The organism is Arthrobacter sp. MYb213 (assembly GCF_002979915.1).
Classification (GTDB): Bacteria; Actinomycetota; Actinomycetes; order Actinomycetales; family Micrococcaceae; genus Glutamicibacter.
On sequence record NZ_PCQA01000006.1, the window covers coordinates 115,343 to 230,685 of the forward strand.

A 115,343-nucleotide genomic window follows, 5' to 3' on the forward strand; every position below is an offset into this window, starting at 1 on the left:
TGGTGCCAACGATACGGCGGTCAAGAATGAAGTCTTCGTCTACAAGATTGTCGAAGGACCCAGCCGAGGAAGCCATGAGCACCGCTTGGAGCGCCGAGAAGGTGTGGGCGGGTTTGGTCAGCATGCCCCCGGCGATAAATAGACCCACGTTATCGCAGGCAAGGTCATCGGTGCTGTGCTCGCGCAGGAAATGATGGAAGGAGATCATATCGAGTTCTTTAGCCTGTGGGTGGTCCCACGGCGTGTCCGGATTCATTTGTGCTGCGAGGTCATTCATTACCTGGACCAGCTTGTTCATCTCGGCCACGGTGCCAGGTGCAACTGGGAAGTCTTCACCTTCGTAGGCAATGGTTTCGCCCTCGGCAGTGCGGTACAGGCTTTTGCCTTCCTTGTAACGCTCGAAGGTTTCGATGCCTAGTTCGTTGATTAGCGAGTACAGGCCGGTTTGGTCCGGGCTAATCCACTGCCCGCCAATTTCAATGGTCGCCCCTTCCATTTCTTCGCTCCAGGTACGTCCGCCGACACGGTCGCGGGCTTCTAAGACTGCCACCGATTTCCCACACTTTTTCAGTTCATAGGCGGCAGTGAGACCCGATGGTCCGGCCCCGATAATGACGACGTCGCGTTCAATCTGTTTCACAATAATCCCCTTCAACACTAAATGAATTTGGTTCATTTACCTCTGCGTATAGCATAGGGTACGAAGATGCTCTTGTGAAGCATGCCACGTCAGGGGGAAATTGGAATGAGTACCGAGAGTCCTCGACGGGCCGGCAGGCCACGCACCGCCATACTCAATCGTGATCGCATTACCGAGCACGCGCTGAGCTTAGTCTCCCAAGATGGTTACGATGCACTGACCATGCAGCAACTCGCGCGATCTTTAGGGGTATCCCCTTCGGCGCTCTACAACCATGTCGATTCCAAACATGACCTACTGCAATGGATCCAGGAACTGGTCATGGCTCAGGTAGATACCTCTGCGTTTGGGAAACTCGAGATTCACGATGCGCTGATCCAATGGGCAACGAGCTACCGAAACGTTTTTGCGTTGCACATCCCGCTAATTCCGATCATCGCGGTGCTACCGGTGTCTAATTCCCCGCGCACCATTGCAATGTATGAGCATGTGGCCGAAACACTGAAAACCCATGGACTGGCCGAAGCCGAAGTGATTCCCACAATCGTGGCCCTAGAGTCCTTCATCTTTGGATCGTCAATGGACACCGGCGCACCGCACGACATCTTTGATACCAGTAATCACCGCGAGGCGACCCCGCACTTCACTCAGGCAGTGGCTGCGCAACGCGCCACTGGGGTCAACACCAGTGACGACTCTTTTGGACGCGGACTACGCGCCCTAGTGACCGGACTACTAGCATCGCGAGACCTTACATGAGCCAAGATTCTCGCCCTACAGGAAACCGCCGACTTTCTGCCAAACAATGGACTGCAATTGTTCTGGGAATTATCGCACTAATATTTATCTTGCAGAATCTAAATTATGTTCGAGTAGAACTACTGATATTTCATACCAGCGCCCCGCTCTGGGCAGTGCTCAGCATGACCTTATTCATTGGTTATTTGATTGGGCGTTTCTCTAAGAAACGGGATTAGTCCTCTACTAACGCCCACTCGCCAACTTCTTCGCCTTCGGCGTCGAGGATGTCTTCTTGGGCACCGGCTTCAAGTGGGTAAAGCGCAATATTTTTAGACCAATCCGAGAGAATTTTCTGCAGCTCTTCCAGCGGCTTGAGTTGCATACTCTCGGAGTCAAAATTTACTTCCATGACGAAACGCATGTTGGGCTCCAATCCCTAGGATTATCGCCATCCTATGCCCAGAAAACTTAAATTACGAGACTTGCCAGCCCGTCTTCAAAGTGCTCACCTACAAGGACTCTGGTTCTCCATAGACAACAAGGGCGAAACCAGATGGTTTCGCCCTTGTTGTCAGAAAATTTGAGAGCCTACAGTGCTGCACCCATGCTTGAAAGGGAGGCAATCGCTTCGTTGCCACCGACCTTGTATAGGGCTAGAAGCAGTCCGCCAAAGACAATCCCCATCACTGCACTGAAGCCGAGGGACACCTTGACCAGTGAGCGAACTTCCTGGCGACTAACGGAGTACTCGTTGTTCAGGTAGGTCATCGTTCCCTGACTGATTGCCTGGACCGGGGTGCGCACCGAGGTGCTGAGAACGCCCGCGGTGATCACGTTGGACGCCGAATCCATTTCGCCACCACGCAGGTAGGCTACCGTCGAACGGTTCTTGCGATCCTGGCGGAATTTGATAATACTCTCGCCATGGCGGGCCAAGAGTATGTCTTCGCCAAGAGGGATCGCACCCATTGTTTGCTCCTAAAGTTTCAATAACACTGTAATTCCAGTAAAGCCCATAAAGTTTTCTCTTTAATACAGAACCCCCTTATTCGTTCACAAGGTCACAGGAGGCTGTGATTGAATCGGCATGATTTCCAATAAAATTCGATAAGAATGGTGACCTGTGTCATTTTATGAAAACTATTATGAAATGTCATTCATTCGTTAGTTGCTGGCGGGATTTTGGCTAATTCCACGGCAAGTCACACCACACAACGTCCATTGCCTACGCGGCGCTACGAAACCAAATGCAAAATGAGGGCCGAAGGAACCTTGCGATTCCTTCGGCCCTCATCATGCTGCACTAGAGCTAAAGAGCTATGCGGCTTTCATCTGCCTTTGTTTACCTTCACGTTTAGCATCGTGAATTGCCACTGCCAAGTCATGGTTCGTCAGTTCATCCGGAGACGTAACTGCGTACTTTCTTGCCTGTCGCATTAGCGATTCGCGAATCTGCGACGCATGCGTCCGACGATACTTCGCAACCAGATAGATACTGGCACCTGCTAATACCGTAAGGGTGACCAGTGCGGTTAGTAGAGTAACTTCAATACCCATTGCCTTCTCATCCTCCTCATACCTCAACCGGAAAGGTGACCGTCATAGTTAACGTAGGACCCTAGCCATTCAGGGCCTCATCACATCTTGTCTCAGAAGAGAACATTGATCTTAGCATTTTTATTCGAATAGGTCAAATACTTTTAGTGAGAGAATACGAATTTGTAGGTAGTCAGCTGACATTCGACAACCGGCATGACGGGACGAGATACAAATAATTTGATCGATCCCGGGGACTAGTACTCGTCAGTTCCGTGGCTATGTTCGAAGACTAGGGATGTTTGAGTGGTCGCCACCGCAGGGTTGGCGGACAGGTTGTCCAACACAAATTGTCGGACGTCGGCTGAGTTACGGACGGCAATATGTAATACGAAGTCATCGGCTCCGCCCAGGAAGAATAACTGCTGCACCCCGGGCTTTGACCTCATTTCCGAGGCAAAGGTAGACATCAGATGCCTTGCACCTGGCCGGATTTTTACGAAGATCAATGCTTCGAGCTCACGGCCTAGGACCTGGGGGTTCACCTCAATGGTGAATCGTGAAATAACACCCGAATCGCGCAAACCGTTCAGTCGAGCCAGACATGTAGAAGCCGCAATACCCAGTTCCTCAGCCAACGAATTATTGGTTCGCCGCGAGTTCTCTGAAAGCAAGGACAACAGACGACGGTCTAACTCGTCGAGTTGCGCCGTGCGCTTTTCGCCGGAGGCAGGACTGTTCAGCATTAAGTGGCACCGGCTTTCACTGCTACATCTTTAGACTTTGAAAAACTCGTGAGATTCCCACGCGATAGAACTACAGCATAGTAAATTTATGACTCGCCTGACTTCGCCGCCGGCGACTTACTCTGCCGTAATCGAAAAACTAGAATAACAATGACGGCAATGAGCAGAACACCTCCCACAAGGTACGGCCACTCCAGTGAGAGCCAAGCATAAAATACCGCCATACCAATGGTCGTGTATATCAGTGCCCAAGCTAGCGCTCCCACAGTGACCGCGGGAAGGTACCGTCGCAACGGCATGCGGCTCACCCCGGCGGTCGCGTTCACGGCGGATTGAATACCGATAGTAAGAAAGCACAATGGGACAGCGAGCATTCCCCACCGAGCAATGAATCGTTGTGCACGCTGATACATAGCCCCGTGCAAGATCTTTTGATACCGGGTATTCTCAACTCCGCGCGCCACAGCCCGTCCCGCCCAGTAGGTCGCGTTGCCACGCAACATTGCTCCAATGAAGAAGAAAGTAAAGGTCACCATAAAAGGTGCTTCATTTACCAACCAATTTATTGTCATTACCGGCTACGGAACGCTTTTGATTTTCAAGACCAGCGCGGCACCAAGCAGGCTGATCACTGCTGAACACATGAATAACGTTGCATAACCGCCTAGCCACGTCACCGAAAGCCAAGCAATAAGTGGAGCAAACACTTGTGGCAGCGAGTTCGCAATATTAATCATGCCCAGGTCTTTACCGCGCGAATCCTCGAACGGCAGCACCTGTGTAAGCAAGGCAAAGTCGACGGCGAGGTAAGCGCCAAATCCAACCCCGAGAAAGACGGCAGCGAAGATCGCAGTGGTGAAGGTAGTCGCAAAGGCTAAGGTCAATGCAGCGCCAGCCACAATGACCGAGGAGATGATCACGTATTTCTTACGTTTTCCATCCCTGTCAGAGAGTCGTCCGGCAATCACCGAGGAGAAAATCACGCAAAAGGCGTAGGTCGCTGTCAGGACCAGCACGCCGGTGGCGGGTTCTGGGTGGTGCAACTTGTCCTGCAAGAAAAAGAGCAGGTAAACCAAACACAGCTGGCTTCCCAAGTAGAGCAGGAAACGAGAAAGCCAGGCCCACCCAAAATCTGTGTGCTGCATCGGGTTGATCCAGAAGCTCTTGACGAACTCCATAGGCTTTAACGGTTCTAGCGCGTCCTTTGGAAGCGGAACATCCTGTCGTAGTAAGACAAAGGGAATCGCACAAAGGGCTACGGCCGTTGCGACAATCGCATAGCCGAACACCAGATCTGAGGCCGCAAACATACCAATGACAGCACCAATAAGTGAGCCACAGGTTTGTCCCAACGCCACCATTCCGCCGACAAGGCCGCGTTGTTCCACCGGTACCTTGTCCGGGATGGCTGCAAAAATCGCGGCTAAGGCTGCATTGCCAGCTGCCTGCATCAGTGCCCAGCCCAGTACCAACATGCCTACCGTTTGGGCGGTTGACATGAGTAGCAGTGCTAACGCTCCGCACACCGTCCCGCACAATACCCACGGAATACGCCGGCCAAATTTCGAGGTACTCCGATCACTCAACGCCCCGAAAAGTGGATTTGCCACCAAAGAAACAGCCGCACCAACACCGGTGACGAGCGAAAGAATGGCTGCCTTCTGGCTGGCATCTAGCTGTTGAGCGTGTAGTCCAAGGAGGACCTGAATCGGTGCGAAGAAGCCAACATTAATCCCAATATGAACGGTGACAACAGCTGCAATCCAGCCGACCCCCACACGTTTGGTAGGGATCCGCAGAGCTTCGGGGATACCCGAATTACGTTCCGTAATCATGACTGTTCCTGCCGTCCAAGGTCACGCGGGCCAACACTGGAATCTTGCAGTTCTTCAATGCTCGGTGTGTAGCCACGTGCGATGAGCCGTTTGACGGCTTTAGACATCTGACCACCGTCAATCATCGATGCGGCTACCAATTTTCCTGCGTCGTTAAGACCGAAAAGTACCTGTAACTGCCCGCGACGGTTCAATCGCGACACATGCTGCGCAGCTTGGGAAAAATCCCCCACCGCTTCAATATGGCTGTCGTGCCTATCAGACCAGAACCATGGCACCGAATGTTTGCGAGCTTCGCCGCCCATGATGGTAGCCGCGGCAATCGCAGCGTCTTCCATGGCACCTTCCCAGTGCACTGCACGGGAGTGATCCTTGATTCTTGCCGCGTCCCCAATAGCCAAGACCTGGCTGTGCTCAGTGGTGCGTAACTGTTCATCAACGATAATTCCATCGTTGATTTCTAGCCCCAGTGCTTGTGCGAGGGTAGTTTCGGGTTCAACCCCAATGGCAGCGACAAGAATTGCTGCCTCGATACGTTCCCCATCGACCACTGCGTAGTCCGGGCCGAGCTGCGTAGGAGTTCCAGACAATACGGTAATCCCATGGCGGGAATGCTCCGCATGCAACGCGGTCGCCATTTCTGCACCCAACACTTTGGACAGCGGAGCGGACGAGTTTGAAACGAGTGTGACCTGAGCGCCGAGCATTTTGGCTGTGGAGGCGAATTCCGCTCCGACCAGCCCTGCTCCGATGATCACGGCTCGTTGTCCGAACATGCCGTCTTCCAAGGTGGCCGAAAGTGCAGAGGCATCCGCAGCAGTATGCAGGCTGCGGGCATGCTGTGCACCGGGTACTTGCAGTTTCTTGGGCGTGGTTCCGGTAGCTAGAACTACCCACTCATCCGGAGAACTGGGTATTTCTAGTTCGGTAACAATTTCTTCAATCAGCGAGACGCCGTGTTCTGCGAACCAAGTTGGTGGCACGAAGTACTCACGCTGCAAGGATTTGCTCAGCGGTGGCCGGTCATAGGGCAAGCCCTCGGGGTCACTGATTTTGATGTTCCCGGCATACCCTTTACTCACTAATTCGCGGGCAAGGGTAAACCCGGCAACACCGCCGCCGACAATGTGTACGGACGGCATTTAGATATCTAGCTCCAAATTTCCGTCTACTACGGCAACTTTGTAGGTACGTGCATCTACGGTGGCTGGCATGCATTGCACCTTTCCGGTACGCAGATCAAAGCTGGAGGAATGTATTGGACATTCAACTTCACAGCCTTCAATCCAGCCATCGGAAAGTGATGCAACCTCGTGGGTGCACTCATCCTGCAACGCATAGAAGTTGCCATCTTCGGCATGGAACACCGCAATGTCCTCGCTGGCACCACTTTCACTGGCGCGAACTAGTAAGGCTTCGCCTTCGGATAGCTCGTCTGCAGGGCCTACCTTGTAGCTCACGATGACTCCTTTGATGTTGTTAAACGTCTGGAACCATCTTGTCACTGTTGGTGCCCACTGTCCTATCTGAGAGGTCATGAGCCGAATCATCACCCCATTGTGTTAACCGTGCGCTTGCTTGGAACCGTCAGGAAAAACACTCAGGGGTTCCAAGCAAGCGCGTAGCACTCAGGGTTTGTTAGGTCCGGACCAAACCAGCTTCTGCCGGGTTACTCACCGGAAAATGGCATTCAGCCAGATGCTCCGCATTATCTAGTCCCACCCCTGGCATGCCCAAGACGATCTTGCCTGATTCATTTCTCGTCATCTTTTCAGGACGTTCGGCGCTACAAATCGGCTGGGCCTTCCAGCAACGTGTCCGGAAGCGGCATCCGGATGGCGGATCCAAGGGCGACGGAAGTTCACCTTGTAATACGATGCGCTGTACCGGACGTTGGGCCGGATCAAGCTTGGGAGACGCCGACATCAGCGAAGCAGTGTATGGGTGCAACGGGGAATCAAAGACTTGTTCGGTGGTACCAGTTTCAATAATGCGGCCAAGATACATCACGGCGACCCGGTCGGTAACGTGTCGGACTACCGACAGGTCGTGGGAGATGAAAATGTAGCTTACGCCCAGCTCCCGTTGTAGATCGTTGAGCAAATTCAGCACCTGGGCCTGTACCGAAAGGTCCAACGCTGAGACCGGCTCGTCAAGAATGATCAAATCCGGGTCCAACGCCAACGCGCGGGCGATACCAATACGCTGACGCTGTCCACCGGAGAATTCCTGCGGAGATTTCGAGGCATCGGTGGCACGCAGACCCACCAGGTCAAGAAGCTCGTTGAGCCGCTTCGTCTTCGCGGCGGTGCCCCGATGCATGTCTTTATGCGTGGCGAACGGTTCACTGATAATTTGTCCGGCGGTCATTCGAGCGTTGAGCGACGCGAACGGATCTTGAAACACCATCTGCACGCGGCGGCGCCATTTGAGTAGTTCCTTACCACGCAGGCCAAATGGATCTTGCCCTTCAAACCTCACGGTTCCGGAATCCGGTTGTTCGAGCATCATCAGCGTTCGAGCCAGAGTTGATTTGCCGCATCCCGACTCACCGACTAGACCAAGAGTTTCTCCCTTGCGCACCGTGAGATTGATTCCGTCCAGGGCACGAAGTTCCTTGGTGCCCGCTGCACCGGCAGAAACATGGAAGGTCTTACTCAGATCTTTGACTTCCAGCACGTTTTCGGCGTTACCGCCAGGTGTTGTATTCACCGGTTTTCCTCCTCAAATGAGTTTGCCAGTTCGGTGCTGACCTTTGCCGAAGATACCTTTTCCGAGAAATGGCAGGCAGCTCGCTGCGCCACGCCGGTCTCACGCAATACTGGCCGCTCCTCACGGCAAATGGCGCTGACTAGCGGGCACCTCTCTTGGTAGACACACCCCGAAGGTATCTTGTTCAATTCAGGTGGACTTCCTGGAATAGATGACAGCCCCTCACCACGCTGCGCATCGGAAGGTACCGAATCCAGTAGTCCCTTCGTGTAAGGGTGCGTAGGATTTGAAAATACCGTGTCCACCGGGCCCTGTTCCACCACGTTTCCGGCGTACATCACGCACACCTCATCTGCTTCTTCCGCCACGACGGCCAGGTCATGGGTGATTAGCACTACCGCCATATGGTCCTCGGTACGTAGCTTGTGCAATAGCGCCATGATTTGCGCTTGGACGGTGACATCCAAGGCAGTCGTTGGTTCGTCGGCGATCAGCAGCTGCGGGCTGAGCGCTACGGCCATGGCAATCAGAATTCTTTGCCTCATGCCGCCGGAGAACTGATGCGGGTAGGAATTCACTCTTGTTTCGGGCTCCGGGATACCGACCCTTCTCATCAAATCAATAGCTTCGGCTTTGGCTTGTTTCTTGTTTGCGCCGCGGTGGATACGGAACGATTCACCCAGCTGCGCACCGATGGTGTACACCGGGTTCAATGCTGTCAGCGCATCTTGGAAAACGATGCCCAGGCCGGGGCCGGCAACGGCGCGACGCTGTTTGGCCGTCATCTGGTTCAGGTCCACACCATTTAGTTCGGCGCGTCCTGCGGATACCGAGGCCACTGGGTCCAAGAGACCGGCGATGGCCTTCGCAGTCATGGATTTGCCGCAGCCGGATTCGCCGAGCAAGGCCAGCGTGCGACCCCGACGTGCGGTGAAGCTGACCTGGCTGACTACCCGCACGGTTCCGCGCGGGGTGCGGATATCTACATCGAGTCCAGTCACTTCAAGTACCGTATCGTTCGCGGTTGCCTTGTCTGCTGTGGGTTCACGCATCTCGGTCATCATTTGGTGTCCTTGATTACTGTGGTGAGGGATTTCTTGGTCTGCTTATCAAGAGTCAAACGCCAACGTTGTGCTGGATCGGTTGCGATGCGCATCCACGCGGCAAGCATATTTGCTGCGACGGCGGTGACCACGATGGCCAATCCCGGAAGAATCGATAACCACCAGGCGGTCTGCAAGTACTGGCGCCCCTGAGCAACCATCAGGCCCCAGGAGACATCCGGCGGCTGGATACCAATGCCAAGAAATGACAACGAAGATTCGGCGAGCATCACAAAACAGAACTCAAGTGTTGCCAGCGTCAAGAGAGTCGGGGTGACCACGGGGATTACGTGACGGGCAATGATGGCGTTTGGCTTGGTGCCGAATGTCCGCGCGGCATCAACGAAGGTTCGTGATTGCAGTTCGGCCGATTCGGCACGGGCTGTACGCATGTAAATAGGGATTCGGGTAATGGCCAAGATCAACACGATATTTGCAGCCGACGGGCTGAAGACGAAGAGCACGACTACCGCAAGCAACAGCGAAGGGAAGGACATGATGATATCGGCAATGCGCATTGAAATGCTCTCGCGCCGACCGCGGTGGTATCCAGCCCAGACTCCCCAGAGTGAGCCAATCAATAGTGCAATGAGCACCGCGGGAACTGCAACCAACAACGTGGTCTGCGTGGCGACGACCATGCGGGCGAGCATTGAACGTCCCAACGAATCGGATCCGAGAATATAGGCCCAACCGTTTGATAGGTCGAAGGGCTCCTTGTTCATGAACATCAGGTTCTGCTTGGTGGCCAGCTCCCCCATGAGGACCGGGCCAAAGACGGCCAGCAGGATCACGAAACTGAGGATGACAGCTGCCACGGTGGCGAACTTGTCACGCAGCAGCATGCTGAACATGCTCGGACGTCCCAGCCGTTGCGTCGCATTGGCCTTCACCGTTTTTTGCGTTGCAGGTTTTTCTTGAATTTGTGTCATGGCTTCGCCCTAAGCGTCAATCGCGGCGGTAGGAACCGGAGCGCTGGTAGTCGGGGTACCAGTGGTAGCTGGCGTGTTGTTTTGGCCGCGATGCTCGTTGCGCGCCTTGCGGCGACCACGGGCACCGGCACTTGGCCGGACCCGTGGGTCCAACAATGCGTAGCCAATATCTATGAGGATGTTGAGTACAAAGATCGCTATCGCGGTGAGCAGTACACAGGCTTGGAGCACGGCAAAGTCGCGTTGCAAGATTGAGTCGATCATGAGCTTTCCGATACCTGGCCAGCCAAAGATCGTTTCAACAACCACAGCTCCGTTGACCAGACCGACGGTCAGGTCTCCGGCCACGGTCAGTCCTGGCGCCGCTGCATTTCGCAATGCGTGCGCGCCGACCACACGATATTGGGTGGCTCCCTTGGAGCGGGCAAGTTTGATATAAGGCTCGGAAAGCGAAGAAACCATGGCTCCGCGCACCACTTGAACCAGTGTTCCAAAAGGTCTCATCACCAAGGTGGCAACCGGAAGCACCCAAGCCGCCGCGCCCAACACGCCGGAGGTTGGAACCCAACCGAGCGTAATGGCGAAGACCCAGATGCCCACAATAGCCAACCAGAAATCCGGAATGGAGGCAGCCGTCATGGAGACGAAACTTGAGAACCTGTCGAGGATTCCGTTGGGATTCAGTGCTGCGGCGGAACCGACAATAACTGCCAGCACGATGGCAATGAGCATCGTGGTGCCGGCAAGCTGCAATGTTGCAGGGAAGGCCCGCAACGCCATATCTGCTGCGCTTTCGCCGGTGCGCATTGAGGTACCAAAATCAAAGCGCAAGACCCCGCCGAAGTACTGGGCCATTTGCACCCAGATCGGCTGATCCAGCCCATTGCGAATTGCGAAGTCCTCACGCATGGCTTCGGTGGCGTTCAGCGGCAGGTACAACGCGGCTGGATTGCCCGTCATGCGAGCAAGTGCGAACACGCCCACGACGACCACCAGCAACGGCACGGCCGAAGAGATAATCCTTTTACGCAGATAGGTGAGCATTAAACTGTGTACTTTCGGTAAGTTTTGTCATTGTCGGTTCCGCTTGACGCCCAGTGAGCGCTCTGGCTATTTAGCCGCGGTGACCTCTGCCAAACGCAGCTCGTCACCCGAGGATGAGTTCGGCTCGTAGCTCACGGTACTGGCGATGCCAAGCATGCCGGTCTGGTGGGAAATGTGCGCGAACTGCACCACGTTGTCATTCTGATACTGGAAGACTTTTTCAAAAGCCGCCTGACGGTCTGCTTCAGAGGAGGCATCAGCTTCCTCGATCAGCTTGTCCAGTTCCGGGGTGCCGAAGGCGGACTGAGCGCCCTTAGTGGTCATGTACTGGTCCACGGTGAAGGCAGCGTCACCTGCCTGGTTGCCGTGCTGGATCATCAAGGAGATGGCACCCTCGTCATCGGTGGGGAACGGACGGACCTGGTAAGTCAGGTGCTGGCTGGTCTCTAGCATCTTCAGCTTGACGTTCAGTCCTGCCTGGGAGAGCTGTTCCTGGATGACCTGGCCAAGTTCTTCGATCTTCGGGAATTGCGCGGTGCGTACGATCAGGCTGATCGGGGCCGAGGTATCAACGCCAGCGGCCTTGGCCTCTTCAACGAGGGACTTGGCTTTTTCTGGGTCGTATGGCCAAGCTTCCAGCGAGTCGCTGTGCCCGACGACGCCCTCTGGTACTAGCTGGGAGGCGACCTTGTCGCGTCCGCCGTACAACGAAGCGACGATGGATTCCTTGTCGATGGCGTAGTTCACGGCCTGACGGATCTTAATGTCGGTGAAGGGGGCCTTGTCATTGTGCATGCGCAGGGCAACGGTCTCATTGTTCGGGTAGGCGACGCCCAAGTCCCCGATATTGTCTTCCGGGCTCAGACCCGTGGCGATATCTGCTTCGCCGGAGGTGATCATCGCGGCACGGACACTTCCTTCGGAACGCCACTGGTAGTTGGCTTTGGCGAATGCCGGGGCCTCGCCCCAGTAGTCCGCGAAGGCGGAGGTATTGATGCTCTGGCCCGCGTCCCACTTGTCGAGCTTGTAGGGACCTGTTCCGATCGGTTCGCGGACCTTTTCGGTGGCCGAGGTTTCGGCTGGGACCACTTCGAGGAAGGACAGACGCAGCGGAAGAATCGGATCGGCCTTAGCTGCGGTGACCTCTATGGTGGTGTCGTTTACCGCTTTGACTTTAAGGTCATCGTCGCCAAAGACGTAGCCCTCGACATTGCAGCCTAGATCTGAGTTGACCGCGCGTTCGATGGTGGCGGCGGCGTCTTCTGCGGTGAAGTCCGAGCCGTCATGGAATTTCACTCCCTCGCGCAGCTTCAGCGTCCAGGTGGTGTCATCATCGCTGGACCATTCGGTGGCAAGCTTGGGTTCCAGTTCACCGCTAGTGGGATTGCGTTCAATCAGTGGTTCGGTGATGGTCGAGCGAACTACTACGCCGGTGCTTGTCAGGTTTGATTCGCAGGCTTCGAGCGTTGGTGGTTCCTGCTGAAGTACTACGCGCAGGGTGTCGCTAACGGTTGCGCTCGGCGCCGCCGATCCCCCAGCTGCGTCCTCAGAGTTGGCGACCGAGCAACCTGCCAGTGCGGTGGTGCTCAGCAGTGCACCGGCGGCGACCGCCATGGAGATGCGCCGTGCGCGCTGCATGGGGGTATTCGAATTGAACATCATTGTTTCCTTCGGGATACGAGTGTGAGGTGGTCGTGGTGCTTTGTGACCTTGTCTGTATCCAAAGCTTTGACTGCCACCGTTGAGTGGTCAAGAGATGATGGTGTGCCAGAACGTAACTTAGGCCCCGTTGCCAGTTTCTACCCTCCAGTACGCGAATGTGACTAGCGCTACATTCCGGGACGGTTGCTCAATCAATGCCCCAAGGGCATTGATCTATCCAATCTGAGTGTTGGACTTGAATCGTTGATCATTCATACGATGCACATATGTCCACTGATATCAGCGCGTCCGCACGACGCAACAGCTCAGCAATCGCCGGGAACGCCATTGTGCGCGTGGGCCCGGTCAATCCAACCGTCGCCCAGGCACTGAGTGAAGAATTCGATTCACTGGTTCTGCCGGGCGCCGGCGATCAACGCGATACTTTTCTCAAGGAACATGGTCAGGACATTCGGATTGCCGTCTGTTCCGGCAAAGTTGGGGTCGATACCGAATTGATGAAAGCCCTGCCAAATTTGGAAGCCATCATCAACTTCGGAGTGGGATACGACGCTACCGACGTGGCCCAAGCCATCGAACGCGGCATTCCACTCAGCAATACCCCGGATGTATTAACCGACTGTGTGGCCGACACTGCGCTGGGACTTTATCTAATGACCCTCCGCTCTTTGAGCTCAGCCGAACGTTTTGTCCGCAGGGGCTCTTGGGCTAGTGGCGAGAATTTTCCGTTAGCGACGCGAGCCAGCTCAAAGCGTGTAGGAATTCTCGGTTTGGGCCGTATCGGCCAGGCCATCGCCAGCAGGCTTGAGAGTTTCGGCTGCGAAATTCACTATCACAACCGTACAGAGAAGACTGATACGGCTTATACTTACCACCGCTCAGCCAGCGAACTGGCTGAAGCCACGGATGTGCTGATCATCGCCGCGGCAGGCGGGCCGCAGTCCGCAAACCTCGTGGATGCAACCGTGCTCGCCAAGGTTGGCCCACAAGGCTTCGTAATCAATATTGCCCGCGGCACTGTCATCGATGAGCCCGCATTGGTCAACGCCCTTAAAAACAACCTGATCGCGGGTGCCGGACTTGATGTGTTTGCCCACGAGCCAGCGGTCCCGGAGGAATTACTGGAACTGGAAAACGTGGTGTTGTTGCCGCATCTGGGAAGCGGAACCCATGAGACCCGCGCAGATATGGCGGCAGTAACGCTAGAAAACCTTCGCTCGTACCTCACCGAGGGCACCTTGGTTACACCTATCTCCTAACGTCCCATACGTCTTTTAACTGGCCTGAACATTACTTGCGGTGGCGCAATATATTCCTTGATCTGTAATGAGCTGGAATATCGCGTCACCGTTTGGTGTTGTGCCAAAGACGACAACCGAGGAGAAAAGAGCAGCATATGTCCGAAGCAAATCGAGTAGTCATCATTGGTGGACACGGGAAGGTAGCACTTCTTGCGGCCCCAAAACTTGCAAGTCATGGACTGAGCGTAGAGTCGGTGATTCGCAACCCAGAACATAGCGAGGAAATCAGCGCGCTAGGAGCGACACCAGTAGTTCTGGACATCGAACAAGCAGATGTTGATTCCCTAGCCCAGCACTTTGCCGGTGCGAAGGCAGTGGTCTTTTCCGCCGGCGCCGGTGGCGGAAGCCCCGAGCGCACCCTCGCGGTAGATTACGAAGCCGCAGTGCGCACCATGAAGGCGGCAGAGCAGGCCGGTGTAAAGCGTTTTGTCATGGTCTCCTATGCGCGCGCATCTGTTGACATAAACAGCCTAGAGAAGGACAACTCCTTCTACACCTATGCCAAGGCCAAGCATGATGCTGATGCGTTCCTGCGCGCCACCGATCTGGACTTCACCATCCTCGGCCCAGGTCTATTGACCTTGGACCAATCAACTGCGCGCGTCACGCTGGCCGATGAAGTAGGCAACATTCATGGTCGTGCCCCAGAAAACGACGAGGGAAATACCGCCCGAGAGACCGTTGCCGACGTCGTCACCCATGTGGTGGCCAAAGACGCAGCCATCAAGCAAACAGTGAATTTCTATGATGGGAATACCCCGATCACCGAGGCCATCAGCTAACTCCATCCGCTTCATTTCAGAGGACCGCTCGGATTTTTCGAGCGGTCCTCTGAGCTTTAACCCGCCGGTATCGAAGCAACTCAGAAACTTCACCAAACCACTTGTGTGACAAGTTGGGAACTTATATTATAAGTACATACCAAGTCCCACCAGGGAACTTGACCGTCAGGAGCTTTCAAACCATGAATTACACGCCAGATGCCATCCGCCACGTCAAACTTTCGACTGCCCGCCTGCCTTTGGCTACTCCGATTTCTGATGCGAAAGTATTTACCGGTCGTCAGAAGCCAATGACCGAAGTCATTTTCCTCTTTGCTGAGATCAGCACGGAACAGGGTTTCGAAGGCATTGGTTTCTCCTACTCAAAACGCGCCGGTGGCCCCGCACAATACGCTCATGCCAAAGAAGTCGCGCAGACGATGATCGGCGAAGATCCTAACGACATCGCCAAGCTGTACACCAAGCTGCTTTGGGCTGGAGCCTCGGTCGGACGCTCGGGCGTAGCCACGCAGGCGCTGGCAGCGTTGGACATCGCCCTTTACGACCTGAAATCTAAGCGCGCAGGGCTTCCGCTGGCCAGGTTCCTCGGATCTCACCGCGATTCCGTTCGCACGTACAACACCTCTGGCGGCTTTTTGAATGCCAGCATCGAAGAGGTCAAGGAACGCGCAAGCCAATCCATTGAAGCAGGTATCGGCGGCATCAAGATCAAGGTCGGACTGCCCGACAGCGCGGAGGACTTGCGCCGCGTGGCCGCAGTGCGCGAACATATTGGTCCAGATTTCCCGCTGATGGTTGACGCCAACCAGCAGTGGGATCGTTCCACCGCGCTGCGCATGGGACGAAAGCTTGAACAATTTGACCTGGTATGGATTGAAGAGCCCCTAGACGCTTATGATGCCGAGGGCCACGCGGCGCTCGCCGCTGCTTTAGATACTCCCATTGCCACCGGTGAAATGCTTGCTTCCGTTGCCGAACACGAACGACTGATTGCAACGCGTGCCTGCGACATCATTCAGCCCGATGCGCCACGCGTCGGAGGAATCACCCAGTTCCTGCGTTTAGCCACGCTGGCAGATCAGGCAGGACTGGACTTGGCTCCGCACTTCGCCATGGAAATCCATCTTCACCTTGCGGCCGCTTACCCGCGCGAAGCATGGGTGGAACACTTTGATTGGTTGGATCCACTGTTTAACGAACGTTTGGAAACCAAGGACGGTCGCATGATCGTTCCCAACCGCCTGGGTCTTGGCTTCAGCTTCAGCGATCAGGCCAGGGCTTGGACCACCGATTCGGTTGAATTCGGCGTTGCCTAGCAACACCCGCTAAACGCCGATGCTCGCCAAGTGTGAGCATCGGCGTTTACTCTTTAAGGATGCACAGCGTGAAACCTAACCTGACTACCTCCTTGGTTGAGCACCTTCGTGAACGAATCGGTAGCGGTGACATCGCGGCTGGCGAAAAGCTTCCTAGCGAAAATTCCTTGATTGAGCAGCACGGGGTATCTCGCACCGTGGTACGTGAAGCCATCACGCGGCTTCAAGCCGAAGGACTTGTTCATACTCGTCGAGGTGCCGGAAGTTTTGCACTCACTCCACCCGCACAAGATTCCGAATCAAATAGCATAATTCCACGGACTTTAGCGCAGCGGCGCCAACTGTTGGAGTACCGCATGGGATTCGAAACCGAGGCCGCGGCGCTCGCAGCAACACATCATCAGGATCACGATTTACTAGCCATGGATCAGGCGTTGCGCGGGTTCGAAGCGGCCGCGGGCAATGCATCACAGAGCATGAGCTGTGACTACGAATTTCATTTAGCGCTTTCGCGATCCACCGGTAATCCATATTTCAGCAAGGCTGTTGAGTCCTTTGGGCCTGTCATGATCGCCATGCCGCGCCAACGCTTGGAGACCGGAATCTCCCGCGCATCCGACCGGCTAGGTTCGGTGATGGCAGAACACGAGACTATACGTCAGGCCGTAGCCTCAGGAAATGCGCTGGCTGCGGCGGCCGCCATGCGGGTACATTTGGGCAACTCCATCTCAAGACTGGAATCCGAAGCCGGAGAAAAGCACTGAACACTGCGGTCCTAGGCAGCATGCAAAACTATAAATGGGTGCCCCTTGGATTAGCTGTTCGCTAATCAACGGGCACCCATCTATTTTCTATGCTCAGTACAGTGGCGCGACTTCCACTACGCTCAAGGAAGACCTATTCCGGTTTGACCGCAAGCACCGGGTGTTGGGCTTGTAGGAGGATCCGCTGAGCATGTGAGCCCATGATGAATTTTCCTACCTGGGAGCGTTGGCGTAAACCAATCACAATGAGCGAGACGTTGTGCTGATCCGCGAGGCCTAGAAACTCTTCAGCCAGATCATCTCGGTAGCTCGATTCAAGAATCTTTGCCTGCACTCCTGCCTGGGAGGCATTGCCTAAGATCCTTTCCAAGTCTTCAGCCGAGGCCGTATTTTTGTCAACGAGTGACCCGGCACGTGCGGAGTTGACGATCAGCAGCTCTTCTTGACGCATTTTAGCTTCGCTGATGGCCGCGGTTACGGCCGCCTCTCCCACGTTGGTGGGCACATATCCGACGATGATGCTCATGCGTTTTCCTTTTCTTTTTCCTGCGTTGCCAAGGCTGCAAGGGAGCCGGACTTACGCTTGTCGATAACACTCTTGATCATTGGCCACACCGCAACAACGACGAATAGCACCAGCAGAGTAGCTGAAATTGGCCGAGTAAAGAACCCGGTCGGGTCCCCTTCGAGGACCAGCAACGAGCGTCGCAGATTTGATTCAAGCAGGCTGCCGAGCACGAACGCGAGCACCAGCGGTCCAGGTTCAAAACCGAACTTCTTCATCAAGTACCCAATGGCACCGAAGATGACGACCAACAACACGTCGAACATCGAGTTTCGGATGGTGTAGGCACCAAGCATGGTAATCAACGCGGTGATCGGTGCGAGGATCGCCGCACGAATCCTCAAGATTCGAACAAAGACACCAATCAGCGGAATCGACATGATCAGCAAGAGAATATTGCCAATGTACATCGAGTTCACCACGCCCCAGAACAGCTCCGGGTCATTGCTGATCAGCTGCGGACCAGGAGTGATCCCCTGAATCAGCAGAGCACCGAAGATGATCGCCATGGTGGCGTTCGCCGGGATGCCGAGGGTCAGCAATGGGATGAAGGAGCTAGTCGCCGCCGCGTTATTAGCAGACTCGGGACCTGCCACGCCTTCGATAGCACCCTTACCAAAGCGCGAAGGATCCTTTGCGGTCTTCTTTTCCATGGCGTAGGAAGCCAAAGAAGCAATGGTCGCGCCGCCGCCTGGCAGAATGCCCAAGAAGAATCCGAGCACCGAGCCTCGGCCGATAGCGCCGGAGGCTTCTTTGATGTCTTTACCCTTAGGCCAGACATTTGAAACCTTCATTGGGGCAGTTGCCACACGGTGGCGTTCTTCCAGATTGTAGAGTATTTCGCCTACGCCAAAGAGGCCCATAGCGATGGGAACGAAGTCGATTCCATCTGCCAGCGACAGGTTACCAAAGGTGAAACGTTCAGCGCCGGTAAAACCGTCACGTCCAACCGTGGCCAGAAAAAGCCCCACGGCTGCAGCGATAATTGCCTTGATTTTGGTGCCGCCTGAAATCGTTGCGACAAGAAGAATACCCAGCATCGCCAAGGCGGTGTATTCCGGCGGGCCGAAGTCCAGCGCAAAGCTTGCAACCAACGGTGCGAGGAACGTTAAGCCGATAATGGAGACCGTGGCACCGAAGAAGGAGCCGATGGCTGCAATACCCAGCGCCGTGCCTGCCCGGCCTTGTTTAGCCATAACGTAACCGTCAAAGACTGTCACCACACTGCTGGCTTCACCTGGTAGACGAAGCAACACCGAGGTGATGGTGCCACCATATTGGGCGCCATAGAAGATGCCCGCCAGCATGATGATCGCGGTGACTGGCTCAACGCCGTAGGTCATAGGCAACAAGATGGCGATGGTGGCTGCCGGCCCGAGGCCGGGAAGTACACCGATGAGCATGCCGACGACCACGCCTAGCAAGCAGTACAAAAGATTTGTGGGGTCAAGTACGACGTTGAAGCCGTCTAAGACCGGTCCGAAGAATTCCATGCGAGTAAACCTTTACGTGCGACTTAGAACAGTCGGGGAATGGTGGTGCCAAGTGCGGCGATAAAAATTGCGTAGAAGGCTCCAACGATCAGAATCGAGTAAATCGTGGCGGACCTCCAGCGTTCGCCGCCCAGCCAGCGCATCCAGACGAAACACAACAGTAGTGAGGGGATTTCAAATCCAACCAGTGGCATCAGCACCACCATGAGGATCAGCGTTGCGAAACCAATGACCGCGTACCAGCTCATGGAGCTGAATTTCTCACCGTCTTTACCACCTGCACGACCCACGATGATCTGCACCACCGACATCACCGCCGCGATCAGCGTGATGATAAACGGCCACATTCCAGCAGCCGGAGCTGCGGGCGTGCCCAGCCCCAACCCGATCGAGATCACCATTCCGATGATGCTCAAGGCAAGAACTACCAGAGAAGAAAACAGGTTCGCTATAGGCCCTGCTGGGTCCGGCGCTTCTGCCTCCCATTGGGCGGCGAGCTCCTCCGGCGTGAGGGTCTCTTCTTCGTCAGTATTTGGCGGGACTTCGAGAGCAGCAGGCATTTTTCCCTGCTTGTCCTCGACCTTTTTCGCATCCATTACTTTCATCCTTTGGTTCTCACTTTCGGGTTGGGAGCCGGTAACTGAGAACTACTTACCTGCCAGCGAGATCTTGTGCTCTTCGGTCAGTTCCTTGTATTTGGCAGCTAGTTCGTTCCATTCGGTCACGACTTCTTCACCCGAAACTTCGTGAGGGCTCAACATGTTCTGCTTGTTGAAGTCCTTGTAGGTGTCGGTGGCTACCGCGTCCTGGATGGAGGTAACGAGCTTTTCCTTCGCCGCATCGTTCAAGCCCTTAGGGGCCGCGATTGCGCGGTACTGGGAAACCGGAACTTCGTAGCCGGATTCAATGGCAGTAGGTACGTCGGGAAGGAACTCATTGCGATCCTTGGAGAAGACCACAATCGGGGTGACCGTCCCGGCATCAATCTGCGGCTTAGCTTCACCCAACTGGACGGTGGACACCTGAACCTGATCACCCATGACGGCTGTGAGCGCCGGGGAGCCGGAGTCGAAAGGAACCGTGGTTCCGTCAATATTGGCCTGTGCCATGAGTAGTTCCTGGGCCAGCTGCGAACCCGTTCCCACGCCAGTGGTGCCGAAGGACAACTTCTTATCACTGTTCTTGATATCATCCAGATTCTTTACACCCGATTCAGTGCTGGCGACCATGACATAGTCATCTTGGGATAGGCCCATCAAAACATCAAGATCATCGAGGGAGACAACTTCGTCTTCCGAAACTGCCAACGGAGTAATGGTGATCAACGAAGCGTTGAGCAGAATAAGATTCTGTCCGTCGGGAGCCATCGCCGCAACTTCTTGGGTGGCTAGTGCACCATTGGCACCTGGCTTATTAACTACCGGCATCGAAACGCCTAGTGATTCGGCCATGCCCTCGGCCGCGGCACGTGCGATCAGGTCGGTGGAACCACCTGGCGCCTGACCTACGGTGAGAGTTACTGGACCGTTGGGAAATTCGGCAGATGATGCATCGCTGCTACCGCCCACATTTCCGCCACATGCAGTCAAGGCCAATGCGGCACCCGCTGCAGTGAGTGAAAGCATTGCGCGTCGAGTCATACGATTTTTCATGGGAGATTCTCCTATGGTTGCGAGTGAACGTGACCAAGCACAAATAATCCGGTGAACCAGATCACTTACTTGGCCTCGGATACAGCCTAAGAAACAGATATGATGCATGTCCAAGGTCAACTATGCATGGAATGATGCCTGAAAGGTATTGAATGTTTACTCTGGATCAAGCTCGCAGCTTTGTTGCGGTGGCTGAAGAACTCCATTTCGGTCGGGCAGCCGAGCGACTAAATATGACACAGCCTCCACTCAGCAGACAGATTCAAAAGCTGGAACGCTCGGTCGGAGTTGAACTCTTAGATCGAGACAATCGCAGGGTTTCACTCACGGCAGCCGGCCACGCTTTCCTCGTTGACGCCAGGAGACTGGTGGTTGCCGCGGAGCGAGCCCCCGACAATGCCCGGCGGATTGCCGCCGGACAACTCGGTGAAATCCGCATTGGCTTTACCGCGGCGTCTGGCTTTAGCCTGCTCGGGCCGTTACTGGCAGAAATCAGCGAGCGCATGCCCAAGGTTCACCTCGAACTTTCGGAAATGGTAACTAGTGAACAAGTGGACGCATTGTTAGACGGCGACCTTGATATGGGCCTCGCCCGTCCACCATTTGACGAGAAGCTCTTTGAATCGGCACTGTTATTCTCGGAAGCTCTCTTCGTTGCGGTGCCCAGCGAACACCGACTTGCGACATTACCTCGGGACATCCTTTTCGCTGATCTCCGTGACGAACCGCTAATCATGCATTCACCGACCAAAGCACGCTACTTCTACGATTTAGTCGTTCGAAGGGTCGAAGTTGAACACAAAAACGTGCTTCACACGGTCAGCCAGATCCTCACCATGGTGGCCCTCGTCGCAGCTGGACGCGGAATCGCTTTTGTTCCGGAAAGCGCCAGACTTCTGGGTGTGGACGGTGTGCGCTATTTGAGGTTGGCGGAAATAACCGATGATCCGGTGCAACTACATGCGATCTGGAGCCGGGAATCGAGTAACCCTGCTCTGAGTGGGCTGGTGGAGATCATCAAGGGTGGATTGCACCACTGAGCGTTTTCCGCCGGCTAGTCGACTGAATGATGCCTAGAGGGTATCAAACAATACAAATATGGGCTTGGACAGGCATCATGAAACATCCATACGCTGGGATCAACGAACACGTTCCACCCACCTTCAGTCGAAGATAATTTAGCTGAATAAGAAAAAGGACTTTTCCATGGCTCAGTACACCCCTGTCGAACTTGCCGACAAGCTCAAAGACGGTCTGCTCTCATTCCCCGTCACCGCTTTTGACCAGAACCTCGAAGTCGATGAGGCAGCCTACCGCAGCCACCTTGCCTGGCAGTCAAGCTTCGATGTCGCTGGACTATTCGCAGCCGGTGGAACAGGTGAAGGCTTCGCGCTAACCGCCGAAGAAGCAGCCAAGGTAGTTTGCATGGCAGTTGAAGAAGCCGGTTCACGAGTTCCAGTGCTTGCCTCGGCCGGTGGCTCAACCAAGCAAGCCATCCAGAATGCAGGGGATGCGGAAGCTGCAGGTGCCGAAGGAATACTGCTCCTCCCTCCATACCTAACGGAATGCGATCAGGATGGCCTGTACGAACACGTCTCACAGGTATGTGCCTCCACGAAGACCGGCGTGATTGTCTACAACCGCGCCAACGCCATCTACTCGGCCGAAACCGTTGCCCGTTTAGCGGAGTGCCACGAAAACTTCATTGGTTTCAAGGATGCGCTGGGCGACATTGAGCATCTAACCAAGGTGTACGCCAAGAACGGTGATCGCTTGTTCTACCTGGGCGGATTGCCAACCGCGGAAACCTTCGCATTGCCACTGTTGCAGCTGGGCATGAGCACCTACTCCTCCGCAATGTACAACTTTGTCCCAGAGTTCGCTCTGGACTTCTACAAGGATGTCCGTGCTCAGGATCGCGTCGCTGTAAACGAAAAGCTGAACCGCTTTGTCCTGCCGTACTTGGATATTCGTGATCGCGTGAAGGGCTATGGTGTTTCCATTGTCAAGGGTGGCTTGAAAGCTATCGGCCGTGACTCCGGCTCCGTCCGCCCACCACTTCAGGATTTGACTGACAAGGATCTTGCAGATCTTTCAGCCTTGATCCAGCAGGCAGGGATCGTTCCTGCCGGTGCGAGCCTCTAAGCAGACTTCGTTCCTCACCGACACACCGACTCGTCGACTCAGGAGTAATTTATGAGCACCGCAATACAGAATTTGACCGGACAGTCCATCCTCGCCGGCGTCAGCACTACCGGCACCGGGCGTGCGGTCCACGGTTATAACCCGGCCACTAATGAGCCTTTGGAACCCGCATATTCGCTAATCGACGAGCAGCAACTGAAAACTGCCACCTCTGCGGCAGCGGAAGCATTCGAATCCTTCCGCTCCTTGGAGCCGGCAAAACACGCAGATTTCTTGGATGCCATTGCAGATAACATCGAGGCGGTGAGCACCGAACTAGTTGCACGGGCCATGTCGGAGACGGGTCTGCCCGAGGCACGCCTGACCGGCGAGCGCGGGCGCACCACCGGCCAGCTGCGTCTCTTTGCCAAGGTGGTTCGGCAGGGTGACCAGCACGGTGTTCGTGTAGACCCTGCGTTGCCAGAACGCACCCCCGCTCCACGTGTTGATATCCGCCAGCGGAAGATTCCTGTGGGCCCGGTGGCAGTTTTTGGAGCTTCGAATTTCCCATTGGCGTTCTCCACCGCTGGCGGCGACACCGCCTCCGCGCTGGCTGCCGGCTGTCCGGTAGTCTTCAAGGCTCACAATGCCCACCCCGGCACCAGCGAAATCGTGGGCCAGGCAATTACCAAGGCGATTGCGGAATTCAATCTGCATCCTGGAGTCTTCTCCTTGGTTTATGGTCCAGGTGCATCCATTGGGCAAGCGCTGGTCGCTGATCCAGTTATCAAGGCAGTAGGATTCACCGGCTCCCGTTCTGGTGGCACCGCACTGATGGCTACTGCCGCGGCTCGCCCGGAACCTATCCCGGTGTATGCCGAGATGAGTTCCATTAACCCGGTGATCTTCTTTGAGGGCGCATTGCAGGAGGATCCCCAGGACCAGGCCAAGGCCTACTTGGCGTCGGTGGTAGGTTCTTCGGGCCAACTGTGCACTGCTCCGGGCCTGGTTTTTGTCCCAGCGGGCGAAGCCGGTGACGCATTTGCTGCGGCCGTGAGCGGACAGGCTCCGGCAACTGCCGGGCAGACCATGCTCACCGAATCGATCTTCAAATCTTGGACTCAGGGAGTCGAAGCCTTGGGCAGCCAGGAGGGAGTACAGCTTTTGGGCCGCGGCTCTGAAGGTTCCACGCCGAACGCTCCGGCCCCGACCATCTACTCATCCGACGTTGCGCAGTTGCTGAGCAACCCAGTGTTGCAAGATGAAATTTTCGGTGCAGCTTCGCTGGTCATCCGCTACGCTAACGCTGAAGAATTGAAGACAGCGCTCGCCACGCTGGAAGGCCAACTCACCGCCACATTGCAGCTGACCGATGCTGATCATGAAGCAGCCGCCGCGGTCATCCCGACCTTGGAAACCAAGGTGGGACGCATCCTGGTTAATGGCTGGCCAACAGGTGTTGAGGTAGGACATGCCATGGTTCACGGTGGACCGTTCCCAGCCACCTCGGATCCTCAGACCACTTCGGTCGGTACGCTGGCAATCGAACGATTCCTGCGTCCGGTGGCTTACCAGAACTTCCCGGATGGACTTCTGCCCAAGCCTATTGGCACAGATAACCCGTGGAACCTCACCCGTCGCATTGATGGCACCCTGAAGACTGTTGGAGAGTAATAGATGAATAATCAGCCAACTATCTCTTCGGTCCAGGTCATTCCCGTCGCCGGTCACGATTCAATGCTCCTGAACCTTTCGGGAGCGCACGGTCCATTCTTTACTCGCAACATCACCATCGTGACCGATTCGGACGGCCGCACAGGACTCGGCGAGGTACCGGGCGGAGAAGCAATCCGTTCGACCATCGAAGAGGCCGGCGCGCTGCTCGTTGGCGCTCCTGTGGCCAAGTATCGTTCGTTGCTTCGTCAGATTTCTGCACGTTTCGCAGATCGTGATGCCGGCGGGCGCGGTGCCCAAACCTTTGACCTGCGCACCACCGTCCACGCGGTTACCGCGCTTGAATCTGCGCTACTAGACCTTCACGGCCAGTTCCTCGGCGTACCCGTAGCCGAACTACTCGGTGACGGCCAGCAGCGCGATGCGGTGCCAATGCTTGGTTACCTGTTCTACGTGGGCAACCCAGATCAGACCGATCTTCCGTACCTGCGCGAGCCACAGGGCGCGGACGACTGGGAACGCGTGCGCCGCGAAGAAGCTATGACCCCTGAGGCCATAGTCCGTCTGGCAGAAGCTGCACAGGCACGTTATGGATTCAAGGACTTCAAACTCAAGGGTGGCGTTCAGGAAGGTGACGCGGAAGTTGATGCGGTTATAGCGTTGAAGCAGCGTTTCCCCGAGGCTCGCATCACCCTAGATCCCAATGGCGGTTGGCTGTTGAAGGACGCTATTCGTTTGGGAGAGCGCATGAAGGGGATCGTCGCTTACGCAGAGGATCCTTGCGGTCCCGAAGGTCGCTTCTCTGGCCGCGAGATCATGAGCGAATTCCGCCGTGCTACTGGCCTGCAAACCGCTACCAATATGATCGCCACCGACTGGCAGGAAATGGCGCATGCGGTCCGCACCAATGCGGTGGATATCCCACTGGCTGACCCGCATTTCTGGACCATGTCAGGCTCGGTGCGTGTGGCTCAGTTGTGCAACGAGTTCGGCCTGACTTGGGGCTCGCACTCCAACAACCACTTCGATGTGTCGCTGGCAATGTTCACTCAGGTGGGCGCGGCAGCACCAGGAGAGATCACCGCTTTGGATACGCACTGGATCTGGCAGGATGGCCAAGGACTGACCGAGGAACCGCTATTGATTCGTGATGGAGAAATCAAGGTTCCGCAACGTTCCGGATTGGGCGTCACCCTGGATATGGATGGTGTGCAGCAGGCTCACGAGCTTTACCTCGAGCATGGTTTGGGTTCACGTGATGATGCGGTATCCATGCAGTACCTGATCCCAGAATGGAGCTTCGATTCAAAGCGTCCATGTCTGGTGCGCTAATAGGTTCCAGCATTCAGCAATGATGAGTTCAAAGACGGTGGGATAAACCTCGGGGTTTGTCCCACCGTCTTTGGCCGTGTTCCATTTTGTGCGGCAGCGACAATAACTTGGTCAGGAAAGTAATATGCAGGAAGTATTGCAAGGGTTCACCGTAGTTCTTATCTTGATTGGGCTCGGTCTGGCCGTCTCGGTATTCCTCCCGCGTAAACGCGACGTTATCGCCAAGGGGCTAACTCCCCTGATCTTCTACATCACCAACCCCGCCCTGATGTTTGTCTTACTTTCGGACACGGACCTGCGTGCGGTCATCGGGGTCTTTGCACCCATAGCGCTGATCACCGCGGTGTTGACCGGCGGATTGTACGCACTGTTGGCCAAGGTAATATTCAAGACTCCCAGCAGTCGTTTGCCGGCAGCTGCAATGTCCACCAGCTACGTGAACGCGGGAAATATCGGCGTTCCCTTAGCGCTTTACGCTGTGGGCAGCACCAGCCCGGTTGTCTCGGTGCTCATTGCGCAACTATTAATCATTGCGCCGGTTTATCTTTGCATCTTTGCCCTGACTTCACGCAAGAACCGTGAGTCCCAGGGCACCCAGCATCTGGGAATAACCATTCTCAAATCCATCGCCAACCCGGTCACCATTGCCACATTCATCGGGGCGGTATTCTCCTTCTTTGGATGGAAACTTCCCGAAGTGCTGCACTCCCCCATTCAGATGTTGGGAGATGCTTCTATTCCGTTGCTCCTCATGGCTTTCGGCATGGCTCTTTACGGCCAACGTCCGCTATCCGACAAGTCGTTGAGACCCGAAATCTACCTTGCCGCCTTCTTCAAGGTGCTGTTCATGCCCATACTCGCGTGGGTTGTAGCGCATCTGATTTTCGGGCTGGACGGCGTGGTGCTGCTCGGGGTGGTCATCATGGCCGCCCTTCCCACCGCACAAAACGTTTTGCTCTTTTCCCAGCAGTTCAAGCTCAACCTTGCCATCCCTAGAGAAGTCATCCTTACCAGTACCCTCTTGACCATTCCAGTCGTGTTGCTCGCGACGTTCCTACTTGGATAATTCGGTCTGAGATCACGCAGAAATGGATGTCTTGCACTCTCTTGACGGAAAATTGACGATGGTCACCATCATCCGCTGCTGTTAAGGAATATTGCCTTAGCTGATGAACGCCGTCTTTCATGAGCAACTTCAACGAATCGTATTGGCCGGGCAACGACTGCTTGGTGGGGCGCAGATCGGTGCGTTTTGTCGAAAATCAGGACCTCATTGTTATGGCTGGCTATCTGTTGCTGCAGAGTGCATTCAGACACGAGTGGAAGACCGCTGCTGACAATTTCAGGGCGTTATTGACTCGGCCGCTGATCTTCGTTGTGCGAAATCACAGCACCTTCAACACTTACCAATGAATCCAAGAAAACGTCTTTTAGACGTTTCACAGCTGGGTTAGATGAGGATTCGTCCCACGCAAGAAATATGTCAGAATGATTTAGATCTGCCAACCCATCAGGTCCGATAAGTTCTTCAAATACGACGTTGTTCGGGGCAAAATTCATGGCGCTAGCCGGAACGAGTGAGACCCCCAGACCTACTCCAACCAAGGCCATCAACGCAGGAATCTGACTGGCTACCTGTGAAATTGTAGGTTTGGCACTGACCGAATCAAAGAGCCGCAGAACCAGATCATAGAAGTATCGTGCCTCACTCGTGGAATACATCATCAAGGGAAGCCCAACCAACTCTTTAATCAGTACCCCCTTACCGGTCACGAGGTGATGACCTTCGGGCAGAGCCACCACTAGACGGTCTTTCCTGATTAGGCAGGTTGTTATACCCGACCGATGTACCACCGGGCGTAAGAGCCCGATATCAATCGTTCCTTTGCTCAGGGCGTCAAGCTGATCCACCGATACCGCTTCGCGTAACACCATGGTCAATTCGGGGAGCTTTTGGGCTGCCCGTGCCAGGAATTCGGGTAGCACCGACTGTCCTGCCACCGAGGTATAACCGACCACGACAGTGCCGGATTCACCGGTTGATACGCGTGATACCTCGAGGCTGGTTTTCCGGCTCATATCAAGGATTCGTCGCGCATTGGGCAGAAGCACTTCGCCAGCTGCGGTGAGCGCGACATTGCGCGAGGTGCGAATGAACAACTTAGCTTGGAGCTCACGCTCAAGCAATTGAATTTGCCGACTCAGCGGAGGTTGGGTCATGTTCAGCCGTTCGGCGGCTGCACCGAAGTGCAGCTCTTCTGCGACGGCGACGAATGACTCTAGCTGAATCAGAGAGAACATCAATACACTCCTTGAATCGTTGATTGCATTATTTAGCTTGGACAGGTATCGATCCACACACTTAGTCTGAGTCTAAACGGCAATGAAAACGGGAGTACAAAAATGTCGCATTCTTCCTCGCTCAACAGCATCTCATCTGGACCGGTTGGAACCACCCGAGGCCCTGTGCGAATCACCGATATTGAGATCACGCCGGTGGCATTCGCCGACCCTCCCCTACTGAACTCAGTGGGGGTCCACGAACCATTTGCGCTTCGCGCCATCTTGGTGATGCGTACCGAGGATGGAACATATGGGTTGGGGGAAACGTACGGCGATCAAGCCCATGTAATTCGACTTCGTCGAGCCGCCGAGCTCCTCATCGGCGCAGATGTATTTAACACCAACCAAATCTCTGCCTTGGTCTCACAATCGTTGATGGATGACCGAGGTATTGGGGGTCATGGAACCGGCGGAATGGTGACCACCACTTCTCTCGATGACCGGGTACTTTCGGCCTTCGATGTCGCCTGTCTAGATATTCAAGGAAAAATTCTTGGATTGCCGGTCAGTGCTCTACTAGGCGGCGCGGTTCGCAAGCAAATTGATTTCAGCGGATACCTCTTTTACAAGTGGGCCGGTCATCCCGGGCAGTCCACCGATTTTTGGGGTGAAGCGCTGGACCCAGCCGGAATCGTTGCCCAAGCTCGCAAGATGATCCGAGACTATGGCTTTAGGGCGCTCAAACTTAAGGGCGGAGTTTTCCCACCCGAACAGGAAGCCGAAGCAATCTTCGCCCTGCGCAAAGAATTTCCCCAAATCCCGCTGCGAATCGACCCCAATGGCGTGTGGACCGTGGAAACTGCGATTCGGGTAGGGCACCAGCTGGGCTCGGTACTCGAATATTTAGAGGACCCCTGCCTCTCGATTGCCGACAACGCGAAAGTTCGGCACGCTATCACGCTGCCCATTGCCACGAATATGTGCGTTGTGTCCTTTACCGATTTACCGTCAGCGATTGTGGCAGAAGCCATCGATGTGGTGTTATCTGATCATCATTTCTGGGGCGGGCTCAATAGATCTCGGCTCTTGTCAGGAATTGCCGACACCTTTGGTCTGCGCCTATCTATGCATTCTAATTCTCATCTGGGGATCAGCTTCGCTGCAATGATTCAGCTCGCCGCAGCGACTAAAAATATCGATTACGCCTGTGACACCCACTGGCCGTGGAAACGTCCCGAAGATGATGTCATTGTTCCCGGAGTTTTGGAGATCTCAGAAGGTTCGGTCAAGGTGCCTACAGCACCGGGCTTGGGAGTGGAACTTGACGAGGATGCGCTGGCACGCATGCATCAGCAATATTTGGATTGTGGAATCACCCAGCGTGATGACACGAGCTATATGAAGAGCATCGACCCATCCTTTGAGCTCAAGAGCCCCCGGTGGTAATGCCGCTTCGAGTGGTGGTCACCGACCCGATCGTTTCGCGGTTTGCTTCGTTGTTCAAAAATCTCGGGCATGAACACGATTGGCAGTTCGTCGCGCACCTTTCTTCTGCCGAACAGTCACAGGCCATATTCGAGGCGGAGGTGCTTGTCTGCGCGAAGCTCAGCGCCGAGGATGCCAAAATTTGCTCGGCAGGACTGGTCCACGTGACCGGTTCGGGTACCGACCGTCTTGCCTTAGCTCAGTTGCCGGGCTCAACTGCCATAGCTCGCACGGCGCACCATGAACGATCAATCGCCGAACATATCCTGATGGTGATCATGGCTCATCAACGTCGTCTGTTCAAAGTCACCGAAGAACTACGTGATGGTCTCTGGCGAACAGTTTCCACAGACTCTGCGGTCCCTATGCACCACACCTTCGCGGACCTCACGATTGGCTTTATTGGGTTGGGAGCTATTGGTGAGCAAACGCTGGAATTTACCTCCGCATTGGGCGCCAATGCAGTTGCCGTGCGTCGCACCATGCCTACTTGCAACCCTCCAAATCCACGGATGACGTGGGTTAGAGACATGAATTCATTACCAGAGCTCCTCGAGGTCTCTGATGTGGTGGTTCTCGGATTACCGCTAACGAACGAAACTCGCGGACTTATTGGGTCCAAGGAACTGACTCAGATGCGTAATGATGCGCTGCTAATAAATGTCTCGCGCGGTGCAATCGTTGACCGAGAAGCTCTGCATCTGGCCTTGAGCAACGGAACTATTGGCGGGGCCGCCCTAGACGTTTGGTGGGACGCACCTCAAGGAACACAGGCACCTACAGATGTCCAAGACTTTGCGAGCCTGCCGAACGTCATCTGCACGCCTCATTATTCAGGACATGCAGCCCAAACCTTCGAAATGCGTGTCAGAGAAATTACCAACAACATCAATTCGTTCGCCGACCAGCGTCCATTGAGTAACACAGTGGGCTAGGTCCAAGAACCTTGGCGGACTCACCGAGAGGGCGATGGACTCGATCAGGGGCTCCGACCCACACTCTCATGACACTTCTGACAGGAATCTTCAATCGAGCTTCAACCGTCCATCGTCGTCACGATGAGCAAATCAACCTGTTCAACATTGGGTACCTCGCCCGCGCGATTGAAGACGGTGCCGCAGTTCCAGTGCATTTCGAGACGCGACGTACCAAAGTTCAGCCGGCAGAGGTCGAGGGTCTTTGCGATACCTCGCTTCCGCCGTGGCACAGAATATCAAGCAGTTCTTCGATGACGGCGAAATGCCCGAGGCAACCATTAACTCTGAGTTAAGAGTTTGGAGGGAGGGCGAACGGCACGTTCAACGCGAAGTCAAGATCTACAACTTAGACAAGGTACTGGGGAAGGCCTTGAGCTAAAAGTTCTCCTGAACTCAGCCGATCCCCTCACCCAAAGCCAGCCTTCCCCAACTGATTAACCTTGACGTGCTGAACAGTGCATCCAAACTGCTGAGCGAACCTGAACACCTGGCAAACAGGGGGAAGAAGACCACGCGCCCACGGCACAACTTGTCGAGTTGGCCTGCCGTCCTGGCGGTGTCCCCAGGAATCCCGTCTTCTGCCCCACGGACCGTGCTCATCCCTGTTAGGTACCACTGATCTGCCGGAACCTGGCGCACCCAATGTCCTGTGTTATCCGGCAATGACTCGTCCTAAGCGCCGGAGCTGCACCGGATCGGGAAAAAAGCGGCGCCTTGCCGGACGATGCCCGGTGGAATGTCAGGTTGCTCGCAAATCCTTGATAACCAAACGATCGGTCAATAATTCTGCACAGCAGAATCTTCGAGCTTGCAGGTGTGAGACAGGGAACACTTGAACCTATGACTTCACCCATCCCTAGTATCACTTCCAGTGTGACCAGCCAGAATCATGCGAATTCCGGCCGGCCAACCGGTTCAAAGAAGCTGTCACAGCGCAAAGCTGTTTTGGCGATTCTGACCTGTTGGCTACTGGTGGTCTTTGATGGGTATGACCTGATTGTCTACGGAACGGTTCAGTCTTCGTTGCTTGCCATGGACGATTGGGGACTCACTCCAACAACCATGGGAACCATCGGTTCTCTGGCATTCGTAGGCATGATGATTGGCGGCCTTGGCGCCGGTAGGCTCGCCGACGCGCTGGGTCGGCGCCGCACCATTTTGGCCTGTGCCATTATTTTCTCCACACTGACCATCCTGTGCGCCTTTGCGCCAAACCCGGTGGTCTTTGGGCTGCTACGCCTGTTGTCTGGTATCGGTTTGGGCGGTCTAGTTCCGTCCGCGAACGCGATGGTCGCCGAGCTGGTCCCTGACCGCTGGCGCTCCACCATGGCTACCTTGATGATGTCGGGCGTACCAATTGGTGGCTCCATCGCCGCAGTCACGGGCATTTGGGTGATCCCCGCCTTCGGCTGGGAAATGATGTTCTTACTGGCAATCATTGCGTTGATTGTCGTTGTTCCTATGGGCTTTCGCTATCTTCCAGAAACTCTTTCCTTTGAGCACCGCAGCGGACCAGGCGCCCGTCGCGGTTCTGGATTTGGGCAGATCCTGCGTGCCCCCTATCTACGCGCTTCAGTTCTCTTCGCTACCGCCTCAGTAGCTATCCTCTTTGCTTGGTACGGGCTGGGTACTTGGCTACCGAGCCTGATGGAACAAGCCGGGTACGATTTAGGCTCTGCACTAACATTTGCGCTGGCGCTGAACCTCGGTGCAGTGGCAGGTTCGGTAATTACCGCATGGGCCGGAGATCGCTTCGGCGCGGCGCCATCCTCCGCCTTGGCCGCTCTCGTTGCCGGTATAGCCTTGGCCGTCATCATGACCACTCCACCAGTTGCTGTCGTCTATGCCATGCTGATCCTTGCCGGTGTAGGAACTCACGGCACCGCCGCATTGCTTATCGCAGCGGTCGCCAACCACTATCCGGAACATCTGCGAGGGACCGCCCTTGGCTGGGCCATGGGTATGGGACGTATTGGCGCAGTAGCGGCACCTCAGGTTGGTGGCTTACTACTAGCCTCCGGTCTAGGCGTCAATTCAAACTTCCTCGTATTCGCACTCGGCGCTGTAGTCGCGGCGGTACTCTTTGGCGTCATCACCTTCCGGGTAAAACCAGTAGTGGATTCCGCGCCGCAAGCCGTGAAGTAACAAGACATCCGCTTTAGACCGCGGGCGGGCACCTTCTTTCAGAGGGTGCCCGCCTTTTCTGTTTAAGATGACAACCGACTACGACACGTCACCAACTTCTCGTACCATCGATCGGATTTCATCCTCAATTCGCTGGTCTTGAACATCCGGGCGCTACGCCTTCGCACCTCAATGCCACTAAGTGGCTCGGCCCGAAAACGCTGAGCCGGCTACGACGTCTTAGTCGCACGAGCAGCGACCAGACCCTCACAAGAAGGCCCGCGAAAACCTTAATCAAATGATTAGAATACGCAAGAAATATATTGCCTCATGTAGTTTCACGTGACTTTTCGGACTCCGCGTTCGACGCTCGAATGGAATGAGACATCAGATCTACGTACTCAGTTTTCAATTTAGTTACACGTTTGCCTTAGTCAGCGGAATTATGAAATATTCCTAGGTACATTTTCTGCGCGCTGAAGATAATTTCCAACTACACCGCGGTGCTCCCACGATTGAAGTTCCTAAAATTATGAAGTCGGAGTTTCTTCCGCAGAATATTATAAAAGATTTATTTGATAAGCACTTCCTTCAAGATAACGAACAGGTTACGCTCCATATCGGCACACATCACCTCGACTGATCACCGACTTCAGTGCGCTCAAAATCAATCAAGGAGAACATTCATGGCACGTTTTTCCCCTCTCAGACGAACCTTGGCGCTATCCGCGGCAGTGGCCATCGGTTTCGCAGGACTTGGCGCCGGCGCCTTACCTGCTTCTGCTCAACCGATCAAAGTTCCCACCGAAAAGTCCACTCCCTCACCAGATAACGAGGCAACCGTCAAGATCGGTCCACCCGTAGACGGCGAGGCCTACGACCAGTTCATCGTCACTTACAAGGCTTCGGCGCAGAACGACGGCAAGCCAGGACGAGCCAAGGCCTGGGGCAAGGCTGCCAAGGAAGCAGGAGTTTCTGTTAAAGAACTTCGCGCCATGGCGACCGGAAGTTTTGTAGTGAAAGCCAACAAAGAACTCAAAGGCAAAGACGCCAAGCAGTTCATGACCGACATGGCAAAGTCCGGTCTCATCGAGGCAATCGAACCCGATGCCATGATGAAAATTTCAATGAGTCCAAATGACACCCGGTATTCCGAGCAGTGGCACTACAGCGGAACCAACGGCATGCGGCTACCCTCCGCTTGGGACACCGCTACCGGAAATGGAAGCGTCGTCGCTGTCCTCGATACCGGAATCACCTCACATTCAGACCTGAATGCAAATGTTCTACCCGGCTATGACTTCGTCTCCGACGCAAGCTCTGCACGAGACGGCAATGGCCGAGATTCCAATGCACAGGATCAGGGCGACTGGTACGCCGCTGGTGAATGCGGCGGTAGCAGTTCAGGAAGTTCTTCATGGCACGGCACGCACGTGGCCGGTACCGTAGCGGCCGTCACCGACAACGGTAAGGGCGTTGCTGGCGTAGCACCAGATGCAAAGATCCAGCCTGTCCGTGTGCTCGCTAAATGCGGCGGTAGCCTTTCTGACATCTCTGACGCGATCATTTGGGCCTCCGGTGGCTACGTTCCTGGGGTACCAACTAATTCAAATCCCGCTGACACCATCAATATGTCACTAGGTGGCGGTGGAGCCTGCGGAAGCACTTATCAAGCAGCCATCGATACCGCGGTTTCACGTGGCACCTCGGTCATCGTGGCGGCAGGAAATGAAAGTCAGAACGCCTCAAATGTTCGCCCCGCCAACTGCTCCAATGTTGTCGTAGTGGCAGCGAGCAATCCTTCGGGTGGCCCGTCCTTCTATACCAACTACGGTTCAGCCATTGATGTCACGGCGCCAGGTGGCGACACCCGATACGCCGGCCAGGGAGTACTGTCCACCATCAATACCGGTTCTACCACCCCATCCAGTGAAGGTTACGCTTTTTATCAGGGCACCTCTATGGCTACACCACACGTAGCCGGCATGGTGGCACTGATGAAATCGAAGTCCCCCTCGCTGACCCCTGCACAGGTTGAATCGGCGCTGAAAAACGGAACCCGCGCAATGCCGGCAGGCTGCAGCATTGGTTGCGGCACCGGGCTAGTTGATGCAACGAAGATCATGACTGCACTCGGTGGGAGCACCCCCGATCCAGAGCCAGACCCTCAGCCAGAACCCGGTGAAAATCTTCTGAAGAACTCGGGGTTTGAAGATGGATCAAGTGGTTGGACCGCCAACCGGGCCGACACCTTCGAAACCGGTTCTGCAGCTCGCACCGGCAACGGACTGGCCGGCCTAAACGGTTGGGGCAGTTCCAATACTTACACCCTGGACCAGAAGGTCACCATCCCGTCCTCGGCTACCAGCGCGCAGCTAAAGTTTTATCTGCGGGTGCTGACCAATGAGACCACGTCTTCTTATGCCTACGACAAGTTGACCGTGCAGGTACTTGATGGATATGGCACCTACAACGTGGGTAGCTGGTCGAATTTGGATGCAGGATCTTCATACAATGAACGCAGCATTAATCTGAATAACTTCCGCGGCAAGACTGTCACCCTGCGCTTCAAGGGGGTCGAAGATTCAGCCAAGGCTACGGTGTTCCGCATCGATGACGCATCGGTAAGCGCTAGCTAGGCACTAATCGCCGCGTGGCATTGGAGATGGAACCCAGATTCCTAGTTCCAGCTTCATAAGAAGTCGTGGGTCTAAGCTATCGCAACATGACAAAAGCAGAAGCAATCCGGCATGAACGCCCGATTGCTTCTGCTCTTGTTTCTATTCCTAATCCTGGGCCGGCTGGGTGCCGCCAGACTTCGTAACGAACTTTGGTTTCTGCTTGAGCATCCACCGAACAATCAAGGCTAAGCCGACCAGCAGAATTACCAGCATGATGGTTCCGGCGTTCAGTCCGAATCCGTGGATAAAGAGGAAGGAAACAACACCGCCAGCTAGGCAGTAGTAGATCGTGACCAGAATCGTCTTGCGCAATAGATCGCCTTCACGCCCTAGCAAGCCAACTGTTGCCGATGCTGCAACAATATTATGAATGGAAATCGGATTGCCTCCGGCACCACCAATAGCCTGCGCCGCAACGATAGATTCCGGCGGAACTCCGATCTGCGCTCCGGTGGAGAACTGGAATTGGGAGAAGGTCAGGTTGGAAATGGTATTTGATCCGGCTACGAATGCCCCCAGAGCCCCGATCCACGGTGCAATTAGTGGCCAGGCGCCGCCTGAGACTGCGGCTGCGCCCTCGGCCAGCGTCACCGGAATGCTGGAGAGTCCAGAATTATTCAATTCCGGCCCGGATTGAATCAGGATACGCACCAAAGGAACCGCGAAGAGCAGGGCAACAGCGGTGCCAAATAGCTGCGCGGCCGAGACTTTGAAGGCACGTGCGATTTGCGCGCCATTCATCTTGTGCAGCACAAAAGCGAAGACGGAAGCAAGAATCAGCACAAAGCCTGGCAGGTAGAACGGCTGAATGCTGGTACTGATTCCGGTGCCGAGAATATCGTTCACCGGAATGGCAAGCCCCGTCAAGAAGGTTTTCACCTCGGGGATCACACGGGTCGCGACCAACAGCGTGCCCATCAAAATATATGGTGCCCAGGCACGAATCAGGCTCATCTTCCCGGTCAGTTCCACCGCCTTAGCCGATTCGAGCGAGCCCATCCAACGCTGAGACCAGGTTTCTTTCGGTCCGAAGTCGAAGATCTCCTTGGGCATCAAGAACCCGCGACTAGAAGTGAACATAACCAGCGCGAGGCCGATTAGACCGCCAAATAGTGACGGGAATTCAGGCCCAAAGAAGCGGGCAGTGAGAACATAAGGAACCGTCATGGCCAAGGACGCGTAGATAGCAAAGGGCCAAACGGCCAACCCGTCGCGGAAGCGCCGTTCCGGGCCAAAGAAACCGGTAAGCATGCAGACCATGATCAGCGGAATGAGCAAACCTACGAGCGCGTGGATTATTGCGACTTCCAGGCCAATAGAGTTAATGAACTCCGGCATGGTCAGTCCCAGCACACTGACTCGTTCTGCAACGGCGGGATCGCCGCCAAGCCCCTGCTGGACACCAATCAAAATTGGTGTGCCCACGGCACCGAAGCTCACCGGTGTGCTCTGAATGATCAGACCCACCATCACGGCGGCCATCGCCGGGAACCCAAGGGCTAAGAGCAACGGTGCAACCACTGCGGCGGGGGTACCGAATCCCGAGGCCCCTTCGATGAAGCTACCAAATAGCCAGCCGATGATGACTGCCTGGACGCGGCGGTCGGGTGAAATGTTATTAAATCCGGCCCTGATGGCGTTCATTGCACCGCCCACGGTTAGCGTCGCGAGCAAGAGTAGGGCACCGAAAACGATGTATAGCATTGTGGCGGCAACAACGAGCCCCTCAATCGAGGCGGCAAGCACCCCGCTGAAGTCCATCTTCCAGACGAACAATGCCACGAGTACCGCAACGACGTATCCGACCGGCATGGCGAATTTTGCGGGCCAACGGAATCCTACGAGTAACACCCCGACTACCAATATTGGTGCGAGCGCGAGCAACGCGAGCACTCCTAAGTTGTCCATATTTCGGATCCTCTCTGACCATACTTTCGCAGCATTCCCATCTGCATGTAGACAGCTCCACTTGGTGCGAGAAAATGACTACCTAATGGTCAGACCACTATGGTCCGACCATAAGATCATAACCTACATTTACCTAGATTGTGAGGCCCGTCACCCAGTGGATTTAAATCCACCACTTCCATCAGCAGCACTTCAGACTGCTCTCCTCCTATATCCACGGGCGACTTTTAGTTCGAGTAAACCAAAAAACGATCCCGCAGACCAGTGGTCCGCGGGATCGTTTTTCTCGTTTTAGGAAATCTACAGTGGTATTAGGTGAGCGTCCAGGAACGCTTGGACAGCCCGAACCAAAAACCGTCGATAGCAGTTTTTGCGTCAATGCCGCCTGACGCATAAGCGGCGCCGAGCGAGACATAGAGTGGAGCCCAGTGCTCGGAGCGCGGATGGGCTTCCCGAGCGGCAGGAGCCTTATGCATGAAGTCGAGAATCGAGTCCACATCCCCACGAGCCATTGCTTCTTCGGCCCAATGATCAAATTCGGCCGAGGCACTTGGCGGGGTGACATCGGCGCCACCGGCAGGATTGAACCAACGTAGGTTGTGGGTGGTGAAGCCGGAACCGACAATCAGGGTCCCGCGTTCACGCAAGGGAGCCAAGGACTTGCCTAGCTCAAAAAGTCCGGCGGGATCAAGCGTCGGCATGGACATCTGCACTACCGGCACGTCGGCATCCGGGAACATTTCCTTGAGCGGGACATACGCCCCGTGGTCCAGTCCGCGGCTCTCATCGCGCTCTACATGGTGGCCATGAGTTGCGGTAAGTCGTTCAACTTCCAGCGCAAGATCTGGAGCCATCGGTGCGTCATAACGCACGTCGTAGTACTTCTGCGGGAAACCCCAGAAGTCATAGACCAGCTCATTTTTCTGCGAGGTTGCGCTGAGCGTGACCGGGGCATTTTCCCAGTGCGCAGAGATCATCAAAATGTCTTTGGGCTTACTGATGGTTTCTGACCAGCCAGCTAGTTCACTGGTCCAGCGGGTATCGTCGGCCAGGGGCGGTGCACCATGGCTCAAGAATAATACCGGAGGGAGTTCTGCTGACTGTGTCATAAATACAGCATATACTCACTTGATTGAAGCTTCAAGCAATTTTTGTATATCTCTACATTTCAGCGCACCCCCAAGTCGGTCAAAGTCTTACTTTTCCGACAAATGTCGGCGACAGTCGCACTGTTCTCTAGAATAGAAACCATGCACGATGAAAAGCTGCTTGCCCAGGTAGAAAAAGAATTCACCACCACGTTGCTTCGCGCGCGACAGTCGATCCGCGAACGCGCCAGAGCTATCCACCCTGATCTTCAGGCGCCTGGCTACCGAATTCTGTCATTCTTGATCCACAATGACGCCCAACAACAAGGAGCCCTCGCAGAGCACCTTGAACTGGACAAGGCCACCATCTCGCGGATGGTCAAACAGCTTGAATCAATGGGCCTTATCACTCGCACCACAGATCCGTCCGACGGACGAGCCCAATTGGTCTCAATCACCGCCAAGGCACACGAAGCGTGGAAGGCCAGCGGAAATAGCCTCCGCGCTAGACTTCACAACCGTCTTTCCGATTGGGATGAAGCGGATGTACAACGCTTCGCAGATCTCCTACACAAGATGAATGAGGACCGCGAAGACCTACGCTAGTCGTCGCTACTCAAGCAAGGCCAAAAAGTCCTCGGTATCCAAGGTGGTTGCCGAGGCCATTTGCTCCGAATCCCCCAGAACATCGTTAAAGAGCTGGGTTTTCTTAGCTTGCAGAGCCAGAACCTTGTCTTCAATCGTGTCTTTAGCAACCAACCGATACACGTACACCGGCTTATCTTGTCCGATACGGTGTGCTCTGTCGATCGCTTGAGCTTCTGCAGCCGGATTCCACCACGGATCCAACAAGATGCAGTAATCGGCAGCGGTGAGGTTAATACCGAAGCCACCAGATTTCAAAGAGATGAAAAATACCGGGAACTTGCCTGCGCTGAAGTCCTCGATTAGTTCTCGTCGCTTGGCACCGCTGGTGCTCCCATCGAGATAACCGGTCTCAAACCCAAGGTCGAGCGCAACCCCGCGGGCTTTGGCTAAGAACGAGGTGAATTGGCTAAAGACTAAAATCTTGTGCCCCTCGGCCACTGCATCTTCCAATAATGATTGTAGAAGCTCCAATTTGGCACTTGGCCCGTTGCCTTCATCAACCAGTGATGGATCCAAGGCGAGCTGGCGCAACAAGGTCAGCGACTGCAAGATCTTAAAACGGTTGGAATCAACATCTTGAACCAGTCCCAAGACTTCTTGACGTACCCGCTGAAAACGCCGGTCGTAGGCCTTACGGTGAGCCGGTTCCAGCTCGACGTGAATGACTTGCTCGGTCTTCGAAGGAAGATCCTTGGCTACCTGGTCCTTGGTACGGCGCAACACAAACGGGCGCAACCGGCTCTTTAGCCGTTGCATCCGTGCCCCCTCCCCGGAGGCAATGGGCTTAGAATAATTATCTTTAAACGCCTTGAGGCCGCCTAAGAGCCCTGGTGCGGCCAGAGAAGTCAACGCCCAAAGTTCCAAGAGATTGTTTTCAACCGGAGTGCCGGTGACGACAAACTTGCAGGGGACCTGAATCTGGCGAACCTGTTTGTACCCCTTTGAAGCGTGGTTTTTCACCATCTGCGCTTCATCCAGGATGAGCACGGAAAATCCCATCTGTTCAAACTGTTCAAAGTCCAGACGGAAAATCGCGTAGCTAGTCACTATCAGCTGTGCGTCACCGACGGTCTCGGCAACGCTGCTACGTCGCTTAGTGCTCGTTTCATTCAAGGCCGTGGTGCGCAATTGAGGAGTGAATTTCGCGGCTTCGCTTGCCCAGTTGCCGACTACCGAGGTCGGCGCGACCACCAAATACTTGGCTTTTGGATCTTCTATACGCGCCTTCTCCAATGCGGCCAACAACTGAACCGTTTTGCCCAGTCCCATATCATCGGCCAGCACCCCGCCAAGCTGATGACGACGTAAGAAATCGAGCCAGTTCAGGCCCTGTTGCTGGTAGTCACGCAAGGTGGCTGTAAAGCTTTCGGGCACGTCAACATGCTCGGGGCCTTGGGCGCCTGTCAGCTTCGCCATTGCGGCGAGCCACTCATTTTCCTGAGCCTCGATAATTCCTAAGGCCACAAGTTCTTGCCACCAGTCAATGTTCAACCGGTGCATCCGCACCCCTGAGGAAGTACTTTGCGCTAATTCGCCAGCCTCAGAGATCAATTGGCGAAGGGCATGGAACTCTTCACCGTTGATGGGAACAACTTGCGCATCGTCTAACACCAAATAGTCGTCGCCAGCACTGAGCGCACTAAACAACTCGACGAAGGGAATCTTTTTCTCGGCAAGTTTGATATCAACGTCGAGGTCGAACCAATCATTGATTGCTTCACCCACGCCAATACTGACGACCGCTTGTCCTTCGGCGCGTTTATAGTCTGGGACGGCGCTGTGCTCATCAACTTGTACGTCTGGGTGCTCACGCAACAACGGCAAGGTATCCAATACAAAGTCGATGCTCGCAGTGAGATTGAGTTGCAGGGGCGCAAAACTTCCCGTACCAGATTGAACTAATGGATTCTCCGTTCCTACCTTGTCCAAAATGCTACGCAGAATCTCTCGCTCCACGGTTCTCTGCCGAGAACCGGAGTCAACGTAGTGCCAAGAGAATTCACCGGACAGTTCGTTGAGCGAGTGACGCAACTGCAGTTTCAGTACTGGCCGAGCCGGCTCAGGAACCTGATAACTTCCGTCCGAGCTTTCTAGCGGCGCAACTTTGCGCATCCGCGGCATGAAAGAGTGGTGGAATTCCGAGATCTGCTCCGTGGGGATCTGCACCGGACCATTACGCACTAATTCAATGAGTTCGTTCGTAATTTTTGGTTCAAAGCAGGCCAAATGTAAAGCCTTGGCTTTATCCGGGCTTCCTTCGAAGAACAGTGCCGCGGCCGGTGGCATGCCCAGCGTGATCATTGAGGTGGGGAATCCTTCGGGAGCCAAAATCTTTGGTTCCAGCTTTAGACCCTGCTCATCTTCGATGAAATTCACCAGCCCCTGTGCAGGAGTCTGCGGGAAGTTGATGGGTTCTTTGGTCTTTGCCGACACCATACTAACGCCTGCGTCACGAATGCTTTTGAGGATGCGCCCAAGTTCTTCGCCGGGCAACAAGTTCAATGTCACCCAATCGTTGCCCCAGTGATCGTAATAATGGGACTCGCTCATCCGTAAGGAAATTCCGTACAGGTCCATCATGACTCGGCGCTGGGTGTCATCAAATCTTCTATCACTTGCCAGATGAGTCCAGGAGACACCGCTTTGCACCCAGGGCGAACGAGTGCCGGGTTGTGCCGGGCGCACCTTCACATCATAGGCGTCACGTTTACGGTATTTTTCGTGAACTACTGAAACTAACAAGCCAAGTGGAACGGCCTCAGTCTCCGGTTCTAGCACCGGCAACAGTGCATGCAACGAACGCTGCCAGTGAGGCACCGGACGTGGGCTGTCACCGTCATGATCTTCTAGCTTTGGATCATCGCTGACGGTGAGCTCTTCTTCCGGCGTCCGGGTCAGATACAGCCCCAACGCGGCAACGTGTTTGCATGGGCCTTCCAATTCTCCAGCCGTGCAATTAAACCGGTAGCGCACCTTTCCTTGGACAAGGTCCAACTGCATAAAGACCTCGGCATCTGCTACGTCGGCGTATACCCGGCTCATTCCTGAACTTTGCACCCAGCGATAAGGGTTTACCTCGCCGGAGCTCATGACGAGGCTGCCCTCCATCATGGTCCGAGCGGCAAAGTGCCGGTTCAGCTCGGGAAAGGTCAGGGTATATTCCATGTCCACCATTCGTTGCAGCGCAGGCCAAAGTCATTGGCCGGTACTAGTCTATTTTGTTCGGCCCGAGTATCTCGGTACGGCTAGGCATTCAGTCTGAATACTTCTAAAAACTGGCTATTTCGCAAGGACTCATGACCTGCCGGGCAAGGATTAATTTCCTGCAGAAAACTCACTGCGTACGGGATGAGCGTTTTGAATCATCGTGGATCCACGAAGCTAAGGTCCGCATTTTTGCTTCGGAAGCAGAACCGGGTTCAGTTGTATAGATAAACATGGTCTGGTCAGCTACTCCGGTGACATCTAGTGCTTCATAGCCGATCTCTAGTTCACCAACCAGTGGATGGCTGAGCCGTTTAACCCCGTCGCGGCGTTCAACGACGCGGTGGTCGGCCCACCACGTGCGAAATTCTTCGCTGTGTAGGGATAATTCACCGACCAACTGTGCAAGTAACGGGTCGTGCGGATGTCTTCCAGCGTCCAAACGTAAAGTGCCCACCATAGACGAGGCAACCTTTTCCCAATCAAGGTATCTGGAACGTGCTTCAGGATCCAAAAATGCCCAGCGAATGAAGCTGCGTTCGCGCACGGGCTTGGCCATGACATCGGTCAAGAGGAAGGCAGCCAGCGGATTCATTGCCAAGATCTCTGTTCGACGGCCTCTAATGAATGCGGGGTGTTCAGTGAAGGAGTCCAACAACGCATGTAGTGATGGGCGTACTCTTTGAGCTCGTTTGTCGAGTTTGTTGCCATTGGGATCTGCCACTGCTCTAGCGAGGTCAAAAAGATGGCGAGAGGCCGTTTCATCTAATTGCAGTGCCCGAGACAGCGCATTGAGCACCGATTGGGATGGGCGTTTATGCCGTCCTTGCTCAAGCCGCGCGTAGTAGTCCGCGCTGACCCCGGCCAGTGTTGCTACTTCTTCACGGCGCAATCCTGCGACGCGACGGCGTGGGCCACCGTCACCGCTGGGGGCGACTAGTGCTCGACGTGCCTTGAGAAAATCACCAAGTTCGGTACCGGGAGTCATCTCCAAGCTCCTTTCACCACAGGACCTGAGATTGTTCTCAATAGTAGGCAGATGAGCCAAAACTACGCACCTTGTGACCTGTTATGGCTCTGCTTCAATGCGTGCAACCTGCGTACTGACCGTACAAGTAGCAGCGATAAAAACGATGTTCTGGCTAGAAAGGGAAGCCGCCAAGCTGATCCTAGGTATGCCAGTCCTAGGATCAGCTAGGTGCTTTCCATGGCTTAAATGTCCGCACTTCTCTGATGAACTGAATAGGTACAAGAATCTCGATACTCCGCGACATCGCCTAGGAGCTGTAATGAGCACTGTCCCGCCTGACTCCAAGCTGAGCGAAGAGCCAGTAATCGAAGCCGCCCAACGTCAGCCGCTCATTGAGCGTCCCGGCGTTGCTCCGGCGGGGCTCCGTCAACTGATGAGGGATATCGGCCCGAATTACGTCTCCAACGGGATCATCGGGTTGATCTTCTCTTCTTCGGGACCAATCGCTGTGACCTTGGCGGTCGGAATGGCTGGTGGGCTCTCCGAAGGGCAATTAGCTTCGTGGGTATTCGCGATATTCCTCTCCGCAGGACTCGCAACGTTGATCATGTCGTTGATCTACCGCCAACCGCTGGGTTTCGCTTGGTCTATTCCAGGTACTGTCCTGCTTGGTCCATCGTTGCAACATTTACAGTTCACAGAAGTCGTCGGGGTATTTTTCACCTCTGGCCTGCTAATTCTTGCGCTGGGTTCTACCGGGGTGGTGCGCCGAATTTTGTCGGCCATCCCTATGCCCATCGTCATGGCTATGGTTGCGGCGGTCTTCCTCCGGTTCGGCACCGACATTGTTTCCTCCACCCAGAGCAACCTCATTGTGGCCGGACCAATGGTATTGGCTTTCCTGTTGCTCAGCGCGGTTCCAACCTTGGGTAAATATTTGCCCCCGGTGCTGGGAACCTTGGTTGTCGGTATTGCGGCAGTGGCGCTCAGCGGGCAATTTGCCTTGCAGTCAGCCGATGGCCCGATTCTGGCCTCTCCGGAATTCACCGCCCCTGCTTTCACGTGGGGCTCCCAAGTTGAACTGTTGTTGCCGCTGGTGCTGACCGCACTGGTGGTACAAAACGGGCAGGGTGTGGCAGTGTTGCGCGCTGCCGGTCACCGGCCACCTATCAATTCCTTCGCTATCGCCACCGGTGGATTTTCGGTGCTCAACGCCTGCTTCGGCGCGGTATCGGCCTGTGTCACTGGACCAACCAATAGCCTGTTGACCTCGTCCGGCGAAAAACACCGGCAATACAGCGCTGCGGTAGTTTATGGTTCGCTATCTTTGGTCTTTGCGTTGTTTGCACCGTTATTGACCCGACTTATGCTGGCAACTCCTGAAGCCTTCGTGCTGGCGTTGGGCGGTATCGCGATGCTTAAAGCTTTGCAGCAAGCCTTCGTCACGGCATTCGCTACTCAGTTCACCATGGGCGCGCTCATTACTTTTGTCGTGACGATTTCCGGGATGAACTTATTCAATATTCACGCGGCATTCTGGGGAATTCTTATCGGTTACTTTGCGTCGCGCCTCTTGGAACGCAACGACCATACGGCAGCCAAGCTACAGGTCTAGCCCCAACGTACCTAGTGCCGAAACGTCGATATCGAAAAATAAAAATCTCCGGCACCCTTCCAATCTTGTTGGAAAGTACCGGAGATTTTCTTTGAACTCTTAGCGCGTCTGCGAGTAGAACCAGGTGATGTGTTCTTCTATCAGCTGCGCGGCACGTTCGCGCTGGTTAGTGGCGAAAGCGTGATGGATCGCCTTGTGCTGGCGTCGAAGCACACGCACGACAGGCTGCCAAGATTCGTCGTTGGGAATTGATTCAGCAACATAATGGCTGATCGAGTGGCGCAAAGATTCCATCATTGACTCCACCACGGTGTTTCCCGCCATGGAGGCTAACAGCACGTGGAATTCTGCATCGATGCGGTGAAATTCCTCGCGAGATAGCTGCGCGTCATCCATGCGCATAATCAACACCGCGGTGCGATCAATGACCTGCTGCGCATGGTGTGGGTTACGTGGGGGCATCTGTGCGGCCCACGTTTCCAACAAAATACGCGATTCAACGATCTCGCGAACGTTGATACCTTTGGCAGCCAGGTGCATCCGTAGGGCCTGTGAGATTCCGGCGGCAGGGTTGGAGATGATGACGGCACCCGAATTTGGTCCGGATCCCGTTGAGGTCTTCACCAATCCCAGCACATCAAGAATTCTGATGGCATCACGTACCGAGGCACGAGAAATCTGATGCTGCTCCGCGAGCGCACGCTCGCCGGGGAGCTGGTCCCCTAGGGCGAGTTTTCCCGAACGCAGGTCAGACTCGATTGAGTCGAGGACAACTTGGTACGCACGCGGAGCTGGATTTATAGACATCAGTAGACCATTTTAGCCTTGAACTCGATTATGGAAGCATCCAGGACAGTACTGGGGTGGACTGCAGGTAAACCAGGGTGCAAAGCACCAGCAGCATACCAACGGACCAGCCAGCGACCTTCTTCAGGATGACCGACTCTTGGCCTTCCATCTTTACCGCGGTGGCGGCGATTGCCAGGTTCTGTGGCGAGATCAGCTTGCCGACCACGCCGCCTGAGGTATTTGCAGCAACCAACAGGGTTGGGTCGATTCCGGCATTTACGCCGGCGGTCTGCTGAAGCTTGGCGAACAATGCGTTAGCCGAGGTGTCGGAACCGGTCACTGCGGTACCGATCCAGCCCAAGATTGGCGAGAGGAATGCGAAGAATCCACCGGCGCCAGCCAGCCAGGTACCTACGGTGATTGTCTGTCCGGAAAGGTTCATGACGTAAGCCAGACCCAGAACCGACAGGATGGTCAACGCTGCATAACGCATGTTGTAGATGGTCTTGCCAACTTCGGCCAGTCCTTCGCCAAAGGTCATCGCATATTCACCGTTGCCGTTATTACGCGAGTAAACGAAGGCAACAATCACGCCGGTGATCAGCAACAAGGTGCCTGGCGATGATAGCCACTGGAAGTTGTAGATCGTGGAAGTTACTGGTTCGCCGGCGGCATTCAAGATGTTGCCGTCCAGTCCTGGCCAGCCGAACTTGATGTCGGTGCTAGAGAGCCACTTAGGAATATCAACGCCCAGCTTCCATAGCTTGGCTACACCGAAGATCACGATGACCAGCAGGTAAGGGAACAAAGCCATCCAGGTGTTGGCGCCATGAAGCTTCTGGTTACGCTCAACAGGTTCTGCGGCTGCTTCAGGTGTCAGTACACGCTGGCGCGCCTCATCGGCACCCTTCGGAGTCCAGAAACGAAGCAAGATAACGGCAGCGGCCAAACCAACGAGCGAAGCGACAATGTCGGTCAGTTCGTAGGAGAAGTAGGTCGCGCAAAGCCACTGGGCAATACCGAAGGAAATACCAATGGTCAGGGTTGCTGGAAGCGTCTGACGCATACCGCGCCAGCCATCGATAACCAACACCAAAATCGAAGGAACAAACAATGCCAGCAGTGGTGACTGGTGACCAACAACGGCGCCAATGTCTGCGGCCGGGATTCCGGTCAGTGCACCGGCGGTGGTGATCGGGATAGCCACGGCGCCGAAGGCAACCGGAGCGGTATTAGCGATCAGTACCGCGCAGGCTGCACGCAGTGGGGCCAGACCAAGAGCCAGCAACATGGTTGCGGTAATTGCCACTGGGGCACCGAAACCTGCCAGTGCTTCAAGCAGACCACCGAAGCAGAAGGCAATCAATACCGCTTGGATGCGAACGTCTCCGCCGCCGATGACGTCAAAGACGCGGCGCAGATCCTCGAACCGACCGGATTTAACCGTCACCTGGTAGAGGAAGATTGCCATGACAACGATCCAGACGATCGGGAAGGCACCGAAGACCATGCCCATCACGCCGGAGTTTAATGCCATCCCGACCGGCATCTGCCAGCCGAAAATTGCGATAATGATGGCAACTACTAAGGAGCCAAGACCGGCAACATGCGCCTTGGTCTTGATTATTGCCAGCAAAACAAAGAAGGTGAGAAGTGGGATCAAAGCAATAAGTGCCGAGATCGCAACACTTCCTGCTACAGGATCCGTTGTTGGTGTAAACACGGTGTGGGCGTCCTTACTCGAAGTTGGTCTGACCATATGTGGTCCGACCACCTAGCGTACAAGGTGAGGGCCATCACAACAAGTCTTGACTTATAGAAAGTTCAGCGCATAGTATGGTCAGACCACACTTCGAAAGAGTTATTACTATGCGGATTGCTCTCTTTGCCACATGCATCGTTGATGCCATGTACCCCGAAACCGCCAAGTCGACCGTGAAAATCCTGGAACGCTTGGGCCATGAAGTCGTATTTCCCAAGGCCCAGGCCTGCTGTGGGCAAATGCACATCAATTCCGGGTATATGTCTGAAGCCCTGCCTGTGGTGGAAAACCACATCAACGCCTTTGACACCGATGATTATGATGTCGCGGTGGCCCCCTCGGGCTCCTGCGTCGCTTCGGTCAAGCACCAGCACCCCCGTCTTGCGGAGCGCCTAGGTAAACCCGAGTTGAAGGAACGCGCGGTAGCGGTGGGCAAACGCACCTATGAACTCTCCCAGCTCCTCGTTGACGTTTTGGGAATAACTGATGCAGCGCAGCAGCTGGGCAGTTACTTCCCAGACACCATCACTTACCACCCTTCCTGCCACGGCATGCGTTCACTACAGCTCGGCGACCGCCAGCTGGATCTGCTCAAGACCGTGGGTGGCATCAACGTCGAGATACTCCCGGAAGCCGACCAGTGCTGTGGCTTCGGCGGTACCTTCTCGATCAAGAATGCCGATGTTTCTTCGGCCATGCTCGAAGACAAGGTGAAGAACATCTGTTCCACCGGTGCTTCGGCCTGCGCCGGCGGCGACGCCTCCTGTCTGATGCACATCGGTGGCGGACTCTCGCGCACCGGTGCCAAACCCAAAACCCTGCACCTAGCCGATATTTTGGCTAGCACCATGGAAGAGACGGTGACACTGTGACTCAGGTATTCCTCGGCATGCCAGCACCCGGACATGGCAACCTCTTCGAAGAAGAGCCATTCCCGCAGGCAGCACACCGCGAACTGGGCAATACCCAGATGCGCAAAAATCTACGCCACGCGACCCACACCATTCGCGACAAACGACTAAAAGTTGTTGGCGAACTTCCCGACTGGGACGACCTGCGCGATTCCGGCTCGGCCATCAAGAACAACGCCATGGCCAATATCGAAGAGCTACTACTGCAGTTCGAAAAGAACTTCACCGCTCGCGGTGGCATCGTTCACTGGGCGCGAGATGCGTCCGAGGCGAACAAGATCGTCACGGAACTCGTCAAGGCAACCGGGTCCACCGAGGTGGTCAAGGTCAAGTCCATGGCCACCCAAGAGATCGGCCTGAACGAGCACCTTGAAACCGAAGGTATCGAAGCCTTCGAAACCGACCTTGCCGAACTTATTGTTCAGCTGGGCCACGATAAACCAAGCCACATTCTGGTGCCTGCAATCCACAAGAACCGTACCCAGGTACGCGATATCTTCTTGAAGGAAATGCCGGGGGTAGATCCGACCCTTACCGATGAGCCAGCCAAGCTGGCCGAGGCGGCCCGCTCCCACCTTCGCAAGAAATTCCTTGCCTCCAAGGTTGCCATCTCCGGAGCAAACTTTGCACTGGCAGATACCGGAACGCTTGGAGTAGTGGAGTCTGAAGGTAACGGGCGGATGTGCCTGACCCTTCCAGAGACCCTCATTACCGTGATGGGTATCGAAAAGGTTCTGCCTCAGTGGGAAGACTTGGAAGTCTTCATGCAGCTGCTTCCACGCTCCTCCACCGGTGAACGCATGAATCCTTACACCTCGCTGTGGACCGGTGTCACCGAAGATGACGGCCCACAGAACGTGCACATCGTCTTGTTAGATAACGGACGCACCCGCGCTTTGTCGGATCGTTTTGGGCGCACCGCGTTGAACTGCATCCGTTGCTCGGCTTGTATGAATGTCTGCCCGGTCTATGAGCGCACCGGTGGCCACGCCTACGGTTCAACTTACCCAGGCCCAATCGGCGCGATCCTCTCCCCTCTGATGACAGGCATCGAAGCCGAAGATAACGGTTCATTGCCTTACGCTTCCTCACTGTGCGGCGCCTGCTATGACGCTTGCCCGGTGAAGATTAACATCCCAGAGATCCTCGTTCACCTGCGTGGTGAAGATGTGGATGCCAAGCGTGATACCCATAAGCTTCCGACCCAAATGGATCTGCTGATGAAGGGCGGTTCCTGGGCACTGGGCAAGGGCAAGAATATTGGTCTGCTTGAAAAGGCACTTCCGCTGGGCCGCTTGATGGCAGGCAAAAACAAGAAGATCAAAAAGCTTCCGGGCATTGCAGCGGGCTGGACCCAGAGCCGCGATGTCCCTGCCCCACCAAATAAGTCTTTCCGCGACTGGTGGAGTGACGAGAAGGAGTCCAAGTGAGCGCCAAAGAAGAAATCCTAGGCCGCATCCGCTCGGCACTATCCGATGCACCGGTAGCCGAGCAGACCCCGCGCGAGTATCGCAAGAGCTCGGAGATGTCAGAAGAAGAACTCATCGAGATGCTCGTTGACCGCCTGGTTGATTACAAGGCCGGTGTTGAGGTGATTGAGTCCGCACAGATTCCCAAATTCGTGGCGGCGAAACTCAAGGACGCGAACTCGGTGGTCTACCCGCACGGGCTAGAGCAGCAGTGGTTGTCTCAGCTTCCTAAGGGCATCACACAGATTGCCGATGCCCCGGGCGCCCGATTGAGCGTTGCACAGCTGGATGCGACGAGTGCGGTCGTGACCTCCTCGCAGGTTTCCATCGCCGAGTCGGGAACCATCATCCTTGACGGTGAACCAAATCAGGGTCGCCGTGCGATCTCGCTGGTTCCGGATCACCACCTGTGTATCGTTCCGGTCTCCAGCATTGTGCAGTTGCTTCCCGAAGCCATGCCACGGCTGACCATCACTCGTCCGCTGACCTGGATTTCAGGTCCTTCGGCCACCAGTGATATCGAGCTAGAACGCGTTGAGGGTGTTCACGGTCCACGTACCTTGGATGTTTTGCTGGTGCGCGGCCTGTAACCGCCAACTGTATATAAGCCTTCGTGGCCGGACCCCGTTCCTAAACTTCCAAGGGGATCCGGCCACGAGTCTTTTAATGCTCAGCACCTATTTGCCGGTAAGTGCCATGCTCTTGGGATTATCAGCCAACTGCAGCGACTCTTTTTCTACGCCCTTGCCCCCGTGATTCCTGCCGTGGCGCGAACTGCTCGGCGGACGGCGCAGTCCCGCAAGAGCGACAGCAAATACCGAGGTAAGTATCAATGCGAGCGCCGGCGCTATGGTTGTCCACGGTGCCCGTTCCACATAGTCGATACCTTCTGCGAGCAACAAGCCCCACTCGGGTTGTGGCGGTTGTGCACCCAGCCCAAGGAAACCCAGTGCTGCAAGCGCCAACGCCACTCCGGGAAGTCGCAACATCCCATGGCGCAACAATGCTGGCAGTACGGCGGGAAGCACATGACGAACCCAGATTTCGGCCTTGGACATCCCTGCTAAGGCAAGCCAGCCGATGTGCGGCATCGCTTTGGCTTCTTCAAGCAGTGAAGCGGCATGGGTAGCAAGCGGCGGCCACGTCACCCAGAGCACCGCGATGGTGACGGCCCCAACCGAAGGCCCCAGCAATGCCGCGATGATGACACCGGCCAGAATCGGCGGGGTGGCGTTGGCAATCTCCGCAGGTCCACGGGCAACTTCGCCGAATACCGCAAGTAATAGGCCAACAAGAATCGCGCACAACACGATCACGAAGGCAGGTGTCAGGGTGCTGATAGTTCCGTGAGCTACGCGGGCGAGCAGATCACGTCCACTAGCATCCGCACCAAAAGGCAACGACAGACCCGGTGGTGCCAGACGATCATGGGAGATCAGAAAAGGATCACGGGGCAACCCAAAGACGAGGATCAGCAGCAGTAAGACCAAGGCAATAACTGCCGTCCACCGGGCTATTCGGCCGTCGTTGCGTGGCTCCGGGGCAGGAGGCAATGAACCCGCTGGTAGTGCCCCGCCACGCAATAGTCGACGCAAAAAATTCGCCACCAGTCCAACACACAGCGCAGCGAACGCCATGAACAGTACCCCCGCTTGGAGCGCCGGAATATCCTGGGAATTCGCCGAGCCAAGTAGGTAGCGGCCAAGCCCGGGAATCGCGAATACCTGCTCTACGGCGACCGCCCCGCCTAGCAACCCGATGAATACCAGTCCCAGCTGGTCGATAACCGCGGCCGATGCCCTGCGGAAAACACCGGCAAGAATGACCCGATGCCCAGCTCCTGCCAATCGCCAGATCACCACCCAGCGTTCCGCGGCAACCCCGGAGATCGCATCTGCGAGCAGACGCCCGAGCAATCCCCCAGCCGGAATGCCTAAGGCAAGTGCAGGAAGGATTGCGGTGTCTATTCCTGTCCACCCATATGGAGGTAGCCACTGCAATTGCACCCCAACGACCACCAAAAATACACTGGCCAGCAGGAACTCTGGCAGGGCCGTCAGGGCCACTCCAACGGGTCCCGAACCGCGCTGCGGTACATCGCGCAGCACCCGCAACGCCGCCGGAGTGACCAGTGCTACGGTAATCATCAGCGCAACGATGACCGCAAACATGGTCAACGTGGCCGAGACGCCTACAGCTTGCAAGAGTCCTGGACCAATTTCTGTCCCGCTCACCCACGAGTTGCCTAGATCTCCCCGCAACACCGCGCTCCACCACTGCAGGCTCATGGTTATGGGGCCTTGATCCAACCCGAGCTGATCACGAATCGCGGCCAAGGCCTGCTCAGTTGGTTCCAGCTCCGCATAGCGTGCTCGCAGTATGGCGGCGGCAGGATCGGTACGCGAAAGCCAGGGTAATGCCCCGGCCACCAGCAGTAACCCCACTCCGCTCAAGATGCGCGATATGAGTCCTAGGGCGTTAGTGTGACGCACGGTGCTCCTTTCTTGCCTGGCCTGAATGCTGGTTATTCACCGTCGAGGTGAGTCTCTGCCGTGATCAGTTGCCGTTCGCGTGGATCACGCTGGGCGTGATGCACGCGAGGCGACTCGCCTTGGATCACCCGTTCATGGAGCAACGGGATTGCCGCATCGGTGCCCAATACGCGGGCCTCGGCCAGCATAATTGCCTGTTGGCGTTCTTTGCCTGCAGGAGTTTTTGCCGCGTCGGATATCGCCTGATCAACGTTTGTGTCGCAGAGCTGGGAAATGCCAAATCCGCCCTCACAGCTAAAGTCTGAGGCAAGGTAGGCTACCGGGTCCCCGGAGTCGAGCACCGTGGCACGCGAAAGAATGAATGCATCAAATTTCCCGTCGAGGGCATCAGCCTCAATGTATTGGTATTCACGGACATCTTGCTGCACCTCGAAGCCGGCAGCTTCCAGTTGTTGCTCTAGCATCACCGCGACCTCGGGCAATTCGGCTCGGTCGGTGAAGGTTCCCAGCGTGATCTGCACACCATCAACCTTGGCCGGTTGCGCTCGTTTGCCCAGCGCCGCGGTATAGCCCGGCTCGCCGCGATGCAGCTGCGCATAGCTGAGCGCCGGTCCGAGCAGTCCCTCGGCAATATCGGCACGCCCCTCATATACGGATTCAACAATTGCCGCCCGATCGATCGCCTCGCGGGCCGCGGCGCGTACCGCCGGGTCCGCGAACGGACCGCTGTCGGTGTTCAGATACAGCGTATTAGTGCGGGGCATGGGCACATCGGTGAGCAGCTGCTGGTCAATGGACGCGGCCTGTCCGGCAGGGATCGCCTCAACCACGTCGGCGGTGCCGGTGCGTAGCGCGGCTGCCCGGGCAGTGCCATCGGGTACAAACTGTACGTCTATGCCCGAGGCTTGGGCAGTTTCACCCCAATAGTCATCAAAACGATCTAGTGATGCGCCGCTGACCCCATCCACGTCAACTAACTCGAACGGCCCGGTTCCGGTGCCTTGGGGATTCACTGTTTGCGGGGTGTACGCAGCGTCATCAAAGATGGCAAGCTGTGGGCTGGAAAGCCGTTGCGGTAGCAGCGGGTCCGGGCTGCCGGTGGTGATACGCACGGAGTTTTCACCGCCGCTGCGCACGGTGAGTTGAACTCCATCAAGGATCCGCGGCACCGGGGTGGAGTCGATAGCTCGCTGCAGCGAGTTCACTACCGAGTCGGCGGTCATCGGCTGACCGTTGTGGAAAGTGACTTCCTCACGAATAGTAAATATCCAGGTGAGGTCATCTTCTTGGGTCCACTGTGTGGCCAGTGCTGGCAACGCGTCACCGGCCACGTCAAGGTTCACCAAGGTTTCCGCGGTGGACCACCGGGCGAGCTTAAATGCATCATCGCTGAGCGGGTTCATTGCCGAGCGCGGAGGTTGCATGTGCGCAACCGAAATGCGGTCATCGGTAGCTTGATCGGTGCTAGTTCCGCTGGCGAAGCATCCGGTCAGTGCAAGCGTTGCGGCTAGGGGAAGCAGGAGGTAGGTGACGGGTTTTAGTCTTATTCGTGGCATCTGTGTGGTTTTCCTTTGTCTAACTTAGAAGTCTGGGGTCGGCGGGTGCAGGGTCAGCATCCCGGTGCAGCGTTGCGCAAAATGAGGATCATGGGTCACCATCAGCAACGCGATATTCGATTGCTCGGCGCTGTCTAATAACGCGGTTAATACCGACTCGCCGGTGTCCGGATCCAACGCGCTGGTTGGCTCATCGGCCACCAGCACGGCGGGTTGGACCGCGAGGGCCCGAGTGATGGCAGCTCGTTGCAGTTGCCCTCCGGAGAGCTGGGCTGGGTGCCGGTTCAGCAATTGCGGGTCAAAGTGGGCAAGTTCGGCAGCTTCCAACATCAATTTTTCGCTCATGGTGCTGTCGGTAAGCCGCTTGATGGCCTGCTCAATCGAGCTGCGAATTGTCCATCTCGGGACAAATGCTGCGGCCGGGTCTTGGGGTACACCCTGCACTAGGTGACGCCGGCGCCGGTCCGGGCGCAGCTTGGTGTCTGCCCATTTTTTGCCTTGCACGCAGACCTGGCCATTGGCTGCTGCATGAAGTCCCAACACCACCTGAGCTAGCGTGGATTTTCCGGCGCCGGAGATCCCTACGAGTGCTAATGACTGGCCCGCATGAACGGCGAAACTCGTTTCGGCAAGCACCTGAAGGCGGTGGCGTCCGTGACCGCGGTTAGCCCGCACGCGGGAAACTTCAAGTATCGGCTCGCCCCTCATGCGTTCTGTTCCGGGGTACCTATGGCGAGCTCACACATTTTGCCGTCGTCAATAATTAGGTGGCGGGTGGCTAACACGCGAGCGACGGCCCAATCGTGGGTGACCACCACCATCGTCTGTTGCTTCCCAAGAACCTGGTCGAGCAATCGCAGGGTCTGGTCACGAGACTCATGATCTAGTGCGCTGGTTGGTTCATCTGCGAGAATCAGTGGAGCCTCGGTGAGCACCGCGAGCGCTATCGTTGCACGCTGGGCCTGACCTCCCGAGAGTTCCGCTGGGCGTCGCCGTCTGAGTTCCGGATCTCCCAACCCGACCGCTTCCAGAGCCTGGCCTACCTGCTCCAAACTTTTGCCTGATACCTTGGCCAATTGGCGTTCAAGTTTCGACAATGGATGCAACGCATCCATGCCCCGCTGCGGGATAAAAGCAATTTTGGTGAGGGAGCTCGTGCGCTCACCGGTGAAGGACAGCCCCGCGGCCCACCGTCCACTGAGCGTAGCGAGCAACAAGGATTTACCACTTCCCGACAAGCCGGTCACCACTACACGCTCCCCGGCAAAGAGCTCTAGTGCCTCAATATCGAGCAAGGGTCGCTGAATACTGTCAGCGTGCACTCGCACGTTACGCAAGCTAATGGCAGGTTCTCCCCTGTCCGGACCGCAGGCGTATTGATCGCTACTTTCAGAGGTAGCCCCAAGCTGTTGTACCGCTTCCTTGATACTCATAATGAGAATCATTATCACTTAGTGATTGAGGTGTGCGCAAATCTTGGTTTCAAGTGACGCCGGAAATTTTAGCCTTGATCCCAAAGGCCTGGCGTTGAGTGGATTCATGGTTAATTCAAGTCAGAACGTATTTTCTGTGACTACTCACTGCCTAATTCAGGATTGAATACCTCCAGTGCACGCCTGGAAATAATCGTTATTCACGAGACGTAGGATTCCTTGAGAACAACGAGTAAAGGCCCGATTTCGGCGGCCATTGACACTTCCCTTTTGTAAGCTTCCGGCTCATGAGCGCCATTCGGATTACGGCAAGATGCTAGATCACCCCAGCACTCGGGCAAAGTAGGTTAATTGAACATTCCGTCATTCTTGCTCCAGGAAACCAAATGGCATAAAGGATAGTACAAAATGCTTAGGGAAGTTGCCCGACAAGCACCAAATTTTATGGATCCCTAGTTCAAACATCGATCGACGAAGTTATGCAAACCGAGGCGCGTCAGGAACTGGCCGTGATCAGCGATCTATCACGAAGGTTCTACAAGGCGTGATGACTACGGTGCGAAAGTGCCGCACCACGGGGGGCCATGGCCCCCGAGCCGCAGACGACAACGTGGCGATGACTACAGAACCAAAAAAGTGGTCCTCCCCGTTGTTTGTGCAACTACTGTCCCACCACGAAGTTGGCCAGGTCAGATTCGATATTCTTCTTTGCTTCAAAGACCGATTGCACCAAACCAGCGTCATAGGCCTGACGGAACCGCACCGGTGGAACCGAAACGCTCAAACCCGCAATTACTTCACCGGCACCGTCGCGCAAAGCCACGCCCAGCGCGTTGGTTCCAGCTTCGGTCTGCTCAAAGTTCACCGAAAAACCAACGTTCCGCGCGGCCATAAGATCTTGCTCCAGACCAGCGAACCAGCTCTCGTTGAGCGGCTTCTGCGAAATCTTTGATTCGCGTACATATAGTTCTCGTACTGTCACTTCGCCCAGCTGAGACAAGATCGCTTTGCCCGCCGAGACCGCATGTGCATCCATGACCTCGCCTTGGCGGTCCCCCACCCGCAATGGCCTTGAGCCTTGGACGGTAGCCAAAAACCTGACCTGCGTTCCAGCGCGCACCATCAGGTTAACCGTTTCATCGATTTCCATGGAAAGTATCTTCATCTGCGGCAAGACTCGTTTGCGTAGTTCGGCAGTCCACGACATGCCTGCAGGGGCAACCCCGAGTGCCGGGCCTGGAATGTATCTTTGTGCAGCATCTTGGGCCGCAAAGCCGCGGTAAACCAGCATGGACAGTAAACGGTGAGCGGTAGACCGGGATACGCCAAGTTCCACGGCAGCATCGCTCAACCGCAGTGCCCCAAAGTCACGCAGCAACTCAATGAGCGCCAACGCGTTGTCCACCGATTCGATGGGATACGCCGGCGGTTTACGTCGAGGTTTATTAGGCTGCATAGTTTGAATTTTACGACGGAACCTCGGGCATCACGAAAGGGCGAGGTGAATTGCTCTCGCTCACTATCGGGCCAATCAAAAGCTGTTTCGCCCAGTGCTCTAACCACTTGGTTTTTCACCTTCTTCGCCGGAGAGTGAAAGCGCAATTGCACGGCGGGTCGAGGAACGCTTGCCAGATATTCAAAAGAACCGCCGGCGCGGTGGCAAAACCGTATTCCAGCGTTCAGTCCAAACAGCTTCAAGCAACAGCGAGCCAGTACTTTGTTCTGCTTCTCCGGCAGGTGAGCCACTTACCTCTTTGATTCCAGTCTTCCGAACGGATAATTGGGGTCACCTTCAGGATTCTGTTCCGCAAGGCAGAACTCCATAGCTAGGTTGTGCCTTGGAACACTATGGTCAGTAGGAGTTCAGCACGCCAAAACTTCAGGAGTTGCATCATGCAGTACTACGAAAATGGATATCACCCCGGCGACCCGGAACTTCAGCCAGCTAACCCAGCGCTGGAGGACTCGGAGACGATCCCCGAGCAGGTTGATGTTCTCGTAGTAGGTACCGGCCCGGCCGGTGCGGTGCTCTCCGCACAGCTCTCCGAGTTCCAGGAAATCTCTACCCTCATCGTGGAGCGTAACGCCGAACCGCTTAAGCTCGGCCACGCCGACGGCGTCGCATGCCGAACCGTGGAAATGTTTAACGCCTTCGGCTTGGCAGATCGGCTAATCCGTGAAGCCTACGCGGTGAACGAGACCGTCTTCTGGCGTCCGGATGAAAATGAACGCGAGAATATCTCGCGCAGCGGCAGAGTAAAAGACGTTGCCGAGGGACTTAGCGAATACCCGCACCTGATTGTTAATCAGGCTCGTTTGCAGGAATTTCTCTTCGAGAAAATGGGGAAAAATCCGAGCCGTCTCGCGCCTCACTATGGTGTTGAGCTGCTCAGTGTCGAAGACACCGAAGAGGTCGACTACCCGCTGCGAGCGCAGCTTCGTCGGGGCGGCGAACGGGGTGAAGAATTCACCGTGCAGGCCAAATACATTGTTGGTGCCGACGGCGCCCGTTCAAACGTACGCCGTTCCATGGGCATCAAGCTCGAAGGCGATGCTAAAAACCATGCGTGGGGCGTGATGGATATTCTTGCCACCACCACCTTCCCTGACATTCGTTTCAAGGCTGCCATTCAATCGGCAGACGGTGGCAATATCTTGTTGATCCCACGCGAAGGTGGACATATGGTCCGCCTATACGTGGATCTTGGGAAGCTTGACCCCACCGACCGCGAAGCACGTAGTCGCTTCACCTCGGATCAACTCATCGATACGGCACGTCGCATCATGCACCCGTACACCTTGGACGTCAAGGAAATCGCCTGGTGGTCTGTCTACGAGGTAGGTCAGCGACTAGCCAGCCGCTTCGACAACTTGACCGCCGATTCGGCCGAAGATACCGAGCCTCGCATCTTCATCGCCGGGGACGCTTGCCACACGCACTCGGCCAAGGCCGGCCAGGGCATGAACGTGTCCATGCAGGACGCCTTCAACCTTGGTTGGAAGCTGGCCGCGGTACTTCGCGGACAAAGCCCACAGTCTCTGCTGCGCACCTATTCTCAAGAACGTCAGGTTATTGCTCAGGAACTGATCGACTTTGACACCAAATGGTCCAAGACCATGTCCACTGCTCCGAAGGACCCAAATAATCCTGAAGCTGGTGGCATGGATCCGGAGGAAGTTCAGGCGCAGTTCGTTCAGGGCGGTCGGTTCACCGCAGGGTTCGGAACGCAATACACGAAGTCTTTGCTCACCGGCGGCACCACCCATCAGCACCTAGCTGCTGGCTTCCCGGTAGGCGAACGTTTCTATTCCTCACCAGTCACGCGGATTGCTGATGCCCACCAAGTCGGGCTCGGACACACCGCCAAGGCTGACGGCCGCTGGCGACTGTACGCGTTCGCCGATCAGAACGCCTCCGGCGCTTCACCGAAGTTCGATGCACTGATGGAATTCCTAGCTCAGCACGCGCAGTCACCGTTGAATGCTTTCAGCGCAGCCGGCACAGAATCCGCGTTTGATCTCAAAGGAATTTTCCAAGGATCCCACACCGACACTACGGTGGCGCAGCTACCAGCGGTGTTGTTGCCCAAGGTCGGTTCTTTGCAGCTCACCGACTACGAAAAGGCCTATTGCTCAGAACTTGTTGATGGCCAAGAAATTTTCGAAGCCCGTTCAATAAGCCGTGAAAATGGCGCTTTGGTCGTAGTACGTCCAGATCAGTATGTGGCACAGGTTCTTCCACTGACTGCAACCGCAGAACTTACCGAGTTCTTCAGCGCGTTCATGAACCCTGCGCTGGTCAAGATCTAATTCTTGTAAGTTCATTCATGGCCCGAGCCGTCATCTGACGGCTCGGGCCATGTCATCTTCGTCAATGATTTGGCCTAACTTGAGAACATAAGATGTTCGTAGATGATGGGTTCAACGGTAGGAAAAATATTGAGCAAGTCACCGGCTGTGGCACCTCGGCAGCTGCCCGACTCGGCGTTGCGTTTTGTTGGATTTTTAGCGTTCTTTGACCGATATGCCACACCGCCCATGTTCGTCGCCCTCTCGTTGAGCACGGCATTATCGTTGTCTCAAGCGGTAGAACTTGTGGCCGGATACTCCTTGCTTTACGCATTGGGGCAGCCGATTTGGGGGCTACTAAGCGATCGGTTCGGCCGCCTCACGGTGCTTCGCTATGCATTGTTAGGCGCCACCCTAGGCGCAATCGCCAGCACGCTATTCACTTCTTTTCTCGCCCTACTGATAGCCCGGGCGTTGACCGGACTGATGTTCGGTGCCCTCTATCCCACATTATTGACGTTGCTGGGCGATACCCGCGTTGGGCTTGCTAAGGCTCGTGGACTCTCGGATCTGCAGATCTTTTCGTCCTTGGGCACCACCTTGGCGACGCTCGTTGCCGGTGCCATCGCCACATCCATTGATTGGCGTTTGGTCTTCTTACTTCCCGCATTCGGAGCCCTCGCTGCCCTCTGGTCGCTACGCCATGTGGCGGAGCCACAACGCGAACAAACCGAACGGAATTTCAAAGCTGCCTTTGGCCGGGAGAATTTGTTGCTCTACGCGGTGGTCTTCCTCGAAGGCGGACTGCTCATGGGCTTCTTGACCTATATCGTGCCGGCCTTACAAAGCGTAGGGATGGGATTCTGGCTCGCCGGTGTTCTGGGCTGCGGTTTTGCGATCGGCGTGATTCTCGGAGCACGGTTCATGCGGATACTCGTGCCGAGGTTTTCTCGCACATGGCTTATCGGAATCGGCGGGATCATCCTGACTCTCAGTTTTGCACCTTCTGCGTTGTGGCCCTCCGCAGTGGCCTATACCGTGACGGCGTTCCTCATCGGTGCGGCTAACGCGATTATGCATTCCTCGATGCAAGGCTGGGCCACCGAAGTGGCACCTCAAGCTCGTGCCACAACGGTCTCGTTCTTTGTCTTCGCATTGTTCTTTGGAGCTTCGGCTGCCACTTACCTGACTGCGGATCTCGCAGAACAAGGAAACTACACCCAGATTTTCGCAATAGGTTTCTGGCTTAGTATTCTGCTGGTGGCCGTCGCTACTTGGCTGCATGCGCATTGGTACGCAAAGCGACTAAATTAGAACAGCGTACTGAGCAGCACGCCAACGCCCATGGCGGTCAACGCTATACAGGCGACTAGTTCTAGACGCAGCGTAATCTCAGGCTTCTTGAACCAATGCATGGCTTTCGCGGCGACTGCGCTCAGGGTCAGCAGGTAAAGAAAGCCGACCACGGCAAAGACCGCGCCTAGTCCCATCCCCCACCACAAGGTATTTGAACCTTTAGGGATGAAACTTGGCATCATCGCCAGAAACAATAACCCTAGCTTTGGATTCAGTGCCGCCGAAAGAACACCAGCGATAAATGCTTGTCGGCCCGTCCGCCGCTGCATTGTATTAGCGTGAACATTTCGCGTCTCGGTGCGTGCAATCGCGTTATCCGCATTGGCGACGGCCCGGGAATTGCGGAATCCAGAGATTCCCAAGTACATCAGATACAGTCCGCCAAGAATGGCGATGACCGTTTCAACTACCGGATAGCGCTGCATCACCGAGGCCGCGCCCGCACCGGCTAAGGTAGCCCACGCAAATATGGCCGTCACCATGCCAAGCGCCGCAACGATACCGTGAAACTGCCGCACCAGAGAGAAACGAAGCACTAAGAACGTGTCCGGCCCTGGCGAGAGAGTGACCATCACACATACCCCGAGGTATGCCAGAAATGAAGCCCAAGTCATGGTCTTCAATTATAGAAATCAGTCAAGAGGGTGCGGGAATTCATGACGCTGGCCTAGCATTAGAAGAACAGTATCTAGGCGCAGAGGAGGCGAAGAAGGATGACGCAGTCACCACGGGGACCGCAACCCGAATGGCAAGCGCCCGCCTCCACACAAAACGCTTACCCATTGTTGAGTCCAGGGTATTCCCTCGCCCAGACCTCGATGGTCCTCGGGATCCTTTCACTTTTTGTTGTCGGAGTGATCCTCGGTCCAATCGCTCTGATGAAAGCGCACGAAGCCGAACGAGATTATGGAGTTCAAGCTACGGTTGGCAAGGTTACCGGACTAATCGGTTTGATTTTTGGGGCGTTGCAAGTTCTGGCAGTCGTTGGGTATTTCCTTCTCATGCTGTTCCTAATTCCAGCCTCAATCTATGGTTCCAATTAGTCAAAGAACGGCTGAGGCCTTGATTTACCAACCATTTTTTAGTTTTAGGAGTCACCAATGAGTACCGAAAATAACGAACCGACCAATCCATACACCTCTGGACAGCCTCCGCAGTATTCCAGCCAGCACCCAAATCAATACCCGAACCAATACCCAGGACAGAATCAGCAGTTTGGAGGCGCTCCGGGATACCCGGCGTACGGCTACAACCCGCAGCAGGCCGAAGGTGCCCAGTTAGCGCAAACATCGATGATCTTAGGGATCATTTCACTCTTTGTCGTGGGCATTATTCTGGGCCCTATAGCCATCGTGAAGGCCAAGAAAGCCGAACGAGAATTTAACACCGATGCCACCGTTGGAAAGGTCACCGGCTGGATTGGAACGATCTTCGGAATTATCGGCGTTCTTTACATCATTTTCCTGATCGTTGTTGCTTTCTCGTTTGCCGGAACTTCCATGATGTATTCGGACTACTCATAGTACGCACCGGCACAAAAGCCGACGGAGCCCCGGTCACTACACATGATGTGTGGTGACCGGGGCTCCGTCTGTATCGGCCCCTATCCATCCCCCATGGAAGGATACGGGAAACTTATTCTGCGGTTGGCAGGACGAACGATGCGTCGATCTCGATCTTGACCTTGTCGCTAACCAACACGCCGCCTGCTTCGAGAGCAGCGTTCCAGGTGATACCGAATTCCTTGCGGGAGATGGTGGTCGCAGCAAAGAAGCCAGCGCGGGTTGCACCGAAAGCGTCGACAACCTGGCCGCCGAGCTCAGCCTTGAACTCAACCTGCTTGGTAACGCCGCGGACGGTCAAGTCGCCAACCAAAACGAACTCTTCGTCATCACCCTTAACTCCGGTGGACTTGAAGGTCATTTCTGGGAATTCTTCAGCGTTGAAGAAGTCGCCGCTCTTTAGGTGACCGTCGCGGTTTGCGTCCTTGGTGTTGACCGAGTCGATCTTCACGGTAGCTTCTACCGAAGATTCTGCTAGGGTCTGGCCAACAGTCAAGGTTGCGTCAAATTCCTGGAAGCTACCGCGGACCTTAGAAACGCCTGCGTGACGAACCGAGAAGCCAATTTCCGAGTGCGATGCATCCAGGTTCCAGGTACCGGTGGTCAGTGGCGAAGTTGCAGTTGAAGTCATTTTCAAATTCCTTTCTAAGGCGCCAACCATGTAGTTGACGTTTCAATTTGTTTTGCTGATACAAGTATTGCACTGTTTAAGTTGAAGCGTCAACCACCTTGCGCAAGAAATCTTTAAAATCTTTCGAAGCTCGCCACCTAACTTCTATCTGACTAGTAATTTAGCTTTCAAAAATTCTTGAAAAAAGTCTTATCTCCCGTTGGTTTGATGGATAGACTGACCGCATGAGCACCCATGAAAACATCCCAGACAAACAGGAACAAGAAGCTGAGCTAGCAGCAGACCTTGAACAGATCTGGCAAGAAGAGTCACCAGGCACCGCCAAAACCACGAAGTTCGCCGATGAAGTCGACGGTGAGCTTGGTACCCGCGGGGGTTCCTGAGCACTTTTGTTGATGACACTTGCATGGACCACAAAGCAATAAGTCTTGCCCGCTTCATCAGTGTCTCAAGGTAGGCCGCAGCAAAGAACCAACTGCGCGTAAACTCTGCGCGTGCGCTGCTTTATCCGGGTTAACAGCAAGTAACCGCCTTCGGAGGATCCCTCCGAAGGCGGTTACTTGCTGTTAACTATGTTCTTAGGGGGCCGTTATTAGACCCTCGTTGAGCATCCATTCATAAGCTACGTCGGCAGGTTCGCGTCCCTCGACGTCCACCTGATAGTTCAGGTCCAACAGAACCTCATCGGTAAGGAGCGGCGCAATCTGCGCCATCACGTCTTTGACACCAGGGTTCTTTTTCAAGAACTCCCCGTTGAAGGCAGGCGCTGCGTTATAGCTTGGGAAGTATTGTTTATCATCTTCCAATACCGTCAGATCCAACGCCTTGATACGTCCATCAGTCGTGAAGACCTCACCGAAGTTACAGGCACCTTCTGCGGTCGCTTGGTAGATAGCACCCACATCATAAAGGCCAACGTTGTCCTCCTTGACCTGGCTTCCGCGCTTCATCCCGTAATGCTCAAGCATTGGAGTTAGACCGTCACGCCGCGAGTTGAACTCCGGATCAACGCAGAAGGTCAGCTCTTTTGAATCCAGCTTGGACATCTCGGAAAGCTTTGTAATGCCCAAGCGATCGGCCACCTCGCGGTTCATGGCCATGGCATACGTGTTGTTCAACGGGGCTGGTTTACCCCACACAATCCCATTGGCTACGTCCTCATCATGCACCGCTTGCCACTGCTTTTCAGCGCCAACGATGGGCTTTTCATGCCCTAGGTAGGTCAGCCAGGCAGTTCCCGTGTACTCCCACAATGCGCTGGCATCTCCCGAGAGCAATAACTGACGTGCTGGCTGTGAGCCTGGCACATTAGTCAGGTCGGTGACGTTGTAACCGGCAACATCCAATGCGATCACCGAAATCTTGCCCAAGAGTAATTGTTCGGTAAAGGACTTCGAGGTGACAGTCACTTTGGCGTCTTTGTCCAGCGACTGATCTGCTTTGATAAGCCCGGGATTAGCATCTGGCACCGTACCGGTTGCCGGGCTCAGCCCGCACCCGGTCAAGCCAATGAGTGCTGCGAAGGATAGGGCCCCAAATTTCAGTTTGCGATTCATGAGAGTCCTTTCGGCCGAGCGACCTGTTCCACGACTCGCCCCAGCCAGTCGATGGTCAGCGCAAGTAGTGCAACCAGCAGCGAACCGGCAATCAACACCGCGTTCAAGTTCAGGTTCACCCCGGTGGTAATGAGAATTCCAAGTCCACCGCCATTAATGAAGGTCGCCAAAGTGGCCGTACCAACGAGCAGTACCAAAGCGGTTCGAATTCCGGAAAGCATGACCGGAACCGCAAGCGGTAGCTCCACCTTGAAGAGGACCGCAGATTGGCTCATTCCGATACCGCGCCCTGCTTCTACGAGCCGCTCATCAACTTGCTGTAAGCCGACAATGGTATTCGAAAGTACCGGAAGGATCGCATAAATCACCAAGGAGACAATAGCCGTGACGGGGCCGAATCCCAGCCAGAAAGCCAGAAGTACGATTACGCCAATGGCCGGTGCTGCCTGGCCAAAGTTTGCAATTGCGCGCACCACGGGTGCTGCCTTGCGAAAAGCAGGACGGGTGAGAATGACACCAAGCGGAATCGCAATGATCAGAACGATCACCGCTGAAATCAGCGTGATTTCTAGGTGCTCCTTCGTGTACCCCCAGATTGTTGCCGGGTCCAGCGTTTGCCTTTCCGTCTCGGTGAGGTTGGCGTTAACCAGCCAAATCACCAAGATTCCGAAAGCTGCCGCGATACCTAACAACTGGTAAATCAGTCCGCGTTTTTCTGCGTTCACGAAGTCTCACCACCAGATTGCTGACTATCCAACTGGATATCTCGCAAGTTAATTGCACCAGAGTTCAATCCCACCGGGGCGTCATGGTCCCCATCCATGTTGGAGTTAGTGGCAGCGATCGCTTCCATGACCGTTTGTACGGTGATGATTCCCTTGAGGACATCGCGCCGCCCGGTGACCAAAGCAGACTCCGTGCTGGCAACAAGCATGGTGTCCAACGCATCATTGAGCGTTGCCTGCTCACCGACTACCGGCAAATCCGGATCGTAAGTACCATCGATGATTTCCGCACGAGAAAGCTGCCGGCGGTTTAGACGGCGCACCGGACGTCCGCGTGAATCGAGTACCACCACATATTTGCGGCCGGCACCTTGCAATTGCGACAGTACATCCGAGGCATTCTTTCCGGCGGTTGTAGTGATTGCCTCGGAGAGTTCCACCTCGTTCACGCGAGTCAACGTCAGCTGCTTTAGACCGGCACCGGAGCCGATGAAGTTTTCTACGAACTCGCTGGCCGGGTTAGCCAGAATACGTTCCGGGGAATCGTACTGCTCCAGTTGCGCGCCTTCGTTGAAGATCGCGATCCAATCTCCCAGCTTCACAGCCTCATCAAAGTCGTGGGTCACACAAACAATGGTTTTCTGAACCTCAGACTGAATGTTGAGCAGTTCGTCTTGCAAACGCTGACGGGTGATCGGGTCCACCGCGCCGAATGGCTCATCCATCAATAGCACCGGTGGATCAGCCGCCAAGGCACGGGCCACACCTACGCGCTGCTGCTGTCCACCAGAAAGCTCCTTCGGGAAGCGGTCGCGATAGAGCTCAGGGTCAAGCGATACGAGTTCAAGCAGCTCATCTACGCGGGCCGCAATTTTTTCTTTAGACCAACCCAGCATCTTGGGCACCATGGCGATATTAGTAGCCACGGTCATGTGCGGGAAGAGGCCTCCGGCCTGGATGACGTACCCGATACGGCGGCGCAGTTCGTCGCCGTCCATCTCTGTCACGTCTTCTCCGTTGATGATAATTTCGCCAGAGGTCGGCTCGATCAGCCGGTTAATCATTTTCAGCGTTGTGGTTTTGCCACAGCCCGAGGGACCAACAAACATCACGATGGAGCCTGCAGGGATCTCAAGAGTCAGGCCGCCAACCGCGGGTTTTTTCTGTCCAGGGTAAGTCTTGGTGACTTCCTGGAGCATGATCGACGCTCCGGTGACGTTCTGTTCGGTACTGGTTTCGACTTTATTTTCAGACACGGATACCTCGCGGGATAGTCAGTCGGCCAACGCCGAGCAAGATCAAATCAAGAATGAGCGCCAAGATGACAACACCGACCACGCCGGTGACGACGGATTCTAAGGCGTTTGCACCACCCAGCCGGGATAGGCCCGAAAAGATATACCCGCCAAGCCCAGGGCCCAGCGCGTAGGAGACAACTGCGGCCACACCCATAACCATCTGCGCTGAGATGCGCACGCCGGTTAAGATCACGGGCCAGGCCATGGGCAGTTCGACGGAGATCAGGGTTTTCATGCGGCTCATGCCGATGCCCTTCGCCGATTCAACGACCGTCGGTTCGATGTTGTTTAGTCCCACGATGGCATTTCTCAGAATTGGCAGGGCCGCGAAGAACGTCACGACGATCACCGCCGGTAAAACACCAAAGCCGAAAGGAACGATAAGAATACCGATCAGTGCAAAGGACGGGATGGTCAGCCCAATTGCACTAATGCCATTGGCCAAACCGGCCAACGATTTGCTGCGATACACCAGCACGGCGATCAGCACCGCAATGATTGTCGCCAAGACGAGGCATTGGGCTACAAGCCACAAATGCTGCCAGGAGGCGAATAAAATTTGGCGATATCTTTCGCCGAAAAAGTCACCCACATTAAGACCTGCTTCACTTTAGTTTCGTATCATCCACTGAGCTGGAATAGGTACCTATACTCAGCATTCGCCCCAAGTTTACCGGCCTTAGCGCTCATCGTTCGGTATCATTTTGATAAATCTTCAGCTGACTTGGTCAGATATGAGTGTCGTTTTGGCCTATCTGCATGGCGCAACATGCTAGCCAAGACGGTGCGAATGTAGTGAGATAGAAACATGAAACTAGCTACCGTGCGACTGACCACCGAACCCGGACTAACAACGGCCGCCGTCATTGAAGATGGCAGACTGTACTACCTGGAAAACTTGTCGAACATTCAGAAGTTCCTACGTCTCGATGATCCAACCCAGCAAGAAGTCGTCGCACGAGCCTTAGTCGGTGACTCGATTGCCGAAGCCGAGGCTGATTATGCCCCGCTGATCCCCAACCCGGCCAAGGTGTACTGCATAGGCCTGAACTACCGGAACCACATAGCCGAGGTGGGTGCCGAGGAACCAGAGTTCCCTACGGTTTTCGCAAAGTTCGCTTCCACGCTCTGCGGAGCAAATGACACTGTAGAAATCCCTGCCGAGGATCACCGCATGGATTACGAAGGTGAGCTCGCCATCGTCATCGGTACCGCCGGCCGGCGCATCTCCGTCGAAGATGCGGCAGCACATATTGCTGGTTATGCGGTTTCCAACGATGTCTCCATGCGCGGTTTCCAGGGACGAACCACCGAATGGTTGCAGGGTAAGGCGTGGGACAAGTCGACTCCAGTGGGCCCATGGTTGGTCACCTCCGATGAATTTAGCGCGGGCGCGAAGATCACCACGAAGGTCAACGGTGAGGTAGTTCAGGAAGATTCCACGGACGATCTAGTGTTCTCCGCGGCCGAACTAGTCTCCTACCTATCGGTCATCAATGAGTTGCAGCCTGGCGATTTGATCCTCACCGGAACCCCCGCCGGGGTGGCCTTGGGCCGACGTGACGAGCATGGGCGCCGTCCATGGCTGAAGGCAGGAGACTTGCTCGAAACTAGCATCGATGGTCTGGGCACTTCCACGATTAAATTCGCTTCCCTTTAGCCACTAACCCTTAGATGTCCCCGCGTCAGGTTTTAGACGCGGGGACATCTTTTAATCCGCTCTTAATCCCGTTAGTGCGACACGAAACAACGGTTGTGACTTGACTCTCAGCATCACGTATGATGGCTCACAATGTCACTTCGAATGGCAGTCATCATCATCATCAATCACTCGCATCGAAGGATCTAGAACTCATGGACGCATTGGGAACACTCTTCGGAGATATCTCCTCGGTTATTTGGGGGCCGTTTGTCCTCATCCCGTTGCTCTTGGGCACCGGGTTGTATCTGACCATCCGCTTAGGCGGTTTGCAGTTCCTCAAGCTCGCAGCAGCACTTCGTCTGGGCCTGCTCAAGCGCAAAGACGCCGAAGCTGAAGGCGATATCTCGCAGTTTCAGGCGCTAACCACTGCATTGGCCGCAACTGTCGGCACCGGTAACATCGTGGGTGTTGCTACCGCCATCGGCATTGGTGGACCGGGCGCACTATTCTGGATGTGGGTCACCGGCCTACTCGGTATGGCATCAAAGTACACCGAAGCCTACTTGGGTGTTCGCTTCCGCGGAACTGACGCAGCTGGCGAAAAATCCGGCGGTCCACAGTACTACCTCGAACGCGGCATCAAGGGTCCTTTCGGCAAGTTCTTGGCACTGTTCTTCGCCATCGCCGCGACCCTGGCCTGCTTCGGCATCGGTAACATGACTCAGGGCAACTCGATCGCGATCAACCTTGAGAGCTCATTCAACGTCACCCCATGGGTTACCGGCGTCATTCTGACCGTACTATCCATCGCTGTTCTTGTTGGTGGCATCAAGTCCATCGGTCGAGTCACCGCTGGCTTCGTTCCAGTGATGATCGTCTTCTACGTGGCAGCTGCGATCTACATCCTCATCTCCAACGTATCTGGCATTCCTGCTGCATTCGGTGAGATCTTCACCGACGCCTTCACCGGCACCTCGGCAGTCGGCGGCTTCGCCGGTTCGGCAATCATCATCGCCGTTCAGTTCGGTGTAGCTCGCGGTATCTTCTCCAACGAGTCCGGTATGGGTTCGGCTGCTATCGCTGCAGCTTCGGCGCAGACCACCCACCCAGTACGTCAGGGCTTGGTTTCCATGACCCAGACCTTCATTGACACCATCATCGTGGTTACCTGCACCGGTCTGGTTATCATCACCACCGGTTCCTGGAAGCTGGTCGATGAGGCAACCGGTGAACAGATATCCGCTGCACTGATGACCGGCGAGGCCTTCACTAACGGCCTGCCAGGTGAATGGGGCCACTGGATCGTCACCATTGGCTTGGTCATGTTCGCCTTCTCCACCATCCTTGGCTGGTGCTACTACGGTGAACGAAATATCGAGCGCCTGTTCGGTCGCAAGCTGGTCATGCCATTCCGCATCGTCTTCTCGCTGGTCGTTTACGTAGGTTGCACCACCGAGCTGACCGCTGTCTGGAACTTCTCGGACATGATGAACGGTTTGATGGCACTGCCGAACTTGATCGGTCTGCTAATTCTCTCCGGTATGGTGGCTCGCGAAACCCGCTGGTACCTGAAGAATGATCCGAAGCTGGAAGCCAATAAGGCAGAAATTGAGAACTTCATGTCCGCCCGTCCAGGCTGGGCAGAGTGGAAGGCCGGTGACGTGATCGGTTCTTCGAAGAACCGTGGCGCTCACCAAGCTGCGCAGGATCCGGACACGATCCGCTAAGCTCCGGATACACTGTCAATAATTAATACCGATGGCGGCGATGGCAACCTTTCAGGTTGGCATCGCCGCCATCGGTTTGGCTTAGATACAGCACTGGCTGGAGTCCACCGTGAGGTGAATTCCAGCCAGTGTTTTATTGCTTGTGAAGTCTAGGCGTTCCACAATCCGTAAGAGTCGGCCAGGTCGGCGATCTTCTGCGCACGAGCGAGTCGAGGCAAGTACGAACCATCGCCCACTGAGGCGCCCGCGGCGTGTGCTTCGAGCAGCTCCATGGCCCAGGAGAGCTCGTCCTCGCTTGGAGCCAGTGCAGCGTTGATACCATCAACATGTTCGCTGGATAGGGAAAGCTTTCCGGTCATACCCATGGAGGCGGTGACCAGTGTTTCTTCGGTAACCTTGGCAGCATTTGCGCCGGGAGCCGGTGGACCGTCGATAGCGCCTGGCAGCTTACCAACGCGGGATGCAATCACGAGCTTGCCGCGTGCATACGCCAACGCCATCGGGTCATCAGAAACACCGGTGTCTTTACGGAAATCATTAACACCGAAGGCTAAACGGAAAGTGCCCGGAGCCGAGGCGATGTTGGTGGCGTTTTCGATACCTACGGCAGTTTCGATCAGCGCGAGCACCGGGGTGCCTGCACGCAAACGCATTGCGGTGTAGGTGACCTGCTCTGGCTTTTCGGTCATTGCGAGCATGACGCCGCGTAGGCCAGGGGTCTCAGACAGTGCTGCAAGGTCATCTGCCCAGAAGTCGGTGTCGGTACCGTTCACGCGGACCCAGGCGGTCATGCCGTTGGAAAGTGCGCGCACCACGTTGTCGCGGGCGAAAGCTTTTTTATCGTCGGGAACTGCTGCTTCCATATCAAAAATCACCGAATCAGCTTCACAAGCTAAACCGGGTCCGAAGTCTTCTTCTCTGGCAGCGTTAACCAGGAGCCACGAACGGGATAATTTTGCTGGGAGGGCCGCAGCGCGACGATTTCGGAAAGCCATATTACAAGCCTACTCACTTTCTGCGCCCGTCTTCTACCGACACCCACCAGCATCTATCACTTGCACCGAAGCTCACAGATGAAGCTGATTACATTCCCATGTGGTCAGACCAAAGAAGTCAATAAACCAAGGATTTCACCGAAAAATCTACGACCCAACCCAGAGACGAAATCCTGCAAACTTCAGTTTTTCGGAACCAGCCCGAGGCCCACATCGGCAAATTTACGCGCTAATTTTGGTTGGCCTGTAGTGCTCCAAGTGGAAAATCATCACCAGCAAAAAGAATCTCTAATACGCGCACCGATTCGCCGTAACGCCTGTACGCAAAGGGCACCTGCAACCGAATCCCTGTAGATATGCCGGAGAAAACCAGAAGTCGCCCGTCCTTCCAGCAAGAGGTATGCGCGTGAGCAAAATGTTCATGATTCTCAAGTACGGATGCTGAAAATCCGTTCAACATCTGCAAACTGTCTTCCACATCTAAACCGCGGACGAGAAACTCCGGGTGCCCAATTTTGCTCAAACCGACGGTGTAGGCATAGGGCTCGTAGCATTCGTCGCCCTCGACATAAATAATCTCCCTGCCGTAATCTCGAATGCGTTGAGCCGTCTGGGCTTCTACCTGTTTACGAGTCATTCCATTGCACATATCGCACATGATGTCTCTCCTTAGGGAACGTGCGGTTTCCAGATCTTATTTATTTCCCCTTCTTGGCCTGATTTATCAACCACGTCCTGCGTAAGGCTCTTCTTCAAGGCTGATAAAACTCAATGGTTCGTCGCACTGTAGCCACGTGGGAATTTCATCACCACAGATCTCGCTGACGATATCCAAATCGTGTAGCCCACACGGTGCCTCTCGAAAAAACAAGTCGCTAAACACCGAAGTGCACTGGGAGCCAACATCGAAGCTCTGTCCGTGCCTTGTAACTTGTTCGGCGAGGTGCGTGAGTAACGCAAAAACTTCGTCATCGGTTCCGCCGACGGTCATCACTTCACTGTGGCCAAGACTGGACAACCCGAGAGTGAAGCCAAGAACTCGTGGGCTCCTTTCGCCTCTGCACAGCAAGATGGCAAAACCCGTCGCGGCAATTTCGGCATTGGTCAGCAGCGCCAGTCCCTTTACTGGCAAACTGCAACGGACGCATATCGTAGCTTCTGAATAATCTTCCATGTCTCTTCCTCACAAGGTGGGTTCAGGTACCTGCAAGTGTTGCGAGAATCAGGGTCACGTGGATACAAGAATTCTCAATTGTGGATAACTTGGCTGGCCCGGTTCGGTAGCGGGTTAGCGTCACCATCGCGGAACTGAAGGAAAAGATGGCGTTCGGGCAAGGACGACAACCGCCCTCAGCATTCATCGCTCCAATGTCTAGCTTCGTTTCAGGACTAGGGAAGTCTTCTCTGGTCATAAACCCAGGTCCCAACCTGGTAACAAAAGCCTCATTGCGTCATGCAGCTACATGCCAAGACTTCTTCATTCTTAAGGCTCGACCGTCCGAACGAACGCTGAAAGTATCGCATAAAGGGAGCTAGCCGCTACTGCCAAAAGACCGGGAGAACAACCATGGGAAAACCACTTCATTTCAACGCCTTCGTCATGAACACCACCAGCCATATCCAGCACGGTCAGTGGCGCCGCCCAGATGCCGGGCAAACTGAATTCAACGACGTTAATACCTGGATCAATCTCGCCAAGATTTTGGAGGAGGCAAAGTTCGACGCGATGTTCTTCGCCGATGTCTCCGGACTTTACGGAGATACGGAAGCCGACTATGACGTGTATGTCCATGAAGGTCTGCAGATCCCGTCAAATGACCCCACCGTGTTGCTCGGTGCTTTGGCAGTGCACACCACGCAGATAGGTTTGGCCACCACCTCAAACATCGTGCAGAACCACCCGTTTAACTTTGCCCGACAGATCTCCACCCTGGACCACATTTCTAATGGGCGCATCGCCTGGAATGTTGTCACCGGCATCAACGAAAACGCCTCGCGCAACTTCGGTCTGCCAGCGTTGACAGACCATACCGAACGTTATGTCTGGGCCGACGAGTACATCGACGTCACCTACAAACTTTGGGAAGGCTCGTGGGATGAAGGCGCCTTGCTCAAGGACAAGGAAAATGGGCGGTACGCGGATCCAGCAAAGATCAACAAGATCTACCACCAGTCAAAGCGCTACCGAGTCGAAGGACCTCACCTGCCTTCGCCATCCAAGCAGCGCACACCGGTACTTTTCCAAGCTGGGTCTTCCGCATCGGGCCGGGATTTTGCAGCGCGCAATGCCGAGGCGACGTTCATTATTGCTCCGACACCTGCCGTCGCCAAAGAACTGATCGACGAAACCCGCCGCTTGGCTGTTTCCCATGGGCGCCGGGCCGAGGACATCAAGTTCTTCCAGGGACTATCTTTCGTTATTGGCGACACCGAGGAAGAAGCACTAGAAAAGTCCAAGTACTACGATGAGTTCATTAGCGTCGACGGCTACTTGGCGCACATGGCGATCCTCGACAGGACCGGGCGGGTATACCCGAAGGAAACCAAGCTCAAGGACCTTGATACCAATACCTCCAAGGGAATGGCCGAATGGGCCGGGAAGCACATTACAGATCGCGAACCGACTCTTGAGGATGTGGCAACGCTTCAGTCCCACAGCACCCGCTTGGTTGGTACGCCCGAGCAGATCGCAGATCAGCTCGAAACTTGGCAGGCCGCTGGAATTGATGGCATCAACGTCATCAATTGGGTGATCCCAGGTTCCTTCCAAGAATTTGCGGACAAGGTGCTGCCGGTCCTCCGCGCGCGTGGTTTGGCACAGTCCGAGTACTCCGAAGGCACCTTGCGTCAGAAGCTTTTCGGCGACGGAGACTTGCTCAATGAGCGTCATCCGGCCGCCCGCTACCGTGGAGCGTTTACCCAGGGCCCAAGTAATTGGGAAGAAGCCGATGCACTACGGGCCAAGGCGCCCGCCACCGTCTAATTCGATCTGTGCTTAAACAGGTGAGCGTCCGAGAATCATCACTGATTCTCGGACGCTCACCTTGGTCTGGCAACGATTACTGTTGCGACCTATTCAGCATGTTTCCTCTGTGGAGGAATTATTTAGCTTCTTCGGCCAGCGCGCCCACTGCGGCGGCAACCGCTGGCATCACACGATCATCGATGGCAGAAGGAATGATGTAATCGGCGGACAAATCATCGCCGACGAGGTCAGCAATGGCGTGTGCCGCGGCAACCTTCATCGCTTCGGTGATCTTCTTGGCACCCGAGTCCAAGGCTCCACGGAAGATGCCTGGGAATGCGAGTACGTTGTTGATCTGGTTAGGGAAGTCACTGCGTCCGGTGGCTACTACTGCCGCATACTTCTTAGCAACGTCCGGCATGATTTCCGGGGTTGGGTTAGACAGCGCGAAGATGATCGCGTCCTTGTTCATCTTGGCTATTGCTGCCTCGTCAAACTGCGAAGAGGACAAGCCAACAACAACATCGGCGCCTTCCAACGCTTCGGCAAGACCACCCATGACGTCCTCACGATTGGTACGCCCGGCAAGTTCTGCCTTGACCGCGTTGAGATCATTTCGTTCACGGTGAATGGTTCCGCGTGAATCGAGAACGATCACGTCATCGACACCAGCTTGCAGTAGCAGGTTTGTCACGGCAACGCCGGCAGAGCCGGCGCCGGAGATGACAACCTTCAGCGAGCTGATTTCGCGTTTGGTGTGGCGGGCCGCGCCAATCAACGCTGCCAGCACCACTACGGCGGTGCCGTGCTGGTCATCATGCATCACCGGGCAGTCCAAGGCTTCGATCAAACGCTTTTCAATTTCAAAGCAGCGCGGTGCCGAGATGTCTTCGAGGTTGACCGCACCAAAGCTTGGGCGGAGACGAATCACGGTTTCAACGATTTCATCCACGTCGGTGGTGTTCAGTACCAGTGGGATTGAATCCAGGCCGCCGAATTCTTTGAATAGCGCGCTCTTGCCTTCCATGACCGGCAGGGATGCGGCAGCACCAATGTTGCCAAGTCCAAGGACTGCGGTTCCGTCAGAGATGACCGCGACCAGGCGTGAGGCCCAGGTGTGGGTAGCGTGCTTTGCTGGATCATCTGCAATTGCTTGGGATACCTTGGCGACACCGGGGGTGTAAGCAATGGAGAGGTCACGCTTGGAATTCAGGGGCATCTTCGATTCAACGGAGAGCTTGCCGCCAAGATGGGCGTTGAAGATCTCTTCGTCGGTGATGGTGGTCAGGTCTGAGGTAGTTTCAATAGACATTAAAAGTATCTGCTTTCAAGAAAGTTCTGATTCACGAAAACGCAGTACCCACGAAACTTGTGGCATAGCGTAGGAACGCGCATGACCATTCATCCGACCGCAAAGGAACCCGAACCAACGCATTTAAGGTGGACATCAGGCTTCCCTATACACAATCCCACTCCGTCGTTGCCAGGTAAGGCGAAACGCTCCGTCGTGGTGTGCCGGAAGATGGCTGGTCAGTACTTTCTTTAGACCTACAATTTCCACCATACGGGAACCGTTGATCGTTTTACAACCCCCGTTCGTCGCATTGGGGTAATAATCGATAAATACATCAGTAAGTTTCCTGACGACCAAATTCTATGCATTCTGCTCTTTTCTCAGGCAAGATGAACACATGGCATCACCTACTTCCGCACTTGGCCGGGTCCGTACCTTTGAAGCACTAGACGCGAAAACTACGCAGCGATTACAACGCGCTTTAGCCGAGTCGGAGGACACCACGGTGTTCGTCAACGGCACCGCGTTACAACTACCTAAAGACGCACATGACGCCTTGCTTGAGGTGCTCAATCGCTTCGCAGCTGGCGAGTCGGTCAGTATCGGGACTACCGAGTTGCTACTCAATACCTCTCAGGCGGCGCAGATGGCTGGAATTTCAAATTCATATCTGCGCAAGCTGGCCGATGCGGGCATCATTCCCGTGGAATACCGCGGAACTCACCGGCGCATACGTCCGAGCGCTATTCAGGCTTGGCTTGATCAACGCCCGACGACAGAATCAGAAGCTAAAGACGTACCTACCGAATAATTTTGATTCCTTGCCATCTGGTAAATTTACTGCTGGAATACTAAAGTATTCCAATAGAAAACTTCGCTTGGGCACCACCAAAGGCGATGCCACACTTCCTGCAACGAGCGGGTAGCTGCCGGTCGAGGAGGACCATGTCAACGAACCAGCCAGTCGACGCCTTGTTAACAACTCACGAAGCGCTGTTCTCCGAACGCGCGGCCGGGATCAAGCAATCCGCAGTTCGCGACGTCTTCGAATTGTCATTGGACCCCTCCCTTGTTTCGCTAGCTGGCGGCAATCCATACCTACAGGTACTCCCCCTGGAAAAAATTGGTGACATCGCCAAGCGCATCATCACCGAACAGGGCCCGGTGGCTTTGCAATACGGTTCAGGCCTAGGCACTCCTGAACTGCGCGAACAAATCCTTGAAGTGATGGCTGCCGAAGGTATCACCAATATCTCGGTTGACGATGTTGTTGTGACCAACGGTTCCCAGTCCGCGCAGGATATGGCCTGCAAGGTTTTCTGCAATCCCGGCGACACCGTACTCTGCGAAGACCCAACCTATGTCGGTGCGCTAAATACCTTCGAGGCTTACCAGGTGAAAGCCGCTCCGGTACTCACCGACGAGCACGGACTGGTTCCAGAAGCGCTACGTTTAAAGATTCACGAATTACGCGCCGCGGGCGAAACTATCAAGTTCCTCTACACGATTCCGAACTTCAATAACCCGTCAGGCATCACCCTGGCTGCCGAACGACGTCCGAAAATCGTGCAGATCTGCCGCGAAGAAGGCGTGCTGATCCTTGAAGATAACCCATACGGCATGCTGCGTTATGAGGGTGAAGCAGCCCCAACGTTGCGTAGCTTGGATGAAACGAATGTCATCTACATGGGTTCGTTCTCCAAGATTTTCTCCCCCGGCCTACGTATTGGCTGGGCTGCACTGCCAACTCATTTGTTCCGCCGCTTTTACCTTGCCGGCGAGGCGGTGGCACTATGCCCACCAACTTTGAATCAGATGATCATCAGCTCTTACCTCACCGAGCATGACTGGCGTGGACAGATCCAGACCTACAATGATCTCTACCGGTCCCGACGCGACGCGATGCTCGAAGCGCTGGCCGCCCATCTACCAGCCGGAATTACCCATACACATCCCGAGGGTGGATTCTTCATCTGGTTAACCTTGCCAGCAGGAATTGATACCTACGAACTTCTGCAAAAAGGCGTGGAAGCCGGTGTTATTTTCATTCCTGGTGCAGCTTTTAGCTCCTCCGAATCGGCACACCACAAACTTCGTCTGGCCTTCTGCGCCGTGGATGAAGCAACTATCACCGAAGGCGTCCGTCGTCTTTCTGCACTGTTGGAAACGGAAATCTCCAAGCTCGCTAGCTAGGTGCGTGGCCGGGCACTAGTCTGCCCGGCCTGCAAGGCTCGCTATCTCAAGCATCTTTTGTTCGGTCGCGCTCAAGGTGTGGTTCCGTGACCAAATGGCACGGAATTCGCGCAATAGACTTGGTCCTTCAAACTCAACTTCCACAAGTTTGCCTTGCTCAAGCGATCCAGCAACGGCTAACTGGCTGAGCACTGCCGGTCCCATTCCAGCAGCTACACACTGGCAAATTGTCGAATTACTATTAAATTCTGCAATCGGCTCGGGCCGTTCGGCATGGGAAATATAGTCCAGGAATGCGCGCGTTCCTGAACCGTCCTCACGCTCAATGAGCGCGGTACTTTGAAGCTCATGCACGCTGAGCGGAGAGTTTCGCTGTGCCCAAGGATGAGAAGGATCTACGACCACCGCCATGGCGTCATCCCAGACCTTTTGATAGCGCAGCGATTGAGGAATCTGCGGGGTCTCCACAAATCCGAACGTTAGTTCACCATTTTGTACCGCGGCGATCACATCTTGGGAATTCATGATGCGCATGCGCGGTTTCACCTGTGGCAGGTTTCGGTGAAGCGTACCGATCCATGACGGTGCCAGGTATTCGGCCACGGTCATGCTGGCTGCGAAGACCAGTTCGGTTCCGCCTTCACTTGCTAGGGTGCGCGCCCCGGCAGCCAAATTATCAAGGGAAGCCAGAACCTCTCGGGCCCATTGCACGGTGAGTACACCTTCGGCGGTCAGTGTGGATCCAGTGGTTTTTCGGATGACTAGTGGGTAGCCCAACCGTCGTTCTAGCGTCTTCAATGCGCGGGTAGCATTGGGCTGCGCAACGCCGACGGCTCGCGCCCCTGCACTCAGGCTCCCATGGTCCGCGATTCCTACTAGCAGTGTCAGCGATGAAACCTGAATCCATTGGGCAATATCTTGTAAGTCATTGGGAGGCCGATCCATATCATGATCATATGCCCGTGATAGCAGATCAAGGAATACCGAACCAGAGACAACCGTGAGAAGTTGAATATATGCAGAACAAGAGCCAGTCCCCAGACACAGATGATCCGCAACGTGAACCGTTGCCAGCGACACGGCTATCGACCTACGCCAGCATAAAATCTGTGGCCCCCGGGCTCGCCGTTTGTCTCGTCACCGGCCTGTTGTGCATTTTCGCAAGTCGATTCCTCAGTGGATTCAGTGCTCTCCTGTTAGCTATCCTGCTCGGTGCGCTCTGGCGCAATCTGGCCCCGGTACCCCAGGTCCTGAACCCCGGCATCGCGATCGCGTCAAAGAAGTTACTTCGCTTAGGCATCGTGTTCCTCGGCCTGCAACTATCCTTAGGTACCATCATTGGACTCGGCCCCGGGGTACTTTTGGTGGTGCTACTTTCAGTCGGCGTGACATTTGCAGCCACCTTGTGGATCGGTGGGAAAATGGGCATCGAGCTTCCCCAGCGACTTTTGATCGCCACCGGGTTTTCAATTTGTGGCGCAGCCGCAGTGGCGGGAACCGAGGGCGTCACCCGAGCCAAACAAGATCAGGTGGCCACTGCTATCGGACTGGTGGTACTTTTCGGCACGCTCATGATTCCGGCAATGCCGTTGTTGGGCGCCTTATTGGGCTTTGATGACCGCAGCACCGGGATGTTAATTGGTGCTTCAACCCATGAGGTCGCGCAAGTGGTGGCGGCCGGTGGATCGGTCAGTGCCGCAGCCTTGGCCGTCGCGGTGACAGTCAAGCTGGCCCGAGTGGTGCTACTAGCGCCAATCATTGCTGGTCTTGGACTTTATATGCGGCGCAAGCACTCGGTAGAAGGTGGGAAAAATCCGCCCCTGATCCCACTGTTCGTTCTAGGATTCATCGTGGCAATGCTGCTGCGCACCACCGGACTATTACCCGAGTCGTTGCTTTCGGTCATGCAGAACCTGCAGACACTCTTACTGGCGGCCGCGATGTTCGCATTGGGCCTAGGCGTGCATCTGCGCAGCATCGTGAAGTCCGGTGGTAAGGCGCTGGTGCTGGGTCTATGCGGCACCTTGGTGATCATCGTTGTGGCTACCGCCGGCACCATGCTTTTCCCTCCCGCATAGGACCGACTATAAGGTCTGCGCCACTATTCGATTCGGCCGCCAAAATCGGCAGCAATCTCTAAGGCCGTCCGTTGCAGGGCAGGGAGTATGTTTTCTGAAATAGTGGTGCTATTTGCACGGCCTGATTGCACCGATACATTTAGCGCCCCAAGCAGCTGACTACCACGGTAAACAGGCACGGCCACCCCGCGCAGCCCTTCGTCAAGTTCTTGGTTCACCAACGACCAACCTTGGGTGGCCACCCGATCCAGCTCCAAGTTCAACTCTTCGAGACCGGTGACAGTGTGTTCCGTGTAGCGACGCAGCTTAATTCCCTTCAAGAATTCAGCACGTTCAACGGCGCCTAGATTTGCGATGAGCACACGTCCCATGGAAGTCACCCAGGCAGGAAGACGATTTCCAATGGACACGTTCATCTGATGCAGACGCGGTGCAGACACTCTCTCTACATACAGGACGTCTTGGCCTTCGAGCACACACAATGAGGTGGTTTCGTCTAATTCCCGCGCCAACCGTTGCAGGTGTGAAATAGCAGCCCGAGGCAGCGTGAGTCCCGAAAGGTAGGCAGCACCTACATCGAGCACCCGTGGGGTTTGCCGGTAGGTATTTCCTTCAGCTGCCAGGTATCCAAGATCCACAAGCGTGAGCAGAAAACGCCGAGCCGATGCACGAGTCTGTTCGGTGGCCGTTGCTACCTGCGAAACCGTGAGCGCCGAATCTTCTCCCCTAAAGGCGAGCAATACCGCCAAGGTCTTCTCCGCTGATTTCACGTAATAGTCGGGCTGCTCTGCCACGATTTCGGTCCCCATTTTCACCTAGATGTACAGCCAACAGGCCAGTTACGAGCGGCTAAATCGATTGTGCTCAAACTGCGCCGCGAGACGAATTGGGGCGTTGGGTGCCCCGTATCCATCGTAGCCGTCGCGACGTTCAAGCACTTCAAAGAACATATTGCCAACGGTAGCGGTATAGAAGTGTAAGAACACTCCATTCTCGTCGCTATCGTAGAGCAGATTTAGTTCCTTCAAAGTCGCCAAGGACTTTTCGTCAATGTTAAAACGAGCGGCAAGATCTTCATAGTAGTTCGCCGGAACCTGCAAGAACTCCATACCGGCGGCTACTGCCCGGCGAGCCAACGCCACGACATCATCGGTACGCAAGGCTACATGCTCCGGATATTCGTGATTGCGGTCGATAGTTGCTTCCAATCCTTGCGGCACAATATTCAGAGCCAATCGCACCCCGCCATCGCTGGTGCGTAGCACCTGTGAGCGTACCAACCCCATTGGACTTGGCACTTCTGTTCCGGGACGCGCTTCTAAGTTCAGCACGCTGGTGTAAAAGAGCACCGATTCGTCAAATGCCTGCCACGGCTGAGCTAGATTAATGTGGTCAATTGACTCGATTCTTCCGGGTTCGGTGGGCTCCGTGAATCCCGGCAACACCCCGAATTCGGCCTCCCATGCCGTAGTTAACTCGGCGGAACCGAAGAAAACTTCGGTGGCATCGGGTGCGCGGAAACCCGCAAGTTCCTGTTCATCCTTGGTGTGATGGCGCGACACCGGTTTCGCCAGAAGATCCGTGGCACGCGCGCTGCCCGCGCTTGGGTCAGGGACCTGAATGCCAAGCCCGCTCACGCTCGCGGTAACCGCGCGGCTGCGCTGCGAGTTTACGATGATTCGTGCTTTCCCTGCCCGCCAAAGCTGCACAGGTTTGCGGCGATGCTGCCCGAGGAAGGAGAACCCTAGCTGGGTGAGCATTCCGGCTATTAGTTCAGGATCTTCTGTGCGAATTTCGGCGAAATCAAAGCCGTTGGCTTCTTGCACCTCGGGAAGAGCAACTAGGTTGAGGTTGTCGCGGACTTCTTCGCCCTGCAATACTGCGGCTGTCTGAGATTGCAGCCAAATCAGCGACCGTAGCCCGTCGATAGCGGTGAGTTCAACATTTGATTGACGGAAGACGTCGTTAAAAATCTCCAGTGAAATGATTCCGGAATATCCCGAACGGACCAGATAGCCGAGAAATACATCGAGCTCAAAGCCCCCCTCGCCAGGAAAAACCCTGTAGTGCCGCGACCAAGACAGGATGTCCAAGGACAACACTGGCGCATCAGCAAGCTGCACAAAGAAGATTTTTTCTCCGGGAATTTCGGCGATCTGCGCCGGATCATCCCCCCTCGAAAGAATATGGAAACTATCAATGCACAACCCCACATTGTCCCGATCCACCAGCTTCACGATCTCCCATGAGTGCTGGTAGGTATCCACATATTTGCCCCAGGCCAATGCTTCATAAGCAATTCGCACACCATACTGTGCCGCGAGATCGGCTAGTTGGCGAATCTGATCAACGAAGAGTTGATCATCGTTAATCGTTGCGGTCCCCACGTTGGAGCACAATAGAATGAGGTCCATGCCGAGGCGTTGCATCAGTTGGAATTTTGCTTCGGCCCGGCGCAAATTCTCTTCAAGAACTTTTTCGTCAACCCCTTCAAAATCTCGGAAGGGCTGGAAGAGATCTAGACTCAGTCCGAGCCTGGCGGCGAAGGCTTTGACCTCTTCAGGAGACATTGGACTGACAGTGAGGTCTTGCTCGAAGATTTCAATGCCGTCAAAACCCGCCTTCGCGCAGGCCAGCATTTTTTCTTCAAGGGTGCCTGAGAGGCAGACAGTGGCGATGGAAGTGCGCATCAGAAACCTGCCTCCAGCATTTCCAATAGGTGGGCGTGCATTCGGCCAGCATTCGGAGTCAGTCCGGTGATGATGCCAAACGCATCAAGAGCCTGACCCACGGCCATGTTCCCACCGTCCAACACCTGGCAGCCCAGCTCGCGGGCGGCTGTGATCAGCGCAGTATCCACCGGCCGATAAACGCAGTCTGCTACCCAGTGCTCGGCGGTGAGATTTGAAATGTCAATCGGCAATCCCGGATGGTGGTGCATTCCGATGGGGCTTGCATTGAGCAGACCATCAGCCTCGGCCAATGCGGCCGACGCATCTTCCGGGCGGATTGCCGTAATAGCTGCTTGCGGGAAATGAGCCTTCAGTTCAGTTACTCGCTCGGAGGCTCGCACGGCTTCCGGGTCTGAGATAATGAGTTCTTTTACTCCGTCAGCTAGTAGCGCGAAGGCCACCGCGGCCCCGGCGCCACCGGCACCGAGCTGTAGCACCCTATCTAGTTTTGCGTTCGGCAGCCCACCAGCCAAAGCCCAACCGAAACCCGATGCATCGGTGTTATATCCGTAGAATTTTCCGTCTTTGATAATCACGGTATTCACCGCGCCGATGGCGGTGGCGTTGTCACTTACTTCATCAAGGAAGTCAAGAACTACTTGCTTGCACGGGTGGGTAATGTTAAAAGCATTGAACCCTAGATCGGCACCTGATTGAAGGAGTTCGCCCACCGCCTGCGCGTCACGCCGCAAGGCAGTGAGGTCGATAGGCCGGTAAAGGTAGCGCAGCGCCTGCGCGTCCGCTTCGCGTTCATGCATGGGTGGGGTTAAGGACGGCAGGACACCGTCACCGATGAGTCCGACCAGATAGGACTGAGTAAGAGTACTCATGGTGTTGCCCAACTTTCCGTAATGCTTAACGCACATATTGCCATGCCTGTGATTTACATCTACTCTATATCAACGTACGTACTCCGTACAACTGTACGCATAGCGCACAGATTTTTTCTTGTTCATCAATTTATCTACGATCTTTCAAAGGAGTTTTCCGATGCCCTCCACACACGAACCGTCGGCTTCCCCCGTGCCTGGCACCGGGAAACGCACCCCGGTAAAGGCAGCCCTCGCCAGCTTCATGGGAAGCGCCGTCGAATACTACGACTTCTTCATCTTCGGCTCCGCAGCAGCGTTAATCTTCCCGCATATCTTCTTCCCGGACGCTGACGCCAACGCCTCGATCATGTCCCTGGCGACCTTCGGTTTTGCCTACATTGCCCGACCTATCGGCGCGGTAATCCTCGGGCACTTCGGGGATCGTATTGGACGGCAAAAAGTTCTAATGTTCACCTTGGTGCTCATGGGCGCCTCAACCTTCGCCATCGGTTGTTTGCCAACATTTGATCAGGTCGGCTGGCTTGCTCCGATTCTGCTCGTGTTCGCCCGGCTGTGCCAAGGGCTCTCGGCAGCCGGCGAGCAAGCGGGCGCCTCATCGATGACGTTGGAACACGCGCCAGATAATCGTCGCAGCTTCTTCACATCCTGGACATTGACTGGCACCCAAGGTGGCCAGATTCTCGCAGCGCTAATTTTCATCCCAGTGGTGGCACTGCCCGACGAGATCAAATACGGGATCGGCTGGCGTATTCCCTTCTGGCTTTCTGCAGTCGTAGTGCTCGTGACTTTCTTCATCCGCCGTTCACTGCACGAAACCCCAGAATTCGAAGAAGCAAAGAAAACGAACAACATCGCAAAGTTGCCGTTGGCGGTTCTGCTGAAGTTCCACTGGAAAGACGTGTTGCGTGTAGTTTTTTGTGCGTTTATTGCGGCAGTCTCCACGGTCTATGGAACGCTTGCCATCTCATATGGCAAGAACATTGGAAATATGGACGAATCCATCACCCTGTGGCTTGTAGTTGCAGGCAACATCGGGGCTCTCTTCACGCAACCGCTCTTCGGCAAACTGGCCGATAGCATCGGCCGCAAGCCGGTCTTCATCTACGGCGCAATTGCCTCCGCCGCGATCATGCCGTTCTACCTACGCAGTATGGAAACGGACAATGCGCTGTTGCAGTTCACCTTGTCTATTGCTGTCTTCTCCTGCGCCTATGCAGCAGCCAATGCCGTGTGGCCAAGCTTCTACGCCGAAATGTTCTCCTCTAAGGTACGTTTCTCCGGGCTGGCAATTGGCACTCAGCTAGGATTCCTTATGGCCGGCTTCGCCCCATCCATCGTTGCCGCTATCGGTGGTTTGGAACCAGGTGGCTGGGTTAAAATCAGCCTGTTCACTGCTGGAATTTCACTCATTGCAGTGTTCTCCGCACTGACCGCACGTGAAACCTACCGGGTGCCCACCTCCCAGCTAGGCAGCACCCCCGAGTTGGTAAATAAGTAAAGACTTCTTCACAGGACAAGCCCGGCATGAGCCCTACAAAAAGGTGGCGCTCATGCCGGGCTTTGTTGTGCCAAAGGTATGCAGCTAAACAGACTTAACTTCCCGCCCAAGCATCCTCTGGATATGTCTGGCCACTACATCTCGTCCGGGTCTATCCATCACTATCGTGTAATGGTTAGTATCTGGCACTTCTTCGATCTGCAGCCCGCGCAATTTCTGCCCCCACGACTGCACATATTCTTTGGTATACAGCCCTGGTTCGGCACCCATCAGCCCCTTCGGCGAGCGCAAGAAGGTCACTGGATGGCGCAATTCTTCCAAAGCTTTAAACAGTGAGGCTCCCCGGTGTAGTTCTGCCGTGTCCTCGGCCAATGCCTGATATTTCGTCGCTGGGCGCAGTTGTGGGGCGACTCCGTCGAGGTCGTATTTGATATATTCATCGACCAACTCGTTCCAGTTTTCGCTGAAGGCCGGGTGGGGTTTCCAAAATTCCCGGTAGGCGGCCACCGATTCGAAAGTCATCGACAAGCGTTGCGCTGCTGGGCCCAATACTGCTTCGATAATTTGTTCGTCATCCAAGCCCTCGGGCACCTGCAGTGGCAGTCCCCCATCAACAAGCAACAGCGAGGAAACGAGCTGTGGATACATATCCGCGAATACTAGGGAAACAAAAGCACCCATCGAGTGTCCAATCACCGGGATAGGGCCACTGGCAAAGTGTTCCACTACCTGTGCAAGGTCAGCCGCGTGTACCGGCATCCCGTAGGGTCCAGGTAACTGGTTGCTTCGTCCCCGGCCACGCAAGTCCGGTGCAATGACCCGCACCCCGGGCAGGGCCTGGGCCACCATGGCCCAGGCGATATGTGAGGCGGTCACTCCGTGGATGAGCAATACCGTCGGCGCCTGCGGATCTTCGGGTCCCCACAATCCCACCTGCAAGGGGCCACCTGTAACGTTTACCGTCTCGGTGCGGTAGTTGGTCGCAATCATCGGGCGCTCCACCCACCATCCATGGTGTAGGAAGCGCCGGTGACCATTCCCGCTTCGTCTTGAGCCAACCATGCCACCAAGGAAGCAACCTCTTCGGGCTCTACCAAGCGTTTGACCGCAGCCTCGGTAAGCATAATCTTCTCCACCACCTCGGAAGGGGCAATGCCGTGCATCTTCGCCTGATCTTGAATCTGCTTCTCCACCAACGCGGTGCGAACATATCCGGGATTCACGCAGTTACTTGTCACCCCATGCTCTGCACCTTCCAGCGCGGTGACTTTCGATAGGCCTTCCAGACCGTGCTTGGCCGAGACGTACGCGCTTTTGAAGGCGCTGGCTCGCAAACCATGCACGCTAGAAAGGTTGATGATCCGCCCGAAACCACGTTCGTACATCCCGGGAAGGGCCGCACGGATGAGCAGGAAGGGAGATTCAAGCATCAGCCGGTGAATGAGTCGCCACGCTTCGGGATCAAACTCATGAATCGGTGCTACGCGTTGCACCCCGGCGTTATTGATCAGAATGTCGGTATTAATACTTAGCTCTTCCAAAGCTTTAGTGTCTGCCAGATCTACCGCCCAGGATTTACCGCCCAGATCTTTAGCCACCTGATCAGCGGCGGCCGCATTCAAATCGGCCACAGTGACAATTGCCCCCTGCGCGCTGAGCCTCTTCGCGCAGGCCAACCCGATACCTGAGGCACCGCCGGTGATCAGCGCGGTACGTCCGGCCAACGAGCCCGAGGTAGAGCCAAGTATTGTTTTAGTTTCAGTCATCAGGCTCAACCTTTCACAGGCAGTTGTGCACCATCGGGCGCCAACGCACGATCAATAAAGTTCATCATTTCTTCAAATACTTCCTCGGGCACCTGGGGTCGATGCCCCTCAGCGTCCTCGGTTCCTTCCCAAAGCACCCAGCGCATACCCACTAATTCGCCAATACCCATCAGCGCCCAGGCAGCCACTTCAGGGTTCATCACCCGAATTTCACCGGTGCGCTGTGAAGCCTCAAGGCCTTGGATGTAGCCCTCCACGATTTTGCTGTAGTGGTTACGTAATGCTCCGGGTGACACAAACTCGGCCTGCCGAATGATCCGGTAAAGGGCTGGATGTTGCGCAGTGAAATGGAAGAAGGCCTTGAACCCTGCCCGCTCGGCGGCAAACCTATTTTCTGTAGCAGCGGATGCTTCGGTCATTGCCATGCGCACGCGTCGGTTCAGATCTTCCACTACCTCATCAAAGATCTCCTGCTTGCCCGCAAAATACAGGTAGAAGGTACCCAGCCCCACTCCGGCGCATTCGGTGATCTTCACAATCGACGCGTCGTGGTAGCCAGAAGTGGCAAAGACCTTTTCTGCCGCCGCCAGAATCTTGCTACGGGTCCGAGTCCCGCGTTGTGTCCGAGGTGTCACTGTACTCATGGCTACTCCTCCTCCCGTAGTGAAAGTTGTGCTGCCCGGCTCTGGTTACGTAGTTGCTGGCGAGAAACCTTTTCAATTCCGACTCGTGGCAGCGTCGTGGTGAATTTGAAGGTGTCCGGAATCTTAAAGCGTGCGAGTTTGCCGGCGCAATGAGCCGCCAGTTCCGTGGCATCAGCATGAGCATGCGTTTGTAAAACCACCCACGCTTGCCCCACCTCTCCCCACCGATCATCAGGAACTCCAATCACCGCAACTTCAGCCACTGCCGGATGAGTCAACAGCACTTGTTCAACTTCGGTAGGTGAGATATTTTCACCCCCGGAGATGTAAAGATCCTTGATCCGGTCAATGATCTTCAGATATCCCTCGGTGTCCCGGTGAACCAAATCTCCGGTATGTAACCACCCATCAACAAACGCCTGAGCGCTGGCAGAACTATCACGGAAATAACCCGGCGATACGCTCGGGCCACTGACCAGCAATTCCCCGTCCCCGGCCCCACGAATTTCTTCGCCGGTCACCACATCAACGAGCTTCACATTCACATGCGGGTAGGGCTTACCGGCAAACCCAATTTTGCTCATCGCTTCTTCGCTTGCCAGACATAGAACATTCGGTCCGGCTTCGCTCAGCCCATAACCCTGGACCAGCGCCACACCGCGCCCATGCCAGCATCGCAACAAGCTCGGCGCCATCGGGGCCCCACCGACCACTGCCAGCTTCAAGGCAGCCAAATCGGTGGAGTCAAAGTCTGGATGGGTAGCTAACATTCGGTAGTGCGCTGGAACGCCCATCATCTTGGTAACCTTGCGGTCTTCCAATAATTGCAGGGCGCGTCCAGCGTCAAAGGTCCGCTCCAGCACTACCGTGGCACCAACCCACCAGGCTAACAGTGGCTGAATATTCCAGCCGCCCAAGTGGTACTGCGGAAGCACCGCCAGGATGGTGTCCGCGCTGGTCAGATCCACGGTGCGCGAAAGTGCCAAATTATTCCAGAAACAGTTGGCGTGAGTCAGCACCACCGCCTTAGGTTTGCCCTCAGAGCCCGAGGTGAACACCATCAGTAACGGATCGTCATCGGTCGGAGTCAGTCCATGTAGTTCGGTGTCTAACCGAATGACTCGCTCAATACTTGCCTCGACGCCTACCGGCCCCATAACAACCGTGGGCACTGGAGCGATCAGCTGTGCGTTGCTTTGTTCGGCAAGCGTCTGAAACTCATCTTCAACGACCCAAAGCATCGGGTCGGCTTTCGATAATTGCTCCCCCAACTCCGCAGGGGTCAGCCGCCAAGAAAGAGGCACCAACACCAGTCCGGCCTTGGCACAGGCGAAAAACAACACCACCTGATCGGCACTGTTTCCCGAAAGCGTAGCGATCCTATCCCCCACACCAAAACCCGCAGTGACGAATTTCTGGGCTAAGCAAACCGCGCGTCGCTCCAGCTCTCGGTAAGTGGTCCGCACTCCACGATCATCGATGGCAATACGTTCCGGGGTGCTCAGCGACCGGTCCGTGGTCCAGCGCCCGAGTGTGTGCAGCCCAAGATCTCTTGTCATAGTCGTGTCCTAATTCCGCTTGGCTACTGAATTAGCTGATAAACGCTCACGTAACCGGCGCACCGCACCGGTGAGACCGCCAGGCATGAAGAGCACCACCAACACAAACAGTGCGCCCAGGATAAACAGTGGTTCGGACAGTGGCACATGCAAGATGGCTGGCAGCGACTCGACGGCGCTGGAGTTCGCGAAGGCACTCAATCGCTGATCCAGTAGCGTGTACAGCACTCCACCAATCACCGCACCCCACTTCGACCCAACCCCGCCGAGTACCACCATCACCAACAAGGTGATCGTGAAGTCAGCAGAAACTTGCCGAGGCACGGTTCCGGACTGCAAGAGCACAAACACCATGCCCACCGCTGCGGCCAGTACACCGGCCACCACAAAGATCAACAGTTTCGCCCAATAAGGCTGCAATCCCAGCACCCGGACCCGCAACTCGTTCTCGCGTACGGCGGCCGCCACATGCCCGGCACGTGAAGACTGCACCCAAGTAACCACCACAATCACTATCAACAAGGTCAGCAACGAGAGCCAATAAAGGTTGCGGGTATTGGCCACACCAATCAAAAAGTCTGGAATACCCGCGGTATCGGGGCTCACCCCCTCCTCACCACCGGTAGCTCCGCCCGGGTTACGACGAACCAGCACGCTGCCGGCCTGGGCAAAAGCCAGGCTCACCATGGCAAAAGGAATACCCGTCACCCGCAACGCGACCATGCCGGTGAATGTGGAAAGCACCAACGCCACCACCAGGGTCAACCCCATAGCCGGCAACAATGGCAAACCGAAGTTATTCAAAATAATCGCCAACCCATAGGACCCTGCACCAAAGTACAGCGCGTGCCCGAAGGACAATAGCCCGGCCACCCCAATGAGTAGGTGATAACTCAGCGCCGCGGCAGCCATCAACATGCACATCGCCAAAAGCTGCAAGGACCCCGGCTGATAAGTAGGGGTAGGCAAGATGCCTGGAATTGAGAGGTTCAGCAGCGGCAACGCCGCCATAAGCAGCAAGCCGGCCAGACCCAGCGTCCAGGCTTCAACCTTTGAACGCGGGTTTTTTGCCCCGCGTGCCGGTTGGACGCGAACCCGACGGGCTACCTTATCCACGGCAGTGACCGCAGAGGTGTTGTTGCGCTCGCCGGTAGATTCTTCCGAAGGCAAAGTATTCGTAGGTTCAGGGCTCATGCTGTCTTCCCCATCAATCCGGTGGGCTTGGTCAACAGGACGACCGCCAACAACACGATCACCACGAAGTCACCCATGCCCCAGTAGAAGTTTGTAATCTGTTGCAGCACCCCGACCACCACGGAAGCTATGGCGGCTCCCGCCAATGAACCAAGCCCGCCGATCACGGTGACGATAAACGCGAAGATCAGCAACGATCCGCCCAGAGCCGGGGACACATATCCGAAGTAGTGGCTTGCCAATACCCCGCCAATGCCGGCCGCGGCACCACCAATGGTGAACACCAAGGTGAAGGCCTTGCGTACATCGATGCCGAGCGCGGTCACCATAGAACGGTTCTCCACACCGGCGCGGATGATCATTCCGTAGCGGGTCTTCTTCAAAAACAGCACCACACCTAACAACACCAGCGCTGCCACGATAATGGTGACAAATCGGTCGTTGGGCACCTGGGCGCCAAGTACGTCGGTGGTTCGGGTGAACCACTCGGGTCCCTTGGTGTACTGCGAGTCGGTTCCCCACACACCTTCAAAGATTGCTACTGCCGCCAGCGACAAACCAACGGTCACCAGCACCTGTTCAATATGCCGGTTGTACAGCGGACGAATCAGCGCAAATTCGGTCAGGGCCGCAAATACTCCGCCGACCGCGGCGCCGATGACCAGCGTGATAATAAAGGTCAACCAGGTACCCTCACCAATGCGTCGGGACATCTCCCAAGAAACAAAGGCTCCCAGCGTCAAGAAGGCACCATGGGCAAAGTTCAGCACGCCCATCAGTCCGTATATCAGTGACAGCCCGGAGGCCACCAAGAAGTACAGGGCTCCAAGCCCAACACCGGTAATCAAAAGGAGTATCAGGGTGCTCATAGCATCCCTCCGCTAGTTGTGTCGGCGGATTGCTCCACCGCGCCTTCGCTTTGCACACCCAAGAACCGCTGGGTCAGTGCCTCATCATTGAGGAAATCGGTGGCAGATTCGGTACGGTGCACTACCTTTCCTCCGGAGAGGATGATCGCGCCAGCGGCCAGTTGGCGGACCACCGCGAGGTTCTGCTCCACCAGCAGGATCGGCACACTTTGAGCTGCCACGGCGAGCGCCTGCGCAACCTCCTGCACGATTTTTGGCGCCAGGCCCTTGGTTGGCTCATCGACCAACAGCAACTTGTTGTCGTTTAATAATGCACGGGCCAGCGACACCATCTGTTGCTGGCCGCCCGAGAGCGAACCGGCCGCCTGGTGCGCACGCTTGACCAGATCGGGGAAGAGCTCGTCAACTAATTGGCGGTTGGGGTGTTCGTCGCGTTCTGCAAGTTTCAGGTTTTCGGCCACGCTCAGCGCGGAGAATACCTCCCGGTCTTCGGGTACATAGCCCACACCCCGTTGGATGATCTTGTGCGTCGGAACCTTTTCGATTCGCTCTCCGGCCAACTCGATGGTTCCACCGGTACGCGTAATCAGGCCGATGATTGACTTGATGGTGCTGGTCTTACCCACACCATTGCGGCCAAGCAGCGCGGTAATGCCGGTGGCAGGTACTTCAAAATCGACCCCGTCCACCACTTGGGAGCCATCGATGGCGGCACGCAGACCCTGGACCCGGAGGATTGGTTCAATATTTTCCGGGATCATCTAAGCTGCTCCCTGTCCGAGATAGGCACTTTGTACCGTCTCATTAGCGATAATCGCATCCGGTTCATCGATGGCCAATAGGCTGCCGTTATGCATCACAGCAACTCGGTCGGCAAGCCCGAGCACCACGTCCATGTGGTGTTCGACCATCATCAGCGTGCGCCCTGATTCGCGGTGCATGCGGCGGATGATTTCCACCAGGCCGGGGACATCACCGGAGCCGACTCCCGCCATTGGTTCATCAAGCAAGATCACCGCTGGGTCGGATGCGAGCAACATGGCAATCTCAACCTTGCGCTTATCACCGTGGGAAAGATCTGCAGCGCGGGCGTGCGCCTTAGCTTCGAGCCCCACTTGCCTGATGCAATCCTCGGCAATCTCGCCAGCTTTATCCCCGCTGCGCGGGAAGCTAAGCAAAGACAGCGACTTTCCGAGCTTGGATTGGGCGGCCAACCGGATATTTTCGGTGACGTCCAATCCTGGGAATAGTGAAGAGGTTTGAAAGGTGCGCCCCAGCCCGGCGGCTGCACGAGCGTGAATCGGTAGCTTGTCCATGGTTCGTCCGGACATCGCGATGGTACCGCTGGTTGCCTTGAGCACCCCGGAGATGAGGTTGAACAAGGTGGTTTTTCCGGCGCCGTTGGGACCGATCACGCCGATCATTTCGCCGGGCTGCACGGTGAAGCTGACATCTTCAAGGATGCGAGCTCCACCGATCTGCAGTCCCACGCCTTGAAGTTCCAAGGCTGGTGTTGTCTTCTGCATGGGGGTTTACCTTTGTGAGTTTCTGGTGCGTGAGGCGAGAAGATTAGTTAACAACCTCTGGAGGTGCGACTTCTTCGCCCGGCACGGTCTCCACAAGTTCTGGAATCCACTTCTCGCCGTCCTTGGACAAGGACACCTGGTACATGTTCTGGATCAGTGCGTGATCCGAGGCGCGTACGGTTGTTTCTCCCTTAGGACCTTCAAAACTCCAGCCTTCGAGCGAGGTGACCATTTTTTCGACGTCGTCCCCACCCTCGGAGACCGCCTGGGCAATCATTTGTCCGGCGACAAATCCATCAGGAGAGAACAGATCAACTTCCTTGCCTGCTTCTTCAATGGAAGAGATCATAGACTTTTCAACCTCGGTGCCGGCAGCACCCGGGAAGTAATGGTTGAGGAAGGAGATCTTTTCCCCGGCGTCACCGAAAGCACCGTAGGTAGCCACGTCGCCCAAACCGGTGACGATTGGCGCAACGTCGAAGGCCCCTTGCTGATCAAGTGCCTGCCACATGGAACCGGAGGTTGCCCCAGCCCAGGCTGCGAAGACCAGGTCTGGTTTAGCATCTACCAGCTGGCGTGCGAAGGGGGTGAACTCGGTGACATCCTCGGGCACGAGGATGGAGCTGACCTTGGCGCCCTCCATGCCAAGGATCGCGTCAACGGCGGCCAAATTGCCTTGCCCAAACGCGTTGTCCTGAGCAAAAACCGTGACCTTCTTGTCCTTCAGATCATCAACGAAGGTACCTGCGGTAGCCACATCCTGCATGGACTGGCGCCCCGAGCGGAAGGTGTATTTGTTCGCACCGGTGACGGCATCAGTTGCTGCGGGACCGGAAATGTAAAGCACCTTGTTCTGCGCTGCCTGCTCCACAAGCTTCAGCGCGATACCAGATGAGGCGGTACCGGCGAGGATCTTATAGTCCTTGCCGATCAGCTCTTTGGCGACGGTCACTGCCTTATCCGGATCTCCGCCATCATCGTGATAGGTGATGTTCAGTTCGGTATCGCCGACCTTGTTGGTGCCGTCGGTAGCGTAGTCGAGGCCTGCTTGTAGCCCTTCGTAGTAAGCATCCCCGTAAGCGGCCAGAGGGCCGGTCTTCGAGTAAACAATGCCAACGTTGACAGTCTTCGCGCCGTCGCCGCCTTCTGTGCTGGTTCCGGTCTCGGCGGTGGGTGCGCAGGCGGTTAATGCCAACCCGGCGCTAAGTGTCAGTGCCGTTACGACCTTGCTGCTTCGCTTCACGTGTCTAGCCTTTCCTCGCGGGGCGTCCCATGCTTGGAACAGGTCCCGAAGTGAAATTGTGCGGAGTGTGATTCCCCAAACCTGAAAGGTGATTCAGGTTACACATTAAAGCTATGGTGACCATTCAGGGCAGTCAATGGATTTTGCGCACAGAATACTTGAAAGCTCGTGCATTTTCGCAAAGCCATCGTGCGCTCTTGGCCCCTCCAGGGCCGAAGCAGGCCGTTTTAAGCCGCCCAAGTCAGAGATTTTGGGCCTGCAGAACACCATTATGGTCGCCTCGATGCCCTTGGTAGAGCACCGTGCTAACGTACGAATTGGCGCGCTCGAAACGCGTTCTGTTCTCCATCGACTCGGCAACCGCGAAAGACTCGATCATGTTTACCGGCCTCAGCGCATTCCCACTTACCCCGCTGGTCAACGACCAATTAGATGAACCCGCTTTCTGCGCTCTCATCGAACGCCTGCACCACGCAAGGGTAGATTCCATTACCGCGCTTGGCTCCACCGGTTCCTACGCTTATCTCTCAGCGCAAGAACGCGCCCGGGTTGCTCAGCTAGCGGTTGAGCATGCCGGGGACACACCGGTCTTTGTCGGAGTTGGTGCGCTGCGCACCTCACAGGTTCTAGCCCATGCCACGGCCGCACAACGCGCTGGAGCCTCAGGACTACTGCTAGCACCCATGAGCTATCAGCCGCTGACCGAGGCAGATGTCTTCGAGCTGTTTCGCACGCTTACCGAACACAGCGACCTGCCGGTGATCGTCTATGACAATCCCGGGACCACGCATTTCTCTTTTAGCCTCGACCTCTACCGGCGCCTGGCCGAGCTACCCGGTATTGCCTCAATCAAAATTCCGGCAGTTCCACCCGAAGCGACGAAAGCCCAGGAACACGTAGCTCAAATTCGCGAAGTCATTCCCGAACATGTGAGCATCGGGGTATCCGGTGACGCGTCGGCTGCCCAAGGCTTATCCGCAGGCTGCGACGCGTGGTATTCGGTTATCGGTGGCACCTTGCCCGAACTGGCATTACGGATCACCCGCGCAGCCCAAGCAGAAAACTCTACCGAGGCACTGGCCGAATCGGCACGACTAACCCCACTCTGGGAGCTATTTACCGAGTGTGGCGGAAGCCTGCGCGTAGTCGCAGCCATCGCCGAACAGCTGGGCCTGGCTCAGCGATCGTGCCTTCCACTGCCGATTTTAGGACTGGATAATAGCGACCGGGCACGCGTAGGCGCATGCCTGGCGCAACTAGGCCTCTAGATTTGCCAGCGCTTAGGACTCGATCAGTCCGCGCCCCACGATCAACTGCATGATCTCGTTGGTACCTTCCAGAATCTGATGTACTCGCAGATCACGAACGATCTTTTCTAGCCCATATTCGCTGAGGTATCCGTATCCACCATGTAGTTGGATCGCGGTGTTGGCAGCGTTAAAACCTGCGTCGGTGGCCACTCGTTTGGCCATCGCGCAAAGTCGTACGGCGTCTGGAGCCTTCGCATCCAGGGCCGCAGCGGCCCTGCGCAACAGGCTGCGCGCGGCTTCTAATTCCATATCCATGTCGGCAAGTTTGAACACCAAAGCTTCTTGTCTGGTCAGCGGACCACCAAAAGCTTCGCGTTCTTTAAGGTACGCCACCGACTTTTCCAGAGCGAGCTGCCCGCCACCGATGGAGCAAGCACCGATATTCAACCGACCACCGTTGAGGCCACTCATTGCAATCGAGAAACCCTGCCCTTCGGCGCCCAAGAGGTTGCTTGCAGGGATACGCACATCCTGCATGAAGACCTGCCGTGTGGGTTGGGCATTCCAGCCCATCTTCTTTTCCTTTGGGCCAAATGATAGCCCTGGAGTATCTGCGGGAACGAGGAATGCGCTGATCCCTTTCGCACCGGTATTGGCGGTCCGTGCCATCACTAGATACAGCGCGGAAGAGCCAGCCCCGGAAATGAACTGTTTGGCGCCATTGAGGACGTATTCATCTCCGTCCAAGACTGCACTGGTACTTAGCGCCGCTGCGTCCGAGCCGACACCTGGTTCGGTCAAGCAATAAGATCCAAGATCCGACATGGCTGCCATCATCGGGATCCAAGTGGAACGCTGTTCGTTGGTTCCATAACTATCGATCATCCACACCACCATGTTATGGATGGAAATGTAGGCGGCGATGGTAGGGCAGGCTTTCGATAATTCTTCGAAAATCAAGACAGCGTCGCTACGTGTGAGTCCGGAACCACCATGCTCTTCGCTGACGTAGATGCCACCGACGCCTAGTTCGCCAGCCTCGGCCAACACATCAACGGGGAAATGTTCCTTCTCATCCCATTCCAAAGCATGAGGGGCAATTTTCTCTGCGGCAAAATCTCGAACCGCTTCAACCAGCTCACGTTGTTCCTCGTTGAGCTCAAACATGACAAACCCTTCCTGACCACCACTCGTTGTGATCCACACTACATCGATTGTGTTGTCATTAAATCCGCAGGACAACTAAGGATCAATGAAACTCGGTCTCACCTAAACACTTCGTGCAGCTTGGGCAATGAGTTCCCCCGGCTGCGCCTGCGCCTGCGCCTGCGCGTCATAGTGCTCCCTGCTCCAGAACATCTCGGCCATACTAGGAATCATGGACCCCAGCTCAACTGCACCGACAAACCAGCCAGTGATACCCCGACGTGCCGCCAGCGTCCTGATGATTCGGGAAGGCGCTCAGGGGTTAGAAGTTTTCATCCAGCATCGCGTGTCCACGATGGACTTCGCCGCCGGAATGGTTGTTTACCCTGGCGGTCGGGTTGATGCCCAAGACGTGGCCGAGGCTCAATCGGAGGCAATTCCGCATGCGTTAGCCGTGGAGCACGCAGAGTTGTGGAAAGACTCATCGATCTGGGAGAAGGACGAACAACAAGCTGTGCTGGACGCCGGAACCTTACTGGCAGCTGCGCGACGTGAAATCTTTGAAGAAACCGGCGCACAATTAGATGTCACTCAGCTGCGCCCGTGGGCCAACTGGATTACTCCCCCAGATAATTCCAAACGCTTCGACACCTTTTTCTACGTAGCCCAGGTTCAGCCAGGCCAAGAACCGACGCACCAGACCACAGAGGCTGACAATTCGGAATGGATCAGGCCAGCAGAGCTATTTGCCCGGTTCGAGCGTGGCGAAGTGGGACTCATGCGCCCAACCCGAACCACATTGGAAGACCTTGCGGCGTTGGGCACCGTGGCAGCCGCGATGAGCGTAGCAACGCCTATCGTGACGGTTCGTCCTCAGCGCATGCCGCCGGCAACGGATTCTAAGAAGGAAATGACCAGCTAATCGCAGACGCCGGTTGGCTCAACAACGAACAACCCCGAAATGCTTTGCGCATTTCGGGGTTGTTTATGTGCTCTAAGAACTCTTACCGCGGGCTAAAACGGGTACTGCTTATCGGTGGTTTGCACACCGATCCAATGGTCGGTGGTGAATTCCTCGATGGCCCATTCGCCGTTGAAGCGGCCCAGTCCGGAGTTCTTTTCTCCACCGAACATCACATGTGGTTCATCGTTGACGGTGATGTCATTAATATGGGTCATCCCTGCCTTGATTCCCCGGGCAAAGCGCACACCCTTCTCAATGTCGGTGGTGAAGACCGCGCTGGATAATCCGAACTCGGTATCGTTAGCTAACGCAAGCGCGTGCTCCTCGTTATCGGCCTTAACGATGCCAACTACCGGACCGAAGATCTCTTCACGGAACAACTCCATCTCGCTGGTGACATCGGCAAACACATGAGGCGGAATCACCCGGCCAACAATCTCTCCAGCCACTACCTCGCGGGCGCCTTCACTTCGCGCTTGTTCGATCTTGCCGCGCACGCTGGCCACCTGCGAGTCGTTGATGATTGGTCCGACAACGTTTTCCGGGTTGGCCACATCGCCATATTTGATGGTGGCCACGTGGGCCGCGAACTGCTCGACAAATTGGTCGTACACCGGAGCTTCGACAATAATTCGGTTAATCGCCATGCAGATCTGACCCTGGTGCAAGAACTTACCCATCGCCGCGGCGCGAACCGCTTGCTCCATATTTGCGTCGGCAAGCACCACGAACGGCGCGTTTCCGCCTAGCTCCAGCGCCACCCGCTTCATATGTTTGCCCGAGACGGCAAGTTTTCCCACATTCTGCCCCACCGGGGTGGACCCGGTGAAGGAAATGAAGGACGGAGCCTTATGAGCTACGAAGTGATCACCAATCTCGGCGCCCGAACCAATGACCACGCTGAAAACACCGGCAGGTATTCCAGCAGCTTCAAAGGCCTTAGCCAATACCAGCGCACCGACCAGAGGTGTGTCACTGGCTGGCTTGAGCACCACCGCATTGCCTAACGCTAAGGCGGGAGCTACCGAACGCTGGGAGAGCAACATCGGGAAGTTCCACGGGCTAATCACCCCGACTACGCCTACCGGTTCGCGGTACACCCTGTTTTCCTTGCCGGCACTGTTGGAAGGCAGGATTTGGCCGTGCACGCGCGTTGGGTAGGTTCCGGCTTCACGGGTTGCGGCGATAGTTCCAGAAACTTCCACATTGGCCTTGAGTACCGAGGAACCAGACTCAGCCACAAGTAGCTCAACGAGGCCATCATAATTAGCTTGCAGGTAGTCAGCGGCCTTGTTCAGCACGGCTGCGCGTTTGGCAGGAATGAGCGCCGCCCAGCCGCGTTGTGCTTCGGCGGCCTTCTCATAGGCTTCGTCGACGTCGTCGGTGGACGCCTGACTAATTTCAGCAAGTACCGAATCGTCAAATGGATTGCGGGTGACCAGCGTTGCGGCGCTACGTCCTTCGCGCCATTGCCCGGCAATAAAAAGCTGTGCCGGTAGTTGATCTAGGAACGCCGGTCGGTTGGATACTACTTGATCGGTCATGGACTATCCCTTCCCACGGTGAGGCGCTAACCTCACATCGAATCGAGCTCTTAGCCTCATTCTTCGCGGGAAGCGAGCGATCTTCAAGACTCTTATCGCACAGCGCAATTACTAGCCGGAGGTGAGCTTACTTTTCGTCAAAAACTTCTCTCGCGGTGAGCACTTTGTCCGCATGCTTTTCGGCCCAGATGCGGATCGCGTCCATGGGTTCGAGCAGGCTACGACCTAAATCGGTCAGTTCATAATCCACCCGGATTGGAACCTGTGCGGTGACCTGACGATCCACCAGGCCGTCACGTTCCAAGGTCCGTAGCGTGCTGGTGAGCACCTTCGGGGTCACCGCTCCGATCTGTTGACGTAACCCGGAGAAACGAAGCGGCCCGTCAGCTAGGGTAAGCATCACTAAAGGGGTCCATTTATCTCCCAAACGTTGCATAATTTCACGTGAGGGGCAGTCCTGAATGAGTACATTAAATGTCGGGGCACTATCCATCAGGTAACCTAGTTTCGTTGAAGTAGTCAGTATCCAAAGGATACTATAAATGTGGACGATACATCTAGCGAGAGGACCATCATGAAGATTGCAGTTTACGGAGCCACCGGAATGGTAGGCAGCCAGATCACCGCCGAGGCACTAAACCGAGGACACGAAGTTACCGCCGTGAGCAGCACCGGCAAAACCGTCGAAGGCACCACCACGGTCACCGCACAGCTGAACGACACCGCTGCCTACCGCGATCTGGGTAAAAACCACGACGTCGTGGTGATCTCCGTACCACCATCGCGCACCGGTGGCGATCATCAGGAATACGTTGATGCCTTCGAGGAAATCACCGAAACCCTCATCCCTGCGCGTCTACTCGTCATTGGTGGTGCCGGAGCCACCGAGGTTGACGGTGTACGCCTCTACGACACCCCCGGATTCCCTGAAGCCTACCTAGCCGAGGCAGTCACCAGCGGCAAGGTTTATGACATGCTCACCTCGGTCTCCGGGATTACCTGGACCATGGCCGCCCCGGCGCCGGTCATTGAGCCGGCCACCCGCACCGGCAACTACACTCTCGGCGCAAATTCACCTGCCGGCGACTTCGTATCTTCTCAGGACTTCGCCGTAGCTATCGTTGATGAGATCGAAACCCCGGTTCACGAGAACCGTCGGTTCACCGTCGCCAGCGAAAAGTAAGCGACTGACAGCCAGTCAACCAAGTCCCGAGTCAACTTCTGAATTCCGCGCTCTACGGCAAGGAATCGGGACTTTGGGTCTTGGTTGACTAAGGTTGTCTACGACATCACTCACTCGCTCAAAGGTATATCTGCGTTCATGCGACGAAATCAGCGCACCACCCGCCTGCTCACCGGGGCACTAGCCCTTCCGTTGGCTGCTGCCCTCATTGCTGGCTGCTCCACCACCAACGACCCAGCCGCTTCCAAGGACGCGGAACCCGTTGCCGGCGGGACCTTGGTTTACGCCTCGGGCGATGCCGAGCCAAGCTGCCTAGACCCACACGTGGGCGGCAACTACCCGCAGGCATTGGTCGCATCCCAGTTCATGGAATCGCTGTTCACCAAGGACGCAGAGGGGAAGATCATCCCCTGGCTGGCAGAAAAAACCGAGGTCTCCACCGATGGCCTGACCCGCACCATTACACTGCGCGACGGGATCACCTTCCACGACGGAACCAAGCTCACCTCAGAGGCCATTAAAGCCAATATCGAGCACTTGCAGGATCCAAATACCGCTTCGTCCACCGGCTATCTAGCCGTGGGCAAGGTTGATCAGATCAAACTCGTCGACGAGCTCACCGCAGAACTCAAGCTTTCCGCTCCAGATAACGCATTGCTCGAATCGCTTTCCATGCCTTGGACCGCAATCCAATCCCCTAAGGGACTGAAGCGTGACCAGGCAGCAAACTGCGCCGCCCCTGCAGGCACCGGCCCATTCAAGGTTGAATCTTGGGATCGTCAGCAAGCGGTCAATCTGGTGCGTTACGAAGATTATGTCTCCCCGGCTGCCACTCCAGAACGAGCTAGCACCGCCTCCTACCTAGAGGGCATCACCTGGCGCTTCATCCCTGAAGCCGCCAGCCGTTATGCAGCGCTACAGTCCGGCGAAGTTGACGTCATTGACAACCCGCAGCCAGATACCATCTCCACCGCCGCCGATAACGGGCTGGGCCACCTAGATGCGCCTCGCCCGGGCGCTTCGAATCGTCTCGAGCTGAACAGCTCCAAGGCACCATTTGATGATGTGCGCGTGCGCGAAGCGTTCATGCACGCTGTCGATGTGAATTCCGGAATTAACTCGCTGTACTTCAACACCGCAAAGCGCAGCTACTCATTGCTCTCCAGCGTTGAACCACTGGGCATCTCGGATGAATCAAAGTTCACCACCGATGCCACGAAAGCCAACGAGCTACTCGACGCTGCCGGCTGGACTCAGCGCGATTCCGAAGGTTACCGGGTCAAGGACGGCAAACGACTGACGCTGAAGTTCCCGGTTTCCACCAACCAGTCTGTTCCTGCCGAGCAGTCCTTGTTCGAACAGATGCAGGCCGCCGCTAAGCCGGTTGGTTTTGAGGTCAAGATCGAGTTGCTGGACCTGTCCAGCTGGTACGGCGCACTGGCAAAGCACGAATATGACCTTGTTTCCGCTCCGTACACCAAGGTCGGCCCGAGCGTGCTGCGCATCTTGTTCCACTCCGATTCAACGGTTCCCGCACCTAGCGGTTACTTCGCCAATAATGCTCAGGTGAAGGATCCTAAGCTCGATCAACTGCTAGTTGACGCGGAGCAGACCAATGACGAAGCTGAGCGCGCCGAACTCTACAAGCAGGCTCAGCAGATCGTGCTGGACGGCTACTACGTCATGCCACTCTACGATCAGCAGAACCACTTCCTATACTCGAAGAACGTTCACGGTATGGACGAGACCACCGCGGTCTCCTCCCCGATCTACTACAACGTATTCCTTGATAAATAAGCGGTAAACACCTCATCATGAAACTGCTCGCTTGGTTGGGTCGCAAGGTTGGCGGCGCGCTGGTGGTGCTGTGGCTGGTTGCCACCGCCATCTTTATCGGCGTACGCCTCATCCCCGGCGACCCAGCCGAAGCGATCATGGGTGGTCCAGGGTCACAGGCTTCGGCCGAGGCTCTTGCCAACGCCCGCTCCGAATATGGTCTTGATCTGCCGATCATCAGCCAATATTTTTTGTTCCTCGCCAAACTCATCCGCTTGGACTTCGGGACCTCTTACTCCTTCAAAGACCCGGTCCTGCAGATCATGGGCGAGGTCCTGCCACCAACCATCAATCTGGCGCTAATGGCGCTGGTGGTGGCTTGGCTACTGGCCTTACTTTTTGCATTGCTCGCAATGCGCGCCAATAAAGTCGGCCAGCTGTTGGGTAACGCGGTAGAGATTGTGGCAGCCGCGGTCCCGCACTTTTGGCTCGGCGCGGTACTGATCATGTTGTTCTCCTCGATGCTCGGTTGGCTTCCCGCCGTCGCCAATGGAACTCCGGCCGGACTGGTCTTACCGGTACTCACCTTGGCGCTTCCGCTGGCCGGGTTCCTCACTCAACTGATGCGCGATTCGCTGAATACCGCGATGGGTAGCCAGTTTGCGCTGGCCGCTCGCGCCCGCGGCGAAAGCCGGCTGACCGTGTTCCGCCGTCACGGATTGCGCCATGCGGCGTTGCCGGCGCTGGGACTGACCGGTTGGGCTTTTTCTTCACTACTTTCCGGCGCCGTGGTCGTCGAGGCAATCTTCGCCCGACCAGGGTTGGGTCGGTCCTTGCTTTCCGCGGTACTTGCCCGTGACATCCCCATGGTCACCGGCATCGCATTGTTCTCTGCACTTGTTTATATCGTGGTGATGGCATTGACCGAGGCCATCGAGCGACTCATCGATCCGGCGGGGGCAGAATCATGAGCCGTACCGCAAAAATTCTCAGCTCACTTTTCATTCTCTTCTGGGTGCTCACCGCGTTTGTCCCCGCTCTTATCGCTCCGGCGGATCCGCTGGCGATCAATCCCTCCCAAGCTTTTCAAGCACCCAGTGGCGCGCACATTTTTGGCACCGACGAGTCCGGCCGTGACGTATTCACCCGGGTGATCCACGGTGCCGGAGACTCGCTCTACATTGGTTTGGCCGCCACCGCACTGGGCATGGGTTTGGCTTTAGTCTTAGGAACCGCGGCCGCTTTGGCCCCGCGCTGGCTCGACGAGGTGATCTTGCGGGTGCTTGAAGCGCTCTACTCGGTTCCTTCCTTACTTATGGCGTTACTGATCATCGCCTTTACCGGCCCCGGAGTGGGCCCGGCGATTGTCGCGGTGGGCTTATCCACGGCCCCAGGGTACGCACGGCTGGTACGTAGCCAAATCCGCACCTTGAAAAACTCGGAAATGTTAGAGGCCGCCACCGTACTTGGCCGCGGCACCTGGCTCAAGGTCCGCAATCACCTCGTGCCGAACGCGTTGCAACCGCTGCTCGCGCTGGTCACCTTGGGTATCGGCCAAGCGGTGATCTGGGCGGCCGCACTGTCATTCCTTGGTCTAGGTACTCCCCCGCCGGCACCCGAATGGGGTGCGATGCTCTCGGCAGGACGCACCTACCTACACCTTGCGTGGTGGCTCAGCTTCTTCCCGGGACTTGCCATCGTTGTTGTTGCCGCCGGTGCCACGCTGATTGGGCGTGCCCTGGGCGGGAAGGTGAAAGCCCTATGAATCCATTACTCGCAGTCGACAATCTCTGCGTCAGCTTTGCCGGCCAACAAGCCGTAAACGACGTATCCTTTGAGCTCAACGCGGGCGAATGCCTCGCGTTGGTGGGCGAATCGGGTTCTGGAAAGTCGGTCACCGCGCGCAGCCTCTTGGGGCTAAGCGGCGGAACCGTTAGCGCCGAGAAACTCATGGTCTGCCAAGAAGATGCGCTGACGCTGACCGAACCGGCTTGGCAAAAAATCCGTGGCAGTTCGGTGGTCATGATTCTGCAAGATGCGCTGATGGCCTTAGACCCCTTGCGCCCGGTGGGACGTGAAATCGAAGATGTCCTGAAAGAACACGGCACGCTGAACAGCAAAGCCCGCCGCGTCCAGGTGATCGAGGCTCTAGCCTCCGTGGATCTGCCGGATCCCGAGCGTCGCATGAAACAGCGCAGCACCCAGCTTTCCGGTGGGATGCGTCAGCGCGTACTGATCGCTCAAGCACTGATTGGCGACCCACAAATTGTCATCGCCGACGAGGCCACTACCGCACTGGATTCTCGCCTCGCAGCCCTAGTACTTAAGCAGTTGGCAGCGCTCAAAAATGAGGGCCGTGCTGTATTGATGATCAGCCACGATCTGGCTCAAGTGGCCCAACTGGCAGATCGCATCGCGGTGATGCGAGCCGGAAAAATCGTCGAGTCCGGGACCACGGAACAGATCTTGAACCACCCGCAACATGAATACACGCGCACTTTGTTGCGGGCCATCCCTTCGGGGGTGCCACGCTTTGCTCCCTTGAGCATCAAGGCCACAGCAAGTGAACCCCGCCAGTTGCCGCCGACCGAACCGGACACCACTCCCGCCTTGGTCGTAGAAAACCTGTCTAAGTCCTTCGCAAAGCACCCCGCCGTGATCGAGGCGGGCTTTGTGCTTCCCCGAGGTTCGACGCTAGGCCTGGTGGGAGAATCTGGTTCAGGAAAAACCACTACTGCACGGATGATTCTTGGCTTAGAACGCCCGGATGCCGGCAGCGTCACCCTGCTCGGTGAGCGTTTCGTCCCGCACAGCGAAGCAGCCCGGCGTAGCTTGCGAGAGAATATTGGCGCTATTTATCAGAACCCATTGGGCTCTTTTGATCCGCGCTACTCGGTGGGCCAGATCCTCACCGATGCGTTATCTGCAGGTCGCAGCAAGCGCGCCTCAGGATACAAAGACCAGGTTGCCCGGCTACTGGAACAAGTGGAGTTGGATCCCGCATTAAGCGGGCGTAATCCTCGTGAACTCTCCGGTGGACAACGCCAACGCCTGGCGATTGCCCGCGCGCTGGCACCGGAACCCCAGGTACTTGTACTCGACGAACCAGTCTCCGCCTTGGACGTTTCGATTCAGGCAACCATTTTGGATCTGCTGGACCGATTACAACAAGAGACCGGAACCAGTTATCTGTTTATCAGCCATGATCTGTCGGTCATCGAGCATATGAGCGATTTGGTAGCCGTGATGTATCAGGGCCGAATCGTCGAGCAGGGTAGCACTGCGGAAGTCTTCGGCGACCCTCAGCATGAATACACCCGGTCTCTACTGACAGCAATGCCGCGGCTGCGTTAGCGCCGTAGCTGGTCCGCTCGATCGCTCAATAAGTTGCCAGCGATTTCAATTTTCTCTGGTCGCAAGAATTTTTATCGCTTCGAGCAAGTTCTTATCATCAGATTGCAGAGCAGATGGTGCGACATCGTCGTTGTGCGGGCTTACAAGGCCGTCATTTTCGCATTCAAATATCTCCTATATCAGCAGATCGTCACGGTGCCGAGAACGAAAAATGATCTCATCAGAGAGATCTTTTCCGCTCCAAGCTCTGACCATCCATAGGTATTGAGACACTTCCTATTCTAAATCTAGGTAGAAATCTATATAGTTTTTATATGACCGCTCTCAGTATCACCGAAGCATCCAAGGCAGGGATTTCAGCGCTCATCGCTACGGCAGAAGCTGGCCACGACGTTCCCTTGTCACGGCATGGAAAAGTCGTGGCTGAAGTAGTCTCTGCCAAAGAAATCGCTGAATTACGCCACAATAGGGAGCTGCTACGAGAGGCTGCGCTAGTCATGGCCCGCTTTGCCACTGATAGTGGTGTGCGCACTAGTTTGGATCAAGCTATGGAATTATTTGGCTTAAGCCGTTCAGAACTTGAAGCAGAAAACGCTCAAGAGACCGCGTCTAAAAGTTCGTGAAGCAACCGCAAAAACGGTTGTGTATCGTCCGACTAACCGAAGACGCAGTAGCTGACCTGTACCGGCTACACAAAAAAGACCCGAGCATTCTTCGTGCCGTATTTAAGACCATGCTACTGCTAGAGCATTCGCCTACTGCTGGCGAGCCTCTCCTTGGCGCCCTGGTTGGATTTCGAAAATTAGTTGTCGGCGATCGGGACTGGAGAATCGTTTGGCGCATCACTGTAGATGCCACAGGGACCCCCATACTCGATATATCTGAAGTGTGGGCCGTCGGGGCACGTTCAGACGGTGCTATCTATGACGAGCTGACTTCCCGCGTTGCGCGTATGGGCGATGATCCCAAGATTCAGCCACTCAAAGATGTCATCATCCAAATGGGTAGACTCTATGAATCGGTCGAAGCGACTGCCGAACCCTCTAGGACACCAAGCATTCCAGGATGGATGGAGACTGCGCTGAAAGATCAGCTGCACCTGTCGGCGCAAGACATCTCGATACTTACAGAGCCACAAGCCCAAAAACTGCTCATGGAACATTGGTCCCAAAATCCTCGTCATTAAAACACTAGGTATCGCTAGAGACATTGAGCATCCGGGCGGAGCCGGTTCCTATCAGGGTCAAGTGGAAGGAACCGTGGAAACCTTATAAATCACACCCTAAACGTATGCCGAAATCAATGGCAGATTGGGGTGCAGGTAGTGTCCTTCCACCCTGCTGACAGCAATGCCGCGGCTGCGTTAGCAACCGCGGCACCATCAGCCGTAAATTCGATTTAGACTTTGTCGCTGAACTCTTCACGGACCTGCTTGCGCAAGATCTTGCCCAGCATGGAGCGTGGCATCTCTTCGATAGCGACGATGCGCTTAGGCACCTTATAAGCGGCCAATTGACCGCGGCAGTGCTCGCGCAGTGCCGCCTCATCCAAGGTTGCCCCCTCGTCGAGTTGAACCGCTGCCACCACCATTTCACCCCCGCGTTCCAGCGCCTTGCCGAAGACCGCAGCGTCCGCAACATCTGCGTGTTGACGCAGTGCGTTTTCAACTTCAGTCGGTGACACGTTAAACCCGCCGGTGATAATCAGTTCCTTGGCCCGGTCCACAATCTGCGTGAAGCCATCTTCGTCCACGGTGACCACGTCTCCGGTGTGCAGCCAGCCGTCTTCGGTCAGAGTTTTTGCGGTCTCTTCCGGGTTGTTCCAGTAGCCCGCAAATACCTGTGGTCCCTTGATCAGTAATTCGCCTGGTTCACCCTGAGCTACTTCTCGGCTCGGATCATCCACGTCGACTACCTTCATCAGGGTCGAGGGGAAAGGTACTCCAATGGTCCCGTTACGCCGCGAAGGATGAAATGGGTTACCCAAGGCCACCGGCGAGGACTCGGTCATCCCGTAGCCTTCCACCAATAAGCCGCCGGACATCGATTCCCACAGTTCCACCACGTGATCTGGCAGGTTCATCGCCCCAGAGATGCAGTACTTCGCCGAGCGCAACGAGATACCCTGCTCTTTGGCTGCCATCGCGGTGCGTTCATAAATGGGCGGAACCGCGCAGTACACGGTGGCCGGAGACTTCTTCCAGGCATCCAAGATTAGCTGCGGATCAAACTTCGGGAAGAGCACCAATAGTCCTTGCTTCTTGATCCCGAAAGTCAGATACAAGGTCATACCAAAAGCGTGGAACATCGGCAGGATTGCGTAGAGAATTTCCTTGCCCTGCTGCGCACCTTCCATCCATGCTTCACCCTGCAATGCGTTGGAATACAAGTTGAAGTGCGTGAGCATCGCACCCTTGGGGCGTCCAGTGGTGCCCGAGGTGTACTGGATAACCGCAAGGTCGTCCACGGTTGGGAATGGATGCTCGGAGCCCAAGCTTCCGGAGGCCAACAGCTGCTTCCAGGCCATGGTGCCGGCGGTGGGGGCGGTCAACGATTTTTTGGTTTCACGCAGTTTTTTCAGTGGAAGATTCAAGGCCATACGCTTGACCGCAGGGAAGGCTTCAAGCAGGTTCACCGCGATGATCGTATCGATCTGCACGTCGCCGGGAAACTTCTGCACGCTGGAGACTACCTTGTCCCAGGCGATGACCACGCGTGCCTGGTGGTCTTCAAACTGGTGGCGAAGTTCGCGAGAGGTGTACAGCGGATTGTGCTCCACCACGACCGCGCCCAAACGCAGCACCGCATAAAAGGCGACCACGTGCTGTGGGCAATTCGGCAAGATGAGAGCCACTCGGTCTCCGGCTTTCACACCGAGTTTGCGCAATCCTTCGGCTGCTTGCAAAACTTGTTCGCCAAGGTCCGCGTAGCTGACCTGGCGACCGAAGAATTCGGTGGCCGGACTCTGACCGGCTTCGCGCACGGACCGCTCGAACATATGGCTCAACGATTCGGTGGGAAGCTCAATCTGTGCAGGAACGCCTGGCTGATAGTTAGCTACCCAGGCCGGTGCGGCAGTATTATCCATGACTCTAATCATGCCCGATACCGATGGTTTCGGGTTAAACGTCGAGGCTGAATCTCGCAAAATTTCTATTCAACTGACTGCCGGGAAAGCCGGGCCCTGCCGGGATTTAGTGGGGTTGCGAATGATCTTCGGCGACCGGGGCCAGCGAAATTACGGCAGGTGAATCAATACTTTTCGGCACACGCTGGCCGGTGCGAGTGGCACCGATTCCTGCCAAAATTACCAGCGCAATGCCCACTATCGCGGCGGGACGTGGCACCTGGTGCAAGATCAGTAGTCCAACGGTCATCGCGATGGCCGGTTCCAGGCACATCAGCGTGCCGAAGGCCGCGGTGGTTAGCCGGCGCAATGCGAAGATTTCCAAACTAAACGGGATCACCGGCAATAACAATGCCAGTCCCACACCGATAACCAGGGTCTGCATGTCAATGGCAGCAAGCACGCCCGGACCTACCATGAACGTTGCAGCGATGGCGGCCACTGGCATTGATACCGCCAAGGCGCCGACACCCTCGACCGCGTCCCCGGCTCGTTGGGTCAGCAGCACATACACCGCCCAGCAGACAGCTCCACCCAAGGCATAGAGCACGCCGGTCAGATCTACCGCACCATGCCACGGTTCGGTCAATCCAAGTACGCCTAGCGCGGCGATCACAGCCCACCACCGGGCGGAGCCACGGCCTTGAATAATTGCCACCGCTAGCGGACCCATAAATTCAAGTGCGCTGGCGGTGCCCAGTGCAATGGTCTCCACTGACTTCATGAAGCTCACCGTCATACCTGCGGTAGCCAGACCCAAAAGCGCGCAGATCATCAACGTGTTTCGAGTGAATTTGAGCTTCCAAGGTCGGGCAATAACAACCAGAATGACCGCGGCCCAGGCTAGGCGCAACCAGGCAACGGCCTCGGAACCAATGTTCTCAGCCAAGACGATAGAGGCGGCCAGTCCCAATTGGACACAACTCATCGCGCCGAAGGCCATCATTGAGCCCATCGAGGCGGAGCTGGGTGCGGGTACTGACCGGAAGTTCATAATTACCAGTAGAACTCACGCCGGCTATTCGCGTCCACGCGAGAATCTCGAACACACCATTCGGTAATCATGGACAATGACTTTATGGAAACCCGCCGTTTACAGTACCTCTACGAACTATCACGCATGGGCTCGATGCGCGCAGTGGCAGACATCCTGGGTGCCACCACCTCCACGGTCTCCCAACAAATCGCGCAGCTTTCCCGAGATGTAGGCGTCACTCTCATCGAATCGGAAGGTCGTGGGGTGCGGCTAACTCCGGCCGGTCTGCGGCTTGCCGAACATGCCCGCAGTATTTTGGCTGCCGTCGATTCGGCACGCCTGAGTCTTGATTCCGAAGCTGAGCCTGCCGGAACGGTGCGCGTGGCCGGATTTGCGACAGCGATTCGCCGGTCCTTGATGCCGATTATTGAGGATTTGGCCGTGCACCATCCGCGGGTAGATATTGTGGTGCTCGAACATGAACCCGCCGAGGCGCTGAACCAGTTAGCCGTCGATGGCATAGATCTGGCGCTGACCTATGACTACAACTTGTCCCCGGAGCAGGTGGCCCCGGGAGTGGAAACGCTCGCCTTGTGGAGTAACGAGTGGGGTTTGGGCGTTCCTTCGGCGCTGGCAACGCCGTTCACCTCGCACCCCCTCGCTGCGGACGCCGCAACCGTCTTTGCCGCCTTCGCGCAGCATGACTGGATTGGCAATTCACGCAATATCGCCGACGAGAAGGTGTTGCGACTGATCTCCTCAATGTCCGGCTTCGAGCCGACGATGCGTCACCAGTCCGACAGCCTCGATCTGGTGGAAGACCTTATCTTGGCAAATCTTGGTGTGGGCCTGCTTCCGCGTGATCGTCCACCGCGCCAGGGGCTGACCATTTTGCAGTTAGCCAATCCGAACCTCGAGCTGCGCGCCTACGCCCGCACCCGTCAAGGACGAAGCACCTGGCCGGCCTTGGCTCTAGTTCTCCAGCGACTGCGCGGAGAATAGGAATTATGTCCGGGACCTACCGCAGGAGCCACGAAAATGTAGTGCCCGCCACATAGACTTCGACCAAGCGCATCTTATTCGAGGGGGATCGATGGTCCACTGCATTCCGCAGGAGCCAGAATTTTCAGATGGCCAGTCGGCTGAAAAGGCGGTGTGGGAACAGCTGCGTCTTTCTTTGCCCGATGACGCGGTCCTTGCCCATTCGGTATCGGTGCGCCACGGCGCCGTGGAGCACGAGATTGACCTGCTCATCTTGTGGCCCGGGGTCGGTCTTGCCGCCATCGAGGTCAAGGGCGGGTTAGTCGGTGTGGAAAATGGCGCCTGGTATCAGTCAGATGCCAAGGGCCGGCACCCGATGAAAGACCCGATGGCCCAGGTGCAAAGCGCCTCCCATGCGTTTAAGAAGTGGATAGCTGAGCAGACCGGCACCCCGTTGAACAGCCGTTTTGCCCATATAGTCTGTCTTCCCTACACAGAAGTTCCAGCGGACTGGGCGAAGGCAGATCTTCCGCGTGATCTATTAATGGATCAAAAAGATCTCCTGCACAGCGCCAATTCCGTGCGCCGTGCGATCCAAGAACAAGGTGGCGGTTATTCCGCCCTGGCGCCAGCCTTTGCGGACCGCATCTGCCGGCACCTCGCTGCCGACTTTGCACCCGAGCATTTACAGGCCTCCGAGGCGTTGGAAAATGAGGATCTTCAAGAGCATCTCACCGCACGCCAAGCTATTTTGCTAAGCGCCACACGTTCGCTTCCCCGAGTGAGATTTATTGGTGGCGCCGGGAGCGGTAAAACCTGGATGGCAGTTGAAAAGGCCAAGCAGTTGGCCAAGGATAACGAGCGGGTGGGACTCTTTTGCTACAACAAGGGTCTTGGCCACTACCTGAAAAAGCAGGTCGGCTCTTGGCGCCAGAATAAGCCCGTACATGTGGGAGAGTTCCACGAGTATGCGCGCAGCCTCGGGGTGCCCGATGGCACCGGACAAGACTATTTTGATGTGCAAATGCCCCGGCTATTGCGCGAGCTGGCGCTGAAACTTCCCGAAGCGCAGAAACTCGACGCGATCATCGTCGATGAGGCTCAAGACTTTGCCCCCGAATGGTGGGAAGCGCTACTGGCCTGTACCAAAGACCCGTTACAGGGCAAAATTTATGCCTTCATGGATGTGCGGCAAAACGTGTATCGGCGCTGGAACGGTGAGGACCTGGGAGCAAGCTTTGGCCCCGCGGCCGCGCTGGTTCCAATTCATGTTGATGACAACCTGCGCAACACCCGACGCATTGCGCAAACCTTCAAGAATCTTGCTGGAGATCAGGTCAAGCCCCGCGGCGGTCAGGGCATGCCGGTACGGTTCGTTTCCTGCGCCACCGAGGACGCGGTAGAACTGGCCTCGGACTGTGTTGATCCACTGATCGAAGAGGGATGGGCGAACAACCAGATTGCGCTGCTCACCACCAACCGACGCCACCCTATCCATCAGGAACACTACGATCTAAACACCATAGATTCGGCATATTGGCCGGCCTTCCATGCGAATGAGGAAGAATTCTACGGGCACGTGCTCGGCTTCAAAGGCCTAGAACGGTCGGTAGTGGTGCTGTGCGTTAATGGGTTTAAAGATATGTCGCGTGCGGTCGAGCAACTCTATGTGGGGCTCTCGCGCGCCCGAAGTTTGCTGGTGGTCGTCGGTGACAAGGAACTAATTGATGAAGCCTGCGGCACCGAACTTCATGCAGCCCTCACCTCGGCAACACCTTGGTCTCCCTAGAAGTTCAACCCGCGGGCCGCCACATCCCATTCTTCGACCACTTCGCCATCTCGCACCACTAAGACCTGATCGACCAGATTCACTGTCACGCACACATGGTTTGGAATGACCCGTAGCTGCTCCCCATGCTCCGGAAGTCGCTGCCCCTCGGGCCAGATTATGGTTGCGTGATGTTCAGAGATAGCGCTGATCCGTGCCTCCGGATTTTCAAGAATCCGACCAAAACCGGACGCCCAACCAGGCCTGTCCGAGCCAAGAATTTTACTTCCCGCATCCACAACGATTCTGCGCGGATTCTGCTCATCACCCTCATGGCGGCTGATCACCGTGGAGGCTACGCTGAGCGCAAGGTCTTCCCAACGGCAACGTCCCAACTCAAACTGTTGCGCATCACCAAAAACATACACTCCGGGACGCACTTCGGTGAGCAGATCATTATTCGCTAATTCCGCGGTGGGAGTTGATCCCCCACTGATACGTTTGAGCTCGAAACCGTCCGCACGCAGCAACGCGGCCGCTTCACCGAGCGCATACTGCTCTTGGTCTGTGACTTCTTGGGGCTTTCCCAGGGCGTAACTATGGCCCGGAAAGGTGAAGATTCCGATGACGTTCAGGCCAGCTTCACGAGCGGCCCGAGCAACGTCGAGCGCTTCACCTGGCAGCACACCACTGCGATGATGTCCGCTGTCGATCTCGATCATCAGCCCAAGTTTGTCTTTTTTATCAGCGAGCTGACGGGCAAGCTGTTGAACCGCGGCAATTGAATCGGTACCGAGGGAAAGTTTGACGTAGCTCAGTAGTTCGCGGATCCGCTTGGCTTGCGCATCGGAAACCCACAGTGGGTAGGCCACAAACAGATCACCCACGCCATGCAATGCAAAAGTTAGCGCCTCACCAATGGTGGCAACGGTTAGCCCCACGGCTCCGGCCTCCAGCTGACGCCCGGCAATCTCATGCATCTTATGTGTCTTGGCGTGTGGGCGTAGCGCTAACCCCTTGGCGGCGACATTCTTGGCTACCCGATCGATATTCCGGTCTAAAATATCAAGATCTATCAAGATCTGCGGAGTTAACAATCCCTGCGGGAGCCCAGTCATAAACGCCAACTTTCTCAACACCTACCGATGATCCATCTTGTACGTTACCTGCCTCAAGCCCATCGCAAGTTATCGTTGCCCCGAAAGCGCGGTGCCACGTAACTTCATCGAAAGTTCGTGGGCATGATGCAGTAGTAATTTCCCTAAGGCTTCTTGGCGGGAGGGTTCGAAGCGTGACTCGATCCCGGTTAAACTCAATGCCCAGGCAGGCTGCCCGGAGGCATCAAAAACCGCGGCGCCAATGCCCCAGCTGCCTTCCACGATCAACCCTGGGTTCAACGAATACCCCAACGTACGAGTTTGATCAATCTTGCTTCGCACCTGCTCGGCACCGTGCGCCTGACCATATTCGGCCACCAAATTGCTGGATTCGAGGTAGCGCTCCATCGCCTCTTCGGGCAGGAATGCCAAGATGGCGATGCCCGCCGAGGCTACCCCTAACGGGAATCTTCGTCCTTCATAGAGCACAAATGAACGGATCGGGAAGGCACCATCTTGACGCAATAGGCAGACTGTTTCGTCGCCACGGCGGGCGGACAGAAATGCGCTCTCCCCAGTTTCTTCGGCGAGCGCCGCGACGTGTACGCGAGCCAACTCGCTGATGTCGTAGCGTTCTGCGGCTACCGCGCCCATCAAATATAGTTCTGGCCCCAGCAGCCAGCGTCCAGCTTGGTGGTCGTGGTCGCAGAATCCTTCGGCGGTCAGCGCCGAGAGTAGTCGGTGCACGGTAGGTCTAGCTAATCCGGTATGCCGGGCGACCTCAGTGGTGGTGATCCCTTGGGGCATCGAGGTACTGACCGTTCGCAATACCGCAGCCAAGCGTCCGACTACTTGGGCACCGGCAGGAGTTTTACTCATATCCACATTATGAACGATTTACGGATAGATCATCACCTATCGAGCAATATTGAGCAGTTCACGCAGAACTATTGAGCTATCTACTTGGAGTTACTACGGTCTAAGTTAAGCAACACTCAAATCCATATTGTGGACGGATAGGGTATGAAGATGTCAACGAAGTATCGTGAGGACGCCGCGAGGGAACTTGCCGCGGTGGTCAAAGATGGAATGATCATTGCCGTGGGCGGCTTTGGGCTCAGCGGCATTCCCAACCGGCTGATCACCGCGTTACGCGACTCCGGCGCCAAAAACCTGACCATTGTTTCCAACAATATGGGCGTCGACGGCAAGGGCTTAGGCGTCCTGTTGGAAAACAAACAGGTGGCCAAGGTACTCGCCTCATATGTTGGGGAAAACAAACTTTTCGCCCAACAGTTCCTCAACGGTGACTTAGAGGTCGAATTTGTACCGCAGGGCACGCTGGCCGAACGCCTCCGTGCAGGCGGCGTGGGCGTACCGGCCTTCTACACTCCCACGGGGGTGGGCACCCCCATCGCCGAGGGCAAAGAGGTGATGGATTTCGACGGGAAACCTGCCATCTTAGAGCGCGGCATCGTCGCAGACATCGCCCTGGTACGTGCGCACCAAGCCGATAGCGAAGGTAACCTGCGTTACCGAATGACCTCGAAGAACTTCAACCCGATGGTCGCCATGTCCGGTAAGCACACCTTCGCCGAGGCAGAGGAAATCGTTGACGGTTACCTCGACCCATCATTAGTGGAAACCCCCGGAATTTTCGTCCAGACCCTCGTCGACACCGACGACGTTAAGGACATCGAACAGCGCACCGTCCGCCCCAAGCAGGAGGCCTAATCATGTGGACCAGAGATCAAATGGCTGCCCTGGCCGCCAGTGAACTAACCGATGGGCAATATGTAAACCTCGGCATCGGTATCCCCACCTTGGTAGCGAACAACCTGCCCGAAGGTGTCTCGGTGAAGCTGCAAAGTGAAAACGGGCTGCTGGGTATGGGCCCTTTCCCCTTCGAAGGCGAAGAGGACGCTGACCTGATCAACGCGGGCAAGCAGACCGTCACCATCCTGCCCGGTGGCAGCTTCTTCGACTCGGCCACCTCTTTTGGCATGATCCGCGGCGGGCATGTGCAAACCGCGATTTTGGGTGCCTTACAGGTCGCAGCTAACGGCGACCTGGCCAACTGGACCATCCCGGGCAAACTGGTCAAGGGCATGGGCGGAGCCATGGATCTGGTCGCCGGTACCCCGCGAGTCATTGTGCTCACCGACCACGTCGCCAAGGATGGCACCTCCAAGATCGTCGAGTCCTGCGATCTTCCACTGACCGGTGTGGGCGTAGTGAATCGAATCATCACCGACCGCGCGGTTTTTGACATCATTAATGCCAAACTGGTGTTGCGTCAGGTAGCACCGGGGGAAACCCCGGACAGCATCAAGGACATCACCTCAGCGAAATTCACCGTAGAACTCCAGGAGGACCTCACAGCATGAGCGTCAAAATTGTAGGTTACGCACGCACCCCTTTCATGAAATTTAACGGTGCACTCGCGGCCATCCCGGCCACCGAGCTAGGCGCCCACGCCGCCAAGGCAGCATTGGAACGTGCCGGAGTTGATCCGAGCGAAGTGCAACGCGTTTTTGCCGGTCAGGTGTTGCAAGCCGGCGCCGGACAGAACCCTGCACGGCAGACCTCCATCGGTGCAGGCATTGGGCTCGATGTCCCGGCAATCACGCTCAACGCGGTCTGCCTTTCCGGCGCCGAGGCGGTAGTGGCCGGAGAGCGTTTGATCAACAGCGGCGAGGTAGATGTGGTCTTGGCCGTCGGCCAGGAGTCGATGTCTTTGGCCCCGCATGTGCAGCGCGCCCGCGCCGGCACCAAGTACGGCGCCATCGAAATGATCGACACCTTGGAATACGACGGACTCACCGACGCCCACGAGAAACGCTCTATGGGCGTATCCACCGAGGAACACAACACCACCTTGAAGCTGGACCGTGCATCTCAGGACACCGTCGCGGCGCACTCGCACCAGCGTGCTGCCGCGTCAGAAGAATTTTTCGCCGGCGAAATCGCACCGTTCACCATCACCACCCGCAAGGGCGAGACCGTGCACAGTAACGATGATGGAATCCGCCCGCAGACCACCGTTGAGTCCCTCGGCGGCTTGCGTGCCGCCTTCGCCAAGGATGGCACCGTCACCGCGGGTAACTCCTCGCAGATCACCGACGGCGCGGCAGCTGTAGTGCTCGCTTCAGAT

The 115,343-nt window shown here is 55.8% G+C and carries 106 protein-coding genes (2 of these 106 running past the window's edge); 46 read left to right on the forward strand and 60 right to left on the reverse strand.

Translation table 11 applies throughout. The annotated features are described in order from the left end of the window. Nucleotides 1-640 carry the 5' end (the start) of a flavin monoamine oxidase family protein gene (locus CQ011_RS14355; RefSeq protein ID WP_105678530.1) on the reverse strand. Its footprint begins 773 nt before the window's first position, so the window shows 640 of its 1,413 coding nt (coding positions 1-640); the start codon lies at nt 638-640; its stop codon lies beyond the left edge, outside the window. 105 nt (nt 641-745) lie between these two features. On the opposite strand from CQ011_RS14355, the gene CQ011_RS14360 reads away from it, so the two are divergent. After that, the gene (locus CQ011_RS14360; protein ID WP_105678531.1) at nt 746-1,399 is read left to right on the forward strand and encodes a TetR/AcrR family transcriptional regulator; all 654 of its coding nucleotides are present in this window, start codon (nt 746-748) and stop codon (nt 1,397-1,399) included. A gap of 214 nt (nt 1,400-1,613) precedes the next feature. Here CQ011_RS14360 and CQ011_RS14365 read toward each other — a convergent pair whose 3' ends face one another. The 13 genes from CQ011_RS14365 to CQ011_RS14425 form a co-directional block, all read right to left on the reverse strand. Continuing rightward, nucleotides 1,614-1,802 (reverse strand): hypothetical protein, encoded by a 189-nt coding sequence (locus CQ011_RS14365; RefSeq protein WP_105678397.1) that lies wholly within the window; start codon nt 1,800-1,802, stop codon nt 1,614-1,616. Nucleotides 1,803-1,969: 167 nt separating this feature from the next. Beyond that, nucleotides 1,970-2,350 (reverse strand): hypothetical protein, encoded by a 381-nt coding sequence (locus tag CQ011_RS14370; protein ID WP_105678398.1) that lies wholly within the window; start codon nt 2,348-2,350, stop codon nt 1,970-1,972. A 348-nt stretch (nt 2,351-2,698) separates the two neighbouring features. Continuing rightward, nucleotides 2,699-2,938 (reverse strand): hypothetical protein, encoded by a 240-nt coding sequence (locus CQ011_RS14375; RefSeq protein WP_105678399.1) that lies wholly within the window; start codon nt 2,936-2,938, stop codon nt 2,699-2,701. 236 nt (nt 2,939-3,174) lie between these two features. Further along, nucleotides 3,175-3,663: an Lrp/AsnC family transcriptional regulator gene (locus tag CQ011_RS14380; RefSeq protein WP_105678400.1), complete on the reverse strand. Its 489-nt coding sequence runs from the start codon at nt 3,661-3,663 to the stop codon at nt 3,175-3,177. An 86-nt stretch (nt 3,664-3,749) separates the two neighbouring features. Then, nucleotides 3,750-4,199, reverse strand: coding sequence for a DedA family protein (locus tag CQ011_RS14385; RefSeq protein ID WP_286161212.1), 450 nt, complete (start codon nt 4,197-4,199; stop codon nt 3,750-3,752). A gap of 42 nt (nt 4,200-4,241) precedes the next feature. After that, entirely contained in the window at nt 4,242-5,498 is a 1,257-nt protein-coding gene (locus tag CQ011_RS14390) for an MFS transporter (protein ID WP_105678402.1), read from the reverse strand. Continuing rightward, nucleotides 5,495-6,640: an NAD(P)/FAD-dependent oxidoreductase gene (locus CQ011_RS14395; RefSeq protein WP_105678403.1), complete on the reverse strand. Its 1,146-nt coding sequence runs from the start codon at nt 6,638-6,640 to the stop codon at nt 5,495-5,497. The genes CQ011_RS14390 and CQ011_RS14395 overlap by 4 nt, the downstream gene beginning before the upstream one ends. Then, entirely contained in the window at nt 6,641-6,958 is a 318-nt protein-coding gene (locus CQ011_RS14400) for a bifunctional 3-phenylpropionate/cinnamic acid dioxygenase ferredoxin subunit (RefSeq protein WP_286161213.1), read from the reverse strand. Between the two features lie 178 nt (nt 6,959-7,136). After that, on the reverse strand, nt 7,137-8,210 hold the full coding sequence (locus CQ011_RS14405; RefSeq protein WP_105678404.1) for an ABC transporter ATP-binding protein: 1,074 nt from the start codon (nt 8,208-8,210) through the stop codon (nt 7,137-7,139). Further along, nucleotides 8,207-9,274 (reverse strand): ABC transporter ATP-binding protein, encoded by a 1,068-nt coding sequence (locus CQ011_RS14410; RefSeq protein WP_353616176.1) that lies wholly within the window; start codon nt 9,272-9,274, stop codon nt 8,207-8,209. The genes CQ011_RS14405 and CQ011_RS14410 overlap by 4 nt, the downstream gene beginning before the upstream one ends. Continuing rightward, nucleotides 9,271-10,245 (reverse strand): ABC transporter permease, encoded by a 975-nt coding sequence (locus tag CQ011_RS14415; RefSeq protein WP_105678405.1) that lies wholly within the window; start codon nt 10,243-10,245, stop codon nt 9,271-9,273. The genes CQ011_RS14410 and CQ011_RS14415 overlap by 4 nt, the downstream gene beginning before the upstream one ends. A 9-nt stretch (nt 10,246-10,254) precedes the next feature. Next, nucleotides 10,255-11,289 (reverse strand): ABC transporter permease, encoded by a 1,035-nt coding sequence (locus tag CQ011_RS14420; RefSeq protein WP_105678406.1) that lies wholly within the window; start codon nt 11,287-11,289, stop codon nt 10,255-10,257. Between the two features lie 66 nt (nt 11,290-11,355). Beyond that, on the reverse strand, nt 11,356-12,948 hold the full coding sequence (locus CQ011_RS14425) for an ABC transporter substrate-binding protein (RefSeq protein ID WP_286161214.1): 1,593 nt from the start codon (nt 12,946-12,948) through the stop codon (nt 11,356-11,358). Between the two features lie 269 nt (nt 12,949-13,217). On the opposite strand from CQ011_RS14425, the gene CQ011_RS14430 reads away from it, so the two are divergent. The 4 genes from CQ011_RS14430 to CQ011_RS14445 all read left to right on the forward strand — a co-directional run bounded on the left by CQ011_RS14430 (nt 13,218) and on the right by CQ011_RS14445 (nt 17,114). Further along, nucleotides 13,218-14,210, forward strand: a complete 993-nt coding sequence (locus tag CQ011_RS14430) for a 2-hydroxyacid dehydrogenase (RefSeq protein WP_105678407.1) — start codon at nt 13,218-13,220, stop codon at nt 14,208-14,210. Between the two features lie 137 nt (nt 14,211-14,347). Continuing rightward, nucleotides 14,348-15,034 (forward strand): SDR family oxidoreductase, encoded by a 687-nt coding sequence (locus tag CQ011_RS14435; RefSeq protein WP_105678408.1) that lies wholly within the window; start codon nt 14,348-14,350, stop codon nt 15,032-15,034. 182 nt (nt 15,035-15,216) lie between these two features. After that, nucleotides 15,217-16,350, forward strand: a complete 1,134-nt coding sequence (locus tag CQ011_RS14440; protein WP_105678409.1) for an L-talarate/galactarate dehydratase — start codon at nt 15,217-15,219, stop codon at nt 16,348-16,350. 68 nt (nt 16,351-16,418) lie between these two features. Beyond that, nucleotides 16,419-17,114, forward strand: coding sequence for a FadR/GntR family transcriptional regulator (locus tag CQ011_RS14445; protein ID WP_286161215.1), 696 nt, complete (start codon nt 16,419-16,421; stop codon nt 17,112-17,114). A gap of 133 nt (nt 17,115-17,247) precedes the next feature. Here the strand turns inward: CQ011_RS14445 and CQ011_RS14450 are convergent, their stop codons facing one another. Genes CQ011_RS14450 through CQ011_RS14465 form a run of 4 tightly spaced genes read right to left on the reverse strand, consistent with a single transcriptional unit; the run spans nt 17,248 to nt 20,824 of the window. Then, nucleotides 17,248-17,640: a universal stress protein gene (locus CQ011_RS14450; protein WP_105678411.1), complete on the reverse strand. Its 393-nt coding sequence runs from the start codon at nt 17,638-17,640 to the stop codon at nt 17,248-17,250. Continuing rightward, nucleotides 17,637-19,172 (reverse strand): tripartite tricarboxylate transporter permease, encoded by a 1,536-nt coding sequence (locus tag CQ011_RS14455; protein WP_105678412.1) that lies wholly within the window; start codon nt 19,170-19,172, stop codon nt 17,637-17,639. The genes CQ011_RS14450 and CQ011_RS14455 overlap by 4 nt, the downstream gene beginning before the upstream one ends. 23 nt (nt 19,173-19,195) lie before the next feature. Beyond that, a complete protein-coding gene (locus CQ011_RS14460) occupies nt 19,196-19,768 on the reverse strand; it encodes a tripartite tricarboxylate transporter TctB family protein (RefSeq protein WP_286161216.1) in 573 nt (190 codons plus the stop codon). 51 nt (nt 19,769-19,819) lie between these two features. Beyond that, entirely contained in the window at nt 19,820-20,824 is a 1,005-nt protein-coding gene (locus CQ011_RS14465) for a tripartite tricarboxylate transporter substrate binding protein (RefSeq protein WP_105678413.1), read from the reverse strand. Nucleotides 20,825-20,976: 152 nt separating this feature from the next. On the opposite strand from CQ011_RS14465, the gene CQ011_RS14470 reads away from it, so the two are divergent. The 5 genes from CQ011_RS14470 to CQ011_RS14490 all read left to right on the forward strand — a co-directional run bounded on the left by CQ011_RS14470 (nt 20,977) and on the right by CQ011_RS14490 (nt 27,020). Next, nucleotides 20,977-21,864, forward strand: a complete 888-nt coding sequence (locus tag CQ011_RS14470; protein WP_105678414.1) for a LysR family transcriptional regulator — start codon at nt 20,977-20,979, stop codon at nt 21,862-21,864. Between the two features lie 166 nt (nt 21,865-22,030). After that, nucleotides 22,031-22,969 (forward strand): 5-dehydro-4-deoxyglucarate dehydratase, encoded by a 939-nt coding sequence (gene kdgD / locus CQ011_RS14475; protein ID WP_105678415.1) that lies wholly within the window; start codon nt 22,031-22,033, stop codon nt 22,967-22,969. A 51-nt stretch (nt 22,970-23,020) separates the two neighbouring features. Further along, complete coding sequence (locus CQ011_RS14480) at nt 23,021-24,622, forward strand: aldehyde dehydrogenase (NADP(+)) (RefSeq protein WP_105678416.1); 1,602 nt, start codon at nt 23,021-23,023, stop codon at nt 24,620-24,622. A 3-nt stretch (nt 24,623-24,625) separates the two neighbouring features. Continuing rightward, entirely contained in the window at nt 24,626-25,954 is a 1,329-nt protein-coding gene (locus tag CQ011_RS14485; protein ID WP_105678417.1) for an enolase C-terminal domain-like protein, read from the forward strand. 124 nt (nt 25,955-26,078) lie between these two features. Beyond that, nucleotides 26,079-27,020 carry an AEC family transporter gene (locus tag CQ011_RS14490; RefSeq protein WP_105678418.1) on the forward strand — a complete coding sequence of 314 codons (942 nt, stop codon included), beginning with the start codon at nt 26,079-26,081 and terminating at the stop codon, nt 27,018-27,020. Between the two features lie 284 nt (nt 27,021-27,304). Here CQ011_RS14490 and CQ011_RS14500 read toward each other — a convergent pair whose 3' ends face one another. Then, nucleotides 27,305-28,255, reverse strand: coding sequence for a LysR family transcriptional regulator (locus CQ011_RS14500; RefSeq protein WP_105678419.1), 951 nt, complete (start codon nt 28,253-28,255; stop codon nt 27,305-27,307). A gap of 102 nt (nt 28,256-28,357) precedes the next feature. On the opposite strand from CQ011_RS14500, the gene CQ011_RS14505 reads away from it, so the two are divergent. The 5 genes from CQ011_RS14505 (at nt 28,358) to CQ011_RS14525 (ending at nt 35,462) form a co-directional block, all read left to right on the forward strand. Continuing rightward, a complete protein-coding gene (locus CQ011_RS14505) occupies nt 28,358-29,683 on the forward strand; it encodes an enolase C-terminal domain-like protein (protein WP_105678420.1) in 1,326 nt (441 codons plus the stop codon). Next, nucleotides 29,683-30,657: an NAD(P)-dependent oxidoreductase gene (locus tag CQ011_RS14510; RefSeq protein ID WP_105678421.1), complete on the forward strand. Its 975-nt coding sequence runs from the start codon at nt 29,683-29,685 to the stop codon at nt 30,655-30,657. Before CQ011_RS14505 ends, CQ011_RS14510 begins: the two co-directional genes overlap by 1 nt. Before the next feature lie 265 nt (nt 30,658-30,922). Continuing rightward, nucleotides 30,923-31,078, forward strand: a complete 156-nt coding sequence (locus CQ011_RS17880) for a hypothetical protein (protein WP_181148134.1) — start codon at nt 30,923-30,925, stop codon at nt 31,076-31,078. Between the two features lie 461 nt (nt 31,079-31,539). Next, nucleotides 31,540-32,844, forward strand: a complete 1,305-nt coding sequence (locus CQ011_RS14520; protein ID WP_105678423.1) for an MFS transporter — start codon at nt 31,540-31,542, stop codon at nt 32,842-32,844. Nucleotides 32,845-33,509: 665 nt separating this feature from the next. After that, nucleotides 33,510-35,462, forward strand: coding sequence for a S8 family serine peptidase (locus CQ011_RS14525; RefSeq protein WP_105678424.1), 1,953 nt, complete (start codon nt 33,510-33,512; stop codon nt 35,460-35,462). A gap of 147 nt (nt 35,463-35,609) precedes the next feature. Here the strand turns inward: CQ011_RS14525 and CQ011_RS14530 are convergent, their stop codons facing one another. Together CQ011_RS14530 and CQ011_RS14535 are read right to left on the reverse strand one after the other, a co-directional pair. Further along, nucleotides 35,610-37,412 (reverse strand): L-lactate permease, encoded by a 1,803-nt coding sequence (locus tag CQ011_RS14530; RefSeq protein ID WP_105678425.1) that lies wholly within the window; start codon nt 37,410-37,412, stop codon nt 35,610-35,612. Between the two features lie 311 nt (nt 37,413-37,723). Beyond that, nucleotides 37,724-38,521 (reverse strand): dioxygenase family protein, encoded by a 798-nt coding sequence (locus CQ011_RS14535; RefSeq protein ID WP_105678426.1) that lies wholly within the window; start codon nt 38,519-38,521, stop codon nt 37,724-37,726. 141 nt (nt 38,522-38,662) lie between these two features. Here CQ011_RS14535 and CQ011_RS14540 point away from each other — a divergent pair, with 141 nt between their 5' ends. Next, nucleotides 38,663-39,106, forward strand: a complete 444-nt coding sequence (locus CQ011_RS14540; protein ID WP_181148135.1) for a MarR family winged helix-turn-helix transcriptional regulator — start codon at nt 38,663-38,665, stop codon at nt 39,104-39,106. Between the two features lie 6 nt (nt 39,107-39,112). Here the strand turns inward: CQ011_RS14540 and CQ011_RS14545 are convergent, their stop codons facing one another. Together CQ011_RS14545 and CQ011_RS14550 are read right to left on the reverse strand one after the other, a co-directional pair. Beyond that, the gene (locus CQ011_RS14545; protein ID WP_181148136.1) at nt 39,113-42,313 is read right to left on the reverse strand and encodes a DEAD/DEAH box helicase; all 3,201 of its coding nucleotides are present in this window, start codon (nt 42,311-42,313) and stop codon (nt 39,113-39,115) included. A gap of 169 nt (nt 42,314-42,482) precedes the next feature. Further along, nucleotides 42,483-43,340 carry a helix-turn-helix transcriptional regulator gene (locus tag CQ011_RS14550; RefSeq protein ID WP_105678429.1) on the reverse strand — a complete coding sequence of 286 codons (858 nt, stop codon included), beginning with the start codon at nt 43,338-43,340 and terminating at the stop codon, nt 42,483-42,485. 301 nt (nt 43,341-43,641) lie between these two features. Between CQ011_RS14550 and CQ011_RS14555 the strand changes: the two genes are divergently transcribed. After that, nucleotides 43,642-44,937 (forward strand): benzoate/H(+) symporter BenE family transporter, encoded by a 1,296-nt coding sequence (locus CQ011_RS14555; protein WP_105678430.1) that lies wholly within the window; start codon nt 43,642-43,644, stop codon nt 44,935-44,937. A gap of 99 nt (nt 44,938-45,036) precedes the next feature. On the opposite strand, the gene CQ011_RS14560 is transcribed toward CQ011_RS14555, so the two are convergent. Further along, nucleotides 45,037-45,744: a FadR/GntR family transcriptional regulator gene (locus tag CQ011_RS14560; protein ID WP_105678431.1), complete on the reverse strand. Its 708-nt coding sequence runs from the start codon at nt 45,742-45,744 to the stop codon at nt 45,037-45,039. 28 nt (nt 45,745-45,772) lie between these two features. After that, a complete protein-coding gene (locus CQ011_RS14565) occupies nt 45,773-47,485 on the reverse strand; it encodes an L-lactate permease (RefSeq protein WP_105678432.1) in 1,713 nt (570 codons plus the stop codon). 110 nt (nt 47,486-47,595) lie between these two features. Between CQ011_RS14565 and CQ011_RS14570 the strand changes: the two genes are divergently transcribed. The 3 genes from CQ011_RS14570 to CQ011_RS14580 are packed head-to-tail and all read left to right on the forward strand — an operon-like array spanning nt 47,596 to nt 50,458. After that, on the forward strand, nt 47,596-48,360 hold the full coding sequence (locus CQ011_RS14570; protein WP_105678433.1) for a (Fe-S)-binding protein: 765 nt from the start codon (nt 47,596-47,598) through the stop codon (nt 48,358-48,360). Between the two features lie 17 nt (nt 48,361-48,377). Next, complete coding sequence (locus tag CQ011_RS14575) at nt 48,378-49,829, forward strand: LutB/LldF family L-lactate oxidation iron-sulfur protein (RefSeq protein ID WP_105678536.1); 1,452 nt, start codon at nt 48,378-48,380, stop codon at nt 49,827-49,829. Continuing rightward, nucleotides 49,826-50,458, forward strand: coding sequence for a LutC/YkgG family protein (locus tag CQ011_RS14580; protein WP_105678434.1), 633 nt, complete (start codon nt 49,826-49,828; stop codon nt 50,456-50,458). Before CQ011_RS14575 ends, CQ011_RS14580 begins: the two co-directional genes overlap by 4 nt. 87 nt (nt 50,459-50,545) lie before the next feature. On the opposite strand, the gene CQ011_RS14585 is transcribed toward CQ011_RS14580, so the two are convergent. The 5 genes from CQ011_RS14585 to CQ011_RS14605 all read right to left on the reverse strand — a co-directional run bounded on the left by CQ011_RS14585 (nt 50,546) and on the right by CQ011_RS14605 (nt 56,805). Next, entirely contained in the window at nt 50,546-52,360 is a 1,815-nt protein-coding gene (locus CQ011_RS14585) for an ABC transporter permease subunit (RefSeq protein WP_105678435.1), read from the reverse strand. Between the two features lie 32 nt (nt 52,361-52,392). Continuing rightward, a complete protein-coding gene (locus CQ011_RS14590) occupies nt 52,393-53,916 on the reverse strand; it encodes an ABC transporter substrate-binding protein (protein ID WP_105678436.1) in 1,524 nt (507 codons plus the stop codon). Between the two features lie 24 nt (nt 53,917-53,940). Further along, nucleotides 53,941-54,624, reverse strand: coding sequence for an ATP-binding cassette domain-containing protein (locus CQ011_RS14595; RefSeq protein ID WP_181148139.1), 684 nt, complete (start codon nt 54,622-54,624; stop codon nt 53,941-53,943). After that, nucleotides 54,621-55,349, reverse strand: a complete 729-nt coding sequence (locus tag CQ011_RS14600) for an ATP-binding cassette domain-containing protein (protein ID WP_105678437.1) — start codon at nt 55,347-55,349, stop codon at nt 54,621-54,623. Before CQ011_RS14600 ends, CQ011_RS14595 begins: the two co-directional genes overlap by 4 nt. Before the next feature lie 661 nt (nt 55,350-56,010). Next, the gene (locus CQ011_RS14605; protein ID WP_105678438.1) at nt 56,011-56,805 is read right to left on the reverse strand and encodes an IclR family transcriptional regulator; all 795 of its coding nucleotides are present in this window, start codon (nt 56,803-56,805) and stop codon (nt 56,011-56,013) included. Between the two features lie 437 nt (nt 56,806-57,242). Here CQ011_RS14605 and CQ011_RS14610 point away from each other — a divergent pair, with 437 nt between their 5' ends. Next, complete coding sequence (locus CQ011_RS14610; RefSeq protein WP_105678439.1) at nt 57,243-59,159, forward strand: FAD-dependent monooxygenase; 1,917 nt, start codon at nt 57,243-57,245, stop codon at nt 59,157-59,159. Nucleotides 59,160-59,288: 129 nt separating this feature from the next. After that, the gene (locus tag CQ011_RS14615) at nt 59,289-60,452 is read left to right on the forward strand and encodes an MFS transporter (RefSeq protein ID WP_286161217.1); all 1,164 of its coding nucleotides are present in this window, start codon (nt 59,289-59,291) and stop codon (nt 60,450-60,452) included. Here CQ011_RS14615 and CQ011_RS14620 read toward each other — a convergent pair. Then, nucleotides 60,449-61,108 carry a LysE family translocator gene (locus CQ011_RS14620; protein ID WP_105678440.1) on the reverse strand — a complete coding sequence of 220 codons (660 nt, stop codon included), beginning with the start codon at nt 61,106-61,108 and terminating at the stop codon, nt 60,449-60,451. The two genes, CQ011_RS14615 and CQ011_RS14620, sit on opposite strands and share 4 nt — an antisense overlap. 99 nt (nt 61,109-61,207) lie before the next feature. Between CQ011_RS14620 and CQ011_RS14625 the strand changes: the two genes are divergently transcribed. Continuing rightward, entirely contained in the window at nt 61,208-61,537 is a 330-nt protein-coding gene (locus tag CQ011_RS14625) for a hypothetical protein (RefSeq protein WP_105678441.1), read from the forward strand. Between the two features lie 57 nt (nt 61,538-61,594). Beyond that, nucleotides 61,595-62,017 carry a DUF4190 domain-containing protein gene (locus CQ011_RS14630; RefSeq protein ID WP_105678442.1) on the forward strand — a complete coding sequence of 141 codons (423 nt, stop codon included), beginning with the start codon at nt 61,595-61,597 and terminating at the stop codon, nt 62,015-62,017. Between the two features lie 112 nt (nt 62,018-62,129). Here the strand turns inward: CQ011_RS14630 and CQ011_RS14635 are convergent, their stop codons facing one another. Further along, nucleotides 62,130-62,687, reverse strand: a complete 558-nt coding sequence (locus CQ011_RS14635; RefSeq protein ID WP_105678443.1) for a YceI family protein — start codon at nt 62,685-62,687, stop codon at nt 62,130-62,132. A 224-nt stretch (nt 62,688-62,911) separates the two neighbouring features. Between CQ011_RS14635 and CQ011_RS17885 the strand changes: the two genes are divergently transcribed. Continuing rightward, on the forward strand, nt 62,912-63,070 hold the full coding sequence (locus CQ011_RS17885; protein ID WP_181148140.1) for a hypothetical protein: 159 nt from the start codon (nt 62,912-62,914) through the stop codon (nt 63,068-63,070). 195 nt (nt 63,071-63,265) lie between these two features. Here CQ011_RS17885 and CQ011_RS14640 read toward each other — a convergent pair whose 3' ends face one another. The 4 genes from CQ011_RS14640 to CQ011_RS14655 are packed head-to-tail and all read right to left on the reverse strand — an operon-like array spanning nt 63,266 to nt 66,858. Continuing rightward, nucleotides 63,266-64,243: a glycine betaine ABC transporter substrate-binding protein gene (locus CQ011_RS14640; protein ID WP_105678444.1), complete on the reverse strand. Its 978-nt coding sequence runs from the start codon at nt 64,241-64,243 to the stop codon at nt 63,266-63,268. Continuing rightward, complete coding sequence (locus tag CQ011_RS14645) at nt 64,240-64,968, reverse strand: ABC transporter permease (protein ID WP_096254852.1); 729 nt, start codon at nt 64,966-64,968, stop codon at nt 64,240-64,242. Before CQ011_RS14645 ends, CQ011_RS14640 begins: the two co-directional genes overlap by 4 nt. Next, complete coding sequence (locus CQ011_RS14650) at nt 64,965-66,167, reverse strand: ABC transporter ATP-binding protein (protein WP_096254932.1); 1,203 nt, start codon at nt 66,165-66,167, stop codon at nt 64,965-64,967. Before CQ011_RS14650 ends, CQ011_RS14645 begins: the two co-directional genes overlap by 4 nt. A gap of 49 nt (nt 66,168-66,216) precedes the next feature. Next, the gene (locus CQ011_RS14655; protein WP_096254851.1) at nt 66,217-66,858 is read right to left on the reverse strand and encodes an ABC transporter permease; all 642 of its coding nucleotides are present in this window, start codon (nt 66,856-66,858) and stop codon (nt 66,217-66,219) included. A gap of 216 nt (nt 66,859-67,074) precedes the next feature. On the opposite strand from CQ011_RS14655, the gene CQ011_RS14660 reads away from it, so the two are divergent. Both CQ011_RS14660 and CQ011_RS14665 read left to right on the forward strand, forming a co-directional pair. Next, nucleotides 67,075-67,926, forward strand: a complete 852-nt coding sequence (locus CQ011_RS14660) for a fumarylacetoacetate hydrolase family protein (RefSeq protein WP_096254850.1) — start codon at nt 67,075-67,077, stop codon at nt 67,924-67,926. Nucleotides 67,927-68,120: 194 nt separating this feature from the next. Continuing rightward, nucleotides 68,121-69,635 carry an alanine/glycine:cation symporter family protein gene (locus tag CQ011_RS14665; protein ID WP_105678445.1) on the forward strand — a complete coding sequence of 505 codons (1,515 nt, stop codon included), beginning with the start codon at nt 68,121-68,123 and terminating at the stop codon, nt 69,633-69,635. A 149-nt stretch (nt 69,636-69,784) separates the two neighbouring features. Here CQ011_RS14665 and CQ011_RS14670 read toward each other — a convergent pair whose 3' ends face one another. From CQ011_RS14670 to CQ011_RS14680, 3 genes are all read right to left on the reverse strand, one after another. Continuing rightward, nucleotides 69,785-70,630: an HpcH/HpaI aldolase/citrate lyase family protein gene (locus tag CQ011_RS14670; RefSeq protein WP_105678446.1), complete on the reverse strand. Its 846-nt coding sequence runs from the start codon at nt 70,628-70,630 to the stop codon at nt 69,785-69,787. Between the two features lie 229 nt (nt 70,631-70,859). Continuing rightward, a complete protein-coding gene (locus CQ011_RS14675; RefSeq protein WP_219844218.1) occupies nt 70,860-71,267 on the reverse strand; it encodes a DUF4262 domain-containing protein in 408 nt (135 codons plus the stop codon). An 87-nt stretch (nt 71,268-71,354) separates the two neighbouring features. Then, on the reverse strand, nt 71,355-71,804 hold the full coding sequence (locus CQ011_RS14680) for a hypothetical protein (RefSeq protein WP_105678448.1): 450 nt from the start codon (nt 71,802-71,804) through the stop codon (nt 71,355-71,357). A 393-nt stretch (nt 71,805-72,197) separates the two neighbouring features. On the opposite strand from CQ011_RS14680, the gene CQ011_RS14685 reads away from it, so the two are divergent. Next, nucleotides 72,198-73,613, forward strand: coding sequence for an NtaA/DmoA family FMN-dependent monooxygenase (locus CQ011_RS14685; protein ID WP_105678449.1), 1,416 nt, complete (start codon nt 72,198-72,200; stop codon nt 73,611-73,613). 118 nt (nt 73,614-73,731) lie between these two features. Here the strand turns inward: CQ011_RS14685 and CQ011_RS14690 are convergent, their stop codons facing one another. After that, nucleotides 73,732-74,907 carry an NAD(P)-dependent malic enzyme gene (locus CQ011_RS14690; protein ID WP_105678450.1) on the reverse strand — a complete coding sequence of 392 codons (1,176 nt, stop codon included), beginning with the start codon at nt 74,905-74,907 and terminating at the stop codon, nt 73,732-73,734. A gap of 379 nt (nt 74,908-75,286) precedes the next feature. On the opposite strand from CQ011_RS14690, the gene CQ011_RS14695 reads away from it, so the two are divergent. Then, nucleotides 75,287-75,700: a helix-turn-helix domain-containing protein gene (locus CQ011_RS14695; protein WP_105678451.1), complete on the forward strand. Its 414-nt coding sequence runs from the start codon at nt 75,287-75,289 to the stop codon at nt 75,698-75,700. Nucleotides 75,701-75,834: 134 nt separating this feature from the next. Further along, nucleotides 75,835-77,082, forward strand: coding sequence for an aminotransferase-like domain-containing protein (locus tag CQ011_RS14700; protein ID WP_105678452.1), 1,248 nt, complete (start codon nt 75,835-75,837; stop codon nt 77,080-77,082). Nucleotides 77,083-77,097: 15 nt separating this feature from the next. On the opposite strand, the gene CQ011_RS14705 is transcribed toward CQ011_RS14700, so the two are convergent. Next, nucleotides 77,098-78,027: a LysR substrate-binding domain-containing protein gene (locus tag CQ011_RS14705; RefSeq protein ID WP_105678453.1), complete on the reverse strand. Its 930-nt coding sequence runs from the start codon at nt 78,025-78,027 to the stop codon at nt 77,098-77,100. 71 nt (nt 78,028-78,098) lie between these two features. Here CQ011_RS14705 and CQ011_RS14710 point away from each other — a divergent pair, with 71 nt between their 5' ends. Beyond that, on the forward strand, nt 78,099-79,160 hold the full coding sequence (locus tag CQ011_RS14710; protein WP_105678454.1) for a YeiH family protein: 1,062 nt from the start codon (nt 78,099-78,101) through the stop codon (nt 79,158-79,160). A gap of 23 nt (nt 79,161-79,183) precedes the next feature. Here the strand turns inward: CQ011_RS14710 and CQ011_RS14715 are convergent, their stop codons facing one another. From CQ011_RS14715 to CQ011_RS14725, 3 genes are read right to left on the reverse strand one after another with little or no spacing between them, the layout of a single operon-like run. Beyond that, on the reverse strand, nt 79,184-79,969 hold the full coding sequence (locus CQ011_RS14715) for an IclR family transcriptional regulator domain-containing protein (protein ID WP_286161218.1): 786 nt from the start codon (nt 79,967-79,969) through the stop codon (nt 79,184-79,186). A 30-nt stretch (nt 79,970-79,999) separates the two neighbouring features. Then, a complete protein-coding gene (locus tag CQ011_RS14720) occupies nt 80,000-81,850 on the reverse strand; it encodes a bifunctional sugar phosphate isomerase/epimerase/4-hydroxyphenylpyruvate dioxygenase family protein (RefSeq protein WP_105678455.1) in 1,851 nt (616 codons plus the stop codon). Further along, entirely contained in the window at nt 81,850-82,722 is an 873-nt protein-coding gene (locus CQ011_RS14725) for a shikimate dehydrogenase (RefSeq protein ID WP_105678540.1), read from the reverse strand. Before CQ011_RS14725 ends, CQ011_RS14720 begins: the two co-directional genes overlap by 1 nt. 160 nt (nt 82,723-82,882) lie before the next feature. Between CQ011_RS14725 and CQ011_RS14730 the strand changes: the two genes are divergently transcribed. After that, nucleotides 82,883-84,223 carry an MFS transporter gene (locus CQ011_RS14730; protein ID WP_105678456.1) on the forward strand — a complete coding sequence of 447 codons (1,341 nt, stop codon included), beginning with the start codon at nt 82,883-82,885 and terminating at the stop codon, nt 84,221-84,223. A gap of 84 nt (nt 84,224-84,307) precedes the next feature. On the opposite strand, the gene CQ011_RS14735 is transcribed toward CQ011_RS14730, so the two are convergent. From CQ011_RS14735 to CQ011_RS14775, 9 genes are all read right to left on the reverse strand, one after another. Then, nucleotides 84,308-85,213: an alpha/beta fold hydrolase gene (locus CQ011_RS14735; protein WP_181148142.1), complete on the reverse strand. Its 906-nt coding sequence runs from the start codon at nt 85,211-85,213 to the stop codon at nt 84,308-84,310. After that, complete coding sequence (locus CQ011_RS14740) at nt 85,210-85,989, reverse strand: 3-hydroxybutyrate dehydrogenase (protein WP_105678458.1); 780 nt, start codon at nt 85,987-85,989, stop codon at nt 85,210-85,212. Before CQ011_RS14740 ends, CQ011_RS14735 begins: the two co-directional genes overlap by 4 nt. Before the next feature lie 5 nt (nt 85,990-85,994). After that, nucleotides 85,995-86,633: a TetR/AcrR family transcriptional regulator gene (locus CQ011_RS14745; RefSeq protein ID WP_105678459.1), complete on the reverse strand. Its 639-nt coding sequence runs from the start codon at nt 86,631-86,633 to the stop codon at nt 85,995-85,997. Nucleotides 86,634-86,635: 2 nt separating this feature from the next. Continuing rightward, nucleotides 86,636-88,192, reverse strand: coding sequence for a class I adenylate-forming enzyme family protein (locus CQ011_RS14750; RefSeq protein ID WP_105678460.1), 1,557 nt, complete (start codon nt 88,190-88,192; stop codon nt 86,636-86,638). Between the two features lie 9 nt (nt 88,193-88,201). Further along, entirely contained in the window at nt 88,202-89,203 is a 1,002-nt protein-coding gene (locus tag CQ011_RS14755; protein WP_105678541.1) for a branched-chain amino acid ABC transporter permease, read from the reverse strand. A 179-nt stretch (nt 89,204-89,382) separates the two neighbouring features. Continuing rightward, nucleotides 89,383-90,255, reverse strand: coding sequence for a branched-chain amino acid ABC transporter permease (locus tag CQ011_RS14760; protein WP_105678461.1), 873 nt, complete (start codon nt 90,253-90,255; stop codon nt 89,383-89,385). Beyond that, complete coding sequence (locus CQ011_RS14765; protein WP_105678462.1) at nt 90,252-91,016, reverse strand: ABC transporter ATP-binding protein; 765 nt, start codon at nt 91,014-91,016, stop codon at nt 90,252-90,254. The genes CQ011_RS14760 and CQ011_RS14765 overlap by 4 nt, the downstream gene beginning before the upstream one ends. Then, on the reverse strand, nt 91,017-91,781 hold the full coding sequence (locus CQ011_RS14770; protein WP_105678463.1) for an ABC transporter ATP-binding protein: 765 nt from the start codon (nt 91,779-91,781) through the stop codon (nt 91,017-91,019). It abuts the gene before it with no gap. A gap of 43 nt (nt 91,782-91,824) precedes the next feature. Continuing rightward, nucleotides 91,825-93,024 carry a substrate-binding domain-containing protein gene (locus tag CQ011_RS14775; protein WP_105678464.1) on the reverse strand — a complete coding sequence of 400 codons (1,200 nt, stop codon included), beginning with the start codon at nt 93,022-93,024 and terminating at the stop codon, nt 91,825-91,827. Nucleotides 93,025-93,401: 377 nt separating this feature from the next. Here CQ011_RS14775 and CQ011_RS14780 point away from each other — a divergent pair, with 377 nt between their 5' ends. After that, the gene (locus CQ011_RS14780; RefSeq protein ID WP_181148150.1) at nt 93,402-94,292 is read left to right on the forward strand and encodes a dihydrodipicolinate synthase family protein; all 891 of its coding nucleotides are present in this window, start codon (nt 93,402-93,404) and stop codon (nt 94,290-94,292) included. 12 nt (nt 94,293-94,304) lie between these two features. Here the strand turns inward: CQ011_RS14780 and CQ011_RS14785 are convergent, their stop codons facing one another. Continuing rightward, nucleotides 94,305-95,441 carry an acyl-CoA dehydrogenase family protein gene (locus tag CQ011_RS14785; RefSeq protein ID WP_105678465.1) on the reverse strand — a complete coding sequence of 379 codons (1,137 nt, stop codon included), beginning with the start codon at nt 95,439-95,441 and terminating at the stop codon, nt 94,305-94,307. A gap of 211 nt (nt 95,442-95,652) precedes the next feature. Between CQ011_RS14785 and CQ011_RS14790 the strand changes: the two genes are divergently transcribed. Continuing rightward, nucleotides 95,653-96,342: an NUDIX hydrolase gene (locus CQ011_RS14790; RefSeq protein WP_105678466.1), complete on the forward strand. Its 690-nt coding sequence runs from the start codon at nt 95,653-95,655 to the stop codon at nt 96,340-96,342. Nucleotides 96,343-96,434: 92 nt separating this feature from the next. On the opposite strand, the gene CQ011_RS14795 is transcribed toward CQ011_RS14790, so the two are convergent. After that, nucleotides 96,435-97,928, reverse strand: coding sequence for an aldehyde dehydrogenase family protein (locus tag CQ011_RS14795; RefSeq protein ID WP_105678467.1), 1,494 nt, complete (start codon nt 97,926-97,928; stop codon nt 96,435-96,437). 127 nt (nt 97,929-98,055) lie between these two features. Next, complete coding sequence (locus CQ011_RS14800; RefSeq protein ID WP_105678468.1) at nt 98,056-98,421, reverse strand: winged helix-turn-helix transcriptional regulator; 366 nt, start codon at nt 98,419-98,421, stop codon at nt 98,056-98,058. A gap of 81 nt (nt 98,422-98,502) precedes the next feature. Between CQ011_RS14800 and CQ011_RS14805 the strand changes: the two genes are divergently transcribed. From CQ011_RS14805 to CQ011_RS14835, 7 genes are all read left to right on the forward strand, one after another. Beyond that, the gene (locus CQ011_RS14805) at nt 98,503-99,111 is read left to right on the forward strand and encodes an NAD(P)-dependent oxidoreductase (RefSeq protein ID WP_105678469.1); all 609 of its coding nucleotides are present in this window, start codon (nt 98,503-98,505) and stop codon (nt 99,109-99,111) included. A 138-nt stretch (nt 99,112-99,249) separates the two neighbouring features. Then, nucleotides 99,250-100,908: an ABC transporter substrate-binding protein gene (locus CQ011_RS14810; protein ID WP_105678470.1), complete on the forward strand. Its 1,659-nt coding sequence runs from the start codon at nt 99,250-99,252 to the stop codon at nt 100,906-100,908. Nucleotides 100,909-100,925: 17 nt separating this feature from the next. Next, nucleotides 100,926-101,858, forward strand: coding sequence for an ABC transporter permease (locus tag CQ011_RS14815; protein WP_105678471.1), 933 nt, complete (start codon nt 100,926-100,928; stop codon nt 101,856-101,858). Next, nucleotides 101,855-102,652, forward strand: coding sequence for an ABC transporter permease (locus CQ011_RS14820; protein WP_105678472.1), 798 nt, complete (start codon nt 101,855-101,857; stop codon nt 102,650-102,652). The genes CQ011_RS14815 and CQ011_RS14820 overlap by 4 nt, the downstream gene beginning before the upstream one ends. Beyond that, nucleotides 102,649-104,241 (forward strand): dipeptide ABC transporter ATP-binding protein, encoded by a 1,593-nt coding sequence (locus CQ011_RS14825; protein WP_105678473.1) that lies wholly within the window; start codon nt 102,649-102,651, stop codon nt 104,239-104,241. The genes CQ011_RS14820 and CQ011_RS14825 overlap by 4 nt, the downstream gene beginning before the upstream one ends. A gap of 314 nt (nt 104,242-104,555) precedes the next feature. Then, nucleotides 104,556-104,864: a type II toxin-antitoxin system Phd/YefM family antitoxin gene (locus tag CQ011_RS14830; RefSeq protein ID WP_105678474.1), complete on the forward strand. Its 309-nt coding sequence runs from the start codon at nt 104,556-104,558 to the stop codon at nt 104,862-104,864. After that, a complete protein-coding gene (locus tag CQ011_RS14835; protein WP_105678475.1) occupies nt 104,861-105,427 on the forward strand; it encodes a type II toxin-antitoxin system RelE family toxin in 567 nt (188 codons plus the stop codon). Before CQ011_RS14830 ends, CQ011_RS14835 begins: the two co-directional genes overlap by 4 nt. Nucleotides 105,428-105,639: 212 nt before the next feature. Here CQ011_RS14835 and CQ011_RS14840 read toward each other — a convergent pair whose 3' ends face one another. Both CQ011_RS14840 and CQ011_RS14845 read right to left on the reverse strand, forming a co-directional pair. Continuing rightward, nucleotides 105,640-107,328 carry a long-chain-fatty-acid--CoA ligase gene (locus CQ011_RS14840; RefSeq protein WP_105678476.1) on the reverse strand — a complete coding sequence of 563 codons (1,689 nt, stop codon included), beginning with the start codon at nt 107,326-107,328 and terminating at the stop codon, nt 105,640-105,642. A gap of 106 nt (nt 107,329-107,434) precedes the next feature. Next, on the reverse strand, nt 107,435-108,361 hold the full coding sequence (locus tag CQ011_RS14845) for an EamA family transporter (protein ID WP_181148144.1): 927 nt from the start codon (nt 108,359-108,361) through the stop codon (nt 107,435-107,437). 84 nt (nt 108,362-108,445) lie between these two features. Between CQ011_RS14845 and CQ011_RS14850 the strand changes: the two genes are divergently transcribed. Both CQ011_RS14850 and CQ011_RS14855 read left to right on the forward strand, forming a co-directional pair. Beyond that, on the forward strand, nt 108,446-109,345 hold the full coding sequence (locus tag CQ011_RS14850) for a LysR family transcriptional regulator (protein WP_105678477.1): 900 nt from the start codon (nt 108,446-108,448) through the stop codon (nt 109,343-109,345). Between the two features lie 91 nt (nt 109,346-109,436). Beyond that, entirely contained in the window at nt 109,437-111,113 is a 1,677-nt protein-coding gene (locus CQ011_RS14855) for a nuclease-related domain-containing DEAD/DEAH box helicase (protein WP_105678478.1), read from the forward strand. Here CQ011_RS14855 and CQ011_RS14860 read toward each other — a convergent pair. Further along, nucleotides 111,110-112,210 carry a D-TA family PLP-dependent enzyme gene (locus tag CQ011_RS14860; RefSeq protein ID WP_105678479.1) on the reverse strand — a complete coding sequence of 367 codons (1,101 nt, stop codon included), beginning with the start codon at nt 112,208-112,210 and terminating at the stop codon, nt 111,110-111,112. The genes CQ011_RS14855 and CQ011_RS14860 overlap by 4 nt on opposite strands. Nucleotides 112,211-112,279: 69 nt before the next feature. Next, nucleotides 112,280-113,068, reverse strand: coding sequence for an IclR family transcriptional regulator (locus CQ011_RS14865; RefSeq protein WP_105678480.1), 789 nt, complete (start codon nt 113,066-113,068; stop codon nt 112,280-112,282). Nucleotides 113,069-113,218: 150 nt separating this feature from the next. Between CQ011_RS14865 and CQ011_RS14870 the strand changes: the two genes are divergently transcribed. The 3 genes in view from CQ011_RS14870 to CQ011_RS14880 are tightly spaced (each overlapping or abutting the next) and all read left to right on the forward strand, a layout consistent with a single transcriptional unit that may run on beyond the window. Further along, nucleotides 113,219-113,923, forward strand: a complete 705-nt coding sequence (locus CQ011_RS14870; protein WP_105678544.1) for a CoA transferase subunit A — start codon at nt 113,219-113,221, stop codon at nt 113,921-113,923. Further along, entirely contained in the window at nt 113,923-114,576 is a 654-nt protein-coding gene (locus tag CQ011_RS14875; protein ID WP_219844221.1) for a 3-oxoacid CoA-transferase subunit B, read from the forward strand. Before CQ011_RS14870 ends, CQ011_RS14875 begins: the two co-directional genes overlap by 1 nt. Continuing rightward, on the forward strand, nt 114,573-115,343 hold the 5' portion of the coding sequence (locus CQ011_RS14880) for an acetyl-CoA C-acyltransferase (RefSeq protein ID WP_105678482.1). It continues 399 nt past the right edge of the window; 771 of the gene's 1,170 nt are visible here — the first part of the coding sequence; the start codon lies at nt 114,573-114,575; its stop codon lies off the right edge, out of view. The genes CQ011_RS14875 and CQ011_RS14880 overlap by 4 nt, the downstream gene beginning before the upstream one ends.

Bases quoted from the DNA above. Each gene is read 5' to 3' on its own strand.
- CQ011_RS14360 (WP_105678531.1), top strand. From the start codon at position 746: ATGAGTACCGAGAGTCCTCGACGGGCCGGCAGGCCACGCACCGCCATA.
- CQ011_RS14365 (WP_105678397.1), bottom strand. From the start codon at position 1,802: ATGCGTTTCGTCATGGAAGTAAATTTTGACTCCGAGAGTATGCAACTC.
- CQ011_RS14370 (WP_105678398.1), bottom strand. From the start codon at position 2,350: ATGGGTGCGATCCCTCTTGGCGAAGACATACTCTTGGCCCGCCATGGC.
- CQ011_RS14375 (WP_105678399.1), bottom strand. From the start codon at position 2,938: ATGGGTATTGAAGTTACTCTACTAACCGCACTGGTCACCCTTACGGTA.
- CQ011_RS14380 (WP_105678400.1), bottom strand. From the start codon at position 3,663: ATGCTGAACAGTCCTGCCTCCGGCGAAAAGCGCACGGCGCAACTCGAC.
- CQ011_RS14385 (WP_286161212.1), bottom strand. From the start codon at position 4,199: ATGGTGACCTTTACTTTCTTCTTCATTGGAGCAATGTTGCGTGGCAAC.
- CQ011_RS14390 (WP_105678402.1), bottom strand. From the start codon at position 5,498: ATGATTACGGAACGTAATTCGGGTATCCCCGAAGCTCTGCGGATCCCT.
- CQ011_RS14395 (WP_105678403.1), bottom strand. From the start codon at position 6,640: ATGCCGTCCGTACACATTGTCGGCGGCGGTGTTGCCGGGTTTACCCTT.
- CQ011_RS14410 (WP_353616176.1), bottom strand. From the start codon at position 9,274: ATGATGACCGAGATGCGTGAACCCACAGCAGACAAGGCAACCGCGAAC.
- CQ011_RS14415 (WP_105678405.1), bottom strand. From the start codon at position 10,245: ATGACACAAATTCAAGAAAAACCTGCAACGCAAAAAACGGTGAAGGCC.
- CQ011_RS14420 (WP_105678406.1), bottom strand. From the start codon at position 11,289: ATGCTCACCTATCTGCGTAAAAGGATTATCTCTTCGGCCGTGCCGTTG.
- CQ011_RS14425 (WP_286161214.1), bottom strand. From the start codon at position 12,948: ATGTTCAATTCGAATACCCCCATGCAGCGCGCACGGCGCATCTCCATG.
- CQ011_RS14430 (WP_105678407.1), top strand. From the start codon at position 13,218: ATGTCCACTGATATCAGCGCGTCCGCACGACGCAACAGCTCAGCAATC.
- CQ011_RS14435 (WP_105678408.1), top strand. From the start codon at position 14,348: ATGTCCGAAGCAAATCGAGTAGTCATCATTGGTGGACACGGGAAGGTA.
- CQ011_RS14440 (WP_105678409.1), top strand. From the start codon at position 15,217: ATGAATTACACGCCAGATGCCATCCGCCACGTCAAACTTTCGACTGCC.
- CQ011_RS14450 (WP_105678411.1), bottom strand. From the start codon at position 17,640: ATGAGCATCATCGTCGGATATGTGCCCACCAACGTGGGAGAGGCGGCC.
- CQ011_RS14455 (WP_105678412.1), bottom strand. From the start codon at position 19,172: ATGGAATTCTTCGGACCGGTCTTAGACGGCTTCAACGTCGTACTTGAC.
- CQ011_RS14460 (WP_286161216.1), bottom strand. From the start codon at position 19,768: ATGGATGCGAAAAAGGTCGAGGACAAGCAGGGAAAAATGCCTGCTGCT.
- CQ011_RS14465 (WP_105678413.1), bottom strand. From the start codon at position 20,824: ATGAAAAATCGTATGACTCGACGCGCAATGCTTTCACTCACTGCAGCG.
- CQ011_RS14470 (WP_105678414.1), top strand. From the start codon at position 20,977: ATGTTTACTCTGGATCAAGCTCGCAGCTTTGTTGCGGTGGCTGAAGAA.
- kdgD (WP_105678415.1), top strand. From the start codon at position 22,031: ATGGCTCAGTACACCCCTGTCGAACTTGCCGACAAGCTCAAAGACGGT.
- CQ011_RS14480 (WP_105678416.1), top strand. From the start codon at position 23,021: ATGAGCACCGCAATACAGAATTTGACCGGACAGTCCATCCTCGCCGGC.
- CQ011_RS14485 (WP_105678417.1), top strand. From the start codon at position 24,626: ATGAATAATCAGCCAACTATCTCTTCGGTCCAGGTCATTCCCGTCGCC.
- CQ011_RS14490 (WP_105678418.1), top strand. From the start codon at position 26,079: ATGCAGGAAGTATTGCAAGGGTTCACCGTAGTTCTTATCTTGATTGGG.
- CQ011_RS14500 (WP_105678419.1), bottom strand. From the start codon at position 28,255: ATGTTCTCTCTGATTCAGCTAGAGTCATTCGTCGCCGTCGCAGAAGAG.
- CQ011_RS14505 (WP_105678420.1), top strand. From the start codon at position 28,358: ATGTCGCATTCTTCCTCGCTCAACAGCATCTCATCTGGACCGGTTGGA.
- CQ011_RS14510 (WP_105678421.1), top strand. From the start codon at position 29,683: ATGCCGCTTCGAGTGGTGGTCACCGACCCGATCGTTTCGCGGTTTGCT.
- CQ011_RS14520 (WP_105678423.1), top strand. From the start codon at position 31,540: ATGACTTCACCCATCCCTAGTATCACTTCCAGTGTGACCAGCCAGAAT.
- CQ011_RS14525 (WP_105678424.1), top strand. From the start codon at position 33,510: ATGGCACGTTTTTCCCCTCTCAGACGAACCTTGGCGCTATCCGCGGCA.
- CQ011_RS14530 (WP_105678425.1), bottom strand. From the start codon at position 37,412: ATGGACAACTTAGGAGTGCTCGCGTTGCTCGCGCTCGCACCAATATTG.
- CQ011_RS14535 (WP_105678426.1), bottom strand. From the start codon at position 38,521: ATGACACAGTCAGCAGAACTCCCTCCGGTATTATTCTTGAGCCATGGT.
- CQ011_RS14540 (WP_181148135.1), top strand. From the start codon at position 38,663: ATGCACGATGAAAAGCTGCTTGCCCAGGTAGAAAAAGAATTCACCACC.
- CQ011_RS14545 (WP_181148136.1), bottom strand. From the start codon at position 42,313: ATGGAATATACCCTGACCTTTCCCGAGCTGAACCGGCACTTTGCCGCT.
- CQ011_RS14550 (WP_105678429.1), bottom strand. From the start codon at position 43,340: ATGACTCCCGGTACCGAACTTGGTGATTTTCTCAAGGCACGTCGAGCA.
- CQ011_RS14555 (WP_105678430.1), top strand. From the start codon at position 43,642: ATGAGCACTGTCCCGCCTGACTCCAAGCTGAGCGAAGAGCCAGTAATC.
- CQ011_RS14560 (WP_105678431.1), bottom strand. From the start codon at position 45,744: ATGTCTATAAATCCAGCTCCGCGTGCGTACCAAGTTGTCCTCGACTCA.
- CQ011_RS14565 (WP_105678432.1), bottom strand. From the start codon at position 47,485: ATGGTCAGACCAACTTCGAGTAAGGACGCCCACACCGTGTTTACACCA.
- CQ011_RS14570 (WP_105678433.1), top strand. From the start codon at position 47,596: ATGCGGATTGCTCTCTTTGCCACATGCATCGTTGATGCCATGTACCCC.
- CQ011_RS14575 (WP_105678536.1), top strand. From the start codon at position 48,378: ATGCCAGCACCCGGACATGGCAACCTCTTCGAAGAAGAGCCATTCCCG.
- CQ011_RS14590 (WP_105678436.1), bottom strand. From the start codon at position 53,916: ATGCCACGAATAAGACTAAAACCCGTCACCTACCTCCTGCTTCCCCTA.
- CQ011_RS14595 (WP_181148139.1), bottom strand. From the start codon at position 54,624: ATGAGGGGCGAGCCGATACTTGAAGTTTCCCGCGTGCGGGCTAACCGC.
- CQ011_RS14600 (WP_105678437.1), bottom strand. From the start codon at position 55,349: ATGAGTATCAAGGAAGCGGTACAACAGCTTGGGGCTACCTCTGAAAGT.
- CQ011_RS14605 (WP_105678438.1), bottom strand. From the start codon at position 56,805: ATGCAGCCTAATAAACCTCGACGTAAACCGCCGGCGTATCCCATCGAA.
- CQ011_RS14610 (WP_105678439.1), top strand. From the start codon at position 57,243: ATGCAGTACTACGAAAATGGATATCACCCCGGCGACCCGGAACTTCAG.
- CQ011_RS14620 (WP_105678440.1), bottom strand. From the start codon at position 61,108: ATGACTTGGGCTTCATTTCTGGCATACCTCGGGGTATGTGTGATGGTC.
- CQ011_RS14625 (WP_105678441.1), top strand. From the start codon at position 61,208: ATGACGCAGTCACCACGGGGACCGCAACCCGAATGGCAAGCGCCCGCC.
- CQ011_RS14630 (WP_105678442.1), top strand. From the start codon at position 61,595: ATGAGTACCGAAAATAACGAACCGACCAATCCATACACCTCTGGACAG.
- CQ011_RS14635 (WP_105678443.1), bottom strand. From the start codon at position 62,687: ATGACTTCAACTGCAACTTCGCCACTGACCACCGGTACCTGGAACCTG.
- CQ011_RS17885 (WP_181148140.1), top strand. From the start codon at position 62,912: ATGAGCACCCATGAAAACATCCCAGACAAACAGGAACAAGAAGCTGAG.
- CQ011_RS14640 (WP_105678444.1), bottom strand. From the start codon at position 64,243: ATGAATCGCAAACTGAAATTTGGGGCCCTATCCTTCGCAGCACTCATT.
- CQ011_RS14650 (WP_096254932.1), bottom strand. From the start codon at position 66,167: ATGCTCCAGGAAGTCACCAAGACTTACCCTGGACAGAAAAAACCCGCG.
- CQ011_RS14660 (WP_096254850.1), top strand. From the start codon at position 67,075: ATGAAACTAGCTACCGTGCGACTGACCACCGAACCCGGACTAACAACG.
- CQ011_RS14665 (WP_105678445.1), top strand. From the start codon at position 68,121: ATGGACGCATTGGGAACACTCTTCGGAGATATCTCCTCGGTTATTTGG.
- CQ011_RS14670 (WP_105678446.1), bottom strand. From the start codon at position 70,630: ATGGCTTTCCGAAATCGTCGCGCTGCGGCCCTCCCAGCAAAATTATCC.
- CQ011_RS14675 (WP_219844218.1), bottom strand. From the start codon at position 71,267: ATGACTCGTAAACAGGTAGAAGCCCAGACGGCTCAACGCATTCGAGAT.
- CQ011_RS14680 (WP_105678448.1), bottom strand. From the start codon at position 71,804: ATGGAAGATTATTCAGAAGCTACGATATGCGTCCGTTGCAGTTTGCCA.
- CQ011_RS14685 (WP_105678449.1), top strand. From the start codon at position 72,198: ATGGGAAAACCACTTCATTTCAACGCCTTCGTCATGAACACCACCAGC.
- CQ011_RS14690 (WP_105678450.1), bottom strand. From the start codon at position 74,907: ATGTCTATTGAAACTACCTCAGACCTGACCACCATCACCGACGAAGAG.
- CQ011_RS14695 (WP_105678451.1), top strand. From the start codon at position 75,287: ATGGCATCACCTACTTCCGCACTTGGCCGGGTCCGTACCTTTGAAGCA.
- CQ011_RS14700 (WP_105678452.1), top strand. From the start codon at position 75,835: ATGTCAACGAACCAGCCAGTCGACGCCTTGTTAACAACTCACGAAGCG.
- CQ011_RS14705 (WP_105678453.1), bottom strand. From the start codon at position 78,027: ATGGATCGGCCTCCCAATGACTTACAAGATATTGCCCAATGGATTCAG.
- CQ011_RS14710 (WP_105678454.1), top strand. From the start codon at position 78,099: ATGCAGAACAAGAGCCAGTCCCCAGACACAGATGATCCGCAACGTGAA.
- CQ011_RS14715 (WP_286161218.1), bottom strand. From the start codon at position 79,969: ATGGGGACCGAAATCGTGGCAGAGCAGCCCGACTATTACGTGAAATCA.
- CQ011_RS14720 (WP_105678455.1), bottom strand. From the start codon at position 81,850: ATGCGCACTTCCATCGCCACTGTCTGCCTCTCAGGCACCCTTGAAGAA.
- CQ011_RS14725 (WP_105678540.1), bottom strand. From the start codon at position 82,722: ATGAGTACTCTTACTCAGTCCTATCTGGTCGGACTCATCGGTGACGGT.
- CQ011_RS14730 (WP_105678456.1), top strand. From the start codon at position 82,883: ATGCCCTCCACACACGAACCGTCGGCTTCCCCCGTGCCTGGCACCGGG.
- CQ011_RS14735 (WP_181148142.1), bottom strand. From the start codon at position 85,213: ATGATTGCGACCAACTACCGCACCGAGACGGTAAACGTTACAGGTGGC.
- CQ011_RS14740 (WP_105678458.1), bottom strand. From the start codon at position 85,989: ATGACTGAAACTAAAACAATACTTGGCTCTACCTCGGGCTCGTTGGCC.
- CQ011_RS14745 (WP_105678459.1), bottom strand. From the start codon at position 86,633: ATGAGTACAGTGACACCTCGGACACAACGCGGGACTCGGACCCGTAGC.
- CQ011_RS14750 (WP_105678460.1), bottom strand. From the start codon at position 88,192: ATGACAAGAGATCTTGGGCTGCACACACTCGGGCGCTGGACCACGGAC.
- CQ011_RS14755 (WP_105678541.1), bottom strand. From the start codon at position 89,203: ATGGCGGCGTTGCCGCTGCTGAACCTCTCAATTCCAGGCATCTTGCCT.
- CQ011_RS14760 (WP_105678461.1), bottom strand. From the start codon at position 90,255: ATGAGCACCCTGATACTCCTTTTGATTACCGGTGTTGGGCTTGGAGCC.
- CQ011_RS14765 (WP_105678462.1), bottom strand. From the start codon at position 91,016: ATGATCCCGGAAAATATTGAACCAATCCTCCGGGTCCAGGGTCTGCGT.
- CQ011_RS14770 (WP_105678463.1), bottom strand. From the start codon at position 91,781: ATGCAGAAGACAACACCAGCCTTGGAACTTCAAGGCGTGGGACTGCAG.
- CQ011_RS14780 (WP_181148150.1), top strand. From the start codon at position 93,402: ATGTTTACCGGCCTCAGCGCATTCCCACTTACCCCGCTGGTCAACGAC.
- CQ011_RS14785 (WP_105678465.1), bottom strand. From the start codon at position 95,441: ATGTTTGAGCTCAACGAGGAACAACGTGAGCTGGTTGAAGCGGTTCGA.
- CQ011_RS14790 (WP_105678466.1), top strand. From the start codon at position 95,653: ATGGACCCCAGCTCAACTGCACCGACAAACCAGCCAGTGATACCCCGA.
- CQ011_RS14795 (WP_105678467.1), bottom strand. From the start codon at position 97,928: ATGACCGATCAAGTAGTATCCAACCGACCGGCGTTCCTAGATCAACTA.
- CQ011_RS14800 (WP_105678468.1), bottom strand. From the start codon at position 98,421: ATGGATAGTGCCCCGACATTTAATGTACTCATTCAGGACTGCCCCTCA.
- CQ011_RS14805 (WP_105678469.1), top strand. From the start codon at position 98,503: ATGAAGATTGCAGTTTACGGAGCCACCGGAATGGTAGGCAGCCAGATC.
- CQ011_RS14810 (WP_105678470.1), top strand. From the start codon at position 99,250: ATGCGACGAAATCAGCGCACCACCCGCCTGCTCACCGGGGCACTAGCC.
- CQ011_RS14815 (WP_105678471.1), top strand. From the start codon at position 100,926: ATGAAACTGCTCGCTTGGTTGGGTCGCAAGGTTGGCGGCGCGCTGGTG.
- CQ011_RS14820 (WP_105678472.1), top strand. From the start codon at position 101,855: ATGAGCCGTACCGCAAAAATTCTCAGCTCACTTTTCATTCTCTTCTGG.
- CQ011_RS14825 (WP_105678473.1), top strand. From the start codon at position 102,649: ATGAATCCATTACTCGCAGTCGACAATCTCTGCGTCAGCTTTGCCGGC.
- CQ011_RS14830 (WP_105678474.1), top strand. From the start codon at position 104,556: ATGACCGCTCTCAGTATCACCGAAGCATCCAAGGCAGGGATTTCAGCG.
- CQ011_RS14840 (WP_105678476.1), bottom strand. From the start codon at position 107,328: ATGGATAATACTGCCGCACCGGCCTGGGTAGCTAACTATCAGCCAGGC.
- CQ011_RS14845 (WP_181148144.1), bottom strand. From the start codon at position 108,361: ATGAACTTCCGGTCAGTACCCGCACCCAGCTCCGCCTCGATGGGCTCA.
- CQ011_RS14850 (WP_105678477.1), top strand. From the start codon at position 108,446: ATGGAAACCCGCCGTTTACAGTACCTCTACGAACTATCACGCATGGGC.
- CQ011_RS14855 (WP_105678478.1), top strand. From the start codon at position 109,437: ATGGTCCACTGCATTCCGCAGGAGCCAGAATTTTCAGATGGCCAGTCG.
- CQ011_RS14860 (WP_105678479.1), bottom strand. From the start codon at position 112,210: ATGACTGGGCTCCCGCAGGGATTGTTAACTCCGCAGATCTTGATAGAT.
- CQ011_RS14865 (WP_105678480.1), bottom strand. From the start codon at position 113,068: ATGAGTAAAACTCCTGCCGGTGCCCAAGTAGTCGGACGCTTGGCTGCG.
- CQ011_RS14870 (WP_105678544.1), top strand. From the start codon at position 113,219: ATGTCAACGAAGTATCGTGAGGACGCCGCGAGGGAACTTGCCGCGGTG.